This window comes from Streptomyces sp. WM6386 (genome assembly GCF_000972385.1).
GTDB lineage: Bacteria > Actinomycetota > Actinomycetes > Streptomycetales > Streptomycetaceae > Streptomyces.
The window spans coordinates 1-110792 of record NZ_JXTE01000018.1 but is presented as its reverse complement, the minus strand read 5'-3'; the positions used below and the strand labels follow the sequence as shown (position 1 = coordinate 110792).

General features: G+C 69.7%; 113 protein-coding genes, 1 tRNA gene, 3 pseudogenes and 1 riboswitch (1 of these 118 running past the window's edge). Of the genes and pseudogenes, 48 read left to right on the top strand and 69 right to left on the bottom strand.

Annotated features, from left to right (window positions below; translation table 11 throughout):
- The 5 genes from TN53_RS14175 to thrC all read right to left on the bottom strand — a co-directional run.
- On the bottom strand, positions 1-760 hold the 5' portion of the coding sequence (locus TN53_RS14175; RefSeq protein WP_046258802.1) for an NADH:flavin oxidoreductase. 371 nt of this gene lie to the left of the window's left edge; only the first 760 of its 1131 coding nucleotides appear in the window; the start codon lies at positions 758-760; its stop codon lies off the left edge, out of view.
- 190 nt (positions 761-950) lie between these two features.
- Positions 951-2573, bottom strand: coding sequence for a chaperonin GroEL (gene groL / locus TN53_RS14170; RefSeq protein WP_046258801.1), 1623 nt, complete (start codon positions 2571-2573; stop codon positions 951-953).
- A 424-nt stretch (positions 2574-2997) separates the two neighbouring features.
- Positions 2998-3204: a cold-shock protein gene (locus TN53_RS14165; RefSeq protein WP_007493268.1), complete on the bottom strand. Its 207-nt coding sequence runs from the start codon at positions 3202-3204 to the stop codon at positions 2998-3000.
- Between the two features lie 440 nt (positions 3205-3644).
- Entirely contained in the window at positions 3645-3920 is a 276-nt protein-coding gene (locus TN53_RS14160; protein WP_046258800.1) for a MoaD/ThiS family protein, read from the bottom strand.
- 30 nt (positions 3921-3950) lie between these two features.
- On the bottom strand, positions 3951-5234 hold the full coding sequence (gene thrC / locus TN53_RS14155) for a threonine synthase (protein ID WP_046258799.1): 1284 nt from the start codon (positions 5232-5234) through the stop codon (positions 3951-3953).
- A 16-nt stretch (positions 5235-5250) separates the two neighbouring features.
- Positions 5251-5391: riboswitch (SAM riboswitch) on the bottom strand.
- Between the two features lie 166 nt (positions 5392-5557).
- Here thrC and TN53_RS14150 point away from each other — a divergent pair.
- Together TN53_RS14150 and TN53_RS14145 are read left to right on the top strand one after the other, a co-directional pair.
- Complete coding sequence (locus TN53_RS14150; RefSeq protein WP_046258798.1) at positions 5558-6502, top strand: glucosyl-3-phosphoglycerate synthase; 945 nt, start codon at positions 5558-5560, stop codon at positions 6500-6502.
- An 84-nt stretch (positions 6503-6586) separates the two neighbouring features.
- Positions 6587-7993, top strand: coding sequence for an alpha,alpha-trehalose-phosphate synthase (UDP-forming) (locus tag TN53_RS14145; RefSeq protein WP_199924572.1), 1407 nt, complete (start codon positions 6587-6589; stop codon positions 7991-7993).
- On the opposite strand, the gene otsB is transcribed toward TN53_RS14145, so the two are convergent.
- The 3 genes from otsB to TN53_RS14130 all read right to left on the bottom strand — a co-directional run bounded on the left by otsB (position 7981) and on the right by TN53_RS14130 (position 10682).
- Positions 7981-8841 (bottom strand): trehalose-phosphatase, encoded by an 861-nt coding sequence (gene otsB / locus TN53_RS14140; RefSeq protein WP_046258797.1) that lies wholly within the window; start codon positions 8839-8841, stop codon positions 7981-7983. The two genes, TN53_RS14145 and otsB, sit on opposite strands and share 13 nt — an antisense overlap.
- A gap of 350 nt (positions 8842-9191) precedes the next feature.
- The gene (locus TN53_RS14135) at positions 9192-9428 is read right to left on the bottom strand and encodes a DUF3263 domain-containing protein (RefSeq protein ID WP_046258826.1); all 237 of its coding nucleotides are present in this window, start codon (positions 9426-9428) and stop codon (positions 9192-9194) included.
- A 33-nt stretch (positions 9429-9461) separates the two neighbouring features.
- A complete protein-coding gene (locus TN53_RS14130; RefSeq protein ID WP_046258825.1) occupies positions 9462-10682 on the bottom strand; it encodes an ABC transporter substrate-binding protein in 1221 nt (406 codons plus the stop codon).
- 161 nt (positions 10683-10843) lie between these two features.
- On the opposite strand from TN53_RS14130, the gene TN53_RS14125 reads away from it, so the two are divergent.
- From TN53_RS14125 to TN53_RS14115, 3 genes are all read left to right on the top strand, one after another.
- Complete coding sequence (locus tag TN53_RS14125; RefSeq protein WP_046258796.1) at positions 10844-11788, top strand: ROK family protein; 945 nt, start codon at positions 10844-10846, stop codon at positions 11786-11788.
- Positions 11788-12999 carry an N-acetylglucosamine-6-phosphate deacetylase gene (gene nagA, locus TN53_RS14120; protein ID WP_095046481.1) on the top strand — a complete coding sequence of 404 codons (1212 nt, stop codon included), beginning with the start codon at positions 11788-11790 and terminating at the stop codon, positions 12997-12999. The genes TN53_RS14125 and nagA overlap by 1 nt, the downstream gene beginning before the upstream one ends.
- Positions 13000-13097: 98 nt before the next feature.
- A complete protein-coding gene (locus TN53_RS14115) occupies positions 13098-14027 on the top strand; it encodes a 1-phosphofructokinase family hexose kinase (RefSeq protein ID WP_046258794.1) in 930 nt (309 codons plus the stop codon).
- A gap of 3 nt (positions 14028-14030) precedes the next feature.
- Here the strand turns inward: TN53_RS14115 and TN53_RS14110 are convergent, their stop codons facing one another.
- Together TN53_RS14110 and cdgB are read right to left on the bottom strand one after the other, a co-directional pair.
- Entirely contained in the window at positions 14031-14978 is a 948-nt protein-coding gene (locus TN53_RS14110) for a CBM35 domain-containing protein (RefSeq protein WP_046258793.1), read from the bottom strand.
- Positions 14979-15097: 119 nt separating this feature from the next.
- On the bottom strand, positions 15098-16750 hold the full coding sequence (cdgB, locus tag TN53_RS14105) for a diguanylate cyclase CdgB (RefSeq protein ID WP_046258792.1): 1653 nt from the start codon (positions 16748-16750) through the stop codon (positions 15098-15100).
- A gap of 382 nt (positions 16751-17132) precedes the next feature.
- Between cdgB and TN53_RS14100 the strand changes: the two genes are divergently transcribed.
- A complete protein-coding gene (locus TN53_RS14100; protein ID WP_046258791.1) occupies positions 17133-17642 on the top strand; it encodes a flavin reductase family protein in 510 nt (169 codons plus the stop codon).
- A 172-nt stretch (positions 17643-17814) separates the two neighbouring features.
- Here TN53_RS14100 and TN53_RS14095 read toward each other — a convergent pair whose 3' ends face one another.
- Both TN53_RS14095 and arfB read right to left on the bottom strand, forming a co-directional pair.
- Positions 17815-18654 carry a sigma-70 family RNA polymerase sigma factor gene (locus TN53_RS14095; protein WP_046258790.1) on the bottom strand — a complete coding sequence of 280 codons (840 nt, stop codon included), beginning with the start codon at positions 18652-18654 and terminating at the stop codon, positions 17815-17817.
- A gap of 204 nt (positions 18655-18858) precedes the next feature.
- Positions 18859-19296 carry an alternative ribosome rescue aminoacyl-tRNA hydrolase ArfB gene (gene arfB / locus TN53_RS14090; protein WP_046258824.1) on the bottom strand — a complete coding sequence of 146 codons (438 nt, stop codon included), beginning with the start codon at positions 19294-19296 and terminating at the stop codon, positions 18859-18861.
- A gap of 190 nt (positions 19297-19486) precedes the next feature.
- Between arfB and TN53_RS14085 the strand changes: the two genes are divergently transcribed.
- Complete coding sequence (locus TN53_RS14085) at positions 19487-20062, top strand: TerD family protein (RefSeq protein ID WP_046258789.1); 576 nt, start codon at positions 19487-19489, stop codon at positions 20060-20062.
- 292 nt (positions 20063-20354) lie between these two features.
- On the opposite strand, the gene TN53_RS14080 is transcribed toward TN53_RS14085, so the two are convergent.
- Positions 20355-21755, bottom strand: coding sequence for a M1 family metallopeptidase (locus TN53_RS14080; protein WP_046258788.1), 1401 nt, complete (start codon positions 21753-21755; stop codon positions 20355-20357).
- 136 nt (positions 21756-21891) lie between these two features.
- On the opposite strand from TN53_RS14080, the gene TN53_RS14075 reads away from it, so the two are divergent.
- The gene (locus TN53_RS14075) at positions 21892-22392 is read left to right on the top strand and encodes a hypothetical protein (RefSeq protein WP_046258823.1); all 501 of its coding nucleotides are present in this window, start codon (positions 21892-21894) and stop codon (positions 22390-22392) included.
- Positions 22393-22638: 246 nt separating this feature from the next.
- On the opposite strand, the gene TN53_RS14070 is transcribed toward TN53_RS14075, so the two are convergent.
- Entirely contained in the window at positions 22639-23325 is a 687-nt protein-coding gene (locus TN53_RS14070) for a pentapeptide repeat-containing protein (protein WP_095046480.1), read from the bottom strand.
- Positions 23326-23462: 137 nt separating this feature from the next.
- Between TN53_RS14070 and TN53_RS14065 the strand changes: the two genes are divergently transcribed.
- Entirely contained in the window at positions 23463-24443 is a 981-nt protein-coding gene (locus tag TN53_RS14065) for a zinc-binding dehydrogenase (protein WP_046258786.1), read from the top strand.
- Positions 24444-24492: 49 nt separating this feature from the next.
- Here TN53_RS14065 and TN53_RS14060 read toward each other — a convergent pair whose 3' ends face one another.
- The 3 genes from TN53_RS14060 to TN53_RS14050 form a co-directional block, all read right to left on the bottom strand.
- A complete protein-coding gene (locus TN53_RS14060; protein WP_234441593.1) occupies positions 24493-27690 on the bottom strand; it encodes an IPT/TIG domain-containing protein in 3198 nt (1065 codons plus the stop codon).
- 146 nt (positions 27691-27836) lie between these two features.
- A complete protein-coding gene (locus TN53_RS14055; protein ID WP_199924570.1) occupies positions 27837-29243 on the bottom strand; it encodes an NAD(P)/FAD-dependent oxidoreductase in 1407 nt (468 codons plus the stop codon).
- A 10-nt stretch (positions 29244-29253) separates the two neighbouring features.
- A complete protein-coding gene (locus TN53_RS14050) occupies positions 29254-29907 on the bottom strand; it encodes a rhomboid-like protein (RefSeq protein ID WP_046258784.1) in 654 nt (217 codons plus the stop codon).
- 33 nt (positions 29908-29940) lie between these two features.
- Here TN53_RS14050 and TN53_RS14045 point away from each other — a divergent pair, with 33 nt between their 5' ends.
- Together TN53_RS14045 and TN53_RS14040 are read left to right on the top strand one after the other, a co-directional pair.
- Entirely contained in the window at positions 29941-30834 is an 894-nt protein-coding gene (locus tag TN53_RS14045) for an aminoglycoside phosphotransferase family protein (protein WP_046258783.1), read from the top strand.
- Complete coding sequence (locus tag TN53_RS14040; RefSeq protein ID WP_046258782.1) at positions 30831-31310, top strand: GNAT family N-acetyltransferase; 480 nt, start codon at positions 30831-30833, stop codon at positions 31308-31310. Before TN53_RS14045 ends, TN53_RS14040 begins: the two co-directional genes overlap by 4 nt.
- A gap of 39 nt (positions 31311-31349) precedes the next feature.
- Here TN53_RS14040 and TN53_RS14035 read toward each other — a convergent pair.
- Positions 31350-31423: transfer RNA gene (locus TN53_RS14035), tRNA-Thr, on the bottom strand.
- A gap of 215 nt (positions 31424-31638) precedes the next feature.
- Here TN53_RS14035 and TN53_RS14030 point away from each other — a divergent pair.
- The 3 genes from TN53_RS14030 (at position 31639) to TN53_RS14020 (ending at position 34247) form a co-directional block, all read left to right on the top strand.
- Positions 31639-32727 carry an ABC transporter ATP-binding protein gene (locus TN53_RS14030; protein WP_046258781.1) on the top strand — a complete coding sequence of 363 codons (1089 nt, stop codon included), beginning with the start codon at positions 31639-31641 and terminating at the stop codon, positions 32725-32727.
- Positions 32728-32942: 215 nt separating this feature from the next.
- Positions 32943-33398, top strand: coding sequence for a hypothetical protein (locus TN53_RS14025; RefSeq protein WP_046258780.1), 456 nt, complete (start codon positions 32943-32945; stop codon positions 33396-33398).
- A gap of 117 nt (positions 33399-33515) precedes the next feature.
- A complete protein-coding gene (locus TN53_RS14020) occupies positions 33516-34247 on the top strand; it encodes a nucleotidyltransferase family protein (RefSeq protein WP_046258779.1) in 732 nt (243 codons plus the stop codon).
- A gap of 101 nt (positions 34248-34348) precedes the next feature.
- Here TN53_RS14020 and TN53_RS14015 read toward each other — a convergent pair whose 3' ends face one another.
- From TN53_RS14015 to TN53_RS13990, 6 genes are all read right to left on the bottom strand, one after another.
- The gene (locus TN53_RS14015; protein ID WP_063776247.1) at positions 34349-35965 is read right to left on the bottom strand and encodes a DoxX family protein; all 1617 of its coding nucleotides are present in this window, start codon (positions 35963-35965) and stop codon (positions 34349-34351) included.
- A 128-nt stretch (positions 35966-36093) separates the two neighbouring features.
- On the bottom strand, positions 36094-37035 hold the full coding sequence (rlmB, locus tag TN53_RS14010; RefSeq protein ID WP_046258777.1) for a 23S rRNA (guanosine(2251)-2'-O)-methyltransferase RlmB: 942 nt from the start codon (positions 37033-37035) through the stop codon (positions 36094-36096).
- Positions 37036-37124: 89 nt separating this feature from the next.
- Entirely contained in the window at positions 37125-38522 is a 1398-nt protein-coding gene (gene cysS, locus TN53_RS14005) for a cysteine--tRNA ligase (RefSeq protein ID WP_046258776.1), read from the bottom strand.
- A gap of 75 nt (positions 38523-38597) precedes the next feature.
- On the bottom strand, positions 38598-39101 hold the full coding sequence (ispF, locus tag TN53_RS14000; protein WP_046258775.1) for a 2-C-methyl-D-erythritol 2,4-cyclodiphosphate synthase: 504 nt from the start codon (positions 39099-39101) through the stop codon (positions 38598-38600).
- A complete protein-coding gene (ispD, locus tag TN53_RS13995) occupies positions 39091-39843 on the bottom strand; it encodes a 2-C-methyl-D-erythritol 4-phosphate cytidylyltransferase (RefSeq protein ID WP_046258774.1) in 753 nt (250 codons plus the stop codon). The genes ispF and ispD overlap by 11 nt, the downstream gene beginning before the upstream one ends.
- A gap of 326 nt (positions 39844-40169) precedes the next feature.
- On the bottom strand, positions 40170-40652 hold the full coding sequence (locus tag TN53_RS13990; RefSeq protein ID WP_003953493.1) for a CarD family transcriptional regulator: 483 nt from the start codon (positions 40650-40652) through the stop codon (positions 40170-40172).
- A 611-nt stretch (positions 40653-41263) separates the two neighbouring features.
- On the opposite strand from TN53_RS13990, the gene TN53_RS13985 reads away from it, so the two are divergent.
- The gene (locus tag TN53_RS13985; protein ID WP_046258773.1) at positions 41264-41926 is read left to right on the top strand and encodes a hypothetical protein; all 663 of its coding nucleotides are present in this window, start codon (positions 41264-41266) and stop codon (positions 41924-41926) included.
- A 248-nt stretch (positions 41927-42174) separates the two neighbouring features.
- Here TN53_RS13985 and TN53_RS13980 read toward each other — a convergent pair whose 3' ends face one another.
- Together TN53_RS13980 and TN53_RS13975 are read right to left on the bottom strand one after the other, a co-directional pair.
- The gene (locus tag TN53_RS13980; protein ID WP_046258772.1) at positions 42175-42855 is read right to left on the bottom strand and encodes a response regulator transcription factor; all 681 of its coding nucleotides are present in this window, start codon (positions 42853-42855) and stop codon (positions 42175-42177) included.
- The gene (locus TN53_RS13975) at positions 42852-44150 is read right to left on the bottom strand and encodes a sensor histidine kinase (RefSeq protein ID WP_046258771.1); all 1299 of its coding nucleotides are present in this window, start codon (positions 44148-44150) and stop codon (positions 42852-42854) included. Before TN53_RS13975 ends, TN53_RS13980 begins: the two co-directional genes overlap by 4 nt.
- Before the next feature lie 235 nt (positions 44151-44385).
- On the opposite strand from TN53_RS13975, the gene phoU reads away from it, so the two are divergent.
- Positions 44386-45075, top strand: coding sequence for a phosphate signaling complex protein PhoU (gene phoU / locus TN53_RS13970; RefSeq protein WP_046258770.1), 690 nt, complete (start codon positions 44386-44388; stop codon positions 45073-45075).
- 207 nt (positions 45076-45282) lie between these two features.
- The gene (locus tag TN53_RS47820) at positions 45283-45441 is read left to right on the top strand and encodes a hypothetical protein (RefSeq protein ID WP_199924569.1); all 159 of its coding nucleotides are present in this window, start codon (positions 45283-45285) and stop codon (positions 45439-45441) included.
- A gap of 96 nt (positions 45442-45537) precedes the next feature.
- Here the strand turns inward: TN53_RS47820 and TN53_RS44060 are convergent, their stop codons facing one another.
- Positions 45538-46089: a hypothetical protein gene (locus tag TN53_RS44060; RefSeq protein ID WP_052745199.1), complete on the bottom strand. Its 552-nt coding sequence runs from the start codon at positions 46087-46089 to the stop codon at positions 45538-45540.
- A 464-nt stretch (positions 46090-46553) separates the two neighbouring features.
- On the opposite strand from TN53_RS44060, the gene TN53_RS13960 reads away from it, so the two are divergent.
- Positions 46554-46997: a hypothetical protein gene (locus tag TN53_RS13960; protein ID WP_159038127.1), complete on the top strand. Its 444-nt coding sequence runs from the start codon at positions 46554-46556 to the stop codon at positions 46995-46997.
- Between the two features lie 424 nt (positions 46998-47421).
- Here the strand turns inward: TN53_RS13960 and TN53_RS13955 are convergent, their stop codons facing one another.
- On the bottom strand, positions 47422-47655 hold the full coding sequence (locus tag TN53_RS13955) for a YozE family protein (protein WP_046258820.1): 234 nt from the start codon (positions 47653-47655) through the stop codon (positions 47422-47424).
- A gap of 469 nt (positions 47656-48124) precedes the next feature.
- On the opposite strand from TN53_RS13955, the pseudogene TN53_RS13950 reads away from it, so the two are divergent.
- A pseudogene (locus TN53_RS13950) lies at positions 48125-48949 on the top strand (tyrosine-type recombinase/integrase); the annotation flags it as partial.
- A 78-nt stretch (positions 48950-49027) separates the two neighbouring features.
- On the opposite strand, the gene TN53_RS13945 reads toward TN53_RS13950, so the two are convergent.
- Positions 49028-49789, bottom strand: a complete 762-nt coding sequence (locus TN53_RS13945; protein ID WP_046258768.1) for a phosphoglyceromutase — start codon at positions 49787-49789, stop codon at positions 49028-49030.
- A gap of 164 nt (positions 49790-49953) precedes the next feature.
- On the opposite strand from TN53_RS13945, the gene TN53_RS13940 reads away from it, so the two are divergent.
- Both TN53_RS13940 and fxsT read left to right on the top strand, forming a co-directional pair.
- Positions 49954-51213 (top strand): MDR family MFS transporter, encoded by a 1260-nt coding sequence (locus tag TN53_RS13940; protein ID WP_052745198.1) that lies wholly within the window; start codon positions 49954-49956, stop codon positions 51211-51213.
- 146 nt (positions 51214-51359) lie between these two features.
- Positions 51360-54002, top strand: coding sequence for an FxSxx-COOH system tetratricopeptide repeat protein (gene fxsT, locus TN53_RS13935; RefSeq protein WP_046258766.1), 2643 nt, complete (start codon positions 51360-51362; stop codon positions 54000-54002).
- Between the two features lie 9 nt (positions 54003-54011).
- On the opposite strand, the gene TN53_RS13930 is transcribed toward fxsT, so the two are convergent.
- Positions 54012-54440 carry a DUF2000 domain-containing protein gene (locus tag TN53_RS13930; RefSeq protein ID WP_095046483.1) on the bottom strand — a complete coding sequence of 143 codons (429 nt, stop codon included), beginning with the start codon at positions 54438-54440 and terminating at the stop codon, positions 54012-54014.
- Positions 54441-54489: 49 nt separating this feature from the next.
- On the opposite strand from TN53_RS13930, the gene TN53_RS13925 reads away from it, so the two are divergent.
- Complete coding sequence (locus TN53_RS13925; protein WP_046258765.1) at positions 54490-55305, top strand: helix-turn-helix transcriptional regulator; 816 nt, start codon at positions 54490-54492, stop codon at positions 55303-55305.
- A gap of 23 nt (positions 55306-55328) precedes the next feature.
- Entirely contained in the window at positions 55329-55829 is a 501-nt protein-coding gene (locus TN53_RS13920; protein ID WP_199924568.1) for a hypothetical protein, read from the top strand.
- A 15-nt stretch (positions 55830-55844) separates the two neighbouring features.
- Here the strand turns inward: TN53_RS13920 and TN53_RS13915 are convergent, their stop codons facing one another.
- Together TN53_RS13915 and mshA are read right to left on the bottom strand one after the other, a co-directional pair.
- On the bottom strand, positions 55845-56363 hold the full coding sequence (locus TN53_RS13915; RefSeq protein ID WP_046258764.1) for a YbjN domain-containing protein: 519 nt from the start codon (positions 56361-56363) through the stop codon (positions 55845-55847).
- Entirely contained in the window at positions 56356-57693 is a 1338-nt protein-coding gene (mshA, locus tag TN53_RS13910) for a D-inositol-3-phosphate glycosyltransferase (RefSeq protein WP_046258763.1), read from the bottom strand. Before mshA ends, TN53_RS13915 begins: the two co-directional genes overlap by 8 nt.
- A 304-nt stretch (positions 57694-57997) precedes the next feature.
- Here mshA and TN53_RS13905 point away from each other — a divergent pair, with 304 nt between their 5' ends.
- From TN53_RS13905 to TN53_RS13895, 3 genes are all read left to right on the top strand, one after another.
- Positions 57998-58792, top strand: coding sequence for an SAM-dependent methyltransferase (locus TN53_RS13905; protein WP_095046476.1), 795 nt, complete (start codon positions 57998-58000; stop codon positions 58790-58792).
- A 191-nt stretch (positions 58793-58983) separates the two neighbouring features.
- A complete protein-coding gene (locus tag TN53_RS13900; RefSeq protein WP_046258761.1) occupies positions 58984-60069 on the top strand; it encodes an NlpC/P60 family protein in 1086 nt (361 codons plus the stop codon).
- Between the two features lie 281 nt (positions 60070-60350).
- The gene (locus tag TN53_RS13895) at positions 60351-61655 is read left to right on the top strand and encodes a PP2C family protein-serine/threonine phosphatase (protein WP_046258760.1); all 1305 of its coding nucleotides are present in this window, start codon (positions 60351-60353) and stop codon (positions 61653-61655) included.
- 138 nt (positions 61656-61793) lie between these two features.
- Here TN53_RS13895 and TN53_RS13890 read toward each other — a convergent pair whose 3' ends face one another.
- The 4 genes from TN53_RS13890 to TN53_RS13875 form a co-directional block, all read right to left on the bottom strand.
- Complete coding sequence (locus tag TN53_RS13890) at positions 61794-62126, bottom strand: DUF2516 family protein (protein ID WP_373463970.1); 333 nt, start codon at positions 62124-62126, stop codon at positions 61794-61796.
- Between the two features lie 113 nt (positions 62127-62239).
- Positions 62240-62896 carry a hypothetical protein gene (locus TN53_RS13885; RefSeq protein ID WP_046258758.1) on the bottom strand — a complete coding sequence of 219 codons (657 nt, stop codon included), beginning with the start codon at positions 62894-62896 and terminating at the stop codon, positions 62240-62242.
- Positions 62897-62961: 65 nt separating this feature from the next.
- Positions 62962-63504, bottom strand: a complete 543-nt coding sequence (locus TN53_RS13880; protein ID WP_046258757.1) for a helix-turn-helix domain-containing protein — start codon at positions 63502-63504, stop codon at positions 62962-62964.
- Positions 63505-63692: 188 nt separating this feature from the next.
- Positions 63693-65162: an MFS transporter gene (locus TN53_RS13875; RefSeq protein WP_046258756.1), complete on the bottom strand. Its 1470-nt coding sequence runs from the start codon at positions 65160-65162 to the stop codon at positions 63693-63695.
- Positions 65163-65306: 144 nt separating this feature from the next.
- Here TN53_RS13875 and TN53_RS13870 point away from each other — a divergent pair, with 144 nt between their 5' ends.
- Together TN53_RS13870 and TN53_RS13865 are read left to right on the top strand one after the other, a co-directional pair.
- The gene (locus TN53_RS13870; RefSeq protein WP_046258755.1) at positions 65307-65873 is read left to right on the top strand and encodes a TetR/AcrR family transcriptional regulator; all 567 of its coding nucleotides are present in this window, start codon (positions 65307-65309) and stop codon (positions 65871-65873) included.
- Positions 65874-66024: 151 nt separating this feature from the next.
- A complete protein-coding gene (locus tag TN53_RS13865) occupies positions 66025-66768 on the top strand; it encodes a VOC family protein (protein WP_046258754.1) in 744 nt (247 codons plus the stop codon).
- A gap of 121 nt (positions 66769-66889) precedes the next feature.
- On the opposite strand, the gene TN53_RS13860 is transcribed toward TN53_RS13865, so the two are convergent.
- Positions 66890-67468 carry a TetR/AcrR family transcriptional regulator gene (locus TN53_RS13860; RefSeq protein WP_046258753.1) on the bottom strand — a complete coding sequence of 193 codons (579 nt, stop codon included), beginning with the start codon at positions 67466-67468 and terminating at the stop codon, positions 66890-66892.
- A gap of 99 nt (positions 67469-67567) precedes the next feature.
- Here TN53_RS13860 and TN53_RS13855 point away from each other — a divergent pair, with 99 nt between their 5' ends.
- Both TN53_RS13855 and TN53_RS13850 read left to right on the top strand, forming a co-directional pair.
- Positions 67568-67993 carry a nuclear transport factor 2 family protein gene (locus TN53_RS13855; RefSeq protein ID WP_046258752.1) on the top strand — a complete coding sequence of 142 codons (426 nt, stop codon included), beginning with the start codon at positions 67568-67570 and terminating at the stop codon, positions 67991-67993.
- A 79-nt stretch (positions 67994-68072) separates the two neighbouring features.
- On the top strand, positions 68073-68666 hold the full coding sequence (locus TN53_RS13850; RefSeq protein ID WP_046258751.1) for a DinB family protein: 594 nt from the start codon (positions 68073-68075) through the stop codon (positions 68664-68666).
- Between the two features lie 103 nt (positions 68667-68769).
- Here the strand turns inward: TN53_RS13850 and TN53_RS13845 are convergent, their stop codons facing one another.
- A complete protein-coding gene (locus TN53_RS13845; RefSeq protein WP_234441592.1) occupies positions 68770-69129 on the bottom strand; it encodes a winged helix-turn-helix transcriptional regulator in 360 nt (119 codons plus the stop codon).
- A gap of 45 nt (positions 69130-69174) precedes the next feature.
- Here TN53_RS13845 and TN53_RS13840 point away from each other — a divergent pair, with 45 nt between their 5' ends.
- Positions 69175-70053, top strand: a complete 879-nt coding sequence (locus TN53_RS13840) for an NAD(P)-dependent oxidoreductase (RefSeq protein ID WP_046258750.1) — start codon at positions 69175-69177, stop codon at positions 70051-70053.
- A gap of 9 nt (positions 70054-70062) precedes the next feature.
- Here the strand turns inward: TN53_RS13840 and TN53_RS13835 are convergent.
- Positions 70063-70541 (bottom strand): annotated as a pseudogene (locus tag TN53_RS13835) (HAD domain-containing protein).
- Between the two features lie 221 nt (positions 70542-70762).
- Here TN53_RS13835 and TN53_RS13830 point away from each other — a divergent pair.
- Positions 70763-71602 (top strand): nitroreductase/quinone reductase family protein, encoded by an 840-nt coding sequence (locus TN53_RS13830; protein ID WP_046258749.1) that lies wholly within the window; start codon positions 70763-70765, stop codon positions 71600-71602.
- Between the two features lie 6 nt (positions 71603-71608).
- Here TN53_RS13830 and TN53_RS13825 read toward each other — a convergent pair whose 3' ends face one another.
- The 5 genes from TN53_RS13825 to TN53_RS13805 all read right to left on the bottom strand — a co-directional run bounded on the left by TN53_RS13825 (position 71609) and on the right by TN53_RS13805 (position 79056).
- Entirely contained in the window at positions 71609-73627 is a 2019-nt protein-coding gene (locus TN53_RS13825; RefSeq protein ID WP_046258748.1) for a HelD family protein, read from the bottom strand.
- A 55-nt stretch (positions 73628-73682) separates the two neighbouring features.
- A complete protein-coding gene (locus TN53_RS13820) occupies positions 73683-74294 on the bottom strand; it encodes a TetR/AcrR family transcriptional regulator (protein ID WP_046258747.1) in 612 nt (203 codons plus the stop codon).
- A 440-nt stretch (positions 74295-74734) separates the two neighbouring features.
- On the bottom strand, positions 74735-75685 hold the full coding sequence (locus tag TN53_RS13815) for a hypothetical protein (RefSeq protein ID WP_199924567.1): 951 nt from the start codon (positions 75683-75685) through the stop codon (positions 74735-74737).
- Positions 75686-75768: 83 nt separating this feature from the next.
- The gene (locus tag TN53_RS13810) at positions 75769-77811 is read right to left on the bottom strand and encodes a phosphotransferase family protein (protein WP_095046475.1); all 2043 of its coding nucleotides are present in this window, start codon (positions 77809-77811) and stop codon (positions 75769-75771) included.
- A gap of 372 nt (positions 77812-78183) precedes the next feature.
- Positions 78184-79056: a GntR family transcriptional regulator gene (locus tag TN53_RS13805; RefSeq protein ID WP_046258745.1), complete on the bottom strand. Its 873-nt coding sequence runs from the start codon at positions 79054-79056 to the stop codon at positions 78184-78186.
- 174 nt (positions 79057-79230) lie between these two features.
- Here TN53_RS13805 and TN53_RS13800 point away from each other — a divergent pair, with 174 nt between their 5' ends.
- Positions 79231-79413 (top strand): hypothetical protein, encoded by a 183-nt coding sequence (locus tag TN53_RS13800; RefSeq protein WP_046258744.1) that lies wholly within the window; start codon positions 79231-79233, stop codon positions 79411-79413.
- Here the strand turns inward: TN53_RS13800 and TN53_RS13795 are convergent.
- Positions 79404-80111, bottom strand: coding sequence for an HAD family hydrolase (locus TN53_RS13795; RefSeq protein ID WP_046258743.1), 708 nt, complete (start codon positions 80109-80111; stop codon positions 79404-79406). The two genes, TN53_RS13800 and TN53_RS13795, sit on opposite strands and share 10 nt — an antisense overlap.
- Before the next feature lie 29 nt (positions 80112-80140).
- The gene (locus TN53_RS13790) at positions 80141-81019 is read right to left on the bottom strand and encodes a winged helix-turn-helix domain-containing protein (protein ID WP_095046473.1); all 879 of its coding nucleotides are present in this window, start codon (positions 81017-81019) and stop codon (positions 80141-80143) included.
- A gap of 207 nt (positions 81020-81226) precedes the next feature.
- Between TN53_RS13790 and TN53_RS13785 the strand changes: the two genes are divergently transcribed.
- Positions 81227-81415 carry a hypothetical protein gene (locus TN53_RS13785; RefSeq protein WP_046258741.1) on the top strand — a complete coding sequence of 63 codons (189 nt, stop codon included), beginning with the start codon at positions 81227-81229 and terminating at the stop codon, positions 81413-81415.
- Between the two features lie 39 nt (positions 81416-81454).
- Here TN53_RS13785 and TN53_RS13780 read toward each other — a convergent pair whose 3' ends face one another.
- Positions 81455-82363 (bottom strand): winged helix-turn-helix domain-containing protein, encoded by a 909-nt coding sequence (locus tag TN53_RS13780; protein WP_095046472.1) that lies wholly within the window; start codon positions 82361-82363, stop codon positions 81455-81457.
- 162 nt (positions 82364-82525) lie between these two features.
- On the opposite strand from TN53_RS13780, the gene TN53_RS13775 reads away from it, so the two are divergent.
- The gene (locus TN53_RS13775; protein ID WP_046258739.1) at positions 82526-82708 is read left to right on the top strand and encodes a hypothetical protein; all 183 of its coding nucleotides are present in this window, start codon (positions 82526-82528) and stop codon (positions 82706-82708) included.
- Between the two features lie 190 nt (positions 82709-82898).
- Here the strand turns inward: TN53_RS13775 and TN53_RS13770 are convergent, their stop codons facing one another.
- Both TN53_RS13770 and TN53_RS13765 read right to left on the bottom strand, forming a co-directional pair.
- Positions 82899-84158 (bottom strand): GNAT family N-acetyltransferase, encoded by a 1260-nt coding sequence (locus TN53_RS13770; protein WP_046258738.1) that lies wholly within the window; start codon positions 84156-84158, stop codon positions 82899-82901.
- Between the two features lie 74 nt (positions 84159-84232).
- Positions 84233-84805: a hypothetical protein gene (locus tag TN53_RS13765; protein WP_046258737.1), complete on the bottom strand. Its 573-nt coding sequence runs from the start codon at positions 84803-84805 to the stop codon at positions 84233-84235.
- Between the two features lie 159 nt (positions 84806-84964).
- Between TN53_RS13765 and dtd the strand changes: the two genes are divergently transcribed.
- Positions 84965-85390: a D-aminoacyl-tRNA deacylase gene (gene dtd, locus TN53_RS13760; RefSeq protein ID WP_046258736.1), complete on the top strand. Its 426-nt coding sequence runs from the start codon at positions 84965-84967 to the stop codon at positions 85388-85390.
- A 12-nt stretch (positions 85391-85402) separates the two neighbouring features.
- Here the strand turns inward: dtd and TN53_RS13755 are convergent, their stop codons facing one another.
- The 6 genes from TN53_RS13755 to TN53_RS13725 form a co-directional block, all read right to left on the bottom strand.
- Positions 85403-86368, bottom strand: a complete 966-nt coding sequence (locus TN53_RS13755; protein WP_046258735.1) for a YgfZ/GcvT domain-containing protein — start codon at positions 86366-86368, stop codon at positions 85403-85405.
- A gap of 10 nt (positions 86369-86378) precedes the next feature.
- The gene (locus TN53_RS13750) at positions 86379-86816 is read right to left on the bottom strand and encodes a Fur family transcriptional regulator (RefSeq protein ID WP_046258734.1); all 438 of its coding nucleotides are present in this window, start codon (positions 86814-86816) and stop codon (positions 86379-86381) included.
- Positions 86817-87134: 318 nt separating this feature from the next.
- Positions 87135-87710, bottom strand: coding sequence for an FABP family protein (locus tag TN53_RS13745; protein WP_046258733.1), 576 nt, complete (start codon positions 87708-87710; stop codon positions 87135-87137).
- Positions 87711-87944: 234 nt separating this feature from the next.
- Positions 87945-88832 carry a hypothetical protein gene (locus TN53_RS13735; RefSeq protein ID WP_046258731.1) on the bottom strand — a complete coding sequence of 296 codons (888 nt, stop codon included), beginning with the start codon at positions 88830-88832 and terminating at the stop codon, positions 87945-87947.
- A complete protein-coding gene (locus TN53_RS13730) occupies positions 88829-89752 on the bottom strand; it encodes a hypothetical protein (protein WP_234441591.1) in 924 nt (307 codons plus the stop codon). The genes TN53_RS13735 and TN53_RS13730 overlap by 4 nt, the downstream gene beginning before the upstream one ends.
- Positions 89749-90477, bottom strand: a complete 729-nt coding sequence (locus TN53_RS13725) for a hypothetical protein (RefSeq protein WP_046258730.1) — start codon at positions 90475-90477, stop codon at positions 89749-89751. Before TN53_RS13725 ends, TN53_RS13730 begins: the two co-directional genes overlap by 4 nt.
- A 133-nt stretch (positions 90478-90610) precedes the next feature.
- Between TN53_RS13725 and TN53_RS13720 the strand changes: the two genes are divergently transcribed.
- Positions 90611-90973, top strand: coding sequence for a DsrE family protein (locus TN53_RS13720; RefSeq protein ID WP_046258729.1), 363 nt, complete (start codon positions 90611-90613; stop codon positions 90971-90973).
- Here the strand turns inward: TN53_RS13720 and TN53_RS13715 are convergent.
- From TN53_RS13715 to TN53_RS13680, 9 genes are all read right to left on the bottom strand, one after another.
- The gene (locus TN53_RS13715) at positions 90967-91347 is read right to left on the bottom strand and encodes a VOC family protein (RefSeq protein ID WP_046258728.1); all 381 of its coding nucleotides are present in this window, start codon (positions 91345-91347) and stop codon (positions 90967-90969) included. The two genes, TN53_RS13720 and TN53_RS13715, sit on opposite strands and share 7 nt — an antisense overlap.
- A 10-nt stretch (positions 91348-91357) precedes the next feature.
- Positions 91358-91618: a DUF3099 domain-containing protein gene (locus tag TN53_RS13710; protein WP_046258727.1), complete on the bottom strand. Its 261-nt coding sequence runs from the start codon at positions 91616-91618 to the stop codon at positions 91358-91360.
- 80 nt (positions 91619-91698) lie between these two features.
- Complete coding sequence (locus tag TN53_RS13705) at positions 91699-91986, bottom strand: DUF1416 domain-containing protein (RefSeq protein ID WP_007382995.1); 288 nt, start codon at positions 91984-91986, stop codon at positions 91699-91701.
- A 62-nt stretch (positions 91987-92048) separates the two neighbouring features.
- Complete coding sequence (locus TN53_RS13700) at positions 92049-92888, bottom strand: sulfurtransferase (protein WP_046258726.1); 840 nt, start codon at positions 92886-92888, stop codon at positions 92049-92051.
- A 124-nt stretch (positions 92889-93012) separates the two neighbouring features.
- The gene (locus tag TN53_RS49540) at positions 93013-93093 is read right to left on the bottom strand and encodes a putative leader peptide (RefSeq protein WP_350310325.1); all 81 of its coding nucleotides are present in this window, start codon (positions 93091-93093) and stop codon (positions 93013-93015) included.
- A gap of 196 nt (positions 93094-93289) precedes the next feature.
- The gene (locus TN53_RS13695) at positions 93290-94018 is read right to left on the bottom strand and encodes a DUF2993 domain-containing protein (RefSeq protein WP_046258725.1); all 729 of its coding nucleotides are present in this window, start codon (positions 94016-94018) and stop codon (positions 93290-93292) included.
- Positions 94019-94127: 109 nt separating this feature from the next.
- Complete coding sequence (locus TN53_RS13690) at positions 94128-95198, bottom strand: hypothetical protein (RefSeq protein ID WP_046258724.1); 1071 nt, start codon at positions 95196-95198, stop codon at positions 94128-94130.
- 2 nt (positions 95199-95200) lie between these two features.
- Positions 95201-95455: a MoaD/ThiS family protein gene (locus tag TN53_RS13685; RefSeq protein ID WP_046258723.1), complete on the bottom strand. Its 255-nt coding sequence runs from the start codon at positions 95453-95455 to the stop codon at positions 95201-95203.
- A 37-nt stretch (positions 95456-95492) separates the two neighbouring features.
- A complete protein-coding gene (locus tag TN53_RS13680) occupies positions 95493-96377 on the bottom strand; it encodes an alpha/beta hydrolase (RefSeq protein WP_095046471.1) in 885 nt (294 codons plus the stop codon).
- 118 nt (positions 96378-96495) lie between these two features.
- On the opposite strand from TN53_RS13680, the gene TN53_RS13675 reads away from it, so the two are divergent.
- From TN53_RS13675 to TN53_RS13655, 6 genes are all read left to right on the top strand, one after another.
- Positions 96496-97275: a winged helix-turn-helix transcriptional regulator gene (locus tag TN53_RS13675; RefSeq protein ID WP_046258722.1), complete on the top strand. Its 780-nt coding sequence runs from the start codon at positions 96496-96498 to the stop codon at positions 97273-97275.
- Positions 97276-97359: 84 nt separating this feature from the next.
- Complete coding sequence (locus TN53_RS13670; protein ID WP_095046470.1) at positions 97360-98382, top strand: LacI family DNA-binding transcriptional regulator; 1023 nt, start codon at positions 97360-97362, stop codon at positions 98380-98382.
- 142 nt (positions 98383-98524) lie between these two features.
- A complete protein-coding gene (locus TN53_RS13665) occupies positions 98525-99676 on the top strand; it encodes a S1C family serine protease (protein WP_046258720.1) in 1152 nt (383 codons plus the stop codon).
- Positions 99677-99845: 169 nt separating this feature from the next.
- Positions 99846-100022: a hypothetical protein gene (locus TN53_RS47815; protein WP_199924566.1), complete on the top strand. Its 177-nt coding sequence runs from the start codon at positions 99846-99848 to the stop codon at positions 100020-100022.
- Positions 100023-100112: 90 nt separating this feature from the next.
- The gene (locus TN53_RS13660) at positions 100113-100850 is read left to right on the top strand and encodes a response regulator transcription factor (protein WP_046258719.1); all 738 of its coding nucleotides are present in this window, start codon (positions 100113-100115) and stop codon (positions 100848-100850) included.
- On the top strand, positions 100847-102274 hold the full coding sequence (locus TN53_RS13655; RefSeq protein ID WP_046258718.1) for a HAMP domain-containing sensor histidine kinase: 1428 nt from the start codon (positions 100847-100849) through the stop codon (positions 102272-102274). The genes TN53_RS13660 and TN53_RS13655 overlap by 4 nt, the downstream gene beginning before the upstream one ends.
- On the opposite strand, the gene TN53_RS13650 is transcribed toward TN53_RS13655, so the two are convergent.
- A complete protein-coding gene (locus tag TN53_RS13650) occupies positions 102268-102519 on the bottom strand; it encodes a hypothetical protein (protein ID WP_046258717.1) in 252 nt (83 codons plus the stop codon). The two genes, TN53_RS13655 and TN53_RS13650, sit on opposite strands and share 7 nt — an antisense overlap.
- Positions 102516-102947, bottom strand: a complete 432-nt coding sequence (locus tag TN53_RS48310; RefSeq protein ID WP_046258716.1) for a hypothetical protein — start codon at positions 102945-102947, stop codon at positions 102516-102518. Before TN53_RS48310 ends, TN53_RS13650 begins: the two co-directional genes overlap by 4 nt.
- 176 nt (positions 102948-103123) lie before the next feature.
- On the opposite strand from TN53_RS48310, the gene TN53_RS13640 reads away from it, so the two are divergent.
- From TN53_RS13640 to TN53_RS49130, 4 genes are all read left to right on the top strand, one after another.
- On the top strand, positions 103124-104008 hold the full coding sequence (locus TN53_RS13640) for a hypothetical protein (protein WP_046258715.1): 885 nt from the start codon (positions 103124-103126) through the stop codon (positions 104006-104008).
- A gap of 156 nt (positions 104009-104164) precedes the next feature.
- Positions 104165-106234 carry a pectinesterase family protein gene (locus TN53_RS13635; protein ID WP_046258714.1) on the top strand — a complete coding sequence of 690 codons (2070 nt, stop codon included), beginning with the start codon at positions 104165-104167 and terminating at the stop codon, positions 106232-106234.
- A 46-nt stretch (positions 106235-106280) separates the two neighbouring features.
- Positions 106281-106727 carry a PH domain-containing protein gene (locus tag TN53_RS13630; protein ID WP_046258713.1) on the top strand — a complete coding sequence of 149 codons (447 nt, stop codon included), beginning with the start codon at positions 106281-106283 and terminating at the stop codon, positions 106725-106727.
- 162 nt (positions 106728-106889) lie between these two features.
- On the top strand, positions 106890-107015 hold the full coding sequence (locus TN53_RS49130) for a hypothetical protein (RefSeq protein WP_267886539.1): 126 nt from the start codon (positions 106890-106892) through the stop codon (positions 107013-107015).
- 151 nt (positions 107016-107166) lie between these two features.
- Here the strand turns inward: TN53_RS49130 and TN53_RS45020 are convergent.
- The 3 genes and pseudogenes from TN53_RS45020 to TN53_RS13620 form a co-directional block, all read right to left on the bottom strand.
- Positions 107167-107394 (bottom strand): annotated as a pseudogene (locus TN53_RS45020) (ABC transporter transmembrane domain-containing protein); the annotation flags it as partial.
- 48 nt (positions 107395-107442) lie between these two features.
- A complete protein-coding gene (locus TN53_RS49125) occupies positions 107443-107568 on the bottom strand; it encodes a hypothetical protein (RefSeq protein ID WP_267886538.1) in 126 nt (41 codons plus the stop codon).
- A gap of 133 nt (positions 107569-107701) precedes the next feature.
- A complete protein-coding gene (locus TN53_RS13620) occupies positions 107702-109510 on the bottom strand; it encodes a bifunctional metallophosphatase/5'-nucleotidase (RefSeq protein ID WP_046258711.1) in 1809 nt (602 codons plus the stop codon).
- Positions 109511-109668: 158 nt separating this feature from the next.
- Here TN53_RS13620 and mshD point away from each other — a divergent pair, with 158 nt between their 5' ends.
- On the top strand, positions 109669-110595 hold the full coding sequence (gene mshD, locus TN53_RS13615; protein WP_046258710.1) for a mycothiol synthase: 927 nt from the start codon (positions 109669-109671) through the stop codon (positions 110593-110595).
- Positions 110596-110792 lie beyond the last annotated feature (197 nt).

The window sequence follows — 110792 nt, the reverse complement described above, 5'->3', positions numbered from 1 at the left end:
CCAGCTCCTCCGGGGTCTCGGCGAGGCGGGCGTCGTAGGCCTCCTGCTTCCACTGCGAGTAGCGGAAGATGATCGGGAACTCCGCGGAGACCGTCTCCCGTACGGCCGCCACGATCTCGGCCGCGAACTTCGTACGGGCGACGAGGTCACCGCCGTAGGCGTCGCTACGGCGGTTGGTCCCCGACCACAGGAACTGGTCGACGAGGTAGCCGTGGGCGCCGTGTATCTCCACACCGTCGAAGCCGATGCGCTCGGCCGCGGCCGCGGCCTCGGCGAAGGCGCCGATGACGTCGTCCAGGTCGCGCTGGGTCATCGTCACGCCGGTGGGCTCGTCGGCGCCGGGCCGCAGACCGGAGGGTCCGACCACGGGGGCGTCCGGGACGGGGCCCTTGCCCGGGGTGCGGGTCATGCCGATGTGCCAGAGCTGCGGGACGATGGTGCCGCCCGCCGCGTGCACGTCCTCGGCGACCTTCGCCCAGCCGGCGAGCTGCTCCTCGCCGTGGAAGCGCGGGACGCGGGTGCTCTCGCCCGCCGAGTCGTGGCCGACGTACGTGCCCTCGGTGACGATCAGGCCGACGCCCGCGGCCGCGCGGCGCGAGTAGTACGACGCCACGTCCGCGCCCGGGATGCCGCCCGGGGAGAACATGCGCGTCATCGGCGCCATGACGATGCGGTTCGGGACGGTCAGGCCGTTGATCGTGATGGGCCGCGAGAGGACCTCGGCGGCACGGGAGGCGGGGACGGGGACGGAGGCGGTCACGCGGGGGCTCCTTGGAGGTGACTCATCTGACCAGCTGGTATGTGCGTACGCATTGTTGCACCTCCTTAACTAACTGGCTGTGTGGCCCCTCACATCCCGCAAACGCCCGAGGGCGGCACCCCCTGCCTTCGCAGGAAGTGCCGCCCTCGGAAAGGACGTTGATCAACCGGAGCCGAAACTCCTGGGCCGATCAGAAGTCCATGTCACCGCCCGGCATGCCGCCACCGGCAGGCGCGGCGGCCTTCTCCGGCTTGTCGGCGATGACGGCCTCGGTGGTGAGGAAGAGCGCGGCGATGGACGCGGCGTTCTGCAGAGCGGAGCGCGTGACCTTCGCCGGGTCGATGATGCCCTCGGCGATCATGTCGACGTACTCACCGGTGGCCGCGTTGAGGCCCCAGCCCACGGTCAGGTTGCGGACCTTCTCGACCACGACGCCGCCCTCGAGACCACCGTTGACGGCGATCTGCTTCAGCGGGGCCTCGAGCGCGAGCTTCACGGCGTTGGCGCCGGTCGCCTCGTCACCCGAGAGCTCGAGCTTCTCGAACACCGCGGAGGCCTGGAGCAGGGCCACGCCACCACCGGCGACGATGCCCTCCTCGACGGCCGCCTTGGCGTTGCGCACGGCGTCCTCGATGCGGTGCTTGCGCTCCTTGAGCTCGACCTCGGTCGCGGCACCGGCCTTGATGACGGCGACGCCACCGGCGAGCTTGGCCAGGCGCTCCTGGAGCTTCTCGCGGTCGTAGTCCGAGTCGCTGTTCTCGATCTCGGCGCGGATCTGGTTGACGCGACCGGCAACCTGGTCCGCCGAGCCCGAGCCGTCGACGATCGTCGTCTCGTCCTTGGTGATGACGACCTTGCGGGCGCGGCCCAGGAGGTCCAGGGTCGCGTTCTCCAGCTTGAGGCCGACCTCCTCGGAGATGACCTCGCCGCCCGTGAGGATGGCGATGTCGCCGAGCATGGCCTTGCGACGGTCACCGAAGCCCGGGGCCTTGACGGCGACGGACTTGAAGGTGCCGCGGATCTTGTTGACGACCAGGGTCGACAGGGCCTCGCCCTCGACGTCCTCGGCGATGATCAGCAGCGGCTTGCCCGACTGCATGACCTTCTCCAGGAGCGGGAGCAGGTCCTTGACGGAGCCGATCTTGGAGTTGGCGATGAGGATGTACGGGTCGTCGAGCGACGCCTCCATCCGCTCCATGTCGGTGGCGAAGTACGCCGAGATGTAGCCCTTGTCGAAGCGCATACCCTCGGTGAGCTCCAGCTCCAGACCGAAGGTCTGGGACTCCTCGACGGTGATGACGCCTTCCTTGCCGACCTTGTCCATCGCCTCGGCGATGAGCTCGCCGATCTGGGTGTCGGCGGCGGAGATGGAGGCCGTCGAAGCGATCTGCTCCTTGGTCTCGACATCCTTCGCCTGCTCGAGCAGGGCACCGGAGACAGCCTCGACGGCCTTCTCGATACCGCGCTTGAGAGCCATCGGGTTGGCACCGGCGGCCACGTTGCGCAGACCCTCGCGCACCAGGGCCTGGGCCAGAACGGTCGCGGTCGTCGTGCCGTCGCCGGCTACGTCGTCCGTCTTCTTCGCGACTTCCTTGACCAGCTCGGCGCCGATCTTCTCGTACGGGTCCTCGAGCTCGATCTCCTTGGCGATGGAGACACCATCGTTGGTGATCGTGGGGGCGCCCCACTTCTTCTCGAGGACGACGTTGCGGCCCTTGGGGCCGAGCGTCACCTTGACGGCGTCCGCGAGCTGGTTCATGCCGCGCTCGAGGCCGCGCCGCGCCTCCTCGTCGAACGCGATGATCTTGGCCATGTGAAGTGGTCCCTCCAGGACTGGGGGTGATTCCTTCGGACCGCGCCCGCGCCCGCGACGGACGGCTCGCACACCTTGTGGTTCCTTGCCCCACCTGGCCTGCGGGCCTCACCGACCCGGTCCTTCATTGTCACTCTCACCTTCAGAGTGCTAACGCCAATGATTAGCACTCGACCCCGTCGAGTGCAAGGTGCGCCTGCGAAGCAGGCTCCTTGAGGGGTGGTGGTCGGGCGACGGGCGGGCGCAAGCGCCTCTCAGGGATCGTCCAGGTGCCGCACGGGGTCCGGGCAGGTGTAGGACGGCTTCTGGGCAGGTCTCGGACGGGGTCCGGACATGCCGGAGGGCCCGTACCCATGACTCCCCATGGGGTACGAGCCCTCCGAAAAAGAACGAAGAACGACGCTGCAGTTACCCGGCGCGTGCTTCAGCCTGTCGCAAGGCGGACCATGTCCGCCTGCGGCCCCTTCTGGCCCTGCGAGATCTCGAAATCGACCCGCTGACCTTCCTCGAGGGTGCGGTAGCCGTCCATTTGAATCGCGCTGTAGTGGACGAAAACATCCGCACCACCGTCGACCGCGATGAAGCCGTACCCCTTCTCCGCGTTGAACCACTTGACGGTGCCCTGAGCCATGCCTAACTCCCCTATTACTGGCCCTTGCACAGATCCACACTTCGCGGATCCGGGTCAGACCTCACCCCCCACGGATTGGGGGCGTGCGCCGGAACGCGTCGACCGCGGCTGAATGTATCTGTCCAACTGCCGTCTGCAACAGGTCAATCGGACGAGAATTCTGGACGCGAAGGGTCCGGAATGTAGTGAGAATTCGCCCGAATTCTAGGCAAGTCGGGCTCCACAAAAGGAACAAAGTTCACAAAAGAACCGCACACTTTGGCTACTTCTCGTCGCATCCGAAGCGAGAACTCATATGCGGCTGGCATGGGGAGTGGAGCGGTTTCCCCAACTGTACCGCGCTCAACCATAGAGAATTGCCCCCTCCGCTTCTCTCACGGAGGGGGCAATTCGATGAACTCTGGGTAATCGGCCTTACCGAGGGTAACGACCGGGCCCGGTCAGCCTCCGGCGACAGCCGGAATGATCGAGACGCCGGCCCCCTCCGGAGTGGCCGTCTCCAGGCCCTGCTCGAAGCGGACGTCGTCGTCGTTGACGTACACGTTGACGAAGCGGCGCAGCTTGCCCTGGTCGTCCAGGACGCGGGCCGCGATCCCGGTGTGGTTCTTCTCGAGGTCGGCGATGACCTCGGCGAGGGTCGCGCCCTCGGCGGCGACCTCGGCCTGTCCGCCGGTGTAGGTGCGCAGGATGGTGGGGATGCGGACGTTGACGCTCACGGTTGAACCTCCGGTCGGGGTTGCGGGGGCCTAGACGAGGCCGGCCTCGCGGAACGAGTCAAGGTTGGGGCGGATGGTCGCAGTGAGCCCCGTACCCGCCACCGCATCCAGGGTCTTCAGTCCGTCGCCCGTGTTCAGCACAACGGTGGTCAGCGTCGGGTCCAGCAGGCCGTTCTCGATCAGCTTCTTGGTGACACCGACCGTCACACCGCCCGCGGTCTCCGCGAAGATGCCCTCGGTCCGCGCCAGCAGCTTGATCGCGTCCACGACCTGCTCGTCGTTGACGTCCTCCACCGCACCGCCGGTACGGCGCGCGATGTCCAGGACGTACGGCCCGTCCGCCGGGTTGCCGATGGCGAGGGACTTGGCGATGGTGTTCGGCTTCTGCGGCCGCACCACGTCGTGGCCCGCCTTGTAGGCGACGGAGACCGGCGAGCAGCCCTCGGCCTGGGCGCCGAAGATCCGGTACGGCTTGTCCTCGACGAGCCCGAGCTTGATCAGCTCCTGCAGACCCTTGTCGATCTTCGTGAGCTGCGAGCCGGAGGCGATCGGCACGACCAGCTGGTCGGGGAGCCGCCAGCCCAGCTGCTCGCAGATCTCGTACGCCAGGGTCTTGGAGCCCTCGGCGTAGTAGGGCCGCAGGTTGACGTTGACGAAGCCCCAGCCCTCGCCGGCCGGGTCGCCGATCAGCTCGGAGCAGAAGCGGTTCACGTCGTCGTAGTTGCCCTCGATGCCGACAAGCTCGCCACCGTAGATGGCGGCCATGACGACCTTGCCCTGCTCCAGGTCGTGCGGGATGAACACGCAGGAACGCAAGCCGGCGCGGGCGGCGGCGGCGCCGACGGCACCGGCCAGGTTGCCCGTGGAGGAGCAGGAGAGCGTGGTGAAGCCGAAGGCGCGCGCGGCCTCCAGGGCCTGGGCGACGACGCGGTCCTTGAAGGAGTGCGTCGGGTTGCCGGAGTCGTCCTTCACATACAGACCGCCGGTGACACCGAGTTCGCGGGCCAGGTTGTCGGCCTTGACGAGGTGGGTCCAGCCCGGGTTGATGTTGGGCTTGTCGGCCACGTCCGCGGGGACGGGCAGCAACGGCGCGTAGCGCCAGATGTTCGCGGGTCCCGCCTCGATCCGCTTGCGGAGTTCCTCGGTGTCGTAGGCCGAGAAGTCATAGGCGATCTCGAGCGGGCCGAAACACTCCTCGCACGCGAAGACCGGGCCGAGGGGGACGCGGTGACCGCACTCGCGGCAGCTGAGCGCCGCGGCCGGGCCGAGGTCTACGGTGGTTTCGGTGGTGCTTGCAACAGTCTGCGCAGCCATGAGAGGCGAGGCCCTTTCCTCATCTTCCTCACGACGCATCTCGCCGTGAGACGGATTTGGCACCTTCCCGAGTCGGGAGCCTCACGCGCGTGAGAAACCGACTGGAGGGTTGCCGGGGCTTCATCGGGCCGTATCCCTCTGCCCCTCTGGATGAGCGGTATGAAGTTGTGTGAACGGCGGGCCACCCTCGACATGCGATGGTCATCCGCGTTGTTCAAGACTGTAACCGACGACCAGGACAGTTGAGATAGTCGTCCGGTCCGCGAGATGGATCACATGCTGATACGCATACTCGCCGAGAGAACGCAGAGGAGCCGCGCACTGTGCTGAACGAAGTCGAGCGCTGGCTGACCACCCGGTCCTGGTCCCTGACCGATCGCCCGCTCCACCAGCTCCTGGCCGCCAAACAACGCACGAACCAGACGGTCAGTGTCGTCCTGCCCGCGCTCAACGAGGAGGAGACGGTCGGTGACATCGTCTCCGTGATCCGTCACGACCTCATGCAGCAGGTCCCGCTCGTCGACGAGATAGTCGTCGTCGACTCGGGCTCCACCGACCGTACCTCGCAGGTCGCCGCCGCGGCCGGGGCGACCGTCGTCCACCGCGACGACATCCTGCCCCGACTCCCGGCCGTGCCCGGCAAGGGCGAGGTGCTGTGGCGCTCGCTGCTGGTGACGCGCGGCGACATCGTCTGCTTCATCGACGCCGACCTGAAGGAGTTCTCCTCCGACTTCGTCTCCGGGATCGTGGGCCCGCTGCTCACCGACCCCGGCGTCGACCTCGTCAAGGGCATGTACGACCGCCCGCTGGGCGGCGCGGCGGGCCAGGGCGGCCGGGTGACCGAGCTGATGGCCCGCCCGCTGCTGAACATGCACTGGCCCCAGCTGGCCGGCTTCGTCCAGCCGCTGGGCGGCGAGTACGCGGCCCGCCGCTCCCTGCTGGAACAGCTGCCGTTCCCGGTCGGCTACGGCGTCGAGCTCGGCATGCTGGTCGACGCGCTGCACCTGGTGGGCCTGGACGCGCTGGCCCAGGTCGACGTGGGCGTCCGCAAGCACCGCCACCAGGACGGGCAGGCCCTGGGCCGGATGTCCGCCGCGATCTACCGCACGGCCCAGCTGCGGCTGGCCCGCGGCCACCTCATCCGCCCCTCCCTCACCCAGTTCGAGCGGGGCGCGGACGGCTTCGAGCCGCGGACGTACTCCGTGGACACGGAGGAGCGGCCGCCGATGGTGGAGATCGGAGAGTACGCGTCCCGGAAGGTCGCCTGAGGAAGGCCGTATTACGGCGACCACAAGCCCGTATACGGCGAACCGTACGTTTGAGCGTTTACGGGTCGGGCTAGGTTGAGGCGTATGGCTTCCACGCAGGCTGACCAGGGTGCCCGGGTGCTCGTCGCGTCCAACCGCGGCCCGGTCTCGTACGAGGTTCAGGAGGACGGCTCGCTGTCCGCGAAACGCGGTGGCGGCGGGCTGGTCTCCGGCCTCTCCGCGATCGGGTCGGACGCGGACTCGCTATGGGTGTGCTCGGCGCTCTCCGACGGCGACCGCGAGGCGGTGCGGCGCGGGGCGGGCGAGCAGGGGGTGCGGATGCTCGACATCCCCGCTGACGTGCACGCGGACGCGTACAACGGCATCGCGAACTCGGCCCTGTGGTTCGTCCACCACATGCTGTACCAGACCCCGCTGGAGCCGGTCTTCGACGCGGAGTTCCGGCGCCAGTGGGTGTCGTACGAGACGTACAACCGCGCCTTCGCCGAGGCACTGGCCGAGGAGGCGGGGCAGGGCGCGGCGGTGGTGGTGCAGGACTACCACCTGACGCTGGTGCCCGGCATGCTGCGCGAGCTGCGCCCCGACCTGCGGATCGGCCACTTCTCGCACACTCCCTGGGCGCCCCCGGAGTACTTCCGGATGCTGCCGGACGACATCGCCGAGCAGGTGCTGCGGGGCATGCTGGGCGCGGACCGGCTGGGGTTCCTGACCCGGCGGTGGGCGTCGGCGTTCGAGGCGTGCGCGGCGCAGCTCGTCGGTGGTCTCGGGGACACCCGGATCGGTGTGCACGGGCTCGGGGCGGACGCGGACTTCCTGCGCAAGCGCTCGCACGAGGCGGACGTGGACGAGCGGCTGGCGGCGCTGCGGGCGGAGATCGGCGAGGGCCGCAGGACGATCGTCCGGGTCGACCGGACCGAACTGTCCAAGAACATCGTCCGGGGCCTGCTGGCGTACCGGCAGCTGCTGGATGACCACCCCGAGTGGCGGGAGCGAGTCGTGCACGTGGCGTTCGCCTACCCGTCGCGGCAGGACCTCGCGGTGTACCGGGAGTACACGGCGCAGGTCCAGCGGGTCGCGGAGGAGATCAACTCGGTGTACGGCACGGCGGGCTGGAAGCCGGTCGTCCTGCACGTGAAGGACGACTTCGCACGCTCGCTGGCGGCGTACCGGCTGGCCGACGTGGCGCTGGTGAACCCGATCCGGGACGGCATGAACCTGGTCGCGAAGGAGATGCCGGTCGTGTCGGACGAAGGATGCGTGCTGGTGCTGTCGCGGGAGGCGGGGGCGTACGAGGAGCTGGGCGAGGACGCGATCGTGGTCAACCCGTACGACGTGGTCGGTACGGCGGGAGCCCTGCACGAGGCGTTGACCCTGCCGGTGGAGGAGCGGGCGGAGCGGACCAAGAGGCTGGCCGCGGCGGCCACGGCGCTGGCGCCGGCCCAGTGGTTCCTGGACCAGCTGCACGCGCTCGACGCCGATCAGCCCAGCTGAGCGGCGAGCGCCCGCAGCAGCTCTACGACACCCTGCGGACCGTCGACGACGAGATCGGCCCGGTCCTTCAGCTCGGGAACCTCCTCGCTGCCCGCGCTGCACACCAGCAGGCCGGGGACGCCGTCGGAGCGGAGCTTGTCGACGGCGGAGTAGGCGGGGAGGTCGCCCAGGTCGTCGCCCGCGTACAGCACGGCCTCGGCGCCCAGCTCACGGACGTACTCCGCCAGGGCCACGCCCTTGTCCATGCCGGGCGGCCGCAGTTCCAGCACCAGCCGGCCGGGTTCGACGATGAGGCCGTGACGGGTGGCGAGGTCGGTGAGGGGTTCGCGCAGTGCCTCGAAGGCGGCCTGGGGGTCTTCGGCGCGGCGGGTGTGGACGGCCAGGGCGCGGCCCTTCTCCTCGATCCACGTGCCCTGCCAGGCGCCGATCCGGTCGAGGAACCCGGGCAGCGCGGCGCGGGTGTGGGCGACGCCGGGGTGGGGCGGCGGGGCGGTGATGTCGCCGGTGGCGGCGTCCCAGCGTTCGGCACCGTAGTGGCCGAGGACGACCAGGTGGTCGAGTCCTGGCATCCCGTCGAACCCGCCGAGCCGTACGGCCACGCCGGGCGGGCGACCGGTGATCACCGCGACGGAGGCGACCTTCGGGGCCAGTGCGGCGAGCGCGGCCGCCGCCTCGGGGTGCGCCCGGGCCTGCTCGGGGTCGGCCACGATCGGCGCGAGCGTCCCGTCGAAGTCGAACGCGACAACGGCTTTGCTGGGCCGGCTGAGGATGGCGTCCAGTCCGTCCCGACCGACCTGGGTGACGGGTGCCGGCAGTGACTCGTCCGTGACGTGCGTGTGGCTGCCCATACGCCGACCCTAATGTCTTCGCCCCCGCCGCCCCTACCCGTCCCACCCTCCAGGGGCATGCTGCCCCTTCGACCCCGCTCCCAGGGCGCGCTGCCCCCTGGAACCCCGCTCCTCAAACGCCGGAGGAGCTGACATGCTGCTCACCCCGTCCGGCATCCCGGGACGAGGCTGACACCGTCCCGAACCCCCACCCACCCGCAGGGGTCTTCGCCTCTCAACGCCGCTCCAGGAAATCTCAGCCCGTCCGGCGTTTGAGGACGAGGCCCCTTCAGGGCCGACAGCGGGGGTCTGGGGGCGCAGCCCCCAGGGACGGGACGGGTAGGGGCGGCGGGGGCGAGGAAACCCGAGGGTCACCTCTCCGATCTGCGGGAATCCCTCACCCGGCGCAGGCGGTTCACCGTGACCGGGTCGAAGGCGAGGGCTCGTGGGTCGTCGAGCAGGGCGTTCAGGAGCTGGTAGTAGCGAACCGGCACCAACCCCAGCTCCTCCCGTATCGCCCGTTCCTTCGCCCCCGGCCCGGCGAACCCCCGCCGCTCCAGGACGAGGATCGCCCGCTCCCGGGCTCCGAGCCCGTCCTGGTCGTCCATGCCCCGCACGGTAGCCGCAGCCACCGACAACGCCTACTTCCCGCTCTCCGCCTCCAGCGCTGTCGACTGAAGCCCGGCGAGGACCGCCGTAGGGCTGCCACCGGACGCCACCGAGCTCCCGATCCGCTTCTTCACCGCCGCGCTCACCGTGGCCCAGGACGTCCGCCCGACCGGATACAGCTCGGACAGCGGAAGCTCCTCCAGGAACGGCCGGAGGTCCTTGTCGTGCGCTGCCGTGCTCATGACGTCGGACGCGGACGCGGTGACCGGCAGCAGGTCGTACTCGCGGGAGAAGGCGAGGACGTTCTTCTCGTCGTAGACGAAGTCGAGGAAGTCCCCGACCTGCTCGGCGTGGCCGTTCTGCCTGAAGGCCGTCATCCAGTCGGCCACACCCATGGAGACCTTGGTCTGGCCGTCGGCCCCGGGCATCGGCACCATGCCGAACTTCACGCCCTTCTTGGCGGCCATCTGCATCAGCGTCGGATGCCCGTTGAGCATCCCGACCTGCCCGTTCGCGAACGCGGCGAACGCGTCGGCCCGGTTCAGCCTCCCCGGCGCGACCGGCCCGGTCAGCCCCTTGCCGACGAGATCGTCCTTGAGCCAGGTGAGGGTCGCGACGTTCTCGGCGGAGTCGATGCCGTACGACGTACCGAGGTTCTCGGTGTAGCCGCCCCCGCCGCTCAGCAGCCACTGCATGGTCTCTGCCTGCGCCTCCTCGGGGCCGAGCGGGAGGGCGTACGGGTACTTCACCCCGTTCGCCTTGAGCGCGGCGGCGTCCGCGGCGAGCTCGTCCCAGGTCTTCGGCGCGCCGAGGCCGGCCTCGGCGAAGAGGGTCTTGTTGTAGAAGAGCAGCCGCGTGGAGGCCGCGAACGGCATGCCGTACTGCGTCCCGTCCACCTCCCCCGCGGAGGCGAACTGTGCCGCGAAGTCGGCCTGTGTGGAGATGGAGAGCAGTTCGTCGGCCGAGTAGAGGAGGTCGGCGGCGGCGTAGTCGGCGTACGCGCCGATCTGCGCCATGTCGGGCGCGTCCCCGGCGGCGACCATCTCCTTGACCTTGCGGTCGACGTCGTTCCAGGAGTAGACGCTGACGTCGACCGTCACGTTCGGGTGCTGCTTCCCGTACTGCTCGACGAGCCCGTCCCAGTACTTCTGCGAGCTGTTGGCCTTGCTGTCGCCGTAGTCGGCGGCGACCAGCTTCAGCGTCACCTCGTCGGAGTCCGCCCCGGCCCCGCAGCCGCCGAGTACCGCCGTCATGCCCAGTGCGGACACCACCGCGATCGTTCCTGTCCTACGCCGCTGCACTGCTGAGCCCCATCCCGTCACCGAGTCGCCGAAACTTTCGAAAGGTCAGACATAAGGTCTACACCACGTAAGTGGACTAGACCTCTCATGGGTCGCCGGGCCACACTACCCCCGTGAGACATGTCATCGCCCTCGATGTGGGCGGCACCGGAATGAAGGCCGCCCTCGTCGGCGCCTCCGGCGAGCTGCTCCACCAGGCCCGCCGGGCAACCGGCCGTGAGCGCGGCCCGGACGCGGTCGTCGAGGGCATCCTCGACTTCGCCGCCGACCTGCGCGCGTACGGCGCCGAGCACCTCGGCGAGCCCGCGTCCGCCGCCGGCGTCGCCGTCCCCGGCATCGTCGACGCCGAGCGCGGCATCGCCGCCTACGCCGCCAACCTCGGCTGGCGCGACGTACCGCTGCGCGCCCTGCTCACCGAAAGGCTCGCGGGCGCCCCCGTCGCCCTCGGCCACGACGTCCGCACCGGCGGTCTCGCCGAGGGCCGCATCGGCGCCGGCCGGGGCGCCGACCGCTTCCTCTTCGTCCCCCTGGGCACCGGCATCGCGGGCGCGATCGGCATCGCCGGCCGGGTGGAGGCGGGCGCGCACGGCTTCGCGGGCGAGATCGGCCACATCGTCGTACGCCCCGGCGGCACCCCCTGCCCCTGCGGCCAGCACGGCTGTCTGGAGCGGTACGCCTCCGCGGCGGCCGTCAGCGAGGCATGGGCCGCCGCCTGCGCGGACCCGGACGCCGACGCGGCGGACTGCGCGAAGGCGGTGCGCTCCGGAGACCCCCGAGCCGTACAGGTCTGGCAGACCGCGGTCGACGCCCTCGCCGACGGCCTGGTCACCGCCCTCACCCTCCTGGACCCACGCACCCTGATCATCGGTGGCGGCCTGGCCGAGGCGGGGGAAACCTTGTTCACACCACTGCGGGACGCGGTCCGGCAGCGCATCACTTTCCAGAAGCTGCCGACGATCGTCCCGGCGGCGCTGGGGGACACGGCGGGATGCCTGGGTGCCGGGCTACTGGCTTGGGACCTCCTCACAACAACTGACGGCACGGAGGTAGCAACCTGATGGCAACCCCCTCAGGGGCGCGGGGAACTGCGCGACCAGCCACAGACAACCCGCAGCCCGCGACGGGCAAAGCGCCCCTCGTCCTGTCCGGCGCAACGGTCGTCCTCCCCACCGGAACTGTCAAAGACGGCCGAGTGATCATCGACGGCACCCGAATCGCCGGCAGCGCTCCAGAGAACGCCCAGGTCATGGACGTCCGCGGCCACACGCTGGTGCCGGGCTTCGTCGACATCCACAACCACGGCGGCGGCGGAGCCTCGTTCACCTCAGGCACCGCAGACGACGTAGTCAGGGGCATCCACACCCACCGCCTCCACGGCACCACCACCCTCGTCGCCTCCACCGTCACCGGCGACATGGACTTCCTGGCCCAGCGGGCGGGCCTCCTGTCCGAACTCGCCGAGCAGGGCGACATCGCCGGCATCCACTTCGAGGGCCCGTTCATCTCCCCCTGCCGCAAGGGCGCGCACTCCGAGGAACTGCTGCGCGACCCGGACCCGGCAGAGGTCCGCAAGCTGATCGACGCGGCGCGCGGCAAGGCCAGGATGGTCACCCTCGCCACCGAACTCCCCGGCGGCATCGACTCCGTACGCCTGCTCGCCGAACACGGCGTCATCGCGGCGATCGGCCACACGGACGCGACGTACGAGCAGACGGTGGAGGCGATCGACGCGGGCGCGACCGTCGCGACGCACCTGTTCAACGCGATGCCCACGCTCGGCCACCGCACCCCCGGCCCGATCGCCGCCCTCCTGGAGGACGAGCGCATCACGGTCGAGCTGATCAACGACGGCACCCATCTCCACCCGGCCGCCCTCCAGCTGGCGTTCCATCACGCGGGCCCGGACCGGGTCGCGTTCATCACGGACGCGATGGACGCGGCCGGCTTCGGCGACGGCCGCTACATGCTCGGCCCGCTGGAGGTCGAGGTCAGCGAGGGGGTGGCGCGGCTGGTGGAAGGTGGCTCGATCGCGGGCTCCACGCTCACCCTGGACCGCGCCTTCCAGCGGGCGGTGACGGTCGACCGGCTGTCCGTCGAGGACGCCGTGGCGGCGCTGTCCGCCAACCCGGCCCGGCTGCTGGGGATGTACGACACGATCGGCTCGCTGGAGCCGGGCAAGTATGCCGACCTGGTACTTCTTGACCATCAATTCGCCCTCAAGGGCGTGATGCGACGCGGTGAATGGGTGGTCGATCCCCAACTGGGCTGAAGTGTCCTTCTGTTAGGCGGCGGTTGTCCTGGGAGACTGGGACGGCCGCCGTCCGCGCGGACACAGTGCAGCGTTTTCTTACGGGGAGGTCGGTTCAGGTGATCCTCACGGTCACGCTGAACACCGCTCTGGACATCACCTATCGCGTACGGGCCCTCGAACCGCACGCTTCCCATCGCGTCTCCGAGGTGACCGAACGTCCCGGCGGCAAGGGCCTGAACGTGGCCCGCGTACTCGCCGCCCTCGGCCACGAGGTGACGGTCACCGGCTTCGTGGGCGGCGCGACGGGAGGCGTCGTACAGGAGCACCTCACGGCGACGTCCGGCGTGGTGAACGCCCTGGTCCCCGTCTTGGGCGCGACCCGGCGCACGATAGCGGTGGTGGACGAACGGAGCGGCGACACCACCCAGTTGAACGAACCCGGCCCGACCGTCACACCCGCCGAGTGGTCCGCCTTCCAGGAGGCGTACGAGGATCTGCTCCCGTCGATGGCGGCGGTGGCCCTGTGCGGCAGCCTGCCGCCGGGAGTGCCGGTGGGGGCGTACGCGGGGTTGGTGCGGACCGCTCGCGCGGCCGGGGTCCCGGTCCTCCTCGACACCAGCGGCGAAGCCCTGCGGCGCGGGGTCGCGGCCCGCCCGGACATCATCAAGCCGAACGCCGACGAACTGGCCGAACTGACGGGCTCCCACGAGCCGTTGCGCGCCACGCAGGACGCACGGCGGCGGGGCGCCCGCGCGGTCGTCACGTCTCTCGGTGCGGAGGGCCTCCTCGCCGCGTCCCCCGAGGGCCGCTGGCGCGCCACCCCGCCGACCCGTGTCCACGGCAACCCGACGGGCGCCGGCGACTCCGCGGTCGCGGGGCTGCTGTCGGGGCTGGTCGAGCAGCTGCCGTGGCCGGACCGGCTGGCCCGCGCGGTCGCGCTGTCGGCGGCGACGGTACTGGCGCCGGTGGCGGGCGAGTTCGACGCGTCCGCGTACGAGGAGTTGCGGGGGCGGGTCGCGGTGACGGGGGACGTCAACGCGGCCTGAGGGCTACGGGTCGACGTTCTCCGTCACGGAGAACTGGTCGAGCAGGGCATTGCACTGGTTGCCCTGTTCGCATGAGAGCTGGATCGTGTTGGTGCCCTTGTTCAGGGAGACCTGGGCCCAGGTGGTCTGCCAGCCCTTCTCCCAGTCGCCCTTGGGCAGCCCGCCGAAGTTCTTCATGTTCAGCGGCTGGGTGCTGGCCGTGCCGTTGACCGTCAGCGTCCCGTTGGCGTCGACGCCAGGAATGCTGTAGCGCACGTAAACCCGGTAGGTACCGGACTTCTCGATGCCGTTGACGGTCCAGATGACCTTCGCGCCAACCTGGTTGAAGCCCTGGACGTAGATGCCGCCGTCGGACTTGGCGCCCTTCACGTCGGACGCGGTGGCCGTGCCGCCCTCCAGGCGCAGCACCTTCGCGTCCGCCTTAGGGAGCTCTCCGGCCTCCGCCGACTGCGAGGTCGACGCACTCGGCTCCGAGCTCTGCGAGGTACTCGGCGTGCTGCTGGCCTGGTTGCCGGAGGCGTCGTCGTCGCCGTCGCCGCCCAGCATCGCCACCCCGATGCCGATGACGACCGCGGCGACCACCGCGATGGCACCGATCAGCAGGCCCTTGGTGTTGGGACCCCGGCCGCGACCGCCACCGCCGTACCCCTGCTGCGGGTGCTGGGTGGTGGGGGCGCCGCCCGGGAAGGTCTCCGGTGCCGCGTAGTGCGCGTTGTTGGGCTGGCCGTAGGCGCCCTGCTGCTGCGGCACCTGGCCGTACGGCGCGGTGGACTGCTGCTGCGGCTGCCCGTACTGGCGCTGGCCGACCGCGCGCACCCGGTTGACGGAGCCCGGATAGCCGTAGCCGCCGGAGGGCGGCTGGGCTCCGTTGGCCTGTCCGTCGGCGTAGAGGTAGCCGAACGGGTCGTCGTCCTCGGGCGGCGTGTTCGCGCCGGTGGTGCCGGACGTCATCCCAGGTACTCCTCAGCAGGTGCGGGGACGGATGCGGTACGCGTGGTGAATGGCGAGCCTACCCGCTCCTGCTGCCCCAAACGGGTGACTCGGATCGCATCAGCTCGCTGACCTGGGGATCATCCCGCGCGTCTGTGTTGTTTGGGACGAGATCGTTTCTCTACGTACATCCGCTCGTCGGCGGACTTCAACACTTCGTCCGCCGTCATCCCGCAGTGCGCCCAGCCGATGCCGAAACTGGCGCCGACGCGGACGGCCCGGCCCTCGGCGCGGATGGGCTGGATGATCTCGTTGCGCAGGCGTACGGCGAGGTCGGCGGCGTCCGCGCGGCCCAGGCCGTCGGCGAGGATCACGAACTCGTCGCCACCGAGCCGGGCCACGGTGTCGCCGTCGCGGACCTGCCGGGACAGCCGACGGGCGACCTCGATGAGGACCGCGTCACCGGCGTTGTGCCCGAACCGGTCATTGATCGACTTGAAGCCGTCGAGGTCGCAGAAGAGGACCGCGAGCCCCTTGGTGCCGTCGTCGAGTTCACCCTCGGGGGCGACGGTGTGCACATGGTGGTCGAAGGCGGCGTCGAACGACTCGATGCCGGGCCGGAAGTCGAAGCCGTGACCGTTGGCGTCGTAGGCGGGGTGGCCGAAGGCCGCGTCGATGGATTCGAGGGCGGCGTGGGTGGGGCGCTTGCACAGCCGCGCGGAGAGCCGGGCGCGCAGCTCGGCGGAGTTCGGCAGGCCGGTGAGGGAGTCGTGGGAGGCGCGGTGAGCGAGCTGGAGCTCGCGGCGCTTGCGGTCCTCTATGTCCTCGACGTGGGTGAGGAGGAAGCGGGGGCCGTCGGCGGCGTCGGCGACGACGGAGTTGCGGAGCGAGACCCAGAGGTAGGTGCCGTCGCGGCGGCCCAGGCGCAGCTCCGCGCGTCCACCCTCCGCCGAGGTTCTCAGCAGTGTCCCTATGTCCTCGGGGTGGACCAGGTCGGAGAAGGAGTAGCGGCGCATCGCGGAGGCGGGACGGCCCAGGAGACGGCACAGGGCGTCGTTGGTCCGCAGGATCCGGCCGTGCTGGTCGCCGCCCATCTCGGCGATGGCCATGCCGGAGGGGGCGTACTCGAAGGCCTGCCGGAAGCTCTCTTCACTGGCCCTGAGTGCCTGCTGTTCGCGCTCGAGCCTGACCAGTGCGCGCTGCATGTTGGCGCGCAGGCGCGCGTTGCTGATCGCGATGGCGGCCTGGAACGCGTACATCTGGAGCGCTTCGCGTCCCCAGGCGCCCGGCCGGCGGCCGTTGCGCGGCCGGTCCACGGAGAGCACGCCGATCAGCTCCCCGCAGGCGGCGCCGCCCACGCCGGGCGTGAACATGGGGGCGAAGAGCCGGTCGGAGGGGTGCCACTCGTCCTCGAAGCGGGGCGCGGGGCCGTCGGTGTACCACTGCGGTACGTCGTCGTCGTCGAGGATCCAGCCCTCGGTGTGCGGGATGAAGACCAGGTCGCCCCAGTTCTCACCCATGCTCAGGCGGCGCTCCCAGGAGTCGCGGGAGCCGACCCGGCCGGTGATGAGCGCCTCGGCGGCGGGGTTGCCGGCGAAGGCGGCGACGACGAGGTCGCCGTCGGGGCGGACGAGGTTGACGCACGCCAGCTCGTAGCCGAGGCCGGTGACCACTCCGTCGGCGACGGTCTGCAAGGTGTCCGCCAGGGATCGGGCGGTGTTCATGTCCGCCATGACCTGATGCAGTTGTCGCAGAGTCGCAAGACGGACGTAGGGCTCCGACTCGGTCTCCATGCTCGCCCTCCCCCCGAGACCTCGCAGCGAATCAAGGGTTCTCATCGGCGTATCGTTCTGGCAGCTTCCCCGCCACTGAATCACAGCGCGCTGCTCACTCGGTACACAGGGTCAACAATTAGTACCCCTTGTGACTCAAGTCACAGCGAAAGATGAACAATTGAGTGGGGTTTCTGCGTTTTCCCTGTGCGTTTACTGAACGCAAACTTTGTGGGTTTGTGGAGGTTCGCGGGGAGGGGCTGGTCGGGGGTCCTAGGTCCGAGATCGGGTCCCGGCTCGGGCGGAGGTCCGATGCGGTCCGCACCGGTCGGGCACTAGCGTTCCCGACGTGCCGAACACTTCTCCGATCACCGCCGTGACCGCCTACGGGCATCCTGTGGGGGTGAGCAACGACGAGTTCCGCGCCGCCATGTCACGGCTGGCCGCGGGTGTGGTCCTGGTGACCGCCTACGAGCCCCCGCTCGACGCCGAGGGGCCGGGGGGCGAGGACGTCGGCATGACGGCCACCGCCTTCATGTCGGTGTCCCTGGACCCGCCCCTGGTGCTGGTCAGCCTGCGCGAGGGCTCCCGTATGGACGACCTCCTCGACGAACAGCCCCTGTGGGCCGTCTCGGTCCTCTCCGAGAGCCAGCGCCACATCGCCGGCCGCTTCGCCATGAAGGGCCGCATCAGCGACCGCCTCCTCTTCGAGGACCTCCCCTGCACACGAGGCGAGGCCACCGGCTCCCTCCTGGTGGGCGGCGCCCTGGCGACCCTGGAGTGCCGAACGGAACAACGCGTACGCGCGGGCGACCACACCCTGGTGATCGGCCGAGTCCTGACTGCAGGAGTCCCGAGCGCGGACGGCGGCCCCCTGACGTACTTCAAGGGCCGCTACCGCCAGCTGGACTGAGGGGGGCGGGACGGGGCGTCGGGGTCGGCGTCGGGGTCGGGGTCGCCTGCGGCTTCGGTGATTGGCAGATGTGTCCCATGTGCGGGGGCGATCACCTGGGGTTTTACCGAGCGGAGTGGGGACAGATCTGCCATTCACCGCGCTCCTTCCCCCTCCGGAGCGCGGGCCTCCCCTACAGGAGCTCGATCTTCAGGGCGGCCACGCACGCGGGGGCGGTCATGACGTCGATCACAGCGATCCGGTCTCGTACGAACGTGAAGGCCAGCGCCCGCTCCACCCGCCCGTCCACCAGCACCGCGAGCCCCGTGGCCCCGTCCACCAGTGCGGGCCGCGCGACCAGGGCGAGGCTCGCGAAGCTCGTCGCGCCCTTCGCCACCGCAAGGGCGCCCGCCGTGACACCGGCCTCGGCACGCGCCACGACGTCCGGGTCGAGCACATCCACCAGCGCGTCGAAGTCGCCCCCGCGCGCGGCGGCCAGGAAGGCGTCGACGACCTCCCGCTGCCTGACCAGGTCCGCGTCGGGCGCCGGCGCGCCCTGCACCCGACGCCGGGCCCGGCTGGCGAGCTGGCGTGCCGCGGCCGGCGTACGTCCCACGATGTCGGCGACATCCTCGAACGGCACCGCGAACAGGTCGTGCAGCACGAAGGCCAGCCGTTCGGCGGGCGTCAGCGTCTCGAGTACGACGAGCAGCGCGACGCCGACCGAGTCGGCGAGCAGCGCGTCCTGCTCGGGGTCGGGGACCACGCCGGGCAGCGGCACGTCCGGCTCCAGTGGCTGTTCGGCACGCGCCTTGCGGGAGCGCAGCATGTCCAGACAGACCCGCCCGACGACCGTGGTGAGCCAGCCCCCGAGATTCTCCACCTGCCGGGTGTCGGAACGGCTCAGCCGGAACCATGCCTCCTGCACCGCGTCGTCCGCCTCCGCACCCGACCCGAGCATCCGATAGGCAACGGCATGCAAATGCCCCCGGTACGCCTCGAACCGCTCGGCAAGAAACTCACTCTCGCTCATCCGCCTCTGCCCTCTCGTCGCGTCGCCGGGTTGGTCTCACCGGTCTGACGAACGGAAGGGGCCAGATGTGACACCCCAGCCGACGCCCAGCTGTGGAAGGCGCCGTGATTGGCGGATCTGTCCCGACGCCGGGCGGCAAAACCGCAGGTGACCGAGGCCCGGACGGGGACGGATCCGCCAATCACCCCTGCCCTGCACACGGACCTAGCCCCAGTCGCGGCCCGTCCTGCCCCGCTTCGTCTCCGCTCGCTGTTTCTTCTCGCGTAGGCGGCGTTCGTTGATGCCTCGGGGGATGCGGGTGGCCCTGCGGGGCTTGGGGGGTGGGGCGGTGGCCTCGGCCAGGAGGGCGGCCAGGCGTACGGCGGCGGTCTCGCGGTTGCGCCACTGGGAGCGGTGCTCGGAGGCGCGGACCGTGACGACGCCGTCGACGAGGCGGCCGGCCAGGCGTTCCAGGGCCCGCTGCTTCCACACCTCGGGCAGGGACTCCGTCTTGGCCAGGTCGAAGCGGAGCTCCACCTGTGAGTCGCTGGTGTTGACGTGCTGGCCGCCCGGTCCGGACGACCGCGAGAAACGCCACATGAGCTCGGCCTCGGGAAGGGAGACGGAGCCGCGGATGACGTGAGGACCGGACATGCCCCCTATGGTCGCGCGGCTGACCCGCACACGTCACGCGAATATCCCCGTCTCCTGCGCCGCGCGCCCCTCACTCCCGCTTGGTAAAGAAAGTAAAGAGACCTGGAACCTTGGTGCCCCTCTCCGCGTTCTTGGGGGTAGATGTAGCTTTCAAGCCCGTACCGCCTGTGCAATGCATAACGAGGGAAGGATCCCAACCATGGCTGTAAGCCTGTCCAAGGGTGGCAACGTCTCGCTCAGCAAGGAGGCTCCGGGCCTGACTGCCGTCACCGTGGGCCTGGGCTGGGACGTCCGCACCACCACCGGCACGGAGTTCGACCTCGACGCCTCCGCGATCGCGGTCAACCCGACGGGCAAGGTCTACTCCGACGGCCACTTCGTCTTCTTCAACAACAAGCAGACGCCGGACCAGACCATCGTCCACACCGGTGACAACCGCACCGGCGAGGGCGCGGGCGACGACGAGGCGATCAACGTCAACCTGGCGGGCCTCCCGGCCGACGTCGACAAGATCGTCTTCCCGGTCTCGATCTACGACGCCGAGAACCGCTCGCAGAACTTCGGCCAGGTCCGCAACGCGTACATCCGCATCGTCAACCAGGCCGGCGGCGCCGAGATCGCCCGCTACGACCTGTCCGAGGACGCGGCCACCGAGACCGCCATGGTCTTCGGCGAGCTGTACCGCAACGGCGCCGAGTGGAAGTTCCGCGCCGTCGGCCAGGGCTACGCCTCGGGCCTGTCGGGCATCGCGTCGGACTTCGGTGTGAACGTCTGACGTCTGACGGACACAGGCACACCACGCTGCGCGGGAACCCCCGGCTTCGGCCGGGGGTTCCCGCGTTGTGAGGGCCGTCGCGATGCGTGTAGCGGGGTGCGTCCGAGACGGCTCCGATCTGTGTACCGCCCCCCGCTGGCCGCCACGATCGAGGACGCCTGTCTGAGCCTGACTGGGCCTGCCTGCGGGAGATCCGTGGCCCCGCTCGCCGCCGGAAACCCGCGAGGCCAAGCGCCACGACCTCGAACGCCGACCCTGACCGGCCGGCTCAGGCCGGCCCTAACCGGCCGGCTCAGCGGTGTTCCGGCTTCCCCTCCCCGTACAGCCACTGCGCCCAGATCGCGTCGAAGTCCTCGTCCGGTGCCTGCTTCTGCACGTACGCCGTGAAGTCGTCGGTGTCCGCGTTGCCGTGGCGGTGGGCGGCCGTCCAGCCCTGGACGATGTCGTAGAAGGTGTCGTCGCCGACGGTCTGCCGGATCTTGTGGACGACCATCGCGGCGCGCTGGTAAATGGGGCCCTCGTCGGAGATGTGCGCGGCGCTGGTGGGCTTCGCCGGCGGGAAGGACCAGAGGTCCTCGAATCTGTCCTCGCCGTGGTCGTAGAGCGCGTCGAACGTCTCCTGGGCGCTGTCGCCGCCCTCGTCCTCCTCCCACAGCCACTCCGCGTACGTCGCGAAGCCCTCGTTGAGCCACATGTCCCGCCAGGTCCTGGGCGTGACGGAGTTCCCGAACCACTGGTGCGCGAGCTCATGGACGAGGAGCCCGGTGTCCGGGGCGCCGGGGAAGAAGGGGCGGTTCTGCGTCTCCAGCGCGTACCCGGCGTCGTGCTCGCCGCCGACGATCGCGCCGGTGGAGGAGAAGGGGTACGGGCCGAAGTTGTACTCCGCCCACTCCATGACCTCCGGCAGCCGGGCCAGGGCCTTCCCGCTCGCCTTCGCCTGCCCCGGGGCGAGGGCCGTGTACACCGGGAGGTCACCGGCGGTGGAGCGGCGGATGTCGTAGTCGCCGACCGCGAGCGTGGCGACATGGCTCGCCATGGGCTCGGCGGTGCGCCAGGTGAAGGTCGTACGGCCCTTGCTGGTCGTCTCGCCCGTCAACTCCCCGTTGGACACGGCCCGCAGGCCCTCAGGCACGGTGACCGCGATGTCGTACGCCGCCTTGTCGGAGGGGTGGTGGCTGCCGGGGAACCACGCCATCGACCCCGTCGGCTCGCCGAGTCCGACCGCGCCGCTCTCCGTGGGCAGCCAGCCCTCTTCGGAGCCGTCCGGGTCGGTGATGGTCTGCGGGGTGCCGGAGTAGCGGACCCGCACCTCGAAGGTCTCCCCCTTATCGAGCTCGTCTCCCGGGCGTACGGTCAGCTCCTGCCCGGACCGGTTCCAGCGGGCCTTCTCGCCCTCGACCGTGACCTCCTCGACGTCCATCCCCTTCAGGTCCAGGTCGAAGGCGGACAGGTGCTGCGTGGCCCGGGCGGTGACGGCCGCCGTGCCGGACAGGTGGTCCGCGTCGGGGTCGTAGGACAGCCGCAGCGCGTAGTGGGCCACGTCGTACCCGCCGTTGCCCGCCTTCGGGAAGTACGGGTCGCGCACACCGGAGCCGCCGGGGGTGCCCTGCCCTCCACCGCTGGTGCACGCCGAGAGCGCGAGAGCGAGCAGGACGGAAGCACAGGCCGGGACAAGGCGCACGGAACGGGACATGACCGTGATCCTAGGGCGGCGCACCGCCACCCCACCGCGGCCCCGGACCCGACGCACCGCCACCCCACCGCGGCCCCGGACCGGGCGCACGCTCACCCCGTCCGACCTCCCGCCGCGCCGTGACACCATCTCGTACGTGCTCGACATCGGCTACGCCCTCTCCAACCGCTTCCCGGACCCGCCCCAGACGGACTACCGCCGCGCGGACGTCCACGCGCTGCGCCACGACCTGTTCTGCGGTGACGTCTACCTCGCCGACACCAAGGCGGACCGGGAACTGTCCACAGCCTGGGGATGGGTGCCGGTGCTCGACTTCGCGTGGGCGCTGTGTGACATCGCGGAACGCCTCGACCGCGACCCGGCCGGCTCCCGGGCCTCCCGCCCCCAGCACGCGGAACTCGACTTCACCGAGTCGACCGACCGCATGCTCTTCGAGCGCCGCTTCGGCTGGGTCGACATCGAGTCCGACTGGATGCCCGCCGAGGAACCACCCCTGACCTTCTCCCACTCCGAACTGCGCTGCGAGGCCCGGGACTTCCTCCACGACCTGCTCGCCGACCTGTGCGACCTCCACGACGACCTCGCCGAGAACCCGGCGATCTGGACCCTCCAGGCCCGCTTCCCCAGAGTCCGCTGACCGTTCCCGACCATCGCGGTGAGGGCATCGCCCCCTGGTACCGAGCCCCACCGCCGGGCCGGTCAGTCCCCGTCAGTCCCCGGCCGGGCCGAACGTCACCCCGCCGAACACCATCAGCTCCTCGATCAGCAGCCCTGGAGTCCCCGCCCACCGGATTGCCGTCCTCCGCCGTCGCCCCCGCGAGGAGCGGCACGGCCTCGGCGCACTTCCGCGCGACCAGGACATTGCCGGAAGGTCCCCGCTCCGTCAGCCCTCCACTCTGATCCCCATCTGGCCCGCCAACACCGGGGCCAGGTCCAGCAGTTGTGCGGTGCTGACGACCGCCCCCGCAAGCCGCTCCACACCCCGCGCGATGTCGATCTCCACCGCGCCCCGCAGATCCACGTCCGTGAGCGTCACCCCCGTGAGGTCCGCCCGCTTCAGCGCGCAGTCCACGAACTCCACCCGCTCCAGCCGGGCCCCGCCGAAGTCCGGCTCGACGAGGACGCAGCCCTCGAAGACGACGTCCCGCAGGTTCGCCGCACGCAGGTTCAGATAGTCGATCTTGCCGCCGCGGATCACCACCCGCTCCAGGACCGCCCCGTGCAACTGCACCCCGCCCAGCCGGGCGTCGACCAGCTCCACATCCCGCAGGGTCGCCTCCGACAGGTTGGTCCCCACACCCCGGACGCCGGTGAGGACCGAGTCCAGCAGGCGCGCGTTGCGCAGCCGCGTCTCGTCCAGCGCGCACCCCGTCAGCGCGCAGTCCATGAAACGGGCGCCCGAGGCGTCCTGGCCCGCGAAGTCCGCCTCCGTGAACTCCAGCCCGTCGTAGACCCCGTCCGGCTCCAGCCCCCCGCCGTCGTAAGCCGCCAACGGCGGCAACCGCAGCTCCGGCCGCCGCGCACCCTTCACACCGGCACCGCCGGCTCCACCTGCCGCTCTCCTCGCCATGCCCCCCATGCTGCACCCCACCACTGACAACGCCCCGAGACCCCCTTGACCTCAAGCATGCTTGAGGTTGAAGAGTGAGGTCCCGACGGCCCGGGCCACCACGGCCCGGTCTCCGACAGCCCACAGGGGGACCACCCATGCACGCCATCCGACTGCACGCCTTCGGCCCGGCCGAGAACCTCACCCACGAGGAGGTCGAGGCCCCGCTCCCGGGCCCCGGCCAGGTCCGTATCGCCGTCGAGGCGGCCGGCGTCCACCTCCTGGACACCTCGCTCCGCGAGGGCGCACAGGGCCCCCTGCCCGCACCGACACGGCTGCCCACCATCCCCGGCCGTGAGGTCGCCGGCGTCATCGAGTCCCTCGGCGAGGGCGTCGCCGCCCTCTGGCTCGGCAGACACGTCGTCGCCCACCTCGGCTTCGCCCCCGGCGGCTACGCCGAACTCGCCGTCACCGACGTCGACCGCGTCCACGAGATCCCGGCGAACCTCGACGCCGCCGAGGCCGTCGCCATGGTCGGAACGGGCCGTACGGCGATGGGGATCCTCCAGTTCACCGACCTCGGCCCCGACTCGGTCGCCGTGATCCCGGCCGCCGCCGGCGGCATCGGCACCCTCCTCGTGCAGTACGCCAAGAACGCCGGCGCCACCGTCGTCGGCCTGGCCGGCGGCCCGCGGAAGGTGGCCCGCGTCGCGGAGAACGGCGCCGACCTCGCCGTCGACTACAAGGACCCCGCCTGGCCCGACAAGGTCCGCGCCTTCCTCGGCGGCAGGCCCGCCACCGTCGTCTTCGACGGCGTCGGCGGCGAGATCGCCCGCCACAGCACACAACTCCTCGGGCCCGGCGGCCGGCACATCGTCTTCGGCTGGTCGGGAGAAGGCATCCACGGCGGCGGGCCCTACCTGGTCGACGGCGTGTCCGAGCAGGTCCTGGGCCCCGCGATGATGCGGAAGGCCGGCGGCCCCGACCCCGTCCGCACCCTCGAACTACGCGCCCTCAGCGAGGCCGCCGCAGGCCGCCTCACCCCCGCGGTCCACCGCTTCCCCCTCACCGAGGCGGCCGCCGCGCACCGGGCGCTGGAAACACGCGGCACCACCGGGAAGGTCGTTCTCGTACCCTGACGCGCAGAAGGGGCGACCGTCCGGCCGCCCCTCCGCCCGCCTCAGCGGCTCACTTCACGACCGCCTTGGTCGCCTTGCTCACCGCCGACCCGTCCTTGTGACCCGTACGGTGCGCGATCACCTTCACGGTGATCTTCTTGCCCTTCTGCGCCGACTTCAGCACCAGCGAGGACTTGGTGGCCCCGCTGATCACCTTCCCGTTCGCGTACCACTGGTACGCGTACGAGGTGGGCGTCGGACTCCACGTCCCCTTCGACGCCTTCAGTGTCTTCCCGACCTTCGCCGTCCCACTGATCACCGGCAGCTTGCTCGCCTTGGGCGCGTCGCCCTTGGCCACGGTCACCGCGGCCGACGTCGCCGTCCCGCTCTGCCAGCCCTCCTTGACCGCGGTCACCATCACGGTCAGCTTCTTGCCGACCGCCGAGGCGAGCAGGGTGTACGACTTGCCCGTCGCCCCCGAGATCGGCTTGCCGTCCGCCTTCCACTGGTATGTGTACGAGGACGGGGCCGCCGACCAACTCCCGGGCGACGCCGTGACCTTGGCCCCGGCCTTGGCCGTGCCCGTCACCTTGGGGGCGGCCGTGTTCTCCAGCGCGGGCCGGGGAGCCACGGTGAAGGTGCCGCGCGGGAACTCCCAGCCACGCGTGATCACGCTGACGTTCCAGGTACCGGTGGCCACGCCGGTCAGGTCGAGCGTCGCGGTCACCGTCCGGTTGTCCGCGGAGACCGAGTCGGCCGCCGCCGTGATCGTCTTGCCGGACAGGCCGAGCCGGACGGTGACATCGGGGCCGAGCGCCGTGCCGGTGACCGTCAGCTTCACCTTGCCGCCGGCCACGCCGGTGTCGGGGCTGACCGCGGTGACCGCCGTCTCCTCCGTGCCACACACCACGGACGTACAGGTCAGCTCGGCGCTGTAGGCGGTGCTGGACGCCTTCTCGGGCAGGCCCAGGACGAACACCGTCGGCGCGCTCTGCGAGGAGGAGCCGAGCGCGTCGCAGTCGTAGCCCTCCGGGATGTAGTGCGTGCAGCCGTTGGCCCAGGTCGACGTGTTGTACAGCACCGGCACCGCCGTGCTGGTGGCACCGGCGGTGTCCTTGATGTCCGTCTCGAAGTGGTCGAACCCGGCGGTCGGCAGCGCCGCGCACACCGTGGTGTGCGACTCGTCCAAGGTGCCGGTGATCGGCCCGTATCCGTAGGCCACGGACGGCACCTTCACGCACTCCGGCGCCGGACCGTCGGCGGTCGCGATCCGCAGAGCGTCCAGACGGTACTCGGGCGCCGCCTTCAGCGTGACCGGCGTCTGCACGAGGACCTGATGGGTGGTGGACCCGGTGACCGCACAAGGGGAGTTGCGGAAGGAGCACTCCACCCGGCCGTCCCCGGCGATGACCGCGCTGTTGGCGGTCCCGAGGGCGTCCCGCACGTTGACGTGCACGACATCGCCGGCCGCGACGGTGGTCACCTGGTGGCAGTTCAGCGTGCCAGGACCGTCGTAACCACTCTTCACCGAGGGCCCGCCGACCTTGGCCGCCGCGGTCTTCGTACAGCCCGCCGAGGAAGCGCTCGCGGTGACGTCCCGCCGGGTCAGGCTGTAGGTGGCCGTCTCGTCCCGGCCGTTGACCAGCACGGTGTGGGCCTTGCCCGGGGTCAGGGAGCAGATGGTCCAGCCGTTGGTGGTGGCGTAGCGCTCACACACCTGCTTGCCGTCGGAGTCCAGCACCGAGAACGCCGCGGAGGCCGTCCCGGAGGTGGCGATCAGCTGGAAGACCTCGGCGTCCGTGTGCGCATCCGCCGGGATGCCCAGGCAGTGCGAGAAGACGCCGCCGCCGGTGGTCAGCGTGGCCTTCGCGCCGCCCGTGCCGAAACTCCCGGCGGACAGGACGGGGCAGCCCTCGGCGACGTCGGTCCGGTGCAAGGCCACCGCGTAGGCACCCGTCGCCGAGTCACCGCCGTCCTCGGTGTGCACCAGGGCCCGGTAAGGAGCCTCACCGGTGAGCGCGCAGTCGCCATCACGAAGCTCACCCGCGTCGCACTGCGCGGTGCCCGCGCGGTCCAGGACCTCCACCTCGGGGGTCAGCCCGGCCGAGGAGAGCGAGGTGAGCGCGGCGATCCGGGCCCCCTGCGGAGCGGACAGCGCAAGGCAGTCGTACTGCCCGACCGAGCTCAACTCGCCCTTGTACAGACCGGTCCCGGTCGCCACGCACCCGTCGTCGGCCGCGCGGTCGAGGACGATCAGGCCGGCCCGCGTGTCACGGAAGGGGTACGTCCCGTCGAGGACAGCCGTGTACGTGCCCGGCGCCTTGATCCGGCACGGATCGGCACCGTACCGGCACACGCTCAGCCCAGCCGCGTCGTACACCCGCGCCACCTCGACCTCCCGGTCCTCGCCCACCGAGTGCACGGTGTACGGGCCCGCCGAAGCGGCGGTGAAGGTGAAGCACGGGTTGGCGGTGAAGTCCTGCTGCTCCAGCGCGCCGTACGGGCGGACCGGAGCGGCGGTGCAGCCCTGCGGGTCGCTGAGCCGACGCACCTTGACGCCGTACTCGGCGGGGAAGCCGTTCTCCGAGCGCGAGACGGTCGAGATCACCCGGTAGGGGCCGTCGCCGGGCAGGACACAGCTGTCCTCGTCGTTCTCCGGGAACTGCTCGCAGATCCGGGCACCGGTCGCGTCGGTGATCCAGGCGCGGGAGTCGCCGTACACCTTCGAACCGTAGGTGAGCCGGACCCGGTCGCCGCGCTCGCCTTCGAAAGGTTGACAGTCGACCTCCACCCGGCTCACCGTCGTACGAGTGACATCCGGCTGGTCCCAGTCGGTGCCGACAGAGCCAGCGCAACCCTTGACCGAGCCGAGCGGCACGAGGGTCACGGAGGCGGTCTCGTCCTCCCAGCCGGTGTTGAGGACCTTCAACGTGTAGGTGCCGGCCGCGGGCACCGCGCACATGTCCCTCGTGGCGTACCCGTCGCCGGAGCAGTCCACCTCACTGCCATCGGCGGCGAACAACTGCCTGGCCATCGCGTTGCCGCTGTCGTCCATCGCCGGCGCCTGATAAAGGCCGGGCGTCTCGACGGTGACGGTATAGCAGGCGCTCGAATCGGGCGCGACGGTCGCCTTGCCGATCGCGTCCCCCGGGTCGCCGAAGGCCGCGAGCGCGAGCGGCGCACACTCCGCCTCGTCGGCGGCGACGGCCGGGCCCGCCCCCGCCAGGGACAACAGTGAAGCGCACAGCGAGACGACGGCGGCGAACACGGCCGCGCGCCTTCGTCCCATCCGTCTCGCGGGCGGACAGGAATGGTCGTCGGACACGGAATCCCCCCTGGAACATCGGTCGTTGAGGCGATGGTCGCACAGGGGTATGACAGCGCTCTCACGAGTTTCCAGGGGCGGCCGAAACCCTAGTGACGCCCGGCGATCCGATCGGCGACCCGCGCCAGCCGCGACGACCCCGCACTGTGCGTCGCCGCCTCCCGCCGGTCAGCGGCCCGATACGTCGCGTACATCCCCTGCACCCCCAGCCACCGAAACGGCTCCGGCTCCCACTTGCGCACCTTGTGCCCCACCCACGGCAACCCCGTCAGCTCGGTCGTCCCACCCTGACCCGAGTCCAGCTGCACCAGGTCCCGGAGCGTCCGCGCCGCAAGGTTCGTCGTGGCCACACCGGAGCCGACGTAACCCCCCGCCCAGCCCAGCCCCGTCGTCCGGTCCAGCGTCACCGTCGCGCACCAGTCCCGCGGCACCCCCAGCACCCCCGACCAGGCGTGCTCGACCCGCACCCCGGTCAGCGAGGGGAAGAACCGCACGAGAATCTCCCGCAGCGCCTCGATCGTCGCGTCCTGCGTCCGCCCGTCGTTGTCCGTCCTCGACCCGAAGCGATACGGCACCCCGCGCCCGCCCAGCGCGATCCGCCCGTCCTCGGTGCGCTGCGCGTACATGTACGCGTGCGCCATGTCCCCGAGCGCCTCCCGCCCGTCCCAACCGACCGACTCCCACTGCTCGTCGGACAGCGGCTCGGTGACGACCATGGAGGAGTTCATCGGCAGCCAGGTCCGCCGCTGGCCCTTCAGGTTCGCGGTGAAGCCCTCGGTGCAGCGCAGAACATAGGGCGCGCGGACCGTGCCGTACGGCGTGACCGCGTGCTTGGGCCGGATCTCCGTCACCGGCGTCTGCTCGTGGATGGTCACCCCCAGCGCCTCGACGACCGCCGCGAGCCCCTTCACCAGCTTCACGGGGTGCACGCGCGCACCGTGCGGCGTCCACGAGGAGCCGACCGCGCCGGCCACCCGAATCCGCTCGGCGGTCCCGCGGGCGTCGTACAGCTCGCGGTCCTTCTCGCCGTACGACAGCTCGTGCGCGTGGAAGTCCTTCAGCCGCGCCAACTGCGCGGGCGTGGTGGCGACTTCGAGGACACCACCCTTGTGGATGCCGGCGTCGATGCCCTCCTCCTCGGTGGCACGGACGACCTCGTCGACGGTGTCGTTCATGGCCTTTTGCAGGCGTACGGCGGCCTCGTGGCCGTGCACCTTCGCATACCGGTCGCGACCGGCGACGCCGTTGTAGAGCCAGCCGCCGTTGCGACCGGACGCCCCGTATCCGCAGAACTTCTGCTCCAGAACGGTGACCTGGAGGAAGGGCGCCGCCTTCTTCAGGTAGTACGCGGTCCACAACCCCGTGTACCCACCGCCGACGATCACGACGTCCGCGGTGGCATCACCGCGGAGCGGTTCCCGCGGCTCCGGTAGACCGTCGTCCGCGTACCAGAAGGAGATGCCGCCGTTCACGACAGCGCGTTCCGAGCTGCTCATGGCGGGGACGTTAGCCCCTGAGAGCGGCCGCTGTCTCCTTCGGATTTCGTGGTCTTGGACGCCCCCTGACCAGCGGATAGCACCCCAACCCGATCAGTACGGCGGTGAAGTGCCCCAGGTCGGTGAAGGTCCGCCCGGTCACCAACGGCACCCCGTAGACGACGAGCACGACCATGCCGTACGGATACCGCCACGGCGCCCGGATCCGGTACGTGAGCACCGCGACCACCCCGGCCAGCGCGTAACTCACCCCGATGTCCAGCGTGTTGACCGCGGACTCGGGCGCCATCCCGTGCCGGATCCCCCACAGCAGCGCGCCCTCACTGATCAGCGTGGCCAGCACATGCGCCGCCACGCACACCGCGAGCCAACGGACCGTACCGAGCCAGCGCTCGGCCTGTGCGTGGAAGAGGGAGTAGAGGACGACGTACGGCAGCCAGTACCCGCCGTCGATCCACATCGCACTGGAGATGAGCACCCGGACCGGGTTGTTCGACAGCTCATGGATGTTGGTGGACCGCTGCCGCAGGAACTCCTCCTCGAACTCCGGCGACATGTGGTGCAGAGCGATGGTCGTCCCGAACAGAAGCGCCAGCCAGATGTACGTGCCGGGGGCGCTGCGGACGTACATCCACACCCTGTGCAAGCCCCGGCCAATTCGCATGACCCGATTTACCCACGCCGATAGCCTCGAACGATGATCGACATTCCGGAGGGACTGGCGGCGTCGCAGGAGAAGTTCAACGGAGAGGCAGGGCGAAGATTCATCGCCGGACTGCCCCGACTGGCAGCGGACTTCCTGGACCAGTGGGACCTACGACGGGACGGCGCCGCGATGCACGGCGTCACGGCACTGGTCCTGCCGGTCGTGCGCCGCACGGACGAGCTCCCGGCCGTACTGAAACTCCAGCTGCTGGACGAGGAGAGCGAAGGCGAACCGGTCGCCCTGCGCGCGTGGGACGGCGACGGAGCGGTACGCCTGCTGGACCACGACGCCGCGACAGGCACCATGCTCCTGGAACGCCTGGACCCGGCCCGCATGCTCTCCCACGTCCCGGACTCCCGCGAGGCCGTCCTGGTCATCGCCCACCTGCTGGCCCACCTCACCTCCGGACCGGCACCGCGGGGGATGCGCACGCTCGGCGACATCGCCGCGGCCATGGTGGAACGGACACCGCGGGCACTGGAGCGGATCGCCGATACGCAGGCGCGGAGACTGGTCGCCGACTGCGCGGCGGCGGTACGGGAGGTCGTGGACGAACCCGGCGACCGCCTCCTGCACTGGGACCTCCACTACGACAACGTCCTGGCCGCAGACCGTGCGCCCTGGCTCGCCATCGACCCCAAGCCCCTCGCCGGCGACCCCGGCTTCGACCTCCTCCCCGCCATCGGCAACCGCTTCGACCCCGACGAGGTGCGCCGGCGCTTCGACGCCATGACGGACGTCCTGGCTCTGGATCGCCCACGCGCGCGTGCCTGGACACTGGGCCGCGTTCTCCAGAACTGCCTGTGGGACATCGAGGACGGGCGCCCGCTGGAGCCGGCACAACTGGAAATCGCCCGACGCCTGAAAGGCCACCACCCTTCATGATCCGCACCGCCACCCCCGCCGACGTCCCCGTCATCCACGCCCTGGTCCGCGAACTCGCCGACTACGAGAAGGCCCTGGAAGAGGCGAAGGCGACCCCGGACCAGCTCCACGAAGCACTGTTCGGCGAGCGCCCGGCAGCCTTCGCCCACATCGCCCAGGACGATGCCACCGGGGAGGCGGTCGGCTTCGCCCTGTGGTTCCTGAACTTCTCCACCTGGCGCGGCGTCCACGGCATCTACCTGGAGGACCTCTACGTCCGCCCAGAGGCCCGGGGCGGCGGCCACGGCAAGGCCCTGCTGACCGAGCTCGCGCGGATCTGCGTGGAGCGGGAGTACGAGCGGCTGGAGTGGTCGGTACTGGACTGGAACGCGCCGTCGATCGCGTTCTACGAGGCGCTGGGGGCACGTCCGCAGGACGAGTGGACGGTGTACCGGCTGACGGACGGGGCGCTGCGGGCGCTGGGTGGAAGGGCATGAAAACCCCAGGTCAGAGCATCTGACCCGGGGTTTCAGCTGAGCCCCCTGTCGGATTCGAACCGACGACCTACGCATTACAAGTGCGTTGCTCTGGCCATCTGAGCTAAGGAGGCGTGCATACGTCTGCCGCGTACGCGCCCGTGCAGTCTACCCAGGTCCCGGCCACGCCCTGTCGAAAATTTCGGCGAAGTTCACACGCCCTCGACTACTGACAGATCGGGTAAACGCCAGGTACCGTCCCTCCCAGTCCACCTGTGTGGACTACACCACCACCTTCCTACAACGGATCGTCCGGCACGTTCCTGCCGGTAGAAGGGGGCCCATCACCATGGCCACTGTTTCGTTCGAAAAGGCGACCCGGATCTACCCGGGCACCGAGAAGCCCGCCGTAGACGGTCTTGACATCCACATCGAGGACGGAGAGTTCCTCGTACTGGTCGGTCCGTCCGGCTGTGGAAAGTCCACCTCGCTCCGCATGCTGGCGGGGCTCGAGGACGTCAACGGCGGTGCGATCCGCATCGGTGACCGCGACGTCACGCACCTGCCGCCGAAGGACCGGGACATCGCCATGGTGTTCCAGAACTACGCGCTGTACCCGCACATGACGGTCGCCGACAACATGGGCTTCGCGCTCAAGATCGCCGGTGTGCCGAAGGCGGAGATCCGCCAGAAGGTCGAGGACGCGGCGAAGATCCTCGACCTGACCGACTACCTGGCCCGTAAGCCGAAGGCGCTCTCCGGTGGTCAGCGTCAGCGTGTCGCGATGGGTCGCGCCATCGTGCGTGAGCCGCAGGTGTTCCTCATGGACGAGCCGCTGTCCAACCTGGACGCCAAGCTCCGTGTGTCCACGCGTACGCAGATCGCGTCCCTGCAGCGTCGTCTCGGCATCACCACCGTCTACGTCACCCACGACCAGGTCGAGGCCATGACGATGGGCGACCGTGTGGCCGTGCTGAAGGACGGTCTGCTCCAGCAGGTCGACACCCCGCGCAACATGTACGACCGTCCGGCGAACCTCTTCGTCGCCGGCTTCATCGGCTCCCCCGCGATGAACCTGGTCGAGGTCCCGATCACCGACGGTGGCGTGAAGTTCGGCAAGAGCGTCGTGCCGGTCCAGCGTGACGCGGTCTCCGGCATCACCGACAAGACGGTGACCGTGGGTGTCCGTCCGGAGCACTTCGAGGTGGCGGGCCCGGACGCGGACCTGGGTCTCGCGGTCACCGTGAACGTGGTCGAGGAGCTGGGCGCCGACGCGTACGTCTACGGCACCGCCAAGCTCGACGGCGACTCCAAGGACCTCGTCGTCCGTGTCAGCGGCCGTGACGTCCCGGAGAAGGGCAGCACGCTGCACGTCGTGCCGCGTGCCGGCGAGACCCACGTGTTCTCGACCTCCACGGGTGAGCGTCTCTCCGACTGACCCACAGGCAGTACATCCCAGGTGATTTCACCCAGGTTGACGAAGAGGGCCCCGCAGCCTGCTGCGGGGCCCTCTTCGTTGTCGACAAATACCCCGGCAGACCGGGCATTTCGAGCAGTGTGCGTCAACGCCTTACCCAATTCGAGGCATCAGTTCATCCCCCGAACCGGTGACTAAATGTCGCCAAATCATCACCCCGCGCTACCCTCACACGCGTGAAGCACTCCACTAACCAACAGACGCGACGCGGCCGGGGCCCCGCCCGCCGTATCGGCCGCACGCTCACCCTTGTCCTGCCCGTCGTCCTGGTGCTCTCCGGGACCCTCGCGGTCACCCGAGTCGACTGGTCGGGGGATCCCTCGGGCTCCGTGCTCACCGCCTCCGACGTCTCGGCGGCCGGCGCCTCCTCGAAGGCCAGGGCACGTGCACCTCAGGACATCCTGCGCGACAAGCTCCTGACCGAGCTCCAGCAGGAGAACCCTGGCATCGCCCTCACCCACCTCCAGGAGGCCGTGAACGGCCGCCCCTCGCTCGCCAGGCACTGTGCGTCGATCGCCCGGGCGCTCGGCCGTGCGGCGGTGCGGGTGTACGGCCCGACGCGTGCGCAGTCGTACGCCCGGCCCGTCTGCGACACCTCCTTCGCGACGGGTGTGGCGGCGGCACACAGCTGAGGTCAGGGCCTCCTCCCGATCAGGGGGAGGCATTCATTCCGCTTGTGGAAGGTTACGGCTGAATAAGAAACGGTTACCGGCAGAAGCCGCGAGCGGGACGCCACGTACAGTTCGGTCATGACCGATCCGAACGCCGCGTCCCGCCCCGTTCAAGCCGTTGTCCTGGCAGGTGGCCAGGGCTCGCGGCTGCGCCCGTACACCGACGACCGGCCCAAGCCGATGGTCGAGATCCCCGGGACGGGGACTCCGATCATCGGCCATCAGCTTGTCTGGCTCGCCGAGGAGGGCGTGACGGACGTGGTGGTCAGCTGTGGCCATCTCGCCGACGTCCTGCAGAAGTGGCTGGACTCGGCCGATCTGCCCGTGAACGTGACGACGGTCGTCGAGACGGAGCCGCTGGGCCGCGGTGGCGGCCTCAAGTACGCGGCGGCGCGTCTTCCGCACCCGGACCAGCCCTGGTACGCCACGAACGGCGACATCTGGACCAGGTTCTCGCTGCGTGAGATGGCGGACTTCCACGCCGAGCGCGACGCGGTGGCGACGCTGGCGTTGGCGCGGCCGCGGATTCCGTGGGGGGCCGTGCAGACCGACGGGTTCGGGCACATCACGGACTTCATCGAGGCTCCGCCGACGACGTACGAGATCAATGCGGGTGTGTACGTCTTCTCCCCGGAGTTCGCGTCGATGCTGCCGGAGCGGGGGGACCATGAGCGGACCACGTTCCCGCATCTGGCGCGGGAGCTGCGGCTTGCCGGCTATCCGATTCCGCAGGGTGCGTACTGGCGGGCCATCGACACCGCCAAGGATCTGACCGAGGCGGCGAAGGAGCTGGCGGCGCTGGGGCGCTGAGCGTCACGTCGCAGGAAGGGCCCGGCACGTGTGTGCCGGGCCCTTCGCGTCTTCGGGTCAGCCGGTGGGCTGCTGTCCCAGAATGCCTCCCACCGGCTCAGCTACCCCAACAGGCCGCCTACCAGGCCCGGTTCGCCGGAGGAGCCTCCGGTGTCCGAGCCGCCTGTCGTGCCGCCGGTGCCGCCCGTGGAGCCGGTGCCGCCGGTCGGTCCCGAGCTGGTGCTGGGGGCGCCTCCGGTCGGGGAGGACTGCTGGGGCGGGGCCTGGCCGGTGCCCTGGGTCTGGCTGGGGGTGGTGGTGCTGGTGTCCTTGGTGGCGCCCGGGGTGGTGGCGGCGCCGGAGGGGCTGGCCGTGCCCGCCGTGGCGCCCTGGGTGGGCGAGGTGGAGGCGGACGGGGTCTTCTTGCGCTTGCCCGGTTCCTGCGGGAGCGGGGAGCCGGGGAGTTCGTTGCGCGGGGCGTCGCCGGGGCCGGGGACGATGATCCGGTCGGCGTCGCGGACGGCGCCGCCGAGCATCGAGCCGATCAGCAGGGTGAGCCCGATGACGACGGCCGAGACGAGGGCGCCCCGGCGCAGGACGTAGCGGCGCAGTTCCCAGAGGTCGGAGCGGGGTCCGAGGCGGCGCCAGGCGCTGCCGGCGAGGCGTCCGTCGATGGAGTAGACGGGGGCGCCGGCGATGATCAGCGGGGACCAGGCGGCGAGGTAGATGATGTCGGGTGCGTCGTAGGCGGGGACGCTCTTCCAGCTGACGGTGAGCAGGAGCGCGGCGGAGAGCAGTGCGCCCACGGCGGCGCCGACCCGCTGCCAGCAGCCCAGGATCGTGAGGACACCCACGATGACCTGGAGGAAGGCGATGACGAGGCCGGAGCCGACGGGGTGCTGGAGAGCGAACTGGCGCAGTGGTTCGGCGACTTCCCAGGGGTGCAGGGTGTTGAGCCACTTGACCATGGAGCCGCGCTTGCCGCCGTCGAAGTAGACGGGGTCGCAGAGTTTGCCCATGCCGGCGTAGATGGAGATGAAGCCGAGGAAGATGCGCAACGGGAGGAGGACGACGCCCAGGTTCATGCGGCGGCCCGGGTAGTAGGCGTGCCGCGCGGGGTCGACGCCGTGGCGCCGGGGCGTGCCGGTGTCACCGGATCGCGCCGTGTCCTCGAACTCCTCGTCCCCGTAGGCGAGTTCCTCGTCGTAGGCGCTGCCGGCGGTCCGCATGTCGGGCAGGAGGCGGGGTTCGTCGCCGTCGTAGGTGCGCTGGGCGCCGACGACGGGGGTTTCGACGGTCTGGGCCAACTCGTCGTCGTAGACGTCGATTCGGGGGATGACCTGGGTGGCTCCGGCGTCGGCGGAGGGCTCGTCGACCGGGCGGACGCCGCCGCCGCGCACGGCCTGGAGCAGGCGGTGGGCGCCGGTGTCGTCCGGGGCGGACTTGCCGCTCCAGACGACGGGGCGGCGGCGGGCCGCACCGGTGGCCGTGGTTCCCACGGCGGGCATCCGGGCGGTGTCCTCGGCGGCGCTCAAGTGCCGTGCGATCCGCGGGGATTGGGCAGCACGTCTCGTCGACGCGCCCAACTGCACGCGAAAGCTGGCGTGATTGACGATGACCTGCGCCGGATCGCTCGGCACCTTCACCATGCTCAGCGCGGGAGCGTCGTCGAATCCGGAATCGAATCCCGACGAGCGGTCCCCCGTGGGTGTGCGGGGTGTTCTGGTGTCCACACTCATCTAACCGAGTGACGTGTGTTTAGGACACTGCTTTGACTGCCCGGATGTGTCCGGACAGCGTCAAGCTTGCCCGCATCGCCCGAACGGAGGCGGAATTCCCCCGTACGGGTGACGCTGCGGACCCCTGTTCAGGCCCGCCGACGAGCCGCCTCATACAGCACGACACCCGCTGCCACACCGGCGTTCAGCGACTCCGCGCCGCCCGGCATCGGGATCCGTACCCGGAAGTCGCACGTCTCGCCGACCAGCCGGGACAGGCCCTTGCCCTCGCTGCCGACGACGATGACGACCGGGCCGCCGAGGGCCTCCAGGTCGCCGATCTCGTGCTCTCCGTCGGCGGCGAGACCGACGACGGCGATGCCGGCCTTCTGGTACGCCTCCAGGGCGCGCGTCAGGTTGGTGGCGCGGGCGACGGGCGTACGGGCGGCCGTACCGGCGGACGTCTTCCAGGCACCGGCGGTCATGCCGGCCGCGCGGCGCTCGGGCACGACGACACCGTGGCCGCCGAAGGCCGACACCGAGCGGACGACTGCGCCCAGGTTGCGCGGGTCGGTGACGCCGTCCAGCGCCACGATCAGCGGGTCCTCGCCGTGGTCGTAGGCGGCGTTGGCGAGGTCCTCGGGGTGGGCGTACTCGTACGGCGGGACCTGGAGGACCAGGCCCTGGTGGTTGAGCCCGTTGGTCATACGGTCGAGCTCGGGGCGGGGGGCCTCCATGAGGTTGATGCCACCGCGCTCGGCCACGAGCTGGAGCGCCTCGCGCACCCGCTCGTCGTTGTCGATGAACTGCTGGACGTACAGCGTCATCGCGGGCACGCCCTCGCGCAGCGCCTCGACGACGGGGTTGCGGCCCACGACCATCTCGGACGTGCCCTTGCCACCCCGGCCACGCGGCGTGGGACGGCGCGCGGCCTGCTTCGCCTTGGCGTTCGCGATGCGGTTCGCCTTGTGCTTCTTGCGCATCTCGGCGGGCGGCGTCGGACCCTTGCCCTCGAGACCCTTGCGTCGCTGGCCGCCACTGCCGACCTGCGCGCCCTTCTTGCCGGACATGCGGCGGTTGTTCGCAGCCATGACCTACCTGTTCTCCACGGAAGTAATACGTATGTCTATGCAGTGTGCCGCCCGGAGGGCCGGGCGGCACAATCGATCAAGAAAGCGGGCTAGCGCGGACCGAGGGTCCAGCGCGGTCCCTGGGGGCCGTCCTCGATGGACAGGCCCGACTGGTTGAGCTGGTCGCGGATGGCGTCCGCGGTGGCCCAGTCCTTGCGGCCACGGGCCGACTCGCGCTGGTCGAGGACGAGTCGTACGAGGCTGTCGACCACGCCGTGCAGGTCTTCGCCGCGGCTCTCCTCGCCGGCCCAGTGGGCGTCGAGCGGGTCGAGGCCGAGGACGCCGAGCATGGCGCGGACCTCGGCGAGGCGGGCCACGGCGGCTTCCTTGTCGTCGGCGGCCAGCGCGCTGTTGCCCTGGCGGACCGTGGTGTGGACGACGGCCAGTGCCTGCGGGACGCCCAGGTCGTCGTCCATGGCCTCGGCGAAGGCGGGCGGGACCTCGGCGGAGGGCTCGACGGTGCCGGCCTTCTCGACGACGCGCTGAACGAAGCCCTCGATGCGCGCGAACGCCGATTCGGCCTCGCGCAGGGCCTCCTCGCTGTACTCGATCATCGAGCGGTAGTGCGGGGTGCCGAGGTAGTAGCGCAGGACGATCGGGCGCCACGTCTTGACCATCTCGGAGACGAGGACGCTGTTGCCGAGCGACTTCGACATCTTCTCGCCGCTCATGGTGACCCAGGCGTTGTGCACCCAGTACGCGGCGAAGTCGTCGCCGTAGGCCTTGGCCTGGGCGATCTCGTTCTCGTGGTGCGGGAAGATCAGGTCGAGGCCGCCGCCGTGGATGTCGAAGGCGGAACCGAGGTACTTGTGGGCCATGGCCGAGCACTCCAGGTGCCAGCCGGGGCGGCCACGGCCCCACGGGGTCTCCCAGTCGGGCTCGCCCGGCTTGGTCGCCTTCCACAGCGCGAAGTCACGGGGGTCGCGCTTGCCGGTCTCGCCGTCCGCGGCGGGCTGGAGCAGATTGTCCAGCTCCTGGTTGGACAGCTGGAGGTAGCCCGGGAAGGAGCGCACGTCGAAGTAGACGTTGCCGTCCGACTCGTAGGCGTGACCGCGCTCGATGAGGCCGCGCATCATCTCGATCATCTCGGGGACGTGGCCGGTGGCACGCGGCTCGTACGTCGGCGGGAGGCAGCCGAGGGCCTGGTAGCCGTCGTTGAACGCCCGCTCGTTCTCGTAGCCGATGGACCACCAGGGGCGGCCCTGGTCGTGCGACTTGGCGATGATCTTGTCGTCGATGTCGGTGACATTGCGGATGAACGTGACCTCGTAGCCGCGGTACTCGAACCAGCGGCGCATGATGTCGAAGTTCAGACCGGACCGGATGTGCCCGATGTGCGGTGCGGCCTGCACGGTGGCACCACAGAGGTAGATCGAGACACAACCCGGCATGAGCGGGGTGAAATCACGGATCTGCCGGGCGCTGGTGTCGTACAGCCGAATAGTCACGAGACCAGGGTAGTGGGCCCCGGGTAGTGCCTTGCGCGCGTTCTGCTCAAGGGGACGTATTCGTGACGTTGTCGGTCAGCCGACCCGTACGACCAGCGCCGTGGCGATCGCCATGAGGCCCTCGTCGCGGCCGGGGAACCCCAGCCCGTCCGTGGTCGCGCCCGACACCGACACCGGTGCTCCCGCCGCCTCCGAGAGGATCTTCTGGGCCTCGTCGCGGCGCTTGCCGATCTTCGGGCGCGGTCCTACGACCTGTACGGCGATGTTGCCGATCCGGAAGCCCGCGGAGTTCACGATCCGGGCCGCCTCCGTCAGCAAGGTGATCCCGGATGCACCCGACCACTCGGGGCGCCCCGTGCCGAAGTGCTGCCCCAGGTCACCGAGGCCCGCCGCCGAGAACAGCGCGTTGCACGCGGCGTGGGCGACGACGTCCGCGTCGGAGTGGCCGGCCAGGCCCGGGCCCTCGCCCTCCCACTTCAGTCCGGCGCACCACAGCTCGCGGCCCGCTTCGAAGGCGTGGATGTCGGTACCGATGCCGACCTGCGGCAGCGGCATCCCGGCAAACGCGTCAGAAGCCATCGTTGAGCCTCCTGCGCGCCAGGACCGCCTCCGCGAGGACCAGGTCCAGGGGGCGGGTGACCTTGAAGGCCTCCTCGTGGCCGGGGACGACCACGACCGTCGCGCCGAGCTGCTCGATCATGCTCGCGTCGTCGGTGACGTTGTCGGTGACCGTCTCGTGGGCGCGGATCAGGGTCGCGCGGTCGAAGCCCTGGGGCGTCTGGACGGCGCGGAGGCGGGCGCGCTCCGGGGTGGCGACGACGGGCTCGGGGTCGCCCGGGACCGTGGCCGGCTCGACCTCCTTCACCGTGTCGGCGAGGGGCAGTGCGGGCACGACGGCCGTGGCGCCCTCGCGTACGGCCTCGATGACCGCGTCCACCGTGTCCACGGGGACCAGCGGGCGGGCGGCGTCGTGGACGAGGACGATGTCGTAGTCCGGCGGCAGCGCGTCCAGGCCGAGCTTCACGGAGTCCTGGCGTTCCTTGCCGCCGGGGACGACCAGGAAGTCGGTGCGCTCGGGGAGGGCGTGGGCGTCGAGGAGACTCTTGACCTCGGCGGCGCCGTCGGGCGGTGCCACGACGACGACCAGGGAGACCGCGCGGGAGGCGGCCATCGCACGGACCGCGTGGATCAGCATGGGGGTGCCGTTCAGCGCGCGGAGCGCCTTGGGGGCGCCCGGGCCGAGTCGTACGCCCCGGCCGGCGGCCGGAATCACGACCGCCGTGCGGACTTCGGCGCGCGAAGGGCGCGAATCGTCAGACATCGGTTCCTGTCAGGTTTGTGTGCTCGGCCAAGGTGGGTAGGCCAGACAGCGTGCCGGGCGCGACGTCTTGACCGGACCCTTCCGTGACACCGGTCGAGCCTGCTGCCCGGGCCCGGCACGCCAAGTATCGGGGCTCGCCCCCGAAGATGTGAGCGCCGGGGCAGAGTCGGCCCGTGCAGGACGGAATCAGTGTCCGGGCGTGAACATGCCGCAGCGCCCGGCGACAATGGTTACGTCATCGGGCACCGCGGCATTTCTTTGCAGCGTTTCTCTCATTCAGAGGACGCGGCAATGTGCTGAGCCGAACCTGGCGGCAGCGTGCGTCGTCAGGACGCGAGGACCTCGTCGAGCAGGGCCTCGGCCTTGTCCTCGTTCGTGTTCTCCGCGAGGGCGAGCTCGCTCACCAGGATCTGGCGGGCCTTGGCGAGCATGCGCTTCTCACCTGCGGAAAGTCCGCGCTCACGCTCACGACGCCACAGGTCACGCACGACTTCCGCGACCTTGATGACATCGCCGGAGGCGAGCTTCTCCAGATTTGCCTTGTAACGACGCGACCAGTTCGTGGGCTCCTCGGCGTACGGCGCGCGCAGCACCTCGAAGACCCGGTCCAGCCCGTCCTGACCGACCACATCACGCACGCCGACGAACTCCGCATTGTCCGCTGGCACACGTACCGTCAGGTCACCCTGGGCGACCTTCAGCACCAAGTAGGTCTTGTCCACGCCTTTGATCTGGCGAGTTTCGATAGCCTCGATCAGCGCGGCCCCGTGATGGGGATAGACCACGGTGTCGCCAACCTTGAACGTCATGTGACAGGTACCCCTTCCGTGGCTATCCAGGGTAACACGGAAACTGCGGGTTCTGAATGGCGTTTTCGCAGGTCAGGGCATATCTCGGGGCTTGACAACAACAACAGGAACGTGCTGCGGAGGCCGAGCGGAAGAAGGTATTCGCAGGTCGGAGCGGCTCTCCGGGGGAGGTGAAACGCGTACGTTACACACATCCGGAGGCCCTCCAGCGTAGACGAACGTCCCCATATGTCTGGTTCCAGGTGTGCGACTTCCGCTACTCCGTTCGGTGCCCGGAGTCGCTTCCGCGCCGTTTCCGGAATTGATCACTCACAATCGTGAGCACCCTCCGGATCAGCCCGTGATCAATTTCGTGGGCGATGGCGATTTCCTTCACGGAAGATTTGCGAGCGGGTGTGGAGGACTCTTATGTGAATGGCGGACGAGTGTGGGCTCAAAGTGACTCGTGAGTCACTTGTGGGGGGTGGTGACTAGCCCCTGCGGTGCGGAAGACGGCCCGTTGGGGAGGGTCGGGTGCGGTGACGCGGGAACGGCTCGGTAACCTAAGGCCGCTGACAGACACTTAGGGCGGCTTTATGCGCCCCCGTTCGAGTCAAGGAGTTGCCGCCGCCGTGAGCAGCAGCCTTCGACGCGGTGCCCTCGCGGCCGCCGCCATCGCGTTCTCGATCGCCTCGCTCTCCGCGTGTGCGGCCGGCAACAACGCCCAGACCCTGGAGATCAAGCCGGACAACGCGGCCACCTCCGTCGGTGACATCAAGATCCAGAACGTCGTCGTCATCACCCAGCCCGACCTGGAGTCGACAGGTCCGGCCGTGATCTCCGCGACCCTGTTCAACAGCGGCCCCACCGCCGAGACGCTGGACTCGGTCACCGTGGACGACGCCGGCAAGACCGCCGAGCTCGCCGCCGCCAAGGGGAAGGGCAAGCTGACCGTCCCGGCCGGCGGCTACCTCGTCCTCGGCGGCCAGGGCAACGCCTCCGCGGTCCTGCCCAGCAGCCGTGAGGCGGTCCAGGACGGCAACGCGCAGAAGATCACCTTCACCTTCAGCAAGACCGGTGCGGTGAGCCTGCGGGCCTTCGTGGTGCCGGCCAAGAGCTTCTTCGAGAAGTGGGGCCCCACCGAGATGCCCGAGGCGCCGGGCACGGGCGAGAGCACCTCGCCCTCCCCGACCGAGTCGGCCACCGGCACGGACTCGCCTTCGGCGACGGAGACCGCGACCGACGCGGCATCGGCATCCGCCACGGCGACCGAGAGCGCTGCCGCCGGGCACTGAGCAGTCGTACGACGGCTGTCTCGTCGTAGACGAAAGGGCGGGACCTCTCCGGAGGCCCCGCCCTTTCGTCGTCGTACGGCTTACGGCTTACGGCTCGAACTTGTAGCCCAGGCCCCTGACCGTCACCAGGTACCGCGGTGCGCCCGGGTCCGGTTCGAGCACCATCCTCGACGCACCCCTCGCACCGCTACGCGGGGCTTCGGAGTGCTGCGCCGGACTCCGTCCGTCGGCTCACCAGCCGGGTCGGTCTACGGCTCGAACTTGTAGCCGAGGCCCCTGACCGTCACCAGATACCTGGGCGCGCCCGGGTCCGGTTCGATCTTGGCGCGCAGGCGCTTGACGTGGACGTCGAGGGTCTTGGTGTCGCCGACGTAGTCGGCGCCCCAGACGCGGTCGATGAGCTGCATGCGGGTCAGGACGCGGCCCGCGTTGCGCAGGAGCATCTCCAGCAGGTCGAACTCCTTGAGGGGCAGGTCGATCTTGGAGCCGGAGACCGTGACCACGTGACGGTCCACGTCCATCCGGACCGGGCCGGCCTCCAGCGCGGCCGGGCTGACCTCCTCGGGCTCGCCGCGGCGGCGCAGGACGGCCCGGATACGGGCGACCAGTTCGCGGGACGAGAAGGGCTTGGTGACGTAGTCATCGGCTCCTATTTCCAGGCCGACGACCTTGTCGATCTCGCTGTCCTTGGCGGTGACCATGATGACGGGCACGTTGGAGCGGCCGCGCAGCTGACGGCAGACCTCGGTGCCCGGCAGGCCGGGCAGCATCAGGTCGAGGAGGACGAGGTCGGCGCCGTTGCGCTCGAACTCGTCGAGTCCGTCGGGCCCCGTGGTCGCGACCGCGACCTCGAAGCCCTCCTTGCGGAGCATGTACGACAGGGCGTCGGAGAAGGACTCCTCGTCCTCGACGACAAGCACTCGGGTCACGGAAGGACCTCCGGGGCGGGAAGCGGTTCGTACGGGGATGGGTCGGGTCCGTCCTCGTCATCGAGGTCGGCCGGGTGATGTGCGCGGTCGCGGGCAGCCCCCGCCTCCGGCAGCCGCAGGGTGAACGTGGAGCCTTGTCCCTCCGAGCTCCACACCGTGACCTCCCCGGCATGGGAGGCGGCCACGTGCTTGACGATCGCCAGGCCCAGGCCCGTGCCGCCGGTGGCACGGGAGCGGGCCGGGTCGACGCGGTAGAAGCGCTCGAAGATGCGCTCCTTGTCCTTGTCGGAGATGCCTATGCCCTGGTCGGTCACGGCGATCTCGATGAGGTCTCCGCCGGGCGCGGTCACCCGGCGGGCGGCTATGCCGACGCGGGTGCGGGCCGGGGAGTAGTTCACGGCGTTCTCGACGAGGTTGCCGAGGGCGGCGGCGAGCTGGCCGCGGTTGCCCCAGATCCTGAGGTCGGCGGTGCCGCCAGCCCGTCGCCCACCACCACCCTGATCGAGCCCTCCGGGCACCCCCACACTCGCAGCCATGGTGATCTGCTTGGCGCCGGCCTGGTGGCGGCAGCGGTCGATGGCCTCGGCGACGAGTTCGTCGATCCGGACGGGTTCGGCGTCCTCCAGGGGGTCGTCGTTCTGGACCCGGGAGAGGTCGATGAGCTCCTGGACCAGGTTGGTGAGCCGGGTCGCCTCTATCTGCATACGGCCGGCGAAGCGCGTCACCGCCTCGGGGTCGTCGGAGGCGTCCATGACGGCCTCGGACAGCAGGGAGAGGGCGCCGACCGGGGTCTTGAGCTCGTGGCTGACGTTCGCGACGAAGTCACGGCGTACCGCCTCGATGCGGCGGGCCTCGGTGAGGTCCTCGACCAGGAGGAGGACCAGCCGCGAGCCGAGGGGGGCGACACGGGCGGAGACCGCGAGGGCCTCGCCGCGTCCGGTTCCCCTTCTCGGCAGATCCAGTTCGACCTGTCGTATCTCTCCGTCTCTCCTGGTGTCGCGGGCCATCTGCAGCATGGGCTCGACGGCGAGTTTGCCGCCGCGGACCAGGCCGAGGGCGTAGGCGGCCGAGCTGGCCTTGACGACCCCGTCGGCCTCGTCGAGGACGACGGCGGAGGAGCGGAGGACGGACAGGACGGTGTCCACGCCCGGCGGGAGCACCGGGTCGGTGTGCAGCGAGGTACGGGTGGGTCGCTTCTGTTCCCGCTCGCTGAAGCGGAACGCCAGCATGGCGATCACGCCGGTAAGTGCTCCGGCGATCGCTGCCACTGCGGCGACCGCCGCGTTCACGTCCATGCATCCAGGTTAGGCACGGGATCGCTCCTGGCCACAGCCTTCGAGGTGCGAGCTCGAACACTCGTCGCCCAGAGTTCACCTTGGAGCCAGTGTTGGTTCATTTGGGGTGACGGAAATCGACGCGTACAGGGCCGAACGTGGGAGCGTGGGGTTCACAGCGCCGGTCGTCGGATGTTTCCGGTGGCTGGTTCTGGCCCCCGGAACCCCCGAGGCAGACGTAAGAGAGGGATCCCTGATGCGGGACGCGTACCACGAGGAACTTGACTCGATCGGCGACGGTCTGGTGGAGATGGCCCGGCTGGTGGGGTCGGCGATCGGGCGCGCCACGACGTCCATTCTCGACTCCGACCTGAAGCTGGCCGAGAGTGTCATCGAGGCCGACCAGAAGGTGGACGACCTCCAGCACGAGCTGGAGGCGCGGGCCATAGCCCTGCTGGCCAGGCAGCAGCCGGTGGCCACGGACCTCCGTATCGTCGTCACCTCCCTGCGGATGTCGGCGGACCTGGAGCGCTCGGGCGACCTCGCCCAGCACGTGGCGAAGCTCGCCCGGCTGCGCTTCCCGGAGCGTGCCATCCCGCACGACCTGCACGCCACGATCCTGGAGATGGGCCAGCTCGCCCAGCGTCTGATGGCGAAGGCGGCGGAGGTCATCATCACCAAGGACGTCGACCTGGCGCTCCAGCTGGAGCAGGACGACGACGAGATGGACCTCCTGCACCGCACCCTCTTCCAGCACCTGCTGGACGACCGCTGGAAGCACGGCATCGAGACGGCGGTGGATGTCACCCTGCTGGGCCGCTACTACGAGCGGTTCGCCGACCACGCGGTGTCGGTGGCCAAGCGAGTGGTGTTCCTGGTGACGGGTGAGCACGCGGACGATCTGCAGGCGGACATCCAGCCGGCGACGGGGGTGGAGGGGGCCTGAGCTTTAGGCCTCTCGGGGGTGTGCGGGGGCCTGGCTCCTGGTCGAACCGGGGCTGCGGCGGCCTGACTCCTGGTCCAACCGGGGTGTGCGCGGCCTGTTCGGGGCGCGCGCAAGCCTCAGTGCGCCGTTGATGCGACCTCGTGGGCGGGCATGCAATGGGGACAGGGTCTGTGCCGAGAGTCAGACCCTTGCCTCGAGGAGGGACCCATGACCGAATCCCCCAGCACCCCCACGCCCGACCCCACGCAGGAACGCCCGACCGAGCAGCCCGCCGAGATCAGGAACCTGATGCTGATAGGCGCGTGCGGCTGCGGCTCGGGCTGCGGGTGCGGGTGCCAGTCGGGCAATCCGTGCCAGTGCGGCTGACGTCGCGCTTCTTGTCGTACGACGGTGAGGGCCCCGGTGATCGCGCCGGGGCCCTTCGCGTGGGCGGGCAGGGGGGTGCGGGCTCGGGTGTGCGGGTCAGGTGCCCGGGGTTCGGGTGACCGTGAGGAGGACCTCGGTGGTGGGCCGGAGGGTGCTGATGTCGCCGGGGTTCGTCTGCAGGGCGATGTCGACGGTCTCCGGATCTCCGCCGAAGTCGGCGCGTTGCTGCTCGACGAGGACGGCGGGCGCGTGGATCGGGGGGACGCCGCCGCACAGGCCCAGGTAGGCGGGAGGTGTGCCGACGTCGCCGGTGAGGAAACGGCCGTCGGCGAGGTGGGTGAACCCGCTCGTCACGATCTTGTTCTGTTCGAGGTAGGCACGCATCGCCTTCGCGGTGCTGCGGAAGGCGACGGCCAGCTCGACGTCCCCGGATCCGACGGTGGGGTGGGTGACGTAGTGGATGTCCCGCGCACCGGTCGGCATCGGCAGGCCCACGACGTCGAGCTCCACCTCCAACGGCACATCGCTGCCCTCGCAGGCCCGCGCGTCCGCGAACGGATACCCCTTGTCCGCGGCCACGAGCCACCCGCCCACCGTCAGTGCCACCGCGGCGAACCCGCCGCCGACCGCCCACCACATGCGTCGCATGGGGCGCACGGTAGTGGGCGGGGTGGGTGTGCGGTCAGGGAATTGTCCGGGGGTTGACGGACTCCTTGCCTGCGCCCGGCGGGGCGAAGGTGAGACGGGTGCGGGTGTGAAGCGGAACCCGGGCCCTGCACGCGGGGTCCGCATCGCGGGTCACTGCAGGGCCCCGGCCCAGAGACAAGCCCCCTGCCTGCGGGAAGGCCGCGGGCAGGGGGCTTGATTCGTACGGCCTACTTCTTCTTGCCCTGGTTTCGACCGCCCGGTTTTTGGGGCTGGTCAGCGGGGTGCACACCTCAACTGACCTGCGGTCGGGCGGTCGTTGGTGGTCGTTGTCGGTCGTTGTTGGTTGACCTCGGAGGTTCCAGACAGGTCCCAGCTCCGGAGCCCCTCCGGCCAACGCGATGGCAGTAATCAACCCCCTCCCGAGCCTGTGGACCGCTCCCTCACTGTCTGGGATCGTGTGGCGGGTGACCGAGGGGGAGCGCGAGACGCTGGCTATCGCACTTGACCATGCATGGCGTTGGTACGAGAACCGACGGAGCCGAGCATTGACCCTGCTTCAGACGCTCGTGCTGTTCCTGGCGATTGTGGGAGCGGCGTACGGTGCCGCGATCCAGGCGAAGCTGTACGGCTTGGCTGGCTTCCTATGCTTGCTGACGGCGCCGATCTTGATTGCAGTTGAGCAGGAAGGCACACGGCTGCACCGGTCGGCCGCGCTCGCTTCCGACGCCATCGCCGAACTACAGGACCGTCTTGCCAACGCGCTAGCAACGGAGGCGCTCCGGCTACATCAACGCGAGGTTGCGAACCGGGCGACCCTGCCGCGCCCCGACATCACCAAATGGCTGATGTACCTGAGTGCTGGGGGCGCTCTCGCAGGCTCCGTCTACACCTGGGTCTTCCTGCCTTAGACCCTGATAGAGGGCCATCCGCGGAACTCCTCGAATCCGCGACTGACGCGGCTCCCTGCGCCCGCACTGCGGACCCCTACCGGGCTGGCCCGCCTGCACAAGCAAGAGGAGCACCCGCGCCAGGCGTGCTCCTCTTGCTTGTGCGGAGCGGCGGGCCGTCCGAGCCTCACCGTGAGTCCTTAGACCCGCTAACGTTAGCGGCACTGATAGCGGGCACCCCTTACACCTGAGCCGCTTTCGATAGCGGCAGGGGTCGCTAACGATAGCGACCCTGATAGCGACCAAAACCGCACGTGGCCAGGGCGTTAGCGGATAGCGGCCGATCCTCGCAGACCCCAGAAACGGCCCGATACGGGCTCCCGAGGGGCGGCTCGTGCTGCTATCGTCCGAGGCGCCCGCCAGGGGGCATCAGGCTTCCCGAAGCTCAGGCATCGCTCTGGGCCGCCCTGTACGCCTCGTACTGAGTCCAGGCACGTTCGAGCGTCTCGATAGCCGCATCGATGGCGCCGCACTCTTCAAGGTAGTCAAGTTGGCCCTGCCGTCCCTTGCCTGAGGGCCAGTCTGGATCAGCGGAGACGTCCCGAGCGAGATCCCCGATGGCGTTGTGCTGGTCGGCATGGGTCTTCAACCACGCTGTAAAGCTCTTCGGCTTGGGCATGTCGGCATCCTTCCGCCGCCGCATCGGAACAAACCCAATGAGGAGCGGCCTACGGCCGCGCATCCCTTGGCGCTCGCTCCGCTCGCGCGTCGGCTACCGGCGGGGCTGGGCACCAGCTCGGACTGCGGCGCCGCTCGCGAGAAGAGGCCACCCTCCCCCGGCGGGGCGGGGTGGTCTCTTCTCGCGAGCGGCGCCTTCCAGGGGCAGGCGGCAGACGTGAGCGCGCGTCACCGGGCCTCTCCCCGCTCTGGAAGTCGTCCCGAGGCTCTTCAGCGGGGGGATGGCCGTGCGTACCGCGCACCTGCCCCCTCTGAAAAGCCATCCCGCCAGTCACTCCCCGATGACGTTTGCAATGAGCTGAGTCCCGACTCATCCCGTCTCAGCACCTTCCCGTTGGCCGTGAGTCGCGTTGAGACGGGACTCACGCCATTGCGGCCCTCAGCGACGACCGCACGATCGGTACGGGCCCGAAGAGACCGGCATGTCCGGCTCGTACGCCCGCGTCATCTTCTCCAACGTCCGCGCCGTGCTCTCCGCCGCCGTGGAGGACGGATGCCTACGCCGGAACCCCTGCCACTCGCGCACGGTGACCCCGCCGGCCATGGGCACCCGCCGCGTCGTCCCCTGGGAGCCTGAGCACGTCTTCGCCGTACGCGCCGCCATGGTCGAGCGCTTCCGGCCCATGGTCGACGTCGGTGCGGGGTGCGGCCTACGGCAAGGCGAGATCCTCGGGCTGTCCGTCGATGACATCGACTTCGACAGCTGCACCGTGCACGTGGTGCAGCAACTCAAGCTGAGCCTGAGCAAGGCCGTGTTCTCTCCGCCGAAGGGCGGCAAGCTCCGTGACGTACCGCTTCCCGATCCCGTCGCAGAGGCACTACAGGAGCACATCAAGCGCTTCCCGCCAGTAGAGATCACTCTGCCGTGGATGCGGGCCAACGGGCAGCCCGTGACGAAGCGGCTCATCTTCACGGGCCCGAACGGCGGGCACGTCTGGCGCACGTCGCTGAACGAGGACCACTGGAAGCCCTCTCTCGCGAAGGCAGGCGTCATCCCGAAGGCCAAGAGCCGCGAGCACGCCGCCGCCCGCGAGCACGGCATGCACGCGCTCCGGCACTTCTACGCCTCCGTGCTCCTGGACGCCGGAGAGAGCATCAAGGCTCTTGCCGAGTACCTCGGGCACTCCGATCCGGGGCTGACGCTGAAGGTGTACGCGCACCTCATGCCGAGCAGTCGGGACCGGGCCCGTAAGGCCCTCGGCAGGGCACTCAGGCCACAAGATCACGAGGGCTGAGGTTCCAGAGAGGTTCCAGAGCACGAAAATGCCTCCCACCCGCGCCGTATGCGCAGGTGGGAGGCATGATCACTAACTCTACTTCTTCTTGCCCTGGTTCTTGACCGCCTCGATGGCCGCCGCGGCCGCGTCGGGGTCGAGGTAGGTGCCGCCCGGGTTGAGGGGCTTGAAGGCGGCGTCGAGTTCGTAGGACAGCGGGATGCCCGTGGGGATGTTCAGGCCCGCGATGTCGGCGTCGGAGATGCCGTCGAGGTGCTTGACGAGGGCGCGGAGGGAGTTGCCGTGGGCCGCGACCAGGACCGTGCGGCCCGCGAGGAGGTCGGGGACGATGCCGTCGTACCAGTACGGGAGCATGCGCGTCACGACGTCCTTGAGGCACTCCGTCCTCGGGCGGAGCTCCGGGGGGATCGTCGCGTAGCGCGGGTCGTCCGACTGGGAGTACTCCGTGCCGTCCTCGAGCGCGGGCGGCGGAGTGTCGTAGGAGCGGCGCCAGAGCATGAACTGCTCCTCACCGAACTCCGCGAGGGTCTGCGCCTTGTCCTTGCCCTGGAGGGCGCCGTAGTGACGCTCGTTCAGGCGCCACGAGCGGTGGACCGGGATCCAGTGGCGGTCCGCGGACTCCAGCGCGAGCTGTGCCGTACGGATGGCGCGCTTCTGGAGGGACGTGTGGACCACGTCGGGGAGGAGATCGGCGTCCTTCAGGAGCTCGCCACCGCGGACTGCCTCCTTCTCGCCCTTCTCGTTCAGGTTCACGTCCACCCAGCCGGTGAACAGGTTCTTCGCGTTCCACTCGCTCTCGCCGTGGCGGAGGAGGATCAGCTTGTACGGTGCGTCGGCCATGCGTATGAGCGTAATCCACCGACTCGATCGCTTGTGCCTCCGCTCGGCAGGCGGACGGCAGGCGAACGGTTGACGGGATCTGTTAATTGAGTGGTCCTCCCGAGCACGCCGATTGTAAGTTGCCGTTGCCACTAGGGACACTTACATCATCCGGGGGACCCGCCATGTCACCAGCCACCTTGAGACGTGCCCTGAGGGAATCCGTCTCCGGGCTCCCCCGCGAGTTCTGGTGGCTGTGGACCAGCACCCTCGTCAACCGGCTCGGTGCCTTCGTCGCCACCTTCATGGCGCTCTACCTCACGCTCGACCGCGGGTACTCCGCCGCCTTCGCCGGTCTCGTCGCCTCCCTGCACGGGCTGGGCGGTGTCGTCTCGTCCGTCGGCGCCGGTGTCATGACCGACCGGCTGGGGCGGCGGCCCACGCTGCTCATCGCCCAGACCTCCACCGCCGCCTCCGTCGCACTGCTCGGCTTCATGCACCACCCGGTCGCCATCGCCGCCGTCGCCTTCCTCGTCGGTATGACGAGCAACGCGTCACGGCCCGCCGTGCAGGCGATGATGGCCGACATCGTGCGGCCCGAGGACCGGGTGCGCGCCTTCTCGCTCAACTACTGGGCGATCAACCTCGGTTTCGCCATCTCCTCCATGGCCGCCGGGTTCATCGCCGAGTTCAGCTACCTCGCCGGCTTCCTCCTCGAGGCCGGCATGACGGCCGCCTGCGCGATTGTGGTCTTCCTGAAGCTGCCCGAGTCACGGCCCGAACGCACCCCCACCGAGAAGGCGGCGGACAACGAGGTCGGGCTCGGCACCGTGCTCCGCGACAGGCGCTACATGGGTGTCGTCGCCCTGTCCTTCCTCATCGCCCTCGTCTTCCAGCAGGGCGCGGTCGGACTGCCGGTGGCGATGGGCGAGGCCGGGTTCACACCCGCCGACTACGGCATGGCGATCGCCGTCAACGGCATCCTCATCGTCGCGCTGCAGATCCCGGTCACCCGGTACATCCAGCACCGCGATCCGCGCCGGCTGCTCGTCATCTCGTCCCTGCTCGCCGGATACGGCTTCGGGCTCACCGCCTTCGCCGGCTCCATCGGCGTCTTCGCCCTCACCGTCTGCGTCTGGACCCTCGCCGAGATCGTCAACGCCCCCACCCAGACCAGCCTGGTCGTCCGTCTCTCCCCCGTGCACGGCCGCGGCCGCTACCAGGGCATGTACACCCTGTCCTGGGCCGTCGCCTCGCTCGTCGCCCCGCTGATGTCCGGCCTGATCATCGACCACTACGGCGCGGAGTGGCTGTGGGGGCTGTGCGCGGTCGTCGGCACGCTGGCCGCGGTGGGCTACAGCGTGCTGATGCGGCGGCTGCCCGCCGAGAATCCCCTGCCTGCCGAGCCGCCCCTCGCTGCCAAGCCCGAAGTCAGCGCGGCCTGATCCCGGCCACCGCCCGGCCCCGCCACCGGTCCTGACCTGGCATCCCCCGTCCGTCGACTTTTCCCTACGCCGGGCGGAGACGCGTTTGACGGCGGTATACAGGAAGTCGCGGGGGGCCGCCGGGGCCGCTGGGGTGGGAGACGGGCATGTCCGACAGTTCCGAGCCGATCTTCATCAGCTACGCCGGTCCGGACAGCGCCTGGGCGGAATGGGTGGCCTGGCACCTCCAGGAGAACGGCTACCAGGTGGTGCTGGACCGCTGGCACTGGCGTACCGGCGACGACTTCGTGACGAAGATGAGCAGGGCGCTCGACCAGGCCTGCGCCGTCGTCGCCGTCTTCTCCCCGCGCTACTTCGAGGCGGGGCGGTACACCGAGGAGGAGTGGACCTCCGCGATCGCCCGGCGGGGCCGCTACGTCCCGCTGGTCGTCGAGCCCCTGGAGGACGGCCAGTTGCCGGCGATCCTCGCGCCCCGGCTCCGCAAGGACCTGCACGGACTGAGCGAGCCGGATGCCCTCAAGGCCCTCCTCGACGCCGTACGGGGGCCGGCGCGGCCCACTCGACCGCCGGCCTTCCCCGGCGCCGCCGCACCGTCCGCGCCGCCCGCCCCGCACGGCCCCCAGCCGCCGTTCCCGTCCCGCACCGGCGGCGGCCCCGCGGTGTGGGACGTACGCGACCGGCGGCGCAACCCGCACTTCACCGGACGTGAAGCCGTCATCGACGAGGTCCGCGCCAAACTGCTCGCCGAGCGCCAGGCCGCGGTGCAGGCCTTGCGTGGCACGGGCGGAATCGGCAAGACGCTGGTGGCACTGGAGTACGCCTACCGGTACGCCGACGAGTACGACCTCGTCTGGTGGGTCGACGCCGAACAGAGCGAGCAGGTCGTGGCCCGCTACGCCGAACTCGCCGCACGCGTGGACGTGGCCAAGCCGGAGGCGGGCGTCGAGTTCAACGCCCGGTACGCCATGGAGTATCTGCGCACCCGGGACCGCTGGCTGATCATCCTGGACAACGCGGAGGATCCGGATCAGCTGCGGAGTTGGCTGCCGGAGGGCGGCGGGCATGTGCTGATCACCGCCCGCAATCCGGCGTGGAGCGGGATCGTGCCGGGGCTGCCGCTGGGGGTATTCAGCCGGGGGGAGTCGGTGGCGTACCTCAGGGGTCAGCTGCTGGCCCTGACCGACGATCAGGCGGACGCGCTGGCCGAGGCCCTGGGCGACCTGCCGCTCGCGCTGGCGCAGGCGGCGGGGGTGATGCGGGGTGGGATTCCGGCGGACCGGTATCTGGGGCTGCTCAGGACGAACACCGCGCAGCTGCTGGGGCGCAGCAATGTGCCCGACTATCCGGTGTCACTGGCCGCCACCGTCACGATCGCCGCGGAACGCCTGGAGGCGGACCATCCGGGGGCGGTCGCGGTGCTTCGCCTCGCTGCGTTTCTGGGGCCCGAACCGATTCCCACGTCGTGGCTGGTCACGGCGCGTGGGTCGCTGGCGAGTGTGCCGGAGGACGCGGAGGACATCTTCTGGCCGGAAAGCGCCCTGGAACCTCTTGGGCGGTACGGGCTGGCCGTCGTGGGGTCGGATGTGTTTCAGGTGCATCGGCTTACGCAGGCGGTGGTACGGGAGACTACCTACGGCGAGGTCGTGGACGCCGTTCAGGATGATCTGGCAGCCCTGCTGACCGCCGCCGATCCTGGTACGCCCGAGCGGCCCGGGACTTGGCCGCGCTGGGCGTCCCTCACCCCACATCTGACGGCGGTACTGCCCGCCGTAGTCGCTCGCGCCGAGCTACGCCCCACGTTGTTGAGCACTGCCCGCTACCTCGTACGCAGCGCCCAGCCCCACGCGGCCCGCAACCTCGCCGGGACGCTGCACAAGACGTGGTCCGTCTCGCTGGGAAAGGACGACCCCGACACCCTGCGTGCCGCCCACATGGTGACCTGGGTTCTGGACGCCCTGGGAGCGTATGCGGAGGCCCTGCCCCTCGTCGAAGACATCCTGGAGCGACGCCGGCGGGTGCTGGGCGGGGATGCCGGCGACACACTCAGCTCGGCTTACGATCTCGCCGTCACCCTGGGCAGCCTGGGCCGGCACGAGGAGTCGTACGTCCTTCACCAAGCTCTCTACGAACGACGTCGAGCCACCCTGAGCCAGGACCATCCCGACATGCTCCGTGCCGCCTACGGCCGGGCCGCCGCGCTGAATGACATCGGTGAGCGGGAGAAAGCGCGCACCGCCCTCGCCGAGGTCCTGGAGCTACAGCGGCACTCGCTCGGCGAAGACCACCCCGACACCCTCGATACCGCCCAGCACCTCGCAACCACGCTTCGGTTGCTCCACCGATTGCCTGAAGCCCACCGCGCCGTCTCTGAGGTTCTGGAGCGGCGACGGGTCGTGCTCGGGGAGGACCATCCGAGTACTCTCCGCAGCGGCCACGGCCTCGGCACCACGCTGTACGGCCTCGGCCGGCACGACGAGGCAAATAGCACGCTGACCGCCACGCTGGAACGGCAGCAGCGCACACTGGGCGACGACCATCCCGACGCCCTCAATACGGCCGACAGCCTCGGCGGTGTGCTCGCCCACCTGGGGCGGTACGTCGAGGCCCAGCAGCTCCTGAGAGACACGAGGACGCAAGTGCAGAAAACCCTGGGCCGCGACCACTGGCTCTACGCGGCCGTCACACGCAACCTGGCAGAGACCCTCGAAGCCCAGGGCCGGAAATTCGAAGCACAGAAACTCAGGGCGTCCCTCCAGCGCAAACCCACCCCGAAGAAGCGCACCCCCTGACCCGCCCCCTCAAGGATGCATCCGCGCCCCCTTCACCACCTTGTCCACCCCGTTCCGCGCCCCATAGACCGCAATCCCCACCACATCCAGCTCCCCCGTCCCCACGGCCCGCACCGCCGCCCGGTTGTCCCGGTCGTTCCCCGTCGAGAACAGATCGCCCGTGAACACCGCGCACGGCAACCCCCGGGACAGCGCACGCGCATGCGCCGCCGTCAACGTCTCCTTCGTCCCCTCGAAAACCATCACCGGCTGCCGGAACATCGGCAGATAGACCACCCCGTCGGCGTCCTCGTACGGCTCCCCGACCACCTCGGGAACCACCGTGCCAAGGCCGCTGACAAGGAACGCGGTGACGTTCAGCCGCTGCCACGGCTCCAGGTCCTCCCGCAGCAGGACGGCGATCTTGGTGTCGAACCGGATGGGTGCTTCGTCGCTCATGCACTGAGACTGTCGAACGTCGTACGACACCGTCTTGTACGTTCTTTGCATGGCCACCCGGCAGACCGTCTCCGCGTGGCGCCCCGCCGTCCCGGGCGTCGTGGAGGTCTTCCACGCGCACTTCACCGGGTACGAATACCCGATGCACGTCCATGACGCGTGGACGCTGCTGATCGTGGACGACGGGGCCGTACGGTACGACCTCGACCGGCACGAGCACGGCACCCCGCACGACACGGTGTCCCTGCTGCCGCCGCACGTCCCGCACAACGGCTCCCCCGTCACGCCGGACGGTTTCCGCAAGCGGGTCGTCTATCTCGACACCTCGCTGCTGGGCGAGGATCTCGTCGGGTCCGCCGTCGACACCCCCGATCTGCGGGACCCCCTGCTGCGGCAGCGCGTCGGGCAGTTGCACCACGCCCTGGACCATCCCGGCGACGAGCTGGAGGCCGCGAGCAGGCTGACGTTCATCGGGGAACGGCTCACCGCTCAGCTGCGGCCGCGTCTGGTCACCGACGTCCCGCGCGCCGACCCCGCCCTCGCCCGCCGGCTGCGCGAGCTCCTCGACGAGCGGGTGGTCGAGGGGATCGCCCTCGACGAGGCCGCCGCGCTGGTGCACGCGCATCCCGCCCATCTGGTGCGGGCGTTCAGCGCCGCCTACGGCATAGCCCCGCACCAGTACCTCAACTCCCGCCGCGTCGACCGCGCCCGGCGTCTGCTGCTCGACGGGGTGCGGCCGAGTGAGGTGGCCGGCTCCACCGGCTTCTTCGACCAGTCCCATCTCACCCGGCACTTCAGGAAGTTGGTGGGGGTCACGCCCGGGCGGTACACGAACTCCCTTCGACGGAAGACGCCCGTCCGGTGATCAATGCCGCCTAGCGTCGGCCCATGGCCAACAACTCACAAGACACACAAGGCACTTCACAGCCCGGCCGCACCTTGAGAGCCAGACGTCTCTCGACCGCCGTCGTCGGCGCGGCCGCCCTGGTCGCCCTCAGCGTCGGCGCCGCCCTCGCGGCGACCTCGGACGACGAACCCACCGCCGAACCCTCCGTGGAGATCAGTGTCCCGGCGGAAGGGGGCACAGGCGGCTCCGGCTCCGACGGCGGCAGCGACCCGAGCCCGACGTTCACGGAACCCGACGACCCCACCCCGGAACCCACCGACGAACCCACCGGCGAGCCGTCCACGCCCAGTGAGCTGGACGAGCTCAACCGACGTATCGCGGAGCTCGACAAGAAGGTCGACGAGTTGCCGACCAAGAAGGAACTGGCGGACGCCCTGCGCGCGTTCGCCGACGAGCTCGACAAGGCCGACCCCTCCGGCGAAAACCCCGATCCCACCAGCGAGCCTCAGCCGGACTCGTCCCTGCCGCCCGGCAACTCCTGACGCGCCGGCCCGGAGTCAGTCGGACCGGTCGGACGGATCGGCCGGGCGCTGGGTCAGGTGGGCGAACGCGTCCAGGTTGCGCGTCGGCTCACCCCGGGCCACACGCCACTCGTACTCCTTGCGGATCGCGGACGCGAAACCGAGCTCCAGCAGGGTGTTGAAGCTGCCGTCCGCCGCCTCCAGGGTCTGTCCCAGGAGGCGGTCGATCTCGTCGGCGGTGACGGCGGCGAGGGGGAGCTTGGCGGTGACGTAGACGTCGCCGAGCCGGTCCACGGCGTAACTCACGCCGTACAGCTTGAGGTTGCGCTCCAAGAGCCAGCGGTGGACGCCGGACTCGTTCTCGTCGGGGTGGCGGACGACGAAGGCGTTCAGGGAGAGGGAGTGGCGGCCGACCAGGAGGGAGACCGTCGTCTTCAGCTTGCGGGTGCCGGGGAGCTGGACGACGTAATTGCCGGGGGCCGGGCTCTCCCACTCCAGGTCGTTGTCCTTGAGGACGCCCTCGATGACCTGCGCCGCCTTCTGCTCCTCAGCCATGGTGGGAGCGTACGCGACGCCGGTGGGCCTGCATCGCGGCCGTGTAGACGTCCGCCGTCGCGGCGGCCGCGGTGTCCCAGCCGAAGGACTGCGCGTGCCGGGCGGCGGCCTCGCCCATGCGGGGTGCGAGATGGGGGTCGTCGGCGAGGTCGCGGAGCACGCGCGCGTAGTCGGCGGGGTTGTGGCCTCGTACGAGGAAGCCCGTCTGGTGGTCGCGCACGGCCACCGGCAGGCCGCCCACCGCTGCCGCGAGGACGGGTGTGCCGGCCGCCTGGGCCTCTATGGCGACCAGGCCGAAGGACTCGCTGTACGACGGCATGACCAGCACGGACGCGGCCCGGAACCAGTCCGCGAGCTGTTCCTGGCCGACGGGCGGACGGAACCGTACGACGTCCGCGATGCCGAGCCGGGCGGCCAGCTTCTGCAGGCCCTCGGGCTTGGCGAGGCCGCTGCCGCTGGGGCCGCCGACGATGGGCACGACCAGGCGGGAGCGCAGCTCGGGGCGCTCGTCGAGGAGGACGGCGATGGCGCGCAGGAGGATGTCGGGGGCCTTCAGGGGCTGGATGCGGCCCGCGAAGAGCGGGATGAGGGCGTCCTGGGGGAGGTCGAGGCGGGCGCGGGCGGCGGCGCGGCCGTCGGCGGGGCTGAAGCGGTCCAGGTTGACGCCGGGGTGGACCACGGCGACCTTGCCAGGGTCCGCGCTGTAGTGGCGTACGAGCTCGTCGACCTCCTCCGCCGTGTTGGCGATGAGGCGGTCCGCGGCGTCGACGATCTGGGTCTCGCCGATGACGCGGGCGGCGGGCTCGGGGGTGTCGCCGTCGGCGAGGTTGGCGTTCTTGACCTTGGCCATGGTGTGCATGGCGTGGACCAGGGGGACACCCCAGCGCTGGGCGGCGAGCCAGCCGACGTGGCCGGAGAGCCAGTAGTGAGAGTGGACGAGGTCGTAGTAGCCGGGGCGGTGGCCGGCCCATGCCTGCATCACGCCGTGTGTGAAGGCGCACAGCTGGGCGGGGAGCTCCTCCTTGGCAAGGCCCTCGTAGGGCCCGGCGTCGACGTGGCGGACGAGTACGCCGGGGGCGAGCTGGACCGTCGGCTCCAGTGCGGCGGTCGTCGCGCGCGTGAAGATCTCGACCTCGATGTTGATCGCGGCGAGGCGCTGCGCCAGCTCGACGATGTAGACGTTCATGCCGCCGGCGTCGCCGGTGCCGGGCTGGTGGAGCGGGGAGGTGTGCACGGAGAGCATCGCGATACGGCGGGGGCGGCGGTGCAGCCTCAGCCGCGGGGGCGCGGCCGGGGAGCGACGCCCGAGCCTGCTGACGTACTGGCTCACGTGGCGGTCCTCCTCGCAGCGGGCATGCCTGACGGAGGGTGTGGGGTGCCCTCCACGGGGGTGCAACATCGGAGGGGCGGGTTCCCATTCCGGGCGCGGTGAACTTTGCTGAGCCATTACCGGGGATCGCTCAACTGTTCGGAGGGTGGGTGCGTCAGGGATCCTTCAGCCCGTCCGGCGTTTGAGGACGAGGCCCGTTCAGGGCCGACAGCGGAGGTCTGGGGGCGCAGGCCCCAGGGAGGGACGGGTAGGGGCGGCGGGGGCGAGAAACCTCGGCGCCGTCAGCACGCATACCCTCGTAGGCATGACACCCCGTGCCACCAGCCGCCCCGTGGGCACAGTGACGCGCGGGACCACCAACCCCAACCGGCTGCGCCGCATGGACCGCTGGATCACCGCGACCCATGGGCCCGAACTGCGGCGGACCGGCGACCCCCTCGCCATCGACCTCGGATACGGGGCCGCCCCCTGGACCGCCGTCGAGCTGCTGCAGCGCCTCCGAACCGTCGCCCCACACGCGCGTGTCGTGGGCGTGGAGATCGAGCCCGCCCGGGTCGCGGCCGCGAAGCCGTACGAGCGGGAGGGGCTCGAGTTCCGGCACGGAGGGTTCGAGCTTGCGGTCCAGCCGCGGCCGATGCTGATCCGGGCCGCCAATGTGCTGCGGCAGTACGACGAGGGCGAGGTCGCCGAGGTGTGGGCGCGGCTGTGTGCGCGGCTCGCGCAGGGTGGACTGCTCGTCGAGGGGACGTGTGACGAGATCGGGCGGCGGCATGTGTGGGTCGCGCTCGGACCGGAGGGGCCGCGGACGGTCACCTTCGCGACCCGGCTGGGGTCGCTGGAGCGGCCGTCCGACCTCGCCGAGCGACTGCCGAAAGCCCTCATTCACCGCAACGTCCCTGGTGAGCCCGTGCACGCCTTCCTGCGCGACTTCGACCGCGCCTGGGCCGCCGCCGCGCCCTACGCCTCGTACGGCGCCCGCCAGCGCTGGATCCGGGCGGTGCGGGATCTGACCGCCGACTGGCCGCTGACCGATGGGCCGGTGCGGTGGCGTCAGGGTGAAGTCACCGTGGCGTGGGGGGCGTTGGCCCCGCGCGGGTGAACCTCACTTGCCTGCCTGACCTGCGGGGAACGATCTCCGTGAGTCGTTCGTCACAAAGGCGGGGAGATCGTCATGGGGCGGGTGGATCAGGGGGATGGACGTACTGCCTCTGTCGTTTTCTGTCACGACATGGCACGATCCCCGGGCGTCCGTAAGTTACTGACGGTAAATCAGGTTTTGGGGGCTGGGGTATGGGTGCGGGCAAGCGCGGGCTGGTGACGGCTGCTGTGACCGTGGTCTGTGCGGTCACGGTGCTCGCGGCGCCGGGTACGGCGTTCGCCAGTCCCAGTCCCAGTCCCAGTCCCAGCCCCACGCCATCGGCATCCGCTGCCGGCGGGACCAACAAGGACCTTGAGGCCGTACGCAAGAAGCTGGACGACCTCTATCACGACGCCGCCGTCGCCACGGACGAGTACAACGCCGCCGAGGAAGCCGCCGACCAGCAGTCCGCCGCGATCGTGGCGCTGGCGAAGAAGATCGTCAAGGGCAAGGAGAAGCTGGCGGAGCTGGAGAAGCGCGCGGGCGACGCGGCCGCCGCCCAGTACCGCACCGGCGGACTGCCCGACGAGGCACAGCTGATGCTCAGCGACGATCCGCAGCAGTTCCTCAACGGCGCGGGCCGGATCCTGCAGGGCCAGCGCGCAACCAAGGGTCTCATCGCGGAAATGACCCGCACCCAGGAGGACTTGGAGCAGTACGCCAAGGACGCCTCCGCACAGTGGAACAAGCTCGAGGCCAACCGGAAGACGAAGGCCGCCGCCAAGAAGAAGGTCAAGAAGCAGATCGCGGCGGCCGAGGAGCTCGAGTCCCAGCTGGAGAAGGAGGAGAAGGAGCGCCTCGCCCGGCTGGAGCAGCAGGCCGCCTATCAGGCGCAGACCGCCTGGCTGGACTCCGGGATCCTCGACGAGATCAACGGCAAGGCGTCCGCACAGGGCAAGAAGGCCGTGGAGTACGCGAGCGCGCAGATAGGCAAGCCCTACGAATGGGGCGCCGAGGGGCCGGGGTCCTACGACTGCTCGGGGCTGACCTCGCAGGCCTGGGCCAGTGCCGGGCAGGCCATTCCGCGGACCTCGCAGCAGCAGTGGAAGCAGCTGAAGCATGTCGACGTCGCGGACATGCGGCCCGGCGACCTCATCATCTACAACGCCGATGCCAGCCATGTCGCGATGTACATAGGTGACGGCGCGATCATCCACGCCCCGCGGCCGGGGCGGACGGTGACGATCGCCGGGGCGGGCTCCATGCCGATCCTGGCGGTCGTGCGGCCGGACGCCTGAAATATGGGTATTCGAGGTCGCGGACACCTGAGACCGGGGTCACGTGACGCACCGCACGCCGGCGGTCTCCCAAACCCGGCGTGGACGTGACGTTCGTCATTCCCGCACCTCGGGCGGGGTGTCCAACTGCGGTAGGGAACGCGGCATATGACAGCGGCCGCCTGCCGAGCCGGGTGCCTTACACCATTCCGTTGCGGCGCCGAGTACCGCTATGGTCCCCGTCGGTGGGTCGAGGTCCCTCGCCCCGCCATGCCCTCGGGGGGAGGGAAGGACCCAAGACGATGCCCGTACCCGTACCGCGGCAGAGAGCGATCCCGGCCGTGGAAAGTGGTCAGGCGCCGGCCGCAACCGCAAGTGGCGGCCCTTCAAGGGAAGAGGCCCCGCGCACGGACGGCACGATCGAGAAGCACAACGGCACGACTCATCTGACGCTGCTGGTGATCGAGGACGATCCCGGTGGCTCGACGCTCGTGCCGGAGCTCCTCGATGCCGCCGGCAACCCCATCCGCGTCCGCACCGCCCGCAATCTCACCGAGGCCGAGCGGCTGCTCACCGACGACGTCCACTGCATCCTGCTGGACCTCGCGCTGCCCGCCCCCGTGCGCGGCGGTGACGACGAGCTCGCCGTGCTCAAGCACGTACTGGAGCTCGCGCCCCGGCACGCCGTGCTCGCCCTCACCGCCTCCGGCGACGCCGAGCGCGGCACGGAGGCCGTACGCGTCGGCGCCCAGGACTACCTCTTCCGGGATGAACTGGACAGCCGACTGCTGAGCCGGGCGATCCGCTACGCCGTCGAGAGGAAACGTTCCGACACGGCCGAGCGCAGGCTCGCCGAGGGCCGGTTGCGGGCGCAGGAGAACCGCCGCCTGGAGCGGGGGCTGCTGCCCACGCCGCTCCTGGAGGGCTCCTCACTGCGGTTCGCCGCGCGCTACCGGCCGGGGCGTTCACGTGCGCTCCTCGGCGGCGACTTCTACGACGTCGTCCGCACTCCCGACGGCACGGTCCACGCCATGATCGGCGACGTCTGCGGGCACGGGCCCGACGAGGCGGCGCTCGGTGTGGAGCTGCGGATCGCGTGGCGGGCGCTGACCCTGGCGGGGCTGTGCGGGGACGAACTGCTCGGCACCTTGCAGCAGGTCCTTGAGCACGAACGGTCCGACGAAGAGATCTTCGCAACGCTGTGCACGGTGGACATCGCGCCGGACGGGCGTCGGGCGGGGCTGTGCCTCGCGGGGCACCCGGCGCCTTTGGTCGCGCGGCCGGGGCGGCCGGCGCGGCTGTTGCCGTACGACAACAACGGGCCGGCGCTCGGGCTGCTGCCCGGTGCCCGGTGGCCGCGGATGCAGGTGGAGCTGGGGCGGGAGTGGAGTCTGATGCTCTACACCGACGGGCTGATCGAGGGGCGGGTCGGGGTCGGCAAGGAGCGACTCGGTCAGGACGGCATGGTGGAGATGGTCCGTCGGCAGCTGTCCGAAGGGCTGCAGGGGGAAGCGCTGCTGCGGGCGGCCGTCGGCGAGGTGCGGGAACTGAACGGCGGCGAGCTGACGGACGACGTGGCTGTGCTGCTGCTGGATCGGACCGGGTGAGTTGGGGCGGGGCCCGCCGTTGCGGGTTCCTGTCATGTGCCGGGTGCGCGTCCGTGGTGGCTGGTCGCGCCCACGCGGCGGAGCCGCACATCGATACAGCCCCACGCCCCTGGGCGGGTCGCCCCTGACCGCGGCTTTCTACCGGCCGCCGTTCCACGGGCCGTAGGGGCCGTCGCTGCTGCTGCCTCCGCGGCCCCTGCCTCCGCCGCCCGACACCTGGCGGAGCGCCGGGCGTACGTCGACGAAGAAGACGATCGAGGCGACCAGGCCCGCGAGCTGCAGGAAGAGCATCGGCACCAGGAGGTTCACCGCGACGGCGACGCCGAGGATGATCAGCCAGAAGCCCTTGTTGTTCTTGCTGGCCGCGCGGTACGCGTCCTCACGGAACAGGGCGGCCATCACGAAGGCCACCACCGCGAATCCCAACATCGCGAGGTAGAGAATCCACATCAACCCCGCGAACCCCTGCATCAGCACAACGCCCACCACCTGACTCGGATCGTCGTTACGCGGTCACCGTACCCGGAGAACGGGCCGGGCACCCCAGGGGTGCCCGGCCGTCGTAGAAGTACCTGCCTCGCCGCTTACTTCGCGGGCGGGGTCGTCTTCTTGGCGGTGGTCTTCTTCGCCGGCGCCGTCTTCTTGGCGGTGGCGGTCTTCTTCGCGGGGGCGGCCTCGGCGGGCTTGGCCTCGGCGGCGGGCTTCGGCTCTTCCTTGACCTCGACGGGCTCGGCCTTGGGCTCGACGGCCACGGCCAGCTCCTCGATCTCCTCGGCGGCCTCGCCACGCCAGGTCTTCACGGCCTGCTCACCGTGCTCGGCGACCTTCTCGTAGGTCTCGCGGGCCTTCACGGCGTACTCGGCGGCCACGCCGACGCCACGCAGGGCGAAGTCCTGGGCGCTCTCGCCGAACTTCTTCAGGTCGGCGTCGATCGTGGTGCCGAGCTTCTTGATGTCGCCGTCCAGGGTCGCGATGAACTCGCCGACCCTGGCCTGGAGGGACTCCTGCGCCTCCTTGGCCTTGGCACTGGCCTCCTTGGCACGGGCGGCGGCCTTCTCCTGCACGGCCTTCGGGTCGGTGCCGCGCACGGCCTCGATACGGGCCGGGGCCTCGGCGCGCAGCTGCTCGACGATGCCGGGCACCTTCTTGGCCTCCTGGAAGGCGAGGTCACCGGCGCCGGCGAGGAAGTAGAGCGGGGTGGGGTCCGAAACGGCCTTGCGGATGTCGTCGGTGATGGCCATGGTGATGGTCCTCCCGGATCGCTTTCGTCTGAGGGTTTTGGTTCCGCGCTCGGTCAGCCGGTGTCTCAACTGGCCGTCTGCTGCGGGTCGGCGTCGCTGCCGTCGGTCGTGCCGGGTGCCGTGCTCTTCTTGCGGGTACGGCGCTTGGCAGTGCCACCCCGGGCTTCTTCGCCCGGTATGTCTGCCGGCACGTCGACCGTGGTGGCCTCCGCCTCGGGAGCGGCTGCCCCCTGCGAGCCGGTCTCCTCAATATCGGTCCCGAATCCGTTCTCCTTGCGGAAGGACTCGTAGATCTGGAGCAGCACCTGCTTCTGCCGCTCGTTGAGCGTCGGGTCGGCGATGATGACGGCACGCGTCTCCACCTCGTCCCGGTCGCGCTCGGCGTCGAGGATGCCGGCGCGGACGTACAGCGTCTCGGCGGAGATCCGCAGCGCCTTGGCGACCTGCTGCAGCACCTCCGCGCTCGGCTTGCGCAGCCCGCGCTCGATCTGGCTCAGATACGGATTGGACACCCCGGCGGCGTCGGCGAGCTGCCTGAGCGAGAGCTGGGCGTTTCGCCGCTGCTCGCGCAGGTACTCACCGAGATTGCCGACGTTGAGCGATGCCATGGCCCCACTGTGCCTCACCCTTGCTAACTATTGCAAGCAGGCGCTTGCAAAAGTGCTCCACGCCACGTGCTCCGGCGTGAGCCTGCGGAAGATGAGCGGCCCGAAGAAGATGTCGATGACGTCGCCCACGTCGGTGTCGGGCGAGGATCAGCCGGCGGGACGTCTCCCGGCCAAGGTCGGTGTCGCTGTCAACGGCTGTTCGCGGACCCCTCGTTCGAGGTGGTGACCGCGTCTGGAGCGGTGGAACGTTGCGGCGCCGCGGAGCCTTCCGCGGGCTTGGACCTCGCCAGCCACAGGCCGGTGAGCACGGCGGTGGCCGAAGTGACGGTGCCGGCAGCGAGGAAGGCGCTGTTGAGGCCGGTCTCGAAGGAGGCGCCGCCGGATTGCCGGGTGCGGACGATGGCTCCGAGTACCGCCACGCCGAGCACCGCGCCGATCTGCCGGGTGGTGCTGCTGATGCCTGACGCGAGGCCGCCCTCCTGCGGGCTGACCGCCTGGATGGCGGCTCCTGTCAGTGGGGACATGGTCAGGGCGAAGCCGATGCCGACGACGCCCAGCCGCCACCACACGTTCCCGTAGCCGGTGTCGGCGTGCACCATGCCGAGCGCCAGCAGTCCCGGGCCGGCCAGGGCCAGGCCGGTGGTGACCACGATGCGGAAGCCGTACCGGGCGGCGAGCCGGCCCGCGTACGGACTGACGATCACCATGGCGAGGGATACCGGCAGGGTCTGCAGGCCGGCGCGCAGGATCGAGCTGCCCTGGACGTACACGAAGAACTGGGAGAAGAAGAACGACGAACCCATGAGCGCGAACCCCACCACGACCATGGCGGTGTTGGACACGGTGAACAGCCGCTGGCGGAACAGACCCAGCGGCAGCATCGGAGCGGAACGACGCGCTTCGACGGCGACGAAGGCGGCGAGGAGAATCACCCCGGCGGTGAAGCTGCCCAGGATCACCGGCGCCGTCCAGCCGCGGGCACCACCCTCGATCAGCCCGTAGGTCAGCGCCCCCACCCCCAGAACGGACAGCACCGTCCCCGGGATGTCGATCGCGGGGGCGCTCGGATTGCGGGTCTCTTCAAGGCTGCGCAGACCGACCAGCAGCAGGACCACGCCGATGGGCAGATTGACCAGGAAGATGGCGGGCCAGCCGAAGGCGTCTGCCAGCAGGCCGCCGGCCACGGGGCCCGCGGCCAGACCGATTCCGCTGAATCCCGCCCACAGCCCGATCGCCTTGATTCGTTCCTGCGGCACGGGACAGGCGGCGGCGAGCAGAGCCAGCGAGGCGGGGCTCAGCGCCGCGGCCCCGATGCCCTGCAGCACCCGGCCGGCGACCAGCCAGCCGACCGAGGGCGCGAGACTGCACAGCACCGACGCGGCGGTGAACACCGCCACGCCGGTCAGGTACACCCGCTTGCGGCCGAACCGGTCGGCGAAGATTCCGCCGGACAGCAGCAGCATGGCGACCAGCAGTACGTACGCGTCGACGATCCACTGCAGACCGGTCAGCTGAGTGTGCAGCCGGTGCTGCATATCGGGCAGCGCCGCTCCAACAATCGTGTTGTCGAGCAGCACCATGAATTGACCTAGGCAGGTCACCGTGAGCAGCACAGCCCGGTTCGGTCGACCGCCTAAGGCCGCAGGCGATGCAGCCATGGGGTTCCTCTCCATCGGTAGTTGCGCCTCTTCACGGCCGACGCGGTCAGCCCCTGGGCGCTCTAACGCAGTCATTGACTGCGTTAGGTGACTGTAAGGAGGCTCCACCGCAAACGCAAGCCCCAACTGCGTTAAGGTGGATGCATGGACGAGCGACAGCGCGCCCGGCGACCCGGCGGGCGCGGCGCCCGCGTCGGCGCGGCGGTGCACCAGGCCGTCACCGACTTGATCAGCGAGCGCGGCTACGGCAAGTTCTCCGTCGGCGACGTCGCGGCCCGCTCGGGCGTGGCCGACAGCAGCATCTACCGCCGGTGGGGCAACCTGGAAAACCTGCTCACCGACGTGGCGCTCACCCGCCTCAACGAGCGGTCGCCGATGCCCGACACCGGGAGCCTGGCCGGCGACCTGCGCACTTACGCTGCCCAAGTGGCCCGCGAGATCACCGGACCCGACGGCCTGGCGTTGCTGCGCCTCGCCGTCGCCCTGTCGAGCAGCGGCCAGGAGGGGCGGCAGGCGGGTGACGACCTCCTCGCCGAACGCACCCGGCAACTGCAGTCCGTGCTCGATCGCGCCCGCGAACGCGGCGAGCACGCACCCGACGCGCTCGGCGTGCTGGACCACATCCTGGCCCCGATGTATGTCCGCGTCCTGTTCGGCCTGGGCCCGCTCACCCCGGACTACGTCGACGGACTGGTCGACCGATTGCTGTGACCTCGACCTGGTCCGCGGGATCAGAGCACGAAGGTGCCGACCCACGGACGCGGTGCCAGGGCTCCGTGAGGTGCTTGACGGCACGCGCCCGCCGGCTCAGACGTCCGGCCATTGGGCGGCTCACGCGAGACAGGACAATAGGATCGCCGCCATGGCGCTGCGACCTGTTCAGCTGAACATCAAGGCTGTCGACGGCTCGGCGGTCGGCCGGTTCTGGGCGGAGGCGCTCGGCTGGAACCTTTTCCGGCCCGGCGTGAGCACCTATGTCGGACCCTCCGCCGAACTCGTCTGGCCGGACCCGGTCGCCCTCGGCATCGACGTCGTGCCGGTTCCCGAACCCAAGACGGCGACGAAGAACCGACTGCACCTCGACCTCGCCACCACCTCCGCGGTCCATCAGGCGGAGTTGGTCGCACGCCTGAAGGGTCTCGGTGCGACACCCGTCGACGTGGGCCAGGGCAGCGACGTGCCGTTCACGGTGCTTGCCGACCCGGAGGGCAACGAGTTCTGCGTGCTGGAGCCCCGGGAGATCCACCGGGACACCGGGCCGATCGCCGTGATGGTCCTCGACTGCGCGGATCCGCGGGCCATGGCCCGGTTCTGGGGTGAGGCGGTGGACTGGCCGCTGCACGAGGTGACCGACGACCATGCGGTGTTCCGCTCCCCCAAGGGTGTCGGTCCGTATCTCGAGTTCCTCCGCACGCCCGACGTGAAGACCGTTCCGGACCGTATCCATCTCGACCTGCTGCCGTACCCCGGTGACGACAAGGAGGCGGAGGTGGCCCGGCTGCGGGCCCTCGGCGCCATCGACCTCGACCTCGGCCAGGGCGACGTGCCGTGGACATGCCTGACCGATCCGGAGGGGCACGAGTTCTGCGTCCTCGCCCCGTCCTGAGGCGGCATGGCCGGCAGGTGAGGGGCGGGGTCGGCTTCCTATGGCCCGCAGGCGCGGGGCGGGATCGGCTCGCCATGGCCCACAGGTGAGGTGCGGGATCAGCTCACCTCACTCACCGCCGTCAACCCGCCTGCCCCGTCAGCGCCTTGATCGCCGGCCGCAGAAGCGCCGCGACGCGCTCGGGCGGGGCGTCATGGAGGGCGGGCAGGGCGAGGAGCTGGTGGCCGATGGTGACGCCCAGGAGGGTGGTGACGATCAGGGCGGCGCGGAGTTCGGGGTCCTCGCCCCTCGGCAGGGTGGCGGCGACGCCGTCGGTCTGCCGGGCGAGGGCCGCGCGGACGTGGTCGGCCGCGGCCGGGTCGGTGAGCATGGAGCGCATCATCGCCAGCGTGCCCTCGGGCAGACCGCCGAGCTTGAGGCCGAGCGTGGCGATGAGCTGATCGACCAGCGCGTCGGTGTCGGTGGGTGCCGGTGACACGGGGAGCGCCTGCACCGCCTGCGAGAACAGCTCGCGCTTCGAACCGAAGTACTGCATGACCAGGGCCGGATCCACACCCGCCGAGGCCGCCACGGCACGGATGGTGGTGCGGTCGAAGCCCTTCTCCGCGAACAGCTCCCGGGCACTGCCGAGGATGCGCGCCTCGGTGGCCCGACGGCGGTCGGCGCGGGACCGATGGGGTGAGGAGGGGGACGTAGGCATCAATTCACTCTACAGCCGTTGACCGAACCACCCCGCCCTCTCTACGGTAATTGAGTCAACGCCTGTTGAGTGAAAGTGACTAGGACTGGAGTGGTCACCATGCCCGAACCACAGCTCCCCGCCCTCCGCACCCCACGCGAGGTGCTGGCCCTGTACTACCGGGCCATGGTCGACAAGTCCGCGGACGACCTCGCCGACCTGTACGCCGTGGACGCGGTGCACGAGTTCCCGTTCGCCGTCCCCGGCTTCCCGCCTCGCTACGACGGACGCGAGGCCGTGCGTGTGGGCTACCGGACGGCCTGGGGCGGAAGCCCCGCCCGGGTGGACGAGATCAGGGAGATCGCGGCCTACGAGATCGCCGAACCCGCAGTGATCGTCGCCGAGCATGTCGTGGTGGGGTCGCTGCCGCCCCGGCGCACCGCCTTCACCGTCCCCGGCCTGCTGATACTCCACGTCCACGACGGACTGATCACACGGGCGCGCGACTACATGGACGGTTCGGGGGTCGCCGGCGCCCGCGGATGAGCACCCTGGACGGCCCTCCACCCGGCTGTCCGTGCGAAAAGCGGTGCGCGAAGATCGCCCGCGTCACAGACTGGCACGCATGACCGAAACGGATCCCAAGGACACCCTCCGCTTCTACCTCCAGTCCGCCCGCGACGCCCTCCTCTGGAAGCTCGAAGGGCTCTCCGAGTACGACGCCCGCCGCCCCCTGACACCGACCGGCACCAACCTCCTGGGGCTGGTGAAGCACGCGGCCGGCGTGGAGTTGGGGTATCTCGGCGACACCTTCGGGCGCCCGTCCGGGGAGCGGCTCCCCTGGCTCGACACCGCCGGCGAGACCAACGGCGACATGTGGGCCACCGCCGACGAGTCGCGCGAGGACATCGTGGGCCTGTACCGCCGGGCATGGGCGCACGCGGACGCGACGCTCGACGCGCTCGCCCTGGACACCGTGGGCAGGGTGCCGTGGTGGCCGGACGGCAAGGACGAGGTCACGCTGCATCACGCGATGGTCCGCGTGATCGCCGACACGCAGCGGCACGCCGGGCACGCCGACATCCTGCGGGAGCTCATGGACGGTGCCGTCGGGATGAACCAGGGCAAGGACAGCATGGCCTCGCACGACCCGGCCTGGTGGGAGGCCTACCGGGAGCGGCTGGAGAGGGCGGCTCGGGAGGCCGACCGGCAGGACTGACCAAGTACCCACAAAAAAGTGGGTACTTGGCAGCGGGACCGGGTGGATCCGAAGCTGGTCACGAAGGGCCGGCGAAGGAAAGGGGATCGGAAGCCGGGAGGGATCAGGAAGCGGCCTGCTTCTCCATGTGGCGGTGGCCCCAGTCGGACAACGGGGCCAGCAGCTCGGAGAGTTCACGGCCGAAGGCGGTCAGTGAGTAGACCGTCTTGAGCGGCAGGACGTCGTGCACCTCCCGGTGCACAAGACCGTCCGCCTCCATCGCGCGCAGCGCCTCGGTCAGCACCTTCTCGCTGAGGCCCGGCAGCTGCCTGCGCAGCTCACCGGGCCGTTGCGGACCGGCCTCCAGCAGCCACAGCAGCGAGGTCTTCCACTTGCCGTCGATCACCGTGATCGCGGCGGTCACTCCACAGGTGTTCATGTCCAGGACGCGCGTGCAGCCCATCTCCGCCCCCTTCGTCGTCATTCGTAACGGCCTGCCAACGGCCTCTGTTCCCAAGGGAGTTTCAGCATGCCCCTGTCCTCTTCCGTCACCCTCCTCGGTCTGGGCCCGATGGGCCACGCGCTGGCCGGTGCCTTCCTGGACGCCGGTCTGCGGACCACGGTCTGGAACCGCACACCGGGCCGGGACCTCGACCTCAAGAAGCGCGGGGCGATCAGCGCCCCCTCGGCCGCCGACGCGGTCGCCGCGAGCCCGCTCACCGTCGTCTGCGTGGTCAATTACGACGCGGCCGACACCTTCCTGCGTACGGAACCCGTCACCGACGCCCTCAAGGGCCGTACCGTCGTGAACTTCTCCAGCGACACCCCCGACCGCGCCCGCCGCACCGCCGACTGGGCCGCCGAGCACGGCATCCGCTACCTGGACGGCGCGATCATGACTCCGATCACGACCATCGGCACGCCCCACGCCGTCTTCCTGCACAGCGGCCCCGAGGACCTCTACGCCGAGCACCGCCCCGCCCTGGACGCGCTGGGCGGCACCCACACCCACCTCGGCGCGGACCCCGGCCGGGCCGCCGCCCACGACATCGCCCTGCTCGACATCTTCTGGACGGCCACCGCGGGCTACGTCCACGCCCTCGCGCTGGCCCGCGCCGAGGGCATCACCGCCCGCGAACTGGCCCCCTTCGCCCAGGGCATCGGCGCGATCCTGCCGCCGCTGTTCGCCGAGTGGGCGGACGACATCGACGAGGGCACCTACTCCGGCGAGGGCAACCCGCTGACCTCGTCGGTCTCCTCGATGGCCCACATCGTCCACACCGCCGAGGCGCACGGCATCGACACGGCCGTACTGCGCGCCGCCGAGGGCCAGGCCCGCCGCGCCGTCGGTCTGGGCCACGGCACGGACGGGATCACACGGTTGACCGAGCTGCTGGGCCGCCGCTGAGCCGGTGCGCTACGACCGCCGGGACCTCAGCCAGTCCGCTACGACCGTGAAGTCCGCGTCGGTGATCCCGTACCGGTGATCGACGCGGTGGAGCAGGGCAGGCGCGGGATGGTGATCCGCCACCCATGCCTGGTCCGCCGGACCGATCTCGTCGTCGACCCAGACGAAGGGCCGCCCGGCCGCCCGGGCGAGGAGGGCAGCGTCTTCCAGTGCAGGACGCCGTCCTCCTCGCCGGCCGGGTCCGGCCAGTCCACGGCCGGCAGCGGGGGCAGCCCGAGCCAGGGGGCGAGGAGGTCGTTGGCGTCCTTGGCCGCCCAGGTCGTGGCCCATACGAGCGCGCAGCCCAACGCCGTGAGCCGCGCCCCCAGACCGGGATCGACGCGGGTCAGCAGGGGATGGCCGGCGGCCGCCTCACCGTCGTAGACCGGATACGGCCGCGAGGATCCGAACGGCAGGATCGTCCCGTCGATGTCGAGAAAGAGAATCATCGGCAGCCAGCATGCACCGCCCGCGACCGCGTGCACCGATATTCGGTGGCGCCGTTCATGACCGCGGGACTACCGTCCCTCCCATGACTGCCGGGTTTGCGGCCACGCGCCGCGCGACAGTTGGGTACCCGGCCTCCGAGTGAGGCCGGTGCGGGCCAGAGGTCCGCCTCCTTCTCTTCGCCCTCGCCTCCCGGAGACCAGCGACGAAGAGAAAGAAGAGAATGCCCAACGACTTCAACCAGCCGATCATCGACGAGTTCCGGGCCAACAACGGCCGCGTCGGCGGCATGTTCGAGGGTGCCCGGCTGCTCCTGCTGACCACGACCGGCGCCCGCACCGGCACCCCGCACACCACCCCCCTCGGCTACCTCCCCGACGGCGGCGACCGCGTCCTGGTCATCGCCTCCGCGGGCGGCTCCCCCAGGCACCCGGTCTGGTACCACAACCTCCGCGCGAACCCCCAAGTGACCGTCGAGAGCGGCGCGTTCACCTACGAGGCCCGGGCCGTCGTCCTGGAGGGCGAGGAGCGCGACCGGTCGTTCGCGCGGGCGGTGGACACGGAGCCGGGCTGGGCGGCGTACCAGGAGAAGGCCGGCGACCGGGTGATCCCCATGGTCGCCCTGTACGAGAACGCGGCACCCGGTCCGCCGAACATCCGGGCCGGCTCCATGGGCGAGGCCGTCAAGCTCGTCCACGACAACTTCCGCCACGAACTCGCCCTGATCCGCGAGGAGATGCGCAAGAGCACCGGCTCGACCCTCGGCGCCCAGCTCCGCGTCAACTGCCTCACCTTCTGTCAGGGCATCCACAACCACCACACCGGCGAGGACATGGGCCTGTTCCCCCTCCTCGCCGACCGGCACCCCGAAGCGGCCCCCGCGCTGGCGCGCCTGCGCGAGGAGCACGAGCGGATCGCCGCGCTGGTGGAGGAGCTGAAGCAGGTGGTCTGGACGGCGGGCGACCCCGCCACGGCCCAGGCGGAGGTCGAACGGCTCGCGTCCGAACTGGAGGCCCATCTGACGTACGAGGAGGAGCAGTTGATCCCTCTGCTGGACGGCTGAGGTCCTTCACAGGGGGAGCGGCCGTCCGTGCACCACCTCCAGCCCCGACACCGCCCGCGTGAGCACCACGTACAGCCGGTGCAGCCCCCGCTCCTCCGCCTCGGCGATCGCCGCGGGCTCGACGGCGACGACATGGTCGTACTCGAGCCCCTTGACCAGCGTCGCCGGTACGAGGGTCACGCGGGCGCCCAGGTCGTCGGGGCCCGCGGTGTCGAGGCCCGCGGCGAGGAGGGCCGCTCGCACCCGGGGCACATCCGCGTCGGCGGCGACGACACCGATCGACCCCTCCCTCAGGAGCGCCTCGCGCACGGCGGCCACGACCGCGCCGGGCACGTCGTCCCCGGCGTCCCGGATCCGCAACTCCCCGTCCCCGCGCAGGGATCGCGAGGCCGGGACGTCGACGTCCAGCCGCTCCAGAAGCCGGTTGGCCAGGCCTACGACGGCCTCGGGCACCCGGAATCCGGTGGTGAGCGGCACGACGACGGCGTCCGGCCGGCCGAGGTGCGCGAGCTGCTCGGGCCAGGTCCGCGCCGCCCACGGCGTGGTGCCCTGCGCCAGGTCCCCCAGCACGGTCAGCGACCCGAAGGAGGCCCTCCGGGCGATGGCCCGGCACTCCATCGGGGAGAGATCCTGCGCCTCGTCGACGACGACATGCCCGTATGCCTCGGGATGCTCGATCAGCCCGTCGGCCTCGTCGAGGAGCACGAGGTCGGCGGCCGACCAGCGCGCCGACTTCCACGACCGCGGCGGCTTGTCCCAGAGCAGCGCCTTCTGCTCCTCGGCGTCCAGCACCCCGTCCCCGGCCCGCTCCAACACCCCGGGTGCCGTGAGGAGTTCGGCGACGACCTCCTCCGGCCGCACCCGAGGCCACACGGCATCGACGTACGCGCTGATCGCCCGCGCCCGCTCGATCCTGCGCACCCACGAGTTCGGCACCGGCCCCTCGCGCCGCTCGGCCTGCGCCCGGACGTACGCCACGACCCGCGCCCGGACCCGCTCCCGCCCGACACCGTACGGCGGCGCCTCGGCCCGCACCCCCGCCACGATCCGCACCAGCTCACCGGCCGGCACCCGCCACCGGTACGACCCGTCGGGAATCGCCAGCGCCTCGACGACGTCCGCGGACACCCGCGCGTACAGCGCCCGCCGCAGCACCTCCGCCATCCGCCCGTCGTGCTTGACGGCGGCGGCCGGCCCGTCGTCCGCACCCCTGACCGGGTGCCGCGCGATCTCCTCCTGGAGGGTGGCCTGCCGCACGCCGGCCTCGCCCAGCGCGGGCAGCACCTGTGAGATGTACGCCAGGAAGGTGCGGTTGGGGCCGAGGATCAGCATGCCGCCGCGGCGGATGCGCTGCGGGTGGGTGTAGAGCAGATACGCGGCCCGGTGCAGCCCGACGGCGGTCTTGCCGGTGCCCGGGGCGCCCTGCACACACACGGACGTGCGCAGATCTCCTCGTACGAGATCGTCCTGCTCGGGCTGGATGGTCGCGGCGATGTCCCGCATGGGCCCGACGCGGGGCCGCTCGATCTCCCGCAGCACGATGTCGCCGACCTGGTCCTCACCTTCTTCGAGATGCTCGTCCTCCAGCCCGGTGAGATCGGCGGAGTCCCCCTTGCTCCCCGGCGCCCACCCGAACCGCCGCCGCACGGCGACGCCCTGCGGGTCGCGGGCGCTGGCCTGGTAGAAGGCGCGGGAGACGGGGGCCCGCCAGTCCACGACAAGAGGTGGGGCGGCGGGGTGCTCACTGATCCGCAGCCGCCCGATGTGCAGCGTCTGCCGGTCATCGGACGAGTCCAGCCGACCGAAGAACAACGGCCCCTCAGGCAGCTCCCGCATCTCCTTGGCCCGACTGCGCAGGCGATACCCGAGCACTTCGGCGTCGGCACCGGAGGCGGAGACGTCCTCGCCGGTGACGACCTGCTCCTGGGCACCGTCGACCATGGCGGCGAGGGCGGCGCGGCAGGTGTCGTGGTGGGTGCGTTCGAGGTGGAGGGCGTGGTGGAGGGTGGGGTCGGGTGACGTCATGCGGTCGAGCGTACCGAAATAACGTAACCGAGTTAAATTTTTTACCGAGCCTCGCCTATGCCAGCCGCGCCAACCCCGCCTCCAACAGATCGAAGGCCCTCTCGGCAGCGGCGACAGCATCCGCCCGTACGACGCCCGCGCCCTCGCCGCCAGTGATCCGCCGCCAGTTCTCCTGAGCCAGCACCCGCCGCACCGCGATGATCTGCCCGGCAGCGAGCCGTGCGTCCAGATCACCACCGAGAGCTTCGGCGAGGGCCTCCTCGGAGCGTTCGAGGTGGGCGTACATACGGGCGACGAGGGCGGGGGTGCCGTAGAGCAGGTCATAGAAGGCGAGCACGGCGGGGTGATCACTGAGCCCGGTGATGGGATCCGCCCGCTCGATCCCCTCGAGGAAGTCCCGCCGGAGGGAAACCAGCGGCGCAACGTCCGGAGCTTCCGCCACGACCCGCGCGGCCTCGTCCTCGTGATCGGCGATGCGGTGGAAGACGAGGTCTTCCTTGGTCGGGAAGTACCGGAAGAGGGTCGGCTTGGAGATCTCGGCGGCTGCGGCGATCTCGGCGACGGAGACGGCGTCGTAGCCCTTCTCCAGGAAGAGGCGGATCGCGGTCTCGGAGATGGTCTCGTACATCCGCTGCTTCTTGCGTTCGCGCAGGCCGGGGGTGGTCATGGGGTCGAGCGTAAGGGGCGGCGCGTGGGCTGCTTGACCTCAAGTGGACTTGAGGTCGAAGACTGCGGGGACGACGAGATCTTCTGTTGGGGGCAAGCCATGCGAGCAGCGCAGGTGAAGGAGTTCGGCGGGCCGGAGGTCCTGGTCCCGGTGTAGTTGCCGGACCCGGCGCCGGGTCCGAGCGAGGTACTGATCGAGGTCGCGTACGCCGACACCATCTTCGTGGAGACCCAGATCCGGGCGGGTCGGGCTCGCGACTGGTTCCCGGTGACACCGCCGTACGTTCCCGGGGGCGGCGTCTCCGGCACGGTCACGGCAGTTCGGGCCGGCAGCGGTGCGACGGCTGATGGCGTACGCGCTGGAGGAGGCTGCGGTGGGCCGGTTGCGGGCGGTGGTGGGGGCGGTGTTTCCGGTGGAGCGGGCTGGCGAGGCGCATGCGGTCATAGCGGGGCGGGGGGCGCTGGGGAAGGTGATGTTGGAGATGTGACCGGCGAGGGTCCTCCTCCGGCAGCACCCTCCCGTCGCCAAGCCGGACGCTTGGCGAGTGCCCACAAGTCGTCGAAGTGCTTGTTCCACGTGGCGACGGTTTCCTCCGCGGCGGCCGTGCCCTCCCGGGACCACACATTGAGGTCCGTTCTGTAGCCCTTGGGGTCGTAGTACTCGTCGCCCATGTGGTGCAGGCGCATCCGGGCGGACAGGTCGTAGAGACCGTGCAGGACGAGCTGCCGGTTGAAGATGCAGATCTTGTCCCGAGGGATGCCCGGGTAGAGGCGGTACTCGCACTGGACGGTCACACGCCCGTTCGCGGTGAGCCGTTCCGCCAGCTCCGACAGTATGTCGTCGTACTCGCCGCAGCGCCGCTCCATCCGCTTGCGGAAATCCTCGTCGTCCTCCGGCTTGTCGCCATGGCCGACCTTGGAGGGCACGATCATCGGCAGTCCGAAGTCCGGCACCAGCACGCGAATGGAGACTCGCTTGGTGGGACCCGGATTGTCGAAGAGATCCTCGAGTCGATGGTAAAGAGCGTTGTAAAGCGTTTCCCCGGTGTAGCCGAGGAAGCCGATTTCCACATTGCGGTTCTGGAAGGCTTCCTTGACGAAGCTGCCGAGCTGGCTGGAGTTCACCAACACCCGGGTCGGCGCTCTGACCGCCGAGGACAGCTCCTTGACCTGGTCATACAGCACGTACCCGATCAGGCTCAGCAGCGCGCCGCCGAGATAGGCCTTGCCCTCCAGGGCATCACCGACCGCCTTCACGAATTGCGCGGTCAGTCCCGTGACGAAAATGCCCAACAACAGGATGCGGGTCAGCACGGGCTCGAAGCGCTCCTGAATGCGCTTCAGCCACTGCCCCACGCCCTGACCGGCCGCACCGCTCCCCCGCTCGGACATGGTCGCCCCCTAGACCGTCACCGGACCCGGCGGAGCGTCATAAGCCCTTGAGCGACCCGGTGTTCGTTCCAGCCATGGTCCCCTCAGGCCAGGGCCCGGGCAAGATGGGGGTTCGCCGTGGAACGGACCGGCAGACCGAGAGAGGCGGTGGCCGCAGCCAGAGTCATCGCGTAGGAATCGACTGCCCGGCGCACGTTAGGGGCGTCCAGGCTGGCTCCGGTCACCAGACGGTCGAGGTCGATGTACGCAGAACGCACGATCTCGATCCAGCGGTACACACCCCAGTCCTTTCGCCAGTTGGTGGTGTGTTCGGTCTCAAGCAGACGTTCCCAGCGGCGGAACATGCGTTCGCGGATCTCCGGCCTCGTGGGGGTCAGGTGCATGTGCCGGACCAGGTCGTAGAGGGGGTCGCCGACGACTGCCATTTCCCAGTCGATGATGGTCAGCGCGAGAGAGTCGTCGCGGCGCACGAGGTTCCACGGGTTCAGGTCACCGTGCAACAAGGCGGGCTTGCGGTGGCTCACCTGATGCCGGGAAAGGATCTCCCTTAGCCGCAAGTGATCGGGCAGTCCCAGATTTCGGGCCAATTGCTGTGATTCCTTCGGCAACTCAGCTACCAGAATCACGAGTTGCTCGCTCAGCCACTCGTAGAAACGACCCTCGCCGGCAGCCGGATCGAGCACTTTGTAGTTCACTTTTGTCAGCTCGCAGAGCTGGTCCACGAGTCGGTTCGCCTCGTGGGGCAGCAACCCCTGTACGGGATGCTCGGGAGGCCGGCCGGTGTCACGCGGACCCTCGTATGTGTGGATGGCGAAAGGTTCCCCCCGGTAGCTCGTGCCGAGGGCGAGGAACCTGGGAGCCGTCACATCGACCTGCGACTGCTCGATGGCCCGCAGAACCGCGTGCTCGCTCAGGAAACCGCGCTCCCGCCGGCAGACGTTGGCCACCTTGCGACGGACCACGACGGGGGTGTCGGCGCCGGGCACCCGGACCACGGAGTTGAGGTGCCCGGTGCCCTTGAACACCCGACTGGCCGGTGCGGCGCCCTCCGCGAGCAGTGCCTCATGGACGGCTGAGCCGGGAAAGGCCGGGTGCTCGGGGAAACGCGCGTCCGGACTCCAGCCGATGATCTTTACGGAGGGGCCATGCCTGTCGTTCCTGGCGGCCTGCCACCGGAAGAGGATCTGCTCGATCTCCTGCTCGTCCGGAATATTGCTGAGTCCGAGCGGTTGCGCGGCCGCCTCCAGCGCCCGGCGCACGTCAGACTTGGCCTCGTCCATACCCTTCTGGTCGGGACAAGCCTGCAGGGACCGTGCCGCCCGCATGACGTCCGGATAGACGGATTGCGCCCGCTCGAAGGCGACGTAGTGGCGCAGATCCTTCGACAGGCCGTTCACGGCCGCGGGACGGATCGCCTGCATGGCGTTCGCCCACGCGTCGACCACCTCGTGCCACTGGTAGTCCGGGTACTGCATACGTACGAGGTGCGTCGCGAGATCGTGCAGAGGATCACCGTAGGTCGCCAGTTCCCAGTCGACGCAGATCAGCGGCGGAACACCGGCGTACGTCACGATCAGGTTGTCACGGTGCAGGTCAGCGTGCAGGAGACTGTATGGCCGTCGGGCCATCGCCGGAATCCGCTTGGCCAGCCGGAGCATGGCGTCCTCGGGAATGCCGAGGGCCGCAAACAGTCCACCGAAGTCATGCCAATTGGGCTGTCGGATCTGCCGGTCCGCCATGAATGCCAACGTCTGCAGAAAGCCCTGGCTGTCTGTGTCGTCGTTGTTGGGCCAGTCCGCCGGCAGGGCGGGCAGCGCCCCCCTGCGCACCTGGGCCATCTGGGCGAGCAGGTCGGCGAGCGCCTTGATGAGCAACGCGTCCACGGGCTTGCCGTTGCCACAGACACTGGAGAGGGGAACGCCCTCGACATAGCTGTGGATCGCGAAGGTGTCCCGCTTGACGAGGCACTCCGGGACATGGGGCAGGATCCCCTGGATGGCGTTGAGGATCTTCGCCTCGTCCTGCCAGGTCCTGATCACGACGGGCAGGGCCTCGGCACGCCGGATCCGTACGGTAACCGTCGTACCGGGCTCGCGGCTCAGCAGCCGTGCCACATCGTCCGTCATCGGTAAGACGTAGTTCTGGTTGTGGTGTCCGTTGCTGGCATCACCCAGCTGTTGGGCTCGCCTCACGAACCCTCTGAAGGCGGCGTACGGGACGCGTTCCCCGAGGTCGGGGCGGGGAAGAGGTGGTGCGCCCACGGGCCGCTCCGGATGACTCGCGCAAGACACGGAAGTAAGGGAAACCCTAGATGCCGGTTCTACCAGCCACGACCAGAGTCAAGCTCGAGTAGCCAGAACGGGTAGGTTTGTCACTCTTCTTAGTCAGGTCGTTCGAGATTGGCGTGTTCGCCTTCTCTATACGCGCGGAACAGAGCGGTTGCTCAGGCGGTCCGGGAATGTTAACGCACCCATGAGTGCTCTCCGGACACCGTCGTGTTACGACTCTGAGAGCCGCGTCCAGACCGATTCGAACCAGTCCCGCATGGTGTCCACGAAGACGGAGCCGGGCGAGTCCGGGTCGCCGTCCTTCACGTGGTGGGTCAGTGTCGCGCCGAGCCCCAGGACGTCGAGAGCGGGTATCGCCTCGCCGCCGTCGGTCACTATCTGACGCTCGATGACCGTGTACAGGCCGTGCAGTACTTCGATGCCGTTGAGCAGGTACAGCTTGAAAGTGGGTGTCAGCGGCGCGTGGCGTACCTGCACGTCGACGGACGGCACCAGCTTCTCCGCCTCCAACTCCCTCAGCACCGACCGCAACGAACTGGTGTGCCGTTCTGTGATGGTGTGCAGACGGTCCGTCAGGCGAGGGCTTTCACGGTCGTCCACGGCCCTCGGGTAGGGCAGGGGCAACGACGTGGACGGAAGCAACATACGCAGGGCGATACGTTCGGGGTGGATGAAGCCGGCCCGGATCCGCTCAGCCTGGAGTCGCATATGCGCGTCCAGGGACTCGGACGTCAATGTATAGACGTCCAGGGTGACTTGGGGCTGTTCAAACGCTTCGCTTATGAGGGGACCCAGCGTTGTGCCACGCCGCAGCCTGGTCGCTTTGGGCGCCGACGACTGGACGCGCTGGGTCTTGACCACCCGCGATCCACTGCCCTGGCGCGACTCGATCCAGCCTTCGCTCTTCAGTTCCTTGAGCACCTTCTGAACGGTGTCACGGGAGACCCGGAAGGCCTCGGCCAGTTCACGCTGCGGCGGAAGAAGCGAGTCCACCGGATAGGTGCCGTCCGTCATGCGCGCGCGCAACTCACCCGCGACTCGCTCGAACTCCTTGCCGCCACCACTGGCCTGCTGTGTATCCACAGTTCGACCGTACCGCTTTCCGTCCACCCTCAAACCGGATCGCCCAACTGCGCAGTCATATTGGACCGTTGGTTAAGGGATCATTACGGCAGGGCAGACCGTTTCCAAGCCAATCATTCCAATTGGAAGGCCAGTTGGGGCGTTGGTGCCTCAAGTGGAAGGTAGGTGGCTGGAATGCTCCTGATCCAGGTCCTCAGGGGACTCGGCGAGCTCGCCCTGAGCAGGCAGGCACAGGCTCAGCTCGGCTCCGTCGGCGTGCTGGTCCTGTTGCTGATCGGCATCGGCATACGGGCGCGACGGTACGATCTGGCCGCTTGGGCAGCGGTGGTGTTCGTGGCGCTGATGACTCAGGCCTGATCCAGAACCACGGCCCGCACCACCGCCAGCGAGTTCACCACCACCGCGGCCCCCGCATCCCGCAACAGCTTCTCCTTGCGCTCGTTACGCGCGTAGCCCAGGAAAGGGACGCCCGCGCTCTGGGCGGCCTCGTAGTCGGAGGGGGTGTCGCCGATCATCAGGGCGGCCGAGGGGGCCGCGCCCATCGCGTTCAGGGCGCGGTTCAGGCAGTGCGGGTCGGGCTTGAGGCGGTGGAGGTCCTCGGTGCGGCCGTAGATGTGGGGGGTGAAGCAGGAGATCAGGCCCCGGGAGGAAAGGTATCTGCGGACGACCCTGGGGGAGTTGTTCGTCGCTATGGCCAGACGGGAGCCGATCGCCGTCCAGGTGCGTATGAGCGGGTCCGCGTACGCCGTCGGCATCGCGGAGGACGCGGCACGCAGTTCCTCCTGGGTGAGACGTTCCTCCAGCTCCGCGACCAGGTCACTGCCGGGGTGCCGGCCGTCCACGGCGCGCAGGACGACATGAGGGTCGAGGGACTCCCGTTCGTCCTCCGTCACCAGGCCGTGCAGGCCACGGCTCTCCAGCCACTCGACCAGCCCCCTCGCCACCCCGTCCGCCGTGTGCCCGGCGAACAGGCGGCAGATCGGGCCGTCGAAGTCCCACAGGACGACTCGGGCGTGGGTGATCAGGTCGCGGAGTTCCTCGAGTTCTGCTGTCACCGCTTCAGTCTGCGTCGTATCAGGGGTCACTAGGAGAGTGTCAGGTCCGTCGTGATGGTTTCCCAGAGGGCGTCGAACCACTTCTGGGATTCCTCCACGAACGCCGCATCGCGCTGGCTCGCCGCCTTCACGAAGGAGAAGAGGACGGAGCGGGAGCCCAGGACGTCGTACATCTCCAGGGTCTGGCTCTCGTACTCCTCCTCGCGCCGTTCGAGCATGTAGTAGCCGAGCAGCACTTCATCACTGTTGAGAAGGTACATCTTCACCGGCGGGGTGAACGGCAGGGCGCGGAAGGTGACTTGGACGTCGATGCCGTGGGTGGAGCGGACGGCGTTGAGGTTGTACTTGAGGACGTGGGCCTGAGCATTGCGCATCTCCAGCCAACGCTCGTGGACCGGGTTCTCCTCGCCGTCCTGGTCGATCAGTACCGGGAAGGCGAGGTTGATGTCCCGGGACGGCAGCAGGACGCGAAAGTTGATCGACTCGGGGTGAATCCTGCCCTCGTGGATCCGGCGGAGTGAATCGCCGAGGGCCAGCATCAGGGTCTCGGAGGTGTGACTCACGACGTCCACGCGCACGTGCTTCGCCGAGAAGGCCTCCGCCAGCCGCGGCGCCAGCCCCACCATCGTCGGCTGCGGCGCCCCCCGGACCGGTGCCGGCTCCGCGATCCTCGGCGGGCTCCCCTTGCTCACATTGCTGAGCAGCCCGTCCTCCTGGAGGGCGCGCAGGGCCTGGCGGACGGCGCCGCGCTCGACGTTGAACTCCTCTGCCAACTCGGCCTGGGTGGGCAGGCGGTCTCCCGCCTTGAGGTCTCCTGCGCGAATACGTTCCCGCAGGATGTCGGCGATCTCCTGGGGCGAGAGCCTTCTGCTGCCGTTCACTGCAACGTTCTCCTGGGTCACGACCAAACGCTACAACTCCGATCCATCTATGGGGAGTTGTTTGGAAGTTGTTTCGGACTACGGGCCAAGTGGGGACAACTAATACTGAGATGGTTGCCAACTTGGCCAAGTTGGCGGAAGTTTTGCCTCCTTGTTGCCCAACCCCCCGCACATCCAACCCCCCGCACATCCGACCGTCCCGGATGCCCGCCTCACGCCCGAAGGGGGAACACCGTGCCAGCTCTCTACCTCCTCTCCGCCCTCCTCGTCACCGGCATCGAGCAGACCGTTCAGTGGAAGTACGGCGCCACCGGCATCGTCGGTCTGCTGCTGCTCACCATCGGCGTCAGGGCCAAGAGCCCGGCCCTGAGCTCCATCGGCGCCGTCGTGCTCGCCCTGCTGGTCGCGGGGCCCGCCCTATGACAGACAGGCAACGCCCGGATCCGCCACTGTGGGAGACCTTCAGCTCGTGAGCGTCAGCTCCGAACTGATCGTCTCCCACAGTGCGTTGAACCACAGGTGGGACTGCTCGACGAAGGTGGTGTCCCGCAGGCCGGCGCCCTGCTCGAAGGCGAACAGCATCGACTGGGTGCCCTCGGCGTCGTACATCTGCAGGAACTCGTGGTCGACCTGCTCCTCGCGCTGGGTCAGGGTGTAGTAGGCGAACAGGGCTTCCGTGTTGTTGAGCAGGTACAGCTTCACCGGCGGGGTGAAGGGCAGCGCGCGGAAGGTGACCTGGACGTCGATGCCGTGCGTGGCGCGCAGGGCCAGCAGGTTGTGGCGCAGCACATGACCCTGGGCGTTGCGATGCGCCAGCCAGTGGCGCTGGAGCCGGCCGTCCACCGAGGCGTCGACCGGGGCCGGGAAGGCGAGGTCGATGTCGCGACTCGGCAGCAGTACGCGGACGTCGATCTTGGCCGGTTTCAGCTGTCCGGCGTGAATCTGGCGCAGTGGTTCGCCGAGGGCGAGGTTGAAGGAGACCGAGGTCAGGCAGAGCGCGTCGATCTCCACGTGCGGGGTCGCGAAGGCGGCGGCTATCCGCGGGGCGAGGCCCACCATCGTGGGCTGCGGCGGGGCTCCGGGGCCGGTCAGCGCCCTGCCGAGGTCGGGGGCGACGGTCGCGGGGCTGCCCTTGGACACGTTGGTGAGCAGTTGCTCGGACTGCAGGATGCGCAGGGCCTGTCGTACCGCCCCGCGCTCCACTCCGAACTCGTCGGCCAGCCTGGCCTGGGTGGGCATGCGCTGACCCGGCCGCAGCTCACCGGACCGGATCCGGGAACGCAGCTCGTCGGCCACGTCACGATGTGATGTGTGTGGCCGCTGTGACCTCTCCCGTCCATTGACGGAGGCGTGTTTCGGGTCCACGACCAAACACTACAACTTCTCGCCATCTTTGGGCAGTTCGAGGGAAGGTGGTTATGAGACGCATCCAAGCGGAGATAAGTACAGTGAAGTTGGTCGCCAACTTGCACAACATGGTCAAGCTTCCAAGGGGTTGGCGCCAAACAGGGACTTCGTTCAGGGGGGATCGTCATGCCGTTCGCCATCGCCATCGCCGCCCTCGCCATCGGATTCGAGCAGCTCATCCAGTGGAAGTGGGGGCCGATGGGCATCATCGCCTTCGTCCTTCTCACCGTCGGCATCAAGGCAAAGAACACCATGGTCGGCGGCATCGGAGCGGCGATCCTCGTGATGCTGCTCGCCCAGTCCGGCTGACCGGACCGCCCAAGTCCGCGCAGTCGGCCGACCGGGCTCTCTTCCGGAGGGGAGCCGAGAGCCTGGTCGGTCAGTACAGCCACAACTCCACATCGACAACTGAACACCGCTGCGCACAGCCACAACTCCACAGCAACAACAGCAAGAGCTACGGCTACGGATCAGTCCTGTCCCCGACGGGAAGGAGACCTCAGAACATGTCCGGGCACCAAGGCCGCCCGGGCGTACGCAGCAGGGCGTCGGCCACCAGGGCGGCGCCCGCTCGGTCTTCCCGGACCCGGCCGAGCGCGGCAAGCCGTACGGCGGACTCGTCGCCGAGCCACAGGGTGGCCAAGTCAGCGACATCCAGGGTGAGTTCGGCACCCCGCGTGGTCGCCGTACAGGACGCCCGACCGTCCTCAGCCGCCTCCAGCCGATAACGCCCGCCGGCCAGGCCGGCCCCGTCGACGACCTCCAGGACCAACGCCCCCGCCCTGTCGTACGTACGCGCCTCCAGAGCCCGTACGACGTCCAGGATCCGCACCCACAGCCAGTCCGCGTGCGTGGTGATGCGGGCGGCCCGCGGGTCGGGCAGGAAGAACGGCAACAGGTCGTCGGGCCCGCGCCAGCCGCTCCGCACCTTCGTGACCCAGTCGATCGAGCACAGGTGCCGCCACAGGGCGCGCTCGGCGGCCGCGGTCGTGGCTATCAGCCACCTCACCTTGGCCGTCTCCGCCGGCTGCTTGTCGTCCCACCGGTCGTCGCACTTGTACGCCACCATTCCCTCGACCTCGCCGGTGGCCGAGCGGTACACGGCGAAGAACGGCTCGACCCAGGGGGCCCGGTCCAGATGTACGACCCCGGTCTCGGTCTCCCACCATCGCTGCGTACGGCTGACCGCACCGGGTTGGCCGCGGCGCACGCGCTCATGCAGGTCCGGGCCGAGCTTGCGTACGTCCTCGCCGTCCACGAGATCGATACGGCCGCCGTCCTCGGGCCCCGAACAACGGGCGTCCAGCCCGGCGCGGGGCACGTCCACCGTCCACTCGGTCATCCAGGTGACGGGACCGAAGCCGTAGCGGCCGTAGATCGGGTACTCGGCGGCGATCAGCGTGGCGACGACGTCCCCGCGCTCCTTCGCCGCGCCGAGATCCTCGGCCATCATCCGCGTCAGGATGCCGCGTCGGCGGTGGGTGGCCGTCACAGTGACGTTCGTGACGGCATCCGCGGGAACGGCCGCGCCACCGACAACCGTGAGCTGCTGGTCGAACGACCGGAACGTCGCCACACACCGCCCACCCTCGAAGGCACCCAGCGTCCGGGACGGTTCGATGTAGCTGTTCCGGTCCGCGACCTCGTCCTCGGTGACGCCGGGACTGCGCAGAAAACCGGTGTTCAGAGCACGGATCCAGTCGGGAATCTCGTCCTCGTCGATCGGACGGATGACGATGTCGGGATGCGGGCGAGTCATGGAGCCACGTTAGGTCTACGACGGTGAGCTGTCGCGACGATTTTCCCGCCCCCTCAGGGACCCGACCCCCCTCCTCACATCAACAGGTCGTCCACCTGCGCCTCGCCCTCCCGGTACCGTCGGGCGATCTCCGCGCTGCAGTCGTCCGCCGTGCGCTGGAGGCGCTGGCGGCGGCGGGAGACCTGCTGCTCGTAGCGGACGAGGCGGGCCATCGCGGCGTTCAGTTCGAGGTCGGTGCGGGCCCGGAGGTCCGAGAGTTCGACCTCGGCGAGCATTTCGGCGGCCAGGCGGCGGTACTCCTCGCTGTGGGGCGTGCCCAGGGTCACGTGGCGGGCCGAGGAGCGGTGGCGGGCCGGGGCGTCCGCGAGGATCTCGGAGAGGCGTTCCACGACCGAGCCCTCCCCCGCCGGCGAGCGGCGTGCCAACTCCGCGCGCAGGATGTCGATACGGCCCTGCAGCAGCCGCCGTACATAGCTGAGGTCCGCCTCGTCGCGCTGGGCGTCCCGGCGCAGGGTGCGCAGCTCGGGCAGGCTCAGCGGGGCCAGGTCGTGCCCGGACGGGTCCGCGGGCAGCCACGGCTCCTCCGTACGCTGCGCGGGCGGCCGGACAACAGCCCCGGGCGGCTGTCCGATGCTCGGTGTGCTCATGTGCCTCAACCGTCCCCTCGACCGGGCGTGTATGAGCATCGTGCCACCCCAAGTGGCCGCTATGTGACTGAGTGCCCCCGATCGGCCCCAGATGGGGGGTTATCGAGCAAAAAGAAGCCCGAGGAAAGGTCCCTGCGGCCCGGGCGGCATGATGGTCCCATGCGTGCAGTGGTGCAGAGAGTCGACGGCGCGAGTGTCGTCGTCGAGGGTGAGACCGTCGGGGAGATCGTCGGCGAAGGGCTCTGTGTCCTCGTGGGGGTCACCCACGAGGACACCAAGGAGAAGGCCGCCCAACTCGCCCGCAAACTCTGGTCGATCCGCATGCTGCCCGACGAGAAGTCCTGCAGCGACATCGACGCCCCGCTCCTCGTGATCAGCCAGTTCACGCTGTACGGGGACGCGAGGAAAGGCCGCCGCCCCACCTGGAACGCCGCCGCGCCCGGCGACGTCGCCGAGCCGCTCGTCGACGAGGTCGTGGCCCAACTCCGCGCCCTGGGCGCGACGGTGGCGACGGGGCGCTTCGGCGCCCAGATGCGGGTGTCGCTGACGAACGACGGTCCCTTCACCGTGCTCGTGGAGATCTAGCCCCTCGGTCCCTCAGGGCTCGACCACGACCTCCTGCGCCGCCGCCGTCGTGTCCGCCACCAGTCGCGCGTGCAGCGGCACGTTCCGCTTCACCAGTGCGAGGGCGACCGGGCCGAGCTCGTGGTGGCGTACGGACGTGGTGATGAAGCCGATCTTGCGGCCGTCGGGGCCGTCGTCCGCGAGGTGGATCTGGGTGCCGGCCGGCGGCAGGTGGACCTCGCTGCCGTCGAGGTGGAGGAAGACGAGGCGGCGCGGGGGCTTGCCCAGGTTCTGGACGCGGGCGACCGTCTCCTGGCCTCGGTAGCAGCCCTTCTGCAGGTGCACCGCCGTGCCGATCCAGCCCAGCTCGTGCGGGATGGTGCGGTGGTCGGTCTCGAAGCCGAGGCGGGGGCGGTGGTGCTCGACGCGCAGCGCCTCGTAGGCCAGCAGGCCGGCCGCCGGGCCCGCCTGCTCGGCGTACGACTCCAGGTCCGCGCGCGGGAGGAACAGATCACGGCCGTACGCCGTCTCGCGGACGACGACGCCCGCCGGCACCGGGGCGATCGAACCGGCCGGCAGATGGACGACCGCGAAGTCGGCCGTGCGGTCGGCGGCCTCGACCCGGTAGAAGAACTTCATCGACTCCAGGTAGGCGAGCAGCGCCTCCTGGGTGTCGGGTTCCACGTGGATCCAGACCGTCACACCGTCGTCCACCAGGTACAGCGCGTGCTCGATGTGGCCGTTGGCGGACAGGATCAGCGCCTCGGTGGCCTCGCCCACGGGCAGCTCGGAGACGTGTTGCGTGAGCAGCAGATGCAGCCAGCTCAGCCGGTCCTCGCCGGTGACGGTGAGGACACCGCGGTGGGAGAGGTCGACGAATCCGGTGCCGTCGGCGAGGGCGCGCTGTTCGCGGAACAGGTCGCCGTAGTGGGCGGCGACGCCTTCGTCCACGCCCTCGGCGGGGACGGCGCCGGGCAGGGACAGCAGAGGGCTCTTCATATGCCTAAGCCTACGACTCGGTAGTTGAAGCCTTGAGGGAGCAGTCCTTGCACCGGCCGAAGATCGCGAAGTGCTTCATGTCCGTCTCGAACCCGAAGGTCGAGCGCAGCTTCGCGGTGAACTCCGCCGCCACCGCGATATCCGCCTCGATGACGTTCTGGCAGTCGCGGCAGACCAGGTGGATGTGGTGGTGGCGGTCCGCGAGATGGTACGTCGGCGCCCCGTGCCCCAGATGGGCGTGGCTGACCAGACCGAGCTCCTCCAGGAGCTCCAGGGTCCGGTAGACCGTGGAAATGTTGACCCCCGACGCCGTCTTCTTCACTTCCGTGAGGATGTCGTCGGGGGTCGCGTGCTCAAGGGTGTCCACGGCTTCGAGCACAAGCTGCCGTTGCGGGGTCAGCCGGTAACCGCGCTGCCGCAGATCACTCTTCCAGTCGGTGCTCACCACACCGACGAGTCTAGGCCTACGTCAGCCACCCTGGACTGCCGTCCCGGGTTTGCAGCTCAGGACATCGATGGCTTCGATGAGACCGGCCGCGTCCAGTCCTCACGAAACGAGTGTGAGAGCAGGGGCCACCGACCTGGCCCCGCAGACCCACACCCGCCACCCACGAGAGGCGATGTTGTGGGAGTGCCGCCGCCTGCTCGGGCGTCGGCAGGAGCTTGACCCGCACCACCAGCTTCACGAGCACGAAGCCAGACGGCGACCCCTGCCATGTCCCGCCAAACCACGCGGTTCATCCGAACAGGTGACCACCGTAAAGAATTACTTGAAGAAGGCGATGCCGTCGTCCGGCATGTCGTCGGGGAGAGCCTTGGCCCAGCGCTCGACGTCCTCCGGGGTGACGACCTTCTTCAGGTGCGCGGACATGTAGGGGCGCAGCTCGACCTCGGGGGTCTGCTTCTCGCCGACCCACATGAGGTCGCTCTTGACATAGCCGTAGAGACGCTTGCCGCCGGTGTACGGGCCCGAGGCCGCCGTACGCGCCACCGCGTCCGTGACCAGGTCGATCTGCGGCTTCTGCTTCGCCAGCTCGCCGTACCAGATCTCCACGACGCCGTCGTCACGGACCATCGTGATCTCGACCTTGCGGTCGGCGTCGACGCGCCAGAAGCCGTGCTCGGACTCCAGCGGACGGACCTTGTTCCCGTCGTTGTCCAGGACCCAGGTGTGGGACTGGTACTCCAGGAAGTCCCGGCCGTCGTGCGAGAAGGTGACCTCCTGCCCGAAGTTGCACTTCTCGGAGCCGGGGAAGTCGTGCACGCCCGCGCCGGCCCAGTTGCCGAGCAGGAAGGCGAGCGGGACGAGCTCCTTGTGGAGGTCGGACGGGATCTCGATCATGAGTGGAAGTTCCTAGGTATGGGTCAGCGCTGGCCCTGGTACAGCTTCTTCGCTGTCAGCCCGGCGAAGGCGAGGACGCCGACGCAGACCATGGCGAGCAGGATTTCGAAGACAACCTCAAGCACTTGGTGCTCCTACGGTGAGCGAGGGTTGGGGGTACCCCCTCTGGGGGAGGTACACGAGCCGGGCCCCAGCTTAGTCGGCCGGGGCCCTGCCTTCTCTGCGAGGTACGCCTCAGCCGAGCAGCTGGCTCTGCAGAACCACCGTCTGCTGGAACGGCATGGCCCCGGCGCCGCCCTTCCTGGACTGGACGACCAGCGCGAGGATGTCACCGGAGACGAGGTAGGCCTGGCGGACGTGCTCGGCGCCATAGGGCTTGGTCTCGGTGTACGGGTACCGCCGTACGTCCTCCACCGCGACCTTCGTCGGGAAGTCCTCGTCCATGAGGCTCTGGGTGGCGCCCTTCAGAGCGTACGGAGGGGCCATGACGCTGGAGAAGTAGTCCTGCTCAAGGCTCTCGGCGACCGCGGCCGTCTCGAACTGGAGCAGGTAGATCCGGGTACGCGTGCCGTCCGTCGTGGTCCAGCCGCGGGCGGCGATGTGCCGCAGCCCGTGGTCGGTCAGCAGCGCCCCGACCGTCTCCCCCTCCCCCTTCGACTCGTACGCCGCCAGGAAGTCCTTCGTCGCCAGCCAGCCGTCCTTCCCGACGAGTGCCTTGTCGGGCGTCGCGCCCTCGGGTGCGGGCAGCACGAGCCCCCGCAGGTCGGCGTAGTGCGAGCCGGCCGTGTTCGCCTCGGCGAAGGGGCCCGGGCTGCCGGAGGGCAGCGGCGGCTTGACGATCTCCGGGTATTCCCAGCGTCCGTCCGACTCGGTCGCGAGTCCGGGTACGTCCGTGCGTTCCATGCGGGTGATGCCGTACGCCGTCCCCGCGCCGGCCACGGCGAAGACCACGACGGCGGCGGTCCAGCGCAGTACGGCCCACAGGACGCGACGGTCCTTCGGGGCCGGGGCCGGGGCCGGGGCCGAGGCCGGGGTCACGGGCTGCGGGGGCGCCTCGGGCACGGGCGGCACCACGAGGTGCCGCTGCTCGGTGGGTTCCGTCTGCTCGGTCTGCTCGGTCATACCGCCTCCCCCGGCTCTGCGATGCGGTCGAGCTGCTCGGCGAGAAGCTTCGCGATCGTCTTGGTGTCGAATGGCTTGGCGCCGTCGGCGGTGGCGCTGATCAGGATGTCGCCCTGGTAGGCGGAGCAGAACATCATGTCGAGGTCGTCGTCCGCGTCCTTGGGCGGCAGGAAGCACTCGGCATTCTTGAAGCCCTTGATCTTCGGGCCCGCTCGGAAGATGTCCAGGGCGTCGAGGAAGGCATTCTGGGACGTCGAGATGTCCTTGGCGGCGGCGCGCTTCTCCATCCGGGCCAGCGTGATGCTGACCGTGGAGACACCCGGCCCGGTGAAGCTGCTCCCGGTCATGCTGACGTAGCTGCGCATCACCATGCCCGTGATGCGCCGTTTGTCGATCTCCTTCTCCAGCTGCCGGCGCTGGGTGCGGGGCAGGCCGCTCAGCGACTCCTTGCGCAGGGCGGTCGCCTGGGTGCCGCTGAGCTCGACGTCGGAGCCGAACTCGGCGAGGTCCGGGCCCTGGTGCCAGCCGTCGAACCCGTACGGCACGAGCACACCGGCCAGCCCGTCGGCCTCGGCCGCCTTCTTCTCCTCGGCCACGGTCTTCGGGAACTTCCAGACCGGGGCACCGGCGTCACGGTCGGCGCCGTCCACGGTCACGACGGTGTAGCCGACGCCTGCCACGACCGCGCCGACCAGCAGCACGGACCCGGCGATCGCGGCTATGCGACCACGGCGGACGGGCTTCTTGACGGGCACCGCGGGCTCGACGACCTCAGCCTCTACCTCAGCCTCGACCTCAACCCCGGACCCGGCCTCGACCTCGGCCCCGGGCCCGGCCTCGACCTCAACCCCGGCCCCCGCCTCTACCCCGGCCTCGACCTTGCCGGCCTGGCTGATCGGCTCGTTCTGGTTCTCCGTCACAGCCGCTCCATCTGCCGCTCGGCCAGGTCCATGATCTTCTTCTTGGTGATCGGCTTGGTGTCGTAGATCCAGACCTCCACGGCGATGTCACCGCGCCAGGCGTGCGCCTCCGCGCTGTAGAGCGGCAGGTAGCCGGGCTCGGTCTCGGGCTCGTGGTGGACGTAGGCCATCCCGTCCTCGGTGCCCGGCACGACCCAGCTGTCGGTGGAGTCCTCCTTCTCCGCCCAGTACTGGCCGTCGTCCACGGCGTCGGCGGCCGCGATGTACTCCTCCTGCCGGTACTGGATCAGCCGGACCGTCACCGTGAAGTTGCCGGTCTCCCAGCCGGTGACGGCCGCGCGGCGGAATTCGTCGTTGACGAGGTCGTCGAAGGCACCGCCCGGCTTCTCGAAGGCGTCGGCGTAGGACGCCAGGCTCATCCAGCCGTCGCTGGCGTCCAGCCAGTCGGCCTTCTTCGCCCCGGCCGGCTTCTTCAGCAGCAGCTTGCGCAGGTCTCCGTCCGTCTTCACCCGCCGGTCCTGCGCCGCGGACAACGGCTCGACCTCGCCCTTGGCCTGCTTGACGGCAGGCTGGGACAGCGACGGCAGCCGGGTGGGCTCACGGTCGGCCTGGACGAGGAATCCGGTGCAGGTGCCGGCGACGATGCCGAGGACGGCGGCCGCGGCGATGAGGAGTGTGGTGCGCCCGCGCCGGCGCTGACGGGGCGCTTCGGGCACCTCCGCCATTACCGGTACTTCCAGAACTTCAGGTACTTCCAAGACGTCCCCCCACAGAACGTGAAGTGCGCATTCCGTATGCGCGCACAGGAGACTCACCGCCGATGACCTGGGTTGTAGGCGAGATGATTACGATTCAGGCATGGCGAAGAAGCTCGTGATCAAGGTGACGGCGGGGGCCGATGCCCCCGAGCGCTGCTCGCAGGCGTTCACGGTGGCGGCGGTGGCCGTGGCCAGCGGGGTGACGGTCTCCCTGTGGCTGACCGGGGAGTCCGCGTGGTTCGCGCTGCCGGGGCGCGCCGCCGAGTTCGAACTGCCGCACGCGGCCCCGCTCCCCGACCTGATCGACTCGATCCTGGCCGGCGGCACGCTGACGTTGTGCACCCAGTGCGCGGCCCGGCGGGACATCACGGAGAAGGACGTCATCGAGGGCGTACGGATCGCGGGGGCGCAGGTGTTCGTGCAGGAGGCGCTGGGGGACGGGACGCAGGCGCTGGTCTACTGAGCCGTCCGGACCCACAGACAGAACGGATGGCCCGCAGGGTCGAAGAGCACCCGGACGTCGTCCTGCGGCTGGTGGTCGGCCGGCCGCGCCCCCTCCGCAATGGCCCGCGCGGTCTCGGTGTGCAGGTCGTCGACCTCGATGTCGAGGTGCAGCATCATCTGCTGCTCGCCGGGTCTGCGGGTGGGCCAGACCGGCGGCACGTACTCGGGCTCGGTCTGGAAGGACAGGCCCGTGCCGCCGCCGGGCGGGCCGATGGTCACCCAGTCGGACTCATCGGTGCGCACGACGAAGCCGAGCAGACGCATGTAGAAGTCGGCGAGCCGGTGGGCGTCCGGTGCGTCGAGCACGACGGCTGACAGCTTCGTGGGCGACATGCAGGCCTTCCTACCGCGGCCGCTTCTTCCCGTCCAGCTCGTCCCACCAGTCGTCCGACTTGGGGTCCCCGGACGGGTCGTCCCACCAACGGTCGTCAGGGCCACGGCGGTTGGCGACCATCGCGGCGACCGGGGGAATCAGCATGGCGACCACGCACATGCCGACGGCCACCGGAACCGACCAGAGTCGCACGACTGACCAGGCCAGGACGAAGAGCCCGATGCACGTGCCCATCATGGCGAAGTAGACATGACGTCGTCGCGCCAGCATGAGTCCAGCGTAGGCCCGTACCCGGACATGCCGAAGGGCCGCACCCGACGGGGTGCGGCCCTTCGGTCGATCTCGGCGGTTCAGACCGCGATCGCGACCTCCGCGAGGCCGCCCTGCTGGGCGACGACCGTGCGGTCGGCGGTGCCGCCGGGGACCAGGGCGCGGACGGTCCAGGTGCCCTCGGCCGCGTAGAAGCGGAACTGGCCCGTCGCCGAGGTCGGGACCTCGGCGGTGAACTCGCCGGTCGAGTCCAGGAGGCGGACGTAGCCCACCACCGGCTCGCCGTCGCGGGTCACCTGGCCCTGGATCGTGGTCTCACCGGGCTTGATCGTCGAGGCGTCCGGGCCGCCGGCCTTCGCTCCACACATGTCTTTCTCCAAGAGGGGTCTGACCGGAAGGAAGGCCGGTCGGGATTGAGCGGGGACTCTGCTTACTTGTTGGCGCCGAGCTCGATCGGAACGCCGACCAGGCTGCCGTACTCGGTCCAGGAGCCGTCGTAGTTCTTGACGTTCTCCACGCCCAGCAGCTCGTGCAGCACGAACCAGGTGAGAGCCGAGCGCTCACCGATGCGGCAGTAGGCGATGGTGTCCTTCGCCAGGTCCACCTGCTCCTCGGCGTAGAGCTCCTTGAGCTCGTCGTCCGACTTGAAGGTGCCGTCGTCGTTGGCGTTCTTCGACCACGGGATGTTGCGGGCGGACGGGACGTGGCCCGGACGCTGCGACTGCTCCTGCGGAAGGTGCGCCGGGGCGAGCAGCTTGCCGCTGAACTCGTCGGGCGAACGGACGTCGACCAGGTTCTGCGAACCGATCGCCGCCACCACGTCGTCGCGGAAGGCGCGGATCGCGGTGTTCTGGGCCTTGGCCTTGTAGTCGGTGGCGGCCCGCTCCGGGACCTCCTCGACCAGCTCGCGGGCGTCGAGCTCCCACTTCTTGCGGCCGCCGTCGAGCAGCTTGACGCTGTCGTGGCCGTACAGCTTGAAGTACCAGTAGGCGTACGAGGCGAACCAGTTGTTGTTACCGCCGTAGAGGATCACCAGCGTGTCGTTGGCGATGCCCTTCGCCGAGAGGAGCTTCTCGAAGCCCTCCTGGTCGATGAAGTCACGGCGGACCGGGTCCTGCAGGTCCTTCGTCCAGTCGATCCGGATCGCGTTCCTGATGTGGTTCTTCTCGTAGGCGGACGTGTCCTCGTCCACCTCCACGATCGCGATGTCGGCGTTGTCGAGGTTGGCCTCGACCCAGTCGGCGTCGACCAGGACGTCGCTGCGGCTCATGCTCTTTCTCCTCCGGGGCAGTTACGGCGGGGCGTGCGAGTGCGAGGGTGCGTGGCCCGGTGCGGGCGCGGCGCACGGATGCCCTGGAATCAGGGCGGGGGATGCGGAAGGACGGAGCTTCCGCTCAGAAGGTGCGACAGAGCATGGCGGCAACGCGGCACAGGTCCACTGCCCGCCGCTTCGTGAGATCCGCCTGTCGCTTCATGCGTCGATCGTAGGGACGGACAGCCTGGCGTGTCACCGGCGTGTCGTATTTTGAGACGCGATCGTCCGGGATGTGGGATCAGAGCAGCGCCCGGGCCGTGACCGCACGGGTTTCGGGCGCCGGTGGCCGTCGTCACATCTGCGGTGCGGACGACCCGTCTCGCTCCTCGGACAGTTCCTGTCCGCCGAACGCCGTCCTACCCGGCCAGCTCGACGTTCGAACCCTTCACCGTCACCTCTACGCCGTTCGGCGCGGCCTCGACCTTGTCGAGCTGCACGCCGCCGGGCAGGTCGTCGATCTTCTGCGCGAAGTCGGTGATCGAGCGGACCTTGCCCTCCGCGACCTCGACGACCATGTTCGGCAGGTTGTCCGCGTGCACCTTCACGGTGTCGCCGTCGACGGTGACCGTGCTGAGCACCGGATACGTCGTCGACTTGCCCAGGGCCGTGACCTTGACGTTCACCTTGATCTTGCCGTTGCCGCCGTCGGAGAGACCGACGACCTCGGACGTCACCCCGGGAAAGATCTCCGTCGGCTCGGACTTGGCGGCCTTGAGCAGCTCGTCGTAGGAGATGCTCGCGGTGCCGTTCGCGGTGGCGGCGGTCGCGGAGCTGTAGTCGCCGGAGAAGGCGACGCCCTTGAAGTTCGCCTTGATGTCGTCGATGCGGATCTTGTCGCCCGTGGTGCCGGCGGCGGCCTCGTAGTCCTTGATGCCGACCTCGGTGTCGTCGAGCTCGCCGGAGACGACCTGGGTGAGGAACGGGAAGCCCTTGATGGACACATCGGGGGTGGAGGAGAGGTTCTCGGTGGTCCTGAGCTTGTCCGCGACCTCGCCCTCCGCGAAGTGGACCGCGACACGGTCGGCGATCACGAAGAGGCCGCCCAGAATGACGACGACGATCAGAAGTATTCGCAGTGCGCGCATTCTTTGGTGTTCCCCCACCTAGGCGGTCTACGTCCGGGTGCCACCGTAACTCCGGCCGGGGCGCCGACCAGGAGTTTGTCGATCACCTGTGACAAGGCGGGCCAGGGCTTTACCCGAGCGCCCGCCCCAGCAGGTACACCGCCGGTGCCGCGGCGGCCAGCGGCAGGGCCACGCCCGCCGTGAAGTGCACGAAGCGGGACGGGTAGTCGTAGCTCGCGACCCGGTGGCCGATCAGCGCGCACGCCCCCGCGCCCGCGCCCAGCAGCGCACCTTCCGAGCCCAGGTCCGTCATCCCGCCGACCGCGATGCCCGCGCCCGCCGCGGCGAGCAGCGAGACCACCACGGAGGCCGGCGTCGGCAGCGGCAGCGCACGGGCCAGGACGGCTACCGCGACCGAGGCCGCGCCGACCGTCACCGCGTCCGCGGCGGCCGCGAGATAGCCGGAGGCGATGATCGCCAGGGCCGCCGAGGCGACGGTGGCCATCAGGCCGTACATCCGGGTGTCGGGGTCGGCGTGCGAGCGCAGCTGGAGCACCAGGGAGAGCAGCACCCAGACGCCCAGCGTCCCGAGGATCGCGGACGGCGCGTGGTCGGACGCCAGCAGCGCCACGTCCGCGACCAGCGCGCCCAGGAACGCCAGCGCGATGCCCTGCCGGGCGGGCCACATGCCGTTCAGCCGGAACCAGCCGGCCGCCGTCACCGCCTGCAGGGCGACGAGCGGGACAAGGAGGGCGTACGACCCGACGGCCGCCGTGCCGGCGAGGAGCAGACCGAGCAGCGCGGTGAGCGCGGCGGGCTGCATGCCGGGTTCGATGACCGGGGAGCGGCCCTCGAGGCGGGCGCGCTGGGCGTCGGTGATGCGGGTGTTGCCGCCGAGGCTGGCGGGGCCGTAGTCGGAGGTGGCGGGGGCCTGCGCAGGGGTCGCCACGGGGGCCGGCGGCTCGGCGTACTGCTGCTGCGGCAGGTACGACGTGTCCGCGGCCGGCGCGACCGGTGCCTGGACCTGTGTCTCCCAGGTCTGGCCCTGCCACTGCTGGGTGTACTGCCGGTCGGCCTGCGGATCCTCGTAGCCCTGCTGCTGCCCGGGCCAGGACTGCTGCTGGGGCTGGGGCTGGGGCTGCTGCCAGTACGGGTCGTACCCCTGCTGGTACTGCTGCCCCTCATACGGCTGGTCGGTCATCGTCACCCTCCTGCGAACGGCGGGAGCACCTCGACCGTGCCGCCGTCGGCCAGCCGTACCGTCTCATGTCCGCGGGTGCCCACGGGGTCACCGTCGATGAGGAACGAGCATCGCTGCAGGACGCGCGTGAGTTCGCCGGGGTGTCGCCCGCGCACCGCGTCGAGCGCCTCGGCGAGCGTGTCCGCGTCGTACGCCTCCTCGGCGACGCCTGCCGCGGACTTGGCGGCGGCCCAGTAGCGGACCGTGACCTTGGGCATCCGGTTCCTCAATCGATCGGCTGTGTACACGGTCAGGCTAGCCGCCCTGCGCGACGGCCCAGTCCCCGATGCGCTTCAGCAGCCCGTCCGGCGCCGCGTTCTCGGCATGGCCCATGCCGGGCTCCAGCCAGAGTTCGCCGTGGTCACCGGCGGCCGCCGCGAGCATGCGGGGGTGGTCGAGGGGGAAGTAGCCGTCGCGGTCGCCGTGGACGACGAGGAGAGGAGTGGGGGCGATCCTCGGGACGGCCTCCACGGGGGACAGCGGGACCGGGTTCCACTCCCGGTGGTAAATCCTCGTCCGCAGGCCGTAGCGGCCCACAAGACGGCCCTCGGGGCGGGTTATCAGCCAGTGGACCCGGCGCATAGGGGCCGTGCCGCGGTAGTACCAGCGAGCCGGTGCACTCACCGAGACCACCGCGTCCGAGTGCGCTTCCGTGCGCCCCTCGCGCCCCGAGTCGTCACCTGTCTCGTCTCGCCGGTACAGGGCCGCGTGCCGCAGCACCACAGAACCGCCCATGGAGAAGCCGACGGTCACCACGCGCGTGTGCCCGAGCGACCGGGCCCACTCCACCGCGGCCGCCAGATCGAGCACCTCGCGGTCCCCCACCGTCGAGCGCCCACCGGAGGCCCCGTGACCGCGGAAGGAGAACGTGACCACGGCCCCGTACTGCGTGAACGTCTCCGCCACCCGGCGAACATGACGACGATCCGCGTCGCCGGTGAAACCGTGCGCGACGACGAACACGAGACCACGCGCTGATGAAGCGGAGGCGTCGTATACAACGGCCGGCGGATCGTATACGGAATCGATCGTCACACCGTCGACGGTGTGCAGAAACGTCCGTATAGGTGTGCCTCTGTTCGTCTCAGAGTGCGGAATCGGGGTGGATCGCACCACACGACCTGCCGGATCAATGCGCATGTGGGCTATTCTCCTCAACAGAGGACTCGGGCAATGCAGCCCCCGGGTCCTTTTGTGCTTTCGGATCACCTGTATACGAAAGCGAAAACCTCGCCGGGACCGAGGAGGAACCAGCCGTATGAGTTCTCTGCTGCTCCTGACCAATGCACTCCAGCCGTCGACGGAGGTGCTTCCCGCTCTCGGCCTGCTCCTGCACAACGTGCGAGTGGCCCCGGCAGAAGGCCCCGCCCTCGTCGACACCCCTGGGGCCGACGTCATCCTCATCGACGGCCGCCGTGATCTGCCACAGGTCCGCAGCCTGTGCCAGCTCCTGCGCTCCACCGGGCCGGGCTGTCCGCTCATCCTCGTCGTCACCGAGGGCGGCCTCGCCGCCGTCACCGCCGACTGGGGCATCGACGACGTCCTGCTCGACACCGCCGGACCGGCCGAGGTCGAGGCACGACTGCGACTGGCCATGGGCCGGCAGCAGATCGTCAACGACGACTCCCCCATGGAGATCCGCAACGGCGACCTCTCGGTCGACGAGGCGACCTACAGCGCCAAGCTGAAGGGCCGGGTCCTCGACCTGACCTTCAAGGAGTTCGAGCTCCTCAAATACCTCGCCCAGCACCCGGGCCGCGTCTTCACGCGCGCCCAGCTGCTCCAGGAGGTCTGGGGCTACGACTACTTCGGTGGCACCCGGACCGTGGACGTGCACGTACGACGTCTGCGCGCCAAGCTCGGCCCCGAGCACGAGTCGCTCATCGGAACCGTCCGGAACGTCGGTTATCGATTCGTTACGCCGGAGAAGGGTGGGGCTGTCTCGGACGAGGCAAAGTCCAAGAGCGCCCAGCCAAAGGCGGAGGATGCGGACGAGACGGCCGCCCTGGACGCGGCCGAGGTCAATGCCGACGTATAGCGCCCATCGGAAACGCTCAGGCGGGGCACAGGGAAGCTCCTTCACGCCCTGCCCAGAGCGGGTCCATCCGCGTAGACTCCGCGCGTGGCCAAGGTAACCAGGGATGATGTGGCGCGGCTGGCGGGGACGTCCACTGCCGTCGTCAGCTATGTCATCAACAACGGACCCCGGCCGGTTGCCCCGGCCACGCGCGAGCGTGTCCTCGCCGCGATCAAGGAACTGGGCTATCGGCCCGACCGGGTCGCTCAGGCGATGGCATCGCGGCGCACCGACCTCATAGGCCTGATCGTGCCGGACGCGCGCCAGCCCTTCTTCGGGGAGATGGCGCACGCGGTCGAACAGGCCGCGTCCGAGCGCGGAAAAATGGTGCTGGTCGGCAACTCCGACTACATCGCCGAGCGCGAGGTCCACTATCTGCGGGCCTTCCTCGGGATGCGGGTCTCCGGACTGATCCTGGTCAGCCACGCACTGAACGACAACGCCGCCGCCGAGATCGACGCCTGGGACGCCCGGGTGGTGCTGCTGCACGAGCGGCCCGAGGCGATCGACGACGTCGCGGTGGTCACGGACGACCTCGGCGGCGCCGAGCTCGCCACCCGCCATCTCCTGGAGCACGGGTACGCGTACGTCGCCTGTATGGGCGGCACCGCCGAGACCCCCTCCGTCGGCGACCCGGTCTCCGACCACGTCGAGGGCTGGCGGCGCGTGATGGACGAGGCGGGTATCTCCACCGAGGGGCGGCTCTTCGAGGCGCCGTACAACCGCTACGACGCGTATCAGGTGGCGCTGGGTGTGCTGTCCGGCCCCGAGCGTCCGCCCGCGATCTTCTGCTCCACCGACGACCAGGCGATCGGCGTGCTGCGCGCGGCGCGCGAGCTGCGGATCGATGTGCCGGGTGAGCTGGCGGTGATCGGGTTCGACGACATCAAGGAAGCGGCGCTCGCGGATCCGCCGATGACAACGGTCGCCTCGGACCGGTCGGCGATGGCGCGGGCGGCGGTGGACCTGGTGCTCGATGACGGGCTTCGGGTGGCGGGATCGCGCCGGGAGCGGTTGAAGGTGTTCCCGTCGCGGTTGGTCGTACGACACTCCTGTGGCTGCGCATGAGGTTCCACGCGCTTTCATGAGGCTTGTCTGAGAAGCCTCCGCCCGCTCCCTGGTCCGGCTTTATATCGGGCAAACGAGGTTCTCGCGGCGTTCTCAGGGAGCACTCAGGGAGCTCTCATGGTGGGGCGACAAGCTCATTGCCATGACCGAGAGCTTCCGCCGCGACGGCGAGTACGAGCAGTACGCGAACCCCTACCAGGGCGCCCAGCAGCACGCCTCCTCCCCCGTGAACCCGGAGTGGCCGCCCCCGCCGGCGCAGCCGCCCGCGCCGCAGCCGGTGACCGTCGATCCGGGTACGACCGTGTGGCCGGCCCAGCAGCAGGCGGCCTACGCCACTTCCACTGACGGCGGCGACGGCAACGGCGGCGGCGGTACGGCTCTCCTCACCGCGATACCGGCGGAGCCTGCCGCGCCGAAGAAGCGGACCCGGGGTCCCCTCGCCCTCCTGGCCGCCGTAGCGATCGTCGCCGCGGCGATCGGTGGCGGTACGGCGTACGGCATCCAGGAGCTCACCGGCAACGACACGGTCACCTCCAGCAGCACCAGCACCAACGTCATCCCGTCCTCCGCCAGGGGCACGGTCTCCGGGGTCGCCAAGGCGGTCAGCCCGAGCATCGTCGAGATCAACGCGACGCTGAGCAACGGCTCCTCCACCGGCTCCGGCGTGATCATCACCAGCGACGGCGAGATCATCACCAACAACCACGTCATCTCCGGCGCCTCCTCGATCAAGGTCTCGACGAGCGACGGCAAGGAGTACACGGCCAAGGTCCTCGGCACCGACAGCGCCAAGGACCTCGCCCTGATCAAGCTGGAGGACGCCTCCGGCCTCACCCCCGCGACCCTCGGCGACTCCGACGGCGTCCAGGTCGGCGACGAGGTCGTGGCGATCGGCTCCCCCGAGGGCCTGACCGGCACCGTCACCAGCGGCATCGTCTCGGCGCTCGACCGCGACGTGACCGTCTCGACCGACGAGGGCCAGAGCCAGGGCGGCCAGGGCGGCGGCGGGCGGTGGCCGTTCGAGTTCGGTGGTCAGGAGTTCAACGGCGACACCGGTTCGTCCACGACGACGTACAAGGCGCTCCAGACCGACGCGTCCCTGAACCCCGGTAACTCCGGCGGCGCGCTGATCGACATGAACGGCAACATCGTCGGGATCAACTCGGCGATGTACTCGGCCGCGGACTCCACGTCCTCGTCCAGCGCCGGCAGCGTCGGCCTCGGTTTCGCCATCCCGATCAACACCGTCAAGTCCGACCTGGCGAAGCTGCGGGCCGGCGGCAGCGACAGCTGAGCGCTCCGCTGTAAGGGCAGTGCTGAAGCTGCGGGCCGGTGGTGGCTGTTCGCGCAGTTCCCCGCGCCCCTTACGGGGCGCGGTGCCGCACTGGACTTCGCCAGGGCCGCTCAGTCCCTGCGGGGCCTGACCGAATCGCCGCAGAGCCTGGACCGAGAAGGAGTACGTCATGATCAAGCAGGTTTCGCACACCGTGGCCGGTACCGATGCTGCCGGGTTCGCCCTCGCGCTCGAGGTGGCGTACGAGCTGCACGCGCCGACGGTCGCGGTCCGGGCCCCCGAGATCTCGACCGTGGCCGCCCGGCACGCGGCGAGGGTCACCCCGCGTCGTACGGTCCGCGGCTGATCCCCACCGTGTTCGACCCCACCGCACCGAAACATGCGAGGCTGAGAGCGATCCAGCCCCACCCCACCGCACCCCGAGGAACCGCGAGCGATGAGCCCCGCCGATGGCGACCGTGACCCCCAGCGCATCCTGATCGTCGACGACGAGCCGGCCGTGCGCGAAGCACTCCAGCGCAGCCTCGCCTTCGAGGGGTACGACACGGAGGTCGCGGTCGACGGCGCGGACGCGCTGGAGAAGGCGACGGCGTACCAGCCGGATCTGGTGGTCCTCGACGTCCAGATGCCGCGCATGGACGGCCTGACCGCCGCACGACGCATGCGGGGGGCGGGCACGACGACGCCGATCCTGATGCTGACGGCTCGGGACACGGTCGGTGACCGGGTGACGGGTCTCGACGCCGGCGCCGACGACTACCTGGTCAAGCCGTTCGAGCTGGACGAGCTGTTCGCGCGGGTCCGTGCGCTGCTGCGGCGCAGCTCGTACGCGGCTGCCGCCGGTGCCGGTGCCGTCCCGGAGGACGAGGCGCTGACCTTCGCGGACCTCCGTATGGATCTGGCGACGCGGGAGGTGACGCGTGCGGGTCGGCCGGTGGAGCTGACCCGTACCGAGTTCACGCTGCTGGAGATGTTCATCGCGCATCCGCGCCAGGTCCTCACCCGTGAGCAGATCCTCAAGGCGGTCTGGGGCTTCGACTTCGAACCGTCCTCGAACTCCCTCGACGTGTATGTGATGTACCTGCGCCGCAAGACGGAGGCGGGCGGAGAGCCTCGGCTCGTGCACACGGTGCGTGGCGTGGGGTATGTGTTGCGGCAGGGCGGGGCCGAGTGAACAGGGTTCTGCACCGGTTCCGGACACTTCCCATCCGGGCACGGTTGTCGTTGCTGGTGGCGGCGGCGGTGGCGTTCGCGGTGGCGGCGGTTTCGGTGACCTGTTGGTTCATCGTGCAGGGGAAGTTGTACGAGCAGGTGAACAACGATCTGTCGAAGATGGTCGCTCGGGGCGTGGGCCCGGACGGCGTGATCGTCTGCGCCGACTCCTCCAACAAGGACGAGTTCCAGCCCAAGAACGGCTATTTCCAGCTCGTCAGGCAGAACGGCACGACCTGCGTCCCCCGGTACTCCGAAGGCACGGTCAAGGTCACCGACTCCGACAAGGAGGTGATCAAGAGGGCCGACATCACCAAAGCCAACTATCGCAACGGTACCGACGGAGACGGCAACGCGGTCCGCGTGCTGACCATGTACAAGGGCATCGACCAGGTCACCTCGCAGCCGGCCGCCCTCATGGTCGCGACCTCGCTCAAGGGCACTCAGTCCACCCTCAACGAACTCGCCCTCATCCTCCTCCTCGTCTCCGGCGTAGGAGTCCTCGGTGCCGGAGCCGCCGGGCTCGCCGTGGCCCGCGCGGGACTCCGCCCCGTCGACAAGCTCACCGAGGCCGTCGAACACGTGGCCCGTACCGAGGACTTGAGCGTCCGCATCCCCGTCGAGGAGGACAGCGAGGACGAGGTGGCCCGGCTCTCGCGGTCGTTCAACTCGATGACCTCGTCCCTCGCCAGCTCCCGTGAGCTCCAGCAGCAGCTGATCGCGGACGCCGGCCATGAACTCCGTACCCCCCTCACCTCCCTCCGCACCAACATCGAGCTCCTGACCCGCAGCGAGGAGACCGGCCGTCCCCTCCCCGAGGCGGATCGGAAGGCTCTGCTCGCCTCGGTGAAGGCGCAGATGACGGAACTGGCGGCGCTCATCGGCGACTTGCAGGAGCTGTCGAGGTCGGAGGGGCAGCGAGGGGAACGAGTGCAGGTCGTCTCGCTGGAGGACACCGTCGAGTCCGCCCTGCGTCGCGCACGGCTGCGTGGACCCGAGCTGACCATCGACGCCGATCTCCAGCCCTGGTATGTCCGCGCGGAACCCGCCGCTCTGGAACGCGCCGTCGTCAACATCCTGGACAACGCGGTGAAGTTCAGCCCCGAGGGCGGCACGATCGACGTCCAGCTCACCGAGGGCGTCCTGACCGTCCGCGACCACGGTCCCGGCATCCCCGCCGACGAACTCCCCCACGTCTTCGACCGCTTCTGGCGCTCCCCCAGCGCGAGGGCCCTCCCGGGCTCGGGCCTGGGCCTGTCCATCGTCGCCCGCACCGTTGAGCAGGCCGGCGGCCAGGTAACCCTGGGCCACGCGGACGGCGGCGGCACGATCGCGACCGTACGACTGCCGGGGGCGCCGACACTGCCGCCTGCTGAGCCTCAGTAGTCCGATCCGAAGTAGAGGATGCGCGGCCCCTTCGGATCACTGGACCGCACCGGCTCGACACACATGGTCTCCGGGAGACCGCCATCGGCGTCGATACCCCGGATGTACGGGTCCTTCGCCGTGACCAGCTCTGCGCGAGCCTCGTCGACCATCTTCCGCGCATGCTCGGGCAGCGCATCACGGCTGGCGAGGGCATCGAGCCGCCAGTCCATCTGCCAAGGCGGCCCCATGATCTCGTCGGTCACTCGCCGGGCTCCAGCTTCCGCATGAGGTAGCGAATCTTCGCCACCTCATCGAGCAGAGCCTTGGCCTCAGCGATGTCGGTCGCCTCTGCGGCACGGTGCTGGAGCTCGGTCACATGAGCGTCGAGCTTCGGGTCACGGGCGAGCGGGCGCCAAAGCCGTGCTCGCCGATACCGGGGCAGCGCACAGTACAAGGCGTGGCAGGTGTCGGCGCCCCCGTACCCGTCCCGGATCATGGTGCCGACGCCGACCGAGGAGACCATGTCCAGAGGGTCGACGACCACCGAGGAGAACCCGAGCACCCGGCGGGCCGCATCGGCATCCTCGGACTCCGCCTGCGTCAGGCAGAGGGCAGGAATCCGGAGGAGATCACCCGGGGTCCGGGCCATGTGCGCGGCAAGCAGGTTCAGCGTCTTGTGCCCGTCCGGCACGGTTGCTTACGTAAATCGGAAAAGGACAAAGAACGACAGACACCCCCGCCAGCTGTCGATGTCCTGTCATCTGTACCGCATTCCTGACCCTACCCGTGAGTACCCTGAGACCTTCCTGGCTGTCCGACAGGTGCCATCGGCACCCGTGCACAGCACTCGGGAGTGAGCCAACCCCCATGCGACTCATTCGCAAATCGAAGATCAAGAAGCTCGGGACTCTCAAGAAGAGCGCCCTGATCACCGCGTCCACCGCCCTCGCCCTGACCGGCCTGCTGGCCGGCTCCGGTTCCGCGCAGGCGGCCGACGGCGGCCCGGGCGGCGCGACGAACATCCGGGGCACGGACCCCGGCAACACCGACCTGATGATCGAGCGGCTCTGCGGCCAGGAAGGCAGCCTGACGGGCGTCTACGGCGCCCTCAACGTCGACACCGGGGAGTTCAAGACCCGGGACGAGTACCTGGACGACGTGTTCCCCCTCTGGGAGCCCGTCGGACCGTGGGAGACCTTCCGCGGCTGGTGCGGTTACGCGCAGGCCTCGACGTGGTCCATCAAGGGGGAGCCCGTGCGCACCTCGCCGTGGATAGGCAACCGCGGTTCCAAGGACGACAAGGAGACCTTCGTCAGCAGCTACAGCACCAAGACGTTCGCCAAGAAGAGCGTCGGCGCCACGATCAGCCTCTCCGCCGCCAAGAGCATCTTCTCCGGCACCGCCGGCGGCAGCTTCAGCTACGAGTGGGGCTGGGAGAAGACCTCGTCCTTCGAGCGCCGCAGCGAGAAGACGATCCCGCCGTGCACCCAGGTCGCCGTGACGTGGACGCCGTACCAGCGCGTGGTGCGGGTGAACCCGATCTTCTACGTCGAGGACTACCAGTGGAACAAGGACCCCTCCAGCAGGGACAACATGCGGACCGTGCACAGCTGGCGCGACCGGGGGTACAACACGATCTACTCGTACGGCTACTACATCGACGGCATCTCCGACACCCTTCTCCCCAACGGCCAGCCCGACGGCCGTGAGGACAAGGTGGAGGAGAAGCTGGACCCGAAGACCTGCGCCTGATTCGGGAGCCGCGCCTGATTCGGGAGCCGCGCCTGATTCGGGAGCCGCGCCCGACCCGGGTCGGCGACCGATCCGGTCGGCGCGGCAACCTTTTCCTCAACAGCGGCGACAGGAACGTGACTTGACCACCGTCACTTGACCTGATCGGACGCAGTCGTGAGTGAAACCCGCAGCAAGCCCCGTCACCGCAGAAGGAAGACCGCGCTGGCGGTCGGCGTCCCCCTGGCGCTGACCGCCGCCGGAACGCTCGCCTACGGCATGGACTTCGGCGTCTTCGGCGCGGACGCGCAGCGCACCGCCTCCGCGGCCACCGCCGCCCCCGCCTGGGCGACCGCCACCGCCGACGGCTTCGCCTCCGTCAACGCGCTCGGGCAGAACGGGACCTATGGCGGACGCGGCGGGCAGATCGTCACCGTCAAGACGCTCGCCGACCTGGAGAAGTACGCGACCGCGGCCGAGCCGTACGTCATCGTCGTCGCCGCGACCATCAACATGAACCCGGTCGGCAAAGAGATCAAGGTCCAGTCCGACAAGACCATCGTCGGGTCCGGAACCTCCGGGCACATCGTCGGCGGCGGGTTCTTCCTCGGGTCCGGCGTGCACAACGTGATCATCCGGAACCTGACCATCCGGGACGCCTACCAGGGCATCTGGAACGACAAGGACCACGACTTCGACGCGATCCAGATGGACGGTGCCCATCACGTCTGGATCGACCACAACGATCTGCGGCACATGGCCGACGGGCTCATCGACGTCCGCAAGGACAGCACCTATGTGACCGTCTCCTGGAACAAGCTCAGCCAGGACAACAAGGCGTTCGGCATCGGGTGGACGGAGAACGTCGTCACCGACATCACCATCCACCACAACTGGATCCGCGAGACCGAGCAGCGCAACCCGTCGACGGACAACGCCGCCCACGCGCACCTCTACAACAACTTCCTCGAGGACGCCCCCGGCACCGACATCAGGTCGTCGTACGGCAATTACTCGCGCGGCGCCACGAAGATGGTCCTGGAGAACTCCTACTTCCAGGGCGTCAACAACCCCGTCACCAAGGACAGCACCGCGACGATCGTGCAGAAGGGGAACACCTTCGTCGGCACCAGCGGGCGCAACGAGAGCGGGGGTACGGCTTTCGACCCGAAGACGTACTACGCCTACACGCTCGACAAGACGGCCGACGTACCGGCGCTCCTCAAGTCCGGTGCGGGACCCCGGAGTTCGATCGGTACGACGGCGGCCGCCTCGACGAAGGCCGCCGCCGCGACCACGCTCACCGTCGCCAAGGACGGCAGCGGGCAGTACTCGACCGTGCAGGCCGCGGTGAACGCCGTACCGGCGGGCAACCCCTCCCGCGTGGTGATCTCGGTGAAGCCGGGGACCTACCGCGAGCTGGTCAAGGTGCCGTCCAACAAACCGCACGTCACCATCCAGGGGACGGGCGGCAGCCGCAAGGACACGGTGATCGTCTACAACAACGCGTCCGGCACGCCCAAGCCCGACGGCTCGGGCACCTACGGCACCGGCGGCAGCGCCACCGTCGCCGTCGAGGCCGACGACTTCCAGGCCCGCAACCTGACGATCTCCAACGACTTCGACGAGGCCGCTCACCAGGACATCGCCAATCAGGCGGTCGCCCTGCGCACCTCCGCCGACAAGGTGTTCCTCGACGGGGTCATCGTCAGCGGCGACCAGGACACGCTCCTCGTGGACACCGCGGCCAAGGAGAAGCTGGGCCGGGTCTACATGACCAACTCCTACGTCATCGGCAACGTCGACTTCATCTTCGGGCGGGCGACCGCGGTGATCGACAAGTCCGTCATCACGCTGAAGAAGCGCTGGAACGGCACCTCGGCCGGTTACATCACCGCGCCCAGCACCGTCGCCGACCGCAAGGGCATCCTCATCGCCAACTCGACCGTGAACGGGGACGTCTCCTCCGCGAGCTTCTCCCTCGGTCGCCCCTGGCACGCCGGCGGTGACGCGAGCCTCGACCCGCAGACCACGGTCCGCAACACGTCGTTGAGCGCCGCGATCAAGTCCACGCCGTGGAGCGACATGAGCGGCTTCTCCTGGAAGGACGACCGGTTCGCGGAGTACAAGAACAGCGGTGCGGGCTCGGGTGCGGCGAGCAGCAACCGGCCGCAGCTGACCGACGCGCAGGCCGCAGGCCAGGAGGTCGCGGACTGGCTCGGTGACTGGACGCCCACCGCTTCCTGACGGACAGGTCCCCGTCCTACGATCATCCCGACCACGGGGAGGGATCATGGGCGGGGACATCATCAGGGAGTACCGCAGGCAGGGGTCGGCGTGGAAGCCGCTCGGCGCCGTCGGGCTCCTGTTCGCGGCAGGCGTCGGGGAAGTGCTGCTCAACGGGGTGCCGTTGTGGCCCGCGGTGGCCCTGGTGACGGTCCTGCTGCTCTCCAACGGCTGGATGGCGCTCGCCCTGCTGCGGCCCCGTACCGTCGTACGGCCCGGCGGGATCACCTCGTACAGCGCCCTGCGCGTGCGGAAGTGGACCTGGCACGACATCCGGGACCTGCGCGTCGAGAACGCCCCGCAGGCCTCCAGTCTCCGGTTCGTCACCTGCCTGCACGACACGGCGGGCCGCCGGACCGTGCTGCCCTTCGTCAACGACCGGTGTGTGCCGGACCTGCCCACCGAGGCCGAGTTCCTGCGGGGCGTCCTGGCGAGCGGCCGGGGCGTGGCGTAGCTGGACGACGTCAGGATCGATCGGGAGTACCGCAAGCGGCGTCGGCTGCCGGGGGCGTTCTCTTCAACGGCCGGCCGTCGAGGCGCTCATCCGGAAGGGGGCCGCGCACGTCAAGGCCTGGGTGCGGGCGGCCACCGGTGGCGTCGTCGCGGCATCGGCTTCGTGACGTGGGTGGTGCTCACGTTCACCTCGGACGATCCCTCGATACTCCTGTACTTCGGCTACCTCCCTCTCACCACGTTCGCCCTCCTCGCCGGCCTGTTCCACTGGCACGCGCGCCGTCCTTGAAGCCCCAGCTTCACGCCCTGCCGGCTCCAGCACCGCTCAGGAGTCCGGTGGGCTTCCCGGCCAGCCTGGCGTATGTCCCGCGGCGCTCCACGAGTTCGTCGTGCGTGCCGGCCTCCACCAGCCGGCCCTCGTCCACGACGAGGATGCGGTCGGCGTCGGGGGCGAGCCGCTTCTCCTCGTCGGCGCGGCGGTTGTAGGCCTGGGTCAGCACCACATTGCCGAGGGACTCCTCGACGACGGAGGTGATGGCGCCGTCGGCGGTCCGCTCGTCCTGGGAGGCGCTCTTGATGCGGCCGGCGAAGCGGCGGGCGGCCAGCAGGAACAGGGGGGCGAGGACGAAGGTGACGAGGGCCAGGTCCCAGCGCAGGTACAGGGCGGCGGCGGGGCCACCGAGTCCCTGTCGGTGGCCCCGCCTCGTGATGCGGCGTCAGCAGCCCTTGCGGGATACCGGACGGGCGGCGGCCTTCTTCTGCTGAGGAGCCTTCTTCTTCGGCGCCGGGGCGGCGGGCTTGGTGTTCTTCTTGGCGACGGAGGCGATCTTGTGGAAGCTCATTTCGTTCTCCTTCTTCGATGCCGTTCGCTTTCGACGGCGTCACCCGGAACCAATCCGCCACTCACACAGGTTTTAATACGCGAAGAGGCGGCCGCGTCGATATGACGCGACCGCCTCTTACCGCCCCAGGGGGCTACTTCAGGATCGTGATCCGGTTCGCGGCCGGAGGTGCGATCGGGCTCGTGGCCGAGGAGTTGGCCAGGAGGTACTGCTCGAGCGCCGCCAGGTCATCCGTGCCGACGACGTCGTTGGTGCCCAGACCCAGCGTGGTGATGCCGTCGCCGCCGCCCGCGAGGAAGCTGTTGGTCGCGACGCGGTAGGTGGCCGCCGGGTCGATGGCCGTGCCGTCCAGCTTGACGGAGTCGACGACGATCCGGTCGGCGCCGGTCTTCGTCAGGTCCAGCGTGTACGTCAGACCCGACGAGGGCTGAAGGATCTTCGGCGACGCCGCGTTGCTGCCGCTCACCTGCTCCTGGAGGACCTTGATCAGCTGGGCGCCGGTGAAGTCCTGAAGGTTCACGGTGTTGGAGAACGGCTGGACGGTGAAGCCCTCGGCGTAGGTCACCACGCCGTCGCCCTCGGCCCCCTTGGCCGCGTAGGTGAGGCCCGCGCGGACGCCGCCCGGGTTCATCAGCGCGAGGTCGGTCTCCGGGTCGAGCTGCTTGCCGTGGGCGAGCTGCGCGTCGGCGATGAGGTCGCCCATCGGGGACTCGGTGCCGGTGCTCGGGATGTCGGCGGAGATGTAGCCGATCGCGCGGTTGCCGATGGGCGCCGCGAGGGTGTTCCACCTGCTGATCAGCTCGGTCATGTCCGTCGCCTTGGCGACGGTCCGGGTGACCACGTGGTTCGCCGACTTCACGGCCGTACGGGCGATGTCACCCGTCCACCGGTCGTACGTCAGCGTGGTGTCCGTGTAGAGACGGCCGAAGGACGCGGCCGAGGTGACCGTGCGCGGGTTGCCCGCCGGGTCGTTGATGGTGCAGGCGTAGGCGGCGTGGGTGTGACCCGTCACCAGCGCGTCGACCTGCGGGGTGATGTTCTTGGCGATGTCCACGATCGGACCGGAGATGCCGTCGCCGGCACCCGGGGCGTCGCAGTCGTAGTTGTACGACGCCGAGGCCGGGGCCCCGCCCTCGTGGATGAGGGCCACGATCGACTTCACGCCCTGGCGCTGGAGCTCCTTGGCGTACTTGTTGATCGTCTCGACCTCGTCCTTGAACTTCAGGCCCTTGACGCCCTCCGCGGAGACGACGCCCGGGGTGTCCTCCAGGGTGACGCCGATGAAGCCGACCTTGACGCCGTTCTTCTTCCACACCCAGTAGGGCTTGAGGATCGGCTTGCCGGTCTTCTCGTTCAGTACGTTGGCCGCGAGGTAGGGGAAGTTCGCCCCCTCGAACTCCTCGTCCGTGTAGCAGCCGGCGGTCGGGTGACAGCCGCCCTTCTGCAGACGGGCCAGTTCCTTGGCGCCCTCGTCGAACTCGTGGTTGCCGACGGAGGTGACGTCCAGGTCGAGGCCGTTGAGCGCCTCGATGGTCGGCTCGTCGTGGAAGAGTCCCGAAATGAGCGGAGACGCACCGACCATGTCGCCGCCGGCGGCGGTGATGGAGTACTTGTTGCCCGCACGCGCCTCGCGCAGGTGCGTGGCGAGGTACTCGACACCACCGGCGTCGATGGTCTTCGTCGTGCCGTCCGCCTGGAGTTCGGTGACCCGGCCGGACGAACCGGACGGCGGCTCCAGGTTGCCGTGCAGGTCGTTGAAGGACAGCAGCTGCACGTCCTGGTAACGACTGGGCGCCTTACCACCCGACTTGCCCGATTCGCCCGCTGCGGCCGTCGAGGGCAGCGCTGCGGCGAGAGCGCCGACGGTCGCGAGACCGGCGGCTGCGGCAAGGAGACGGACGGTCCGTCTGCGGCGGTGGTGCGGCTGGGATATGGCTGGCATACGCCCCCCTGTGGGATGTCTGAATCACGTGGGCCCCGTCCGGCGCAGCCTAGAGTCAACGCGCGTAGCGCGACAGGGGTTTCCTGGTTACATCCTGGTTTCCCTTTGCCCTTTCCTTTGCCGCCATTTTGCGGGGTCCTCCCCGTACCCTCGTACGCATGACCAGCGACGACACCGCACGGCGTGGCACCTCCCGCTCGATCGACACCTACTCGGCGCTCTCTCCGGACCGGACCGAAGCGGTGCTGGCGCTCCTCGCGGAGGCCGTGCGCAGCGACGGGCAGCAGGCGGTGTCGGAGCAGGGGCGGCTGCAGCTGCGCGGTGGCGCACGCGAGGGGGTGTCCCATCTGCTGCTGAGCGTCGACGACCAACTCGTCGGCTACGCCCAGCTGGAGGACACCGACCCGGTGGAAGCGCCGGCCGCGGAACTGGTCGTCCATCCCGCGCACCGCGGTCACGGCCACGGCCGGGCGCTGGGCGCCGCTCTCCTCGCCGCGTCCGGCAAGCGGCTGCGGGTGTGGGCCCACGGCGGCCACTCCGCGGCCCGGCATCTCGCCCAGGTCCTCGGTCTGACCCTCTTTCGTGAGCTGCGGCAGATGCGGCGGCCGTTGACGGGCCTTGAGCTGCCCGACCCGGTCCTCCCGGACGGCGTGACGGTACGCCCCTTCGTCCCCGGCCAGGACGACACGGCCTGGCTCGCCGTCAACGCCGCCGCCTTCGCCCACCACCCCGAGCAGGGCTCCCTGGTCCAGCGCGACCTCGACGCGCGCATGACCGAGCCCTGGTTCGACCCGGCCGGATTCTTCCTCGCCTTCCGCGGCGCCGAGTTGATCGGCTTCCACTGGACCAAGGTCCACGCCGCGGAGCAGCTGGGCGAGGTCTACGTCCTCGGTGTGAAGCCGGGGGCGCAGGGCGGGGGGCTCGGCAAGTCCCTCACCACGATCGGCCTGCGGCATCTGGCGGGGCAGGGGTTGCCCACGGCGATGCTGTACGTCGACGCGGACAACAAGGCGGCGGTGTCGGTGTACGAGCGGCTCGGTTTCGTGACGCATGAGACGGACCTGATGTACCGCACGGAGACGTGAGGCCCGGGGCGGGCGCCGGTGTGTTTTCGCCCCCGCCGCCCTTACCCGTTCCCATCCCCAGGGGCATGCTGCCCCTTCGACTCCGCTCCCAGGGGGCGCTGCCCCCTGGACCCCCGCTCCTCAAACGCCGGAGGGGCTGAATTTGCCAACGCCGGTCCAGTTCAATCAGCCCGTCCGGCGTTTGAGGACGAGGCCCG

Bases quoted from the DNA above. Each gene is read 5' to 3' on its own strand.
- groL (WP_046258801.1), bottom strand. From the start codon at position 2,573: ATGGCCAAGATCATCGCGTTCGACGAGGAGGCGCGGCGCGGCCTCGAG.
- TN53_RS14165 (WP_007493268.1), bottom strand. From the start codon at position 3,204: ATGGCTCAGGGCACCGTCAAGTGGTTCAACGCGGAGAAGGGGTACGGC.
- thrC (WP_046258799.1), bottom strand. From the start codon at position 5,234: ATGGCTGCGCAGACTGTTGCAAGCACCACCGAAACCACCGTAGACCTC.
- TN53_RS14145 (WP_199924572.1), top strand. From the start codon at position 6,587: ATGGCTTCCACGCAGGCTGACCAGGGTGCCCGGGTGCTCGTCGCGTCC.
- otsB (WP_046258797.1), bottom strand. From the start codon at position 8,841: ATGGGCAGCCACACGCACGTCACGGACGAGTCACTGCCGGCACCCGTC.
- TN53_RS14135 (WP_046258826.1), bottom strand. From the start codon at position 9,428: ATGGACGACCAGGACGGGCTCGGAGCCCGGGAGCGGGCGATCCTCGTC.
- TN53_RS14130 (WP_046258825.1), bottom strand. From the start codon at position 10,682: ATGACGGCGGTACTCGGCGGCTGCGGGGCCGGGGCGGACTCCGACGAG.
- nagA (WP_095046481.1), top strand. From the start codon at position 11,788: ATGGCAACCCCCTCAGGGGCGCGGGGAACTGCGCGACCAGCCACAGAC.
- TN53_RS14110 (WP_046258793.1), bottom strand. From the start codon at position 14,978: ATGACGTCCGGCACCACCGGCGCGAACACGCCGCCCGAGGACGACGAC.
- cdgB (WP_046258792.1), bottom strand. From the start codon at position 16,750: ATGGAGACCGAGTCGGAGCCCTACGTCCGTCTTGCGACTCTGCGACAA.
- TN53_RS14095 (WP_046258790.1), bottom strand. From the start codon at position 18,654: ATGAGCGAGAGTGAGTTTCTTGCCGAGCGGTTCGAGGCGTACCGGGGG.
- TN53_RS14085 (WP_046258789.1), top strand. From the start codon at position 19,487: ATGGCTGTAAGCCTGTCCAAGGGTGGCAACGTCTCGCTCAGCAAGGAG.
- TN53_RS14080 (WP_046258788.1), bottom strand. From the start codon at position 21,755: ATGTCCCGTTCCGTGCGCCTTGTCCCGGCCTGTGCTTCCGTCCTGCTC.
- TN53_RS14070 (WP_095046480.1), bottom strand. From the start codon at position 23,325: ATGGCGAGGAGAGCGGCAGGTGGAGCCGGCGGTGCCGGTGTGAAGGGT.
- TN53_RS14065 (WP_046258786.1), top strand. From the start codon at position 23,463: ATGCACGCCATCCGACTGCACGCCTTCGGCCCGGCCGAGAACCTCACC.
- TN53_RS14055 (WP_199924570.1), bottom strand. From the start codon at position 29,243: ATGAGCAGCTCGGAACGCGCTGTCGTGAACGGCGGCATCTCCTTCTGG.
- TN53_RS14050 (WP_046258784.1), bottom strand. From the start codon at position 29,907: ATGCGAATTGGCCGGGGCTTGCACAGGGTGTGGATGTACGTCCGCAGC.
- TN53_RS14045 (WP_046258783.1), top strand. From the start codon at position 29,941: ATGATCGACATTCCGGAGGGACTGGCGGCGTCGCAGGAGAAGTTCAAC.
- TN53_RS14040 (WP_046258782.1), top strand. From the start codon at position 30,831: ATGATCCGCACCGCCACCCCCGCCGACGTCCCCGTCATCCACGCCCTG.
- TN53_RS14030 (WP_046258781.1), top strand. From the start codon at position 31,639: ATGGCCACTGTTTCGTTCGAAAAGGCGACCCGGATCTACCCGGGCACC.
- TN53_RS14020 (WP_046258779.1), top strand. From the start codon at position 33,516: ATGACCGATCCGAACGCCGCGTCCCGCCCCGTTCAAGCCGTTGTCCTG.
- TN53_RS14015 (WP_063776247.1), bottom strand. From the start codon at position 35,965: ATGAGTGTGGACACCAGAACACCCCGCACACCCACGGGGGACCGCTCG.
- rlmB (WP_046258777.1), bottom strand. From the start codon at position 37,035: ATGGCTGCGAACAACCGCCGCATGTCCGGCAAGAAGGGCGCGCAGGTC.
- ispF (WP_046258775.1), bottom strand. From the start codon at position 39,101: ATGGCTTCTGACGCGTTTGCCGGGATGCCGCTGCCGCAGGTCGGCATC.
- ispD (WP_046258774.1), bottom strand. From the start codon at position 39,843: ATGTCTGACGATTCGCGCCCTTCGCGCGCCGAAGTCCGCACGGCGGTC.
- TN53_RS13990 (WP_003953493.1), bottom strand. From the start codon at position 40,652: ATGACGTTCAAGGTTGGCGACACCGTGGTCTATCCCCATCACGGGGCC.
- TN53_RS13975 (WP_046258771.1), bottom strand. From the start codon at position 44,150: ATGGACGTGAACGCGGCGGTCGCCGCAGTGGCAGCGATCGCCGGAGCA.
- phoU (WP_046258770.1), top strand. From the start codon at position 44,386: ATGCGGGACGCGTACCACGAGGAACTTGACTCGATCGGCGACGGTCTG.
- TN53_RS47820 (WP_199924569.1), top strand. From the start codon at position 45,283: ATGACCGAATCCCCCAGCACCCCCACGCCCGACCCCACGCAGGAACGC.
- TN53_RS44060 (WP_052745199.1), bottom strand. From the start codon at position 46,089: ATGCGACGCATGTGGTGGGCGGTCGGCGGCGGGTTCGCCGCGGTGGCA.
- TN53_RS13955 (WP_046258820.1), bottom strand. From the start codon at position 47,655: ATGCCCAAGCCGAAGAGCTTTACAGCGTGGTTGAAGACCCATGCCGAC.
- TN53_RS13945 (WP_046258768.1), bottom strand. From the start codon at position 49,789: ATGGCCGACGCACCGTACAAGCTGATCCTCCTCCGCCACGGCGAGAGC.
- TN53_RS13940 (WP_052745198.1), top strand. From the start codon at position 49,954: ATGTCACCAGCCACCTTGAGACGTGCCCTGAGGGAATCCGTCTCCGGG.
- fxsT (WP_046258766.1), top strand. From the start codon at position 51,360: ATGTCCGACAGTTCCGAGCCGATCTTCATCAGCTACGCCGGTCCGGAC.
- TN53_RS13930 (WP_095046483.1), bottom strand. From the start codon at position 54,440: ATGAGCGACGAAGCACCCATCCGGTTCGACACCAAGATCGCCGTCCTG.
- TN53_RS13925 (WP_046258765.1), top strand. From the start codon at position 54,490: ATGGCCACCCGGCAGACCGTCTCCGCGTGGCGCCCCGCCGTCCCGGGC.
- TN53_RS13920 (WP_199924568.1), top strand. From the start codon at position 55,329: ATGGCCAACAACTCACAAGACACACAAGGCACTTCACAGCCCGGCCGC.
- TN53_RS13915 (WP_046258764.1), bottom strand. From the start codon at position 56,363: ATGGCTGAGGAGCAGAAGGCGGCGCAGGTCATCGAGGGCGTCCTCAAG.
- TN53_RS13905 (WP_095046476.1), top strand. From the start codon at position 57,998: ATGACACCCCGTGCCACCAGCCGCCCCGTGGGCACAGTGACGCGCGGG.
- TN53_RS13900 (WP_046258761.1), top strand. From the start codon at position 58,984: ATGGGTGCGGGCAAGCGCGGGCTGGTGACGGCTGCTGTGACCGTGGTC.
- TN53_RS13895 (WP_046258760.1), top strand. From the start codon at position 60,351: ATGCCCGTACCCGTACCGCGGCAGAGAGCGATCCCGGCCGTGGAAAGT.
- TN53_RS13890 (WP_373463970.1), bottom strand. From the start codon at position 62,126: ATGCAGGGGTTCGCGGGGTTGATGTGGATTCTCTACCTCGCGATGTTG.
- TN53_RS13885 (WP_046258758.1), bottom strand. From the start codon at position 62,896: ATGGCCATCACCGACGACATCCGCAAGGCCGTTTCGGACCCCACCCCG.
- TN53_RS13880 (WP_046258757.1), bottom strand. From the start codon at position 63,504: ATGGCATCGCTCAACGTCGGCAATCTCGGTGAGTACCTGCGCGAGCAG.
- TN53_RS13875 (WP_046258756.1), bottom strand. From the start codon at position 65,162: ATGGCTGCATCGCCTGCGGCCTTAGGCGGTCGACCGAACCGGGCTGTG.
- TN53_RS13870 (WP_046258755.1), top strand. From the start codon at position 65,307: ATGGACGAGCGACAGCGCGCCCGGCGACCCGGCGGGCGCGGCGCCCGC.
- TN53_RS13865 (WP_046258754.1), top strand. From the start codon at position 66,025: ATGGCGCTGCGACCTGTTCAGCTGAACATCAAGGCTGTCGACGGCTCG.
- TN53_RS13860 (WP_046258753.1), bottom strand. From the start codon at position 67,468: ATGCCTACGTCCCCCTCCTCACCCCATCGGTCCCGCGCCGACCGCCGT.
- TN53_RS13855 (WP_046258752.1), top strand. From the start codon at position 67,568: ATGCCCGAACCACAGCTCCCCGCCCTCCGCACCCCACGCGAGGTGCTG.
- TN53_RS13850 (WP_046258751.1), top strand. From the start codon at position 68,073: ATGACCGAAACGGATCCCAAGGACACCCTCCGCTTCTACCTCCAGTCC.
- TN53_RS13845 (WP_234441592.1), bottom strand. From the start codon at position 69,129: ATGACGACGAAGGGGGCGGAGATGGGCTGCACGCGCGTCCTGGACATG.
- TN53_RS13840 (WP_046258750.1), top strand. From the start codon at position 69,175: ATGCCCCTGTCCTCTTCCGTCACCCTCCTCGGTCTGGGCCCGATGGGC.
- TN53_RS13830 (WP_046258749.1), top strand. From the start codon at position 70,763: ATGCCCAACGACTTCAACCAGCCGATCATCGACGAGTTCCGGGCCAAC.
- TN53_RS13825 (WP_046258748.1), bottom strand. From the start codon at position 73,627: ATGACGTCACCCGACCCCACCCTCCACCACGCCCTCCACCTCGAACGC.
- TN53_RS13820 (WP_046258747.1), bottom strand. From the start codon at position 74,294: ATGACCACCCCCGGCCTGCGCGAACGCAAGAAGCAGCGGATGTACGAG.
- TN53_RS13815 (WP_199924567.1), bottom strand. From the start codon at position 75,685: ATGTCCGAGCGGGGGAGCGGTGCGGCCGGTCAGGGCGTGGGGCAGTGG.
- TN53_RS13810 (WP_095046475.1), bottom strand. From the start codon at position 77,811: ATGACGGACGATGTGGCACGGCTGCTGAGCCGCGAGCCCGGTACGACG.
- TN53_RS13800 (WP_046258744.1), top strand. From the start codon at position 79,231: ATGCTCCTGATCCAGGTCCTCAGGGGACTCGGCGAGCTCGCCCTGAGC.
- TN53_RS13775 (WP_046258739.1), top strand. From the start codon at position 82,526: ATGCCGTTCGCCATCGCCATCGCCGCCCTCGCCATCGGATTCGAGCAG.
- TN53_RS13770 (WP_046258738.1), bottom strand. From the start codon at position 84,158: ATGACTCGCCCGCATCCCGACATCGTCATCCGTCCGATCGACGAGGAC.
- TN53_RS13765 (WP_046258737.1), bottom strand. From the start codon at position 84,805: ATGAGCACACCGAGCATCGGACAGCCGCCCGGGGCTGTTGTCCGGCCG.
- dtd (WP_046258736.1), top strand. From the start codon at position 84,965: ATGCGTGCAGTGGTGCAGAGAGTCGACGGCGCGAGTGTCGTCGTCGAG.
- TN53_RS13755 (WP_046258735.1), bottom strand. From the start codon at position 86,368: ATGAAGAGCCCTCTGCTGTCCCTGCCCGGCGCCGTCCCCGCCGAGGGC.
- TN53_RS13745 (WP_046258733.1), bottom strand. From the start codon at position 87,710: ATGATCGAGATCCCGTCCGACCTCCACAAGGAGCTCGTCCCGCTCGCC.
- TN53_RS13735 (WP_046258731.1), bottom strand. From the start codon at position 88,832: ATGACCGAGCAGACCGAGCAGACGGAACCCACCGAGCAGCGGCACCTC.
- TN53_RS13725 (WP_046258730.1), bottom strand. From the start codon at position 90,477: ATGGCGGAGGTGCCCGAAGCGCCCCGTCAGCGCCGGCGCGGGCGCACC.
- TN53_RS13720 (WP_046258729.1), top strand. From the start codon at position 90,611: ATGGCGAAGAAGCTCGTGATCAAGGTGACGGCGGGGGCCGATGCCCCC.
- TN53_RS13715 (WP_046258728.1), bottom strand. From the start codon at position 91,347: ATGTCGCCCACGAAGCTGTCAGCCGTCGTGCTCGACGCACCGGACGCC.
- TN53_RS13710 (WP_046258727.1), bottom strand. From the start codon at position 91,618: ATGCTGGCGCGACGACGTCATGTCTACTTCGCCATGATGGGCACGTGC.
- TN53_RS13705 (WP_007382995.1), bottom strand. From the start codon at position 91,986: ATGTGTGGAGCGAAGGCCGGCGGCCCGGACGCCTCGACGATCAAGCCC.
- TN53_RS13700 (WP_046258726.1), bottom strand. From the start codon at position 92,888: ATGAGCCGCAGCGACGTCCTGGTCGACGCCGACTGGGTCGAGGCCAAC.
- TN53_RS49540 (WP_350310325.1), bottom strand. From the start codon at position 93,093: ATGAAGCGACAGGCGGATCTCACGAAGCGGCGGGCAGTGGACCTGTGC.
- TN53_RS13695 (WP_046258725.1), bottom strand. From the start codon at position 94,018: ATGCGCGCACTGCGAATACTTCTGATCGTCGTCGTCATTCTGGGCGGC.
- TN53_RS13690 (WP_046258724.1), bottom strand. From the start codon at position 95,198: ATGACCGACCAGCCGTATGAGGGGCAGCAGTACCAGCAGGGGTACGAC.
- TN53_RS13685 (WP_046258723.1), bottom strand. From the start codon at position 95,455: ATGCCCAAGGTCACGGTCCGCTACTGGGCCGCCGCCAAGTCCGCGGCA.
- TN53_RS13680 (WP_095046471.1), bottom strand. From the start codon at position 96,377: ATGCGCATTGATCCGGCAGGTCGTGTGGTGCGATCCACCCCGATTCCG.
- TN53_RS13675 (WP_046258722.1), top strand. From the start codon at position 96,496: ATGAGTTCTCTGCTGCTCCTGACCAATGCACTCCAGCCGTCGACGGAG.
- TN53_RS13665 (WP_046258720.1), top strand. From the start codon at position 98,525: ATGACCGAGAGCTTCCGCCGCGACGGCGAGTACGAGCAGTACGCGAAC.
- TN53_RS47815 (WP_199924566.1), top strand. From the start codon at position 99,846: ATGATCAAGCAGGTTTCGCACACCGTGGCCGGTACCGATGCTGCCGGG.
- TN53_RS13660 (WP_046258719.1), top strand. From the start codon at position 100,113: ATGAGCCCCGCCGATGGCGACCGTGACCCCCAGCGCATCCTGATCGTC.
- TN53_RS13640 (WP_046258715.1), top strand. From the start codon at position 103,124: ATGCGACTCATTCGCAAATCGAAGATCAAGAAGCTCGGGACTCTCAAG.
- TN53_RS13630 (WP_046258713.1), top strand. From the start codon at position 106,281: ATGGGCGGGGACATCATCAGGGAGTACCGCAGGCAGGGGTCGGCGTGG.
- TN53_RS49125 (WP_267886538.1), bottom strand. From the start codon at position 107,568: ATGAGCTTCCACAAGATCGCCTCCGTCGCCAAGAAGAACACCAAGCCC.
- TN53_RS13620 (WP_046258711.1), bottom strand. From the start codon at position 109,510: ATGCCAGCCATATCCCAGCCGCACCACCGCCGCAGACGGACCGTCCGT.
- mshD (WP_046258710.1), top strand. From the start codon at position 109,669: ATGACCAGCGACGACACCGCACGGCGTGGCACCTCCCGCTCGATCGAC.